Below are 115,343 nucleotides of genomic sequence, written 5' to 3' on the forward strand. Positions count from 1 at the left end.
CAGGTGCATTCGGAGTACTCGCAGGCGCCCGTGCATGTGATGGGCGACGATGGCGACGTCGACTTCGTCGAATGGGATGGCGACACGGGGCAGGAACCACCGCCCGGCATCGACGAGAGCGCCCAACGACAAACCGATCGCGCCATCATGGCCACTCGCCGTGCCGTGTATCCGCTACACGGACTCGACCCGGAGGACCCCCGTGACTGATTCCCCCGCGACTGACACCCCAGCCGCTGGTACCCCGGCCACTGATTCCCCAGCCGCTGGTACCCCAGCGACGGATTCAGCCGTGCAGACCGCTCCCCGGGACGATCACGCGGAGGGTGAGCGCCCGCGCGGTCCGTGGGATTACCCCCGACACTGGATCGCCGATGTCCTCGCGTCCGACGGCGGCGTGGTGCATCTGCGTCCGATCGTCCCCGACGACGCCGACCGCGTCGTCCGATTCCACTCGGGTTTGTCCGAACGCACCAGGTACATGCGCTACTTCGGTCCGACGCCGACGCTTCCGCCGCGCGAGGTCGCGCGCATGACCACGGTCGATCACCGCAACCGGGTTGCGATCGTCGCAGTGCTCGGTGGGGAGATCATTGCGATCGGCATCTACGAGGGCCTCGCCGCCGACGGCAAGCCCGAATCTGCCGAGGTCGCCTTCGTCGTCGCCGACGAACACCAGGGCCGAGGCCTCGGGCCGATTCTGCTCGAACATCTCGCCGGTGCCGCTGCCGAGAACGGATTCACCCGCTTCGAGGCCGAGGTGCTCAGCGAGAATCCCAACATGGTCGCCGTCTTCCGTGACGCCGGCTACCAGATCTCGCGCGCATTCGACGGCTCGACGGTGCACGTCGAGTTCACGATCGATCCCACCGAGGCGATGCTCTCGGTGCGCAACGACCGTGAGCGCGCCTCCGAGGCGCGCAGCGTCGCCAACCTGTTGCGACCGGCGTCCGTTGCCGTGATCGGGGCGTCGACCGATCCCAAAAAGGTGGGAAACGCACTGCTGGCCAACATCATTGCGGCCGGATTCACCGGACCGGTCTTCCCGGTCAATGGTTCCGACCGTGACGGTGAACCCGACGATGAGCAGGGCGGATCGGCTCACGACGCGGCGCGCGCCGGGGCGACGCGCCAACCACAGCGACGCCATCGCGGCCCGGCGCGGGCGCCCCGCGTGCGGCCGCCGTCGGTCAGGGGAATCCGCGCGTACCCGACGGTGCGCGACATTCCCGATCCGGTCGATCTCGCGGTGGTCGCGGTGCCCGCGGCGAGCGTCGACGAGGTGCTCGACGACTGCATGGTCAAGGGCGTGCGCGCGCTGGTGATCGTGTCGTCGGGATTCGGCGAAAGCGGTGAGGCGGGCCTGGAGAGCGAACATCGCCTCGTCCAGCAGGTTCGTGAGCACGGCATGCGCCTGGTCGGGCCGAATGCTCTCGGCGTCGCGAACAATGACCCGTCGATTGCGCTGAATGCCACTCTCGCGCCGCGTATCCCGCCACTTGGACGTGTCGGATTCTTCTGTCAGTCCGGTGCGCTCGGCATCGCGATCCTCGACACGGCCGCACATCGCCAGATCGGGTTGTCGACCTTTGTCTCGGCGGGCAACCGTGCCGACGTCTCGGGCAACGACCTGCTGCAGTACTGGGATTCCGACGCCGCTACCGACGTCGTGCTGCTGTATCTCGAGAGTTTCGGTAATCCGCGCAAGTTCTCGCGCATCGCTCGCAGAGTGTCGCGGTCCAAGCCGATCGTCGCGGTCAAATCGGGCAAGGGTGCGATGAGTCCGGTGCGTGCCGCACGGACGGCTGCGGCGAGCCTCGACGATCGCATCGCCCAGATGATGCTCGAGCAAGCGGGCGTCATCCAGGTCGACACCATTCCCGAATTGTTCGACTGCGCATCACTTTTCGCGTATCAACCGCTGCCTCGCGGTCCGCGGACCCGCATCATCGGCAACTCGTCGGTGCTCGGCAGTCTTGCCGCCGACACCGCGCGGTCGGGCGGTCTCGAAGTCGAGTCGACCATCGATCTCGGCGCAGGAGCCTCGGAGGACGAGTTCGAGGCCTCCGTCGCGCAGGCCATGGCCGATCCGGGCGTCGACAGCGTGATCGTCGTCTTCGTGCCACCGGTCGCCGTCGACCTCGACTGGCACGCACGCGCCCTGATCGCGGGCGCGAACACACCGGACGCCGACGCCGACAAACCGATCGTGACCACCTTCCTCGCCGTCGAGGGCATCCCGCCCGGCCTGATGAGGCCAGGACCGTCGGGGCTGCCGGCGCGCGGCTCGATTCCGTCGTATTCGTCCCCCGAACGTGCAGCGGCCGCGCTGGCACGGGCATGGCAGTACGCGCGGTGGTGTGCACGACCGGAGGTCCCCGTCGAAAGACCCGACGGGATCGACCCCGAGGCTGCGAGGACATGGGTGCGCGAAGCAATGTGGGGACTTCCCGACGACGATTCGGACGACGATCCGGGCGTCGATACTGGTGTCGATTCGGACGACTCCACGGTCGGCGGCGCCGATCCGGTGACGGTCCTCGACGACGTCGACTCCGCCCGCCTGCTCGAGTGGTACGGAGTCGAGGTGGTGCCCTTCCGCGAGGTCTCGACGATGCACGAGGCGTCGGCCGCAGCGCGTGACCTGGGATTCCCTGTCGCAGTGAAAGCAACGTCACCGGCGTGGCGCGGCCGACTCGACCGTGAGGGCGCACGTCTGGATCTGCCCGACGCCACCGCCGTGGTGACCGCGTTCGCCGAGATCTCGGAGCTGACCGGCGACAACGTGCTCCACGTGCAGAAGATGGCACCCAAAGGTGTCGGCACCATGGTCCGCATGCGCGACGACCCGTCGTTCGGGCCGTTGATTTCCTTCGGATTGTCGGGCAGGACGTTCGAGCTACTCGGCGACGACGGGTACCGCGCGATCCCGATCAACGCGCTCGACGCCGACGAACTCATCGACGAGCCACGATCGGCCCCACTGCTCTACGGATATCGGGGAGAGGCCCCGGTCAACAGAGAAGCGTTGGTCGACCTACTGATCCGCATCTCGACGATGGCAGACGACATCCCGGAGATTCGCGAGATCGTCGTCGATCCCGTGCTGTGTTCGCCGGAGGGCGCCGCAATCCTCAACGCCCGCATACGAATCGGCCCGGTGCCCACCAAGGCGGACACCGGACCGAGACGATTGAGCTGATTGAGTTGGCGGGAGCGGGTCAGCTCGCGTAGGCGCGCAGGCGCTCGGCGCGCTCGCCCTGACGGAGCTTGCCCATCACCTCACGCTCGATCTGACGGACGCGCTCGCGCGAGAGCCCGAACATGCGGCCGATCTGGTCGAGTGTGCGCGGCTGTCCGTCGTCGAGGCCGTAGCGCATACGGATCACCTGCTGCTCACGCTCGTCGAGCGTTGCGAGCACCGCGCGGACGTCGGTGTGCATGAGTCCGGCGATGACGGCGCTCTCCGCGGAGGTCGCCTCGGCGTCTTCGATGAAGTCGCCCAGTGGTGCCTCTTCGTCGCTGCCGACCGGCATGTCGAGGCTCACCGGATCGCGGCTGTGGTCGAGCAGATCTGCGATCTTCTCTGCGGGGATGCCCGATTCGTTGGCGAGCTCGTCGTCGGTGGCCTCGCGTCCGAGCTGCTGATGCAGCTCACGCTTGATGCGGGCCAACTTGTTGACCTGCTCGACCAGGTGGACAGGCAGACGGATGGTGCGGCTCTGGTCTGCCATGCCTCGGGTGATGGCCTGGCGAATCCACCAGGTCGCGTACGTCGAGAACTTGAAGCCCTTCGCGTAGTCGAACTTCTCCATCGCGCGGATCAGACCGAGGTTGCCCTCCTGGATGAGGTCGAGAAGCGGCATTCCGCGGCCCGTGTAGCGCTTGGCCAGCGAGACGACGAGGCGCAGGTTGGCCTCGAGGAGGTGGGAGCGTGCTGCCTCGCCTTCGCGAATGACGATCGTGAGATCACGCTTCTTTGCCGCGGACAGCCGCTTGCGGGTCGCCAGAACGTGCTTGGCGTAGAGACCTGCTTCGATCTGCTTGGCGAGCTCGACCTCCTGCTCTGCGTTGAGCAGGGCTGTGCGGCCGATGCCGTTGAGGTAGACACGGACCAGATCTGCCGCAGGTGACTGTGCGTCGAGATCCTGTTCCGTCATCGCCGGACGCGAGGGGGTGGTGTCGCCAGAAGCGACGGTGGATGTGGAGCGTGTGACGGTGGAGCGTGACATCTGGCCTCCTAATCGAGTGCGTTCATAGGGTGCAACGACATGCACTCCTCGAAAGTTCCCCGGGGGCTGATTCGGGCTACTGGCTCCTGACCTGCATAAACACTCATTAAGGGATGTCGAACCGACTGAGAATCGGCTGAGATCTACGCGCGGTCGGTCTGTACGGACGCGGTAGATCGATCCGGAAGCGTCAGTGGGGATGTCGGTCGTCGGCGACCGTGGAGTCGATGACATTCGACTCGCCGCCGAGGGCCTGCGGGCCAACGACGTGGTGGTCGGGACCGTATTTGTACTGGGCAACCTCTCCGCGCTTGCGAGGCGGCCGGTCGTTGGCGATCAGTACGGCGACCCAGGGGAGTGGGATCGACAGTGCGACGATGCCGAGCGCCCACCAGCCCGATCCCGTCATGCTGTAGACGATGCCCGCGATGATCAGCGCGGGAACACGAAACGACATGAGCGTCAGATATTTCCGTACGCGTGTCCGGTGCTGCTCGTCGAGGGACTCCTGCGCGTCGGTGATGAGGAAGGCCTCGGGCGACACGTGATCGCGGCGTGGCCCCTCAGCGCCAACCATGACTGCGCTTCGTTCCGTCGAATCCCATGTCTCCACTGTTCCACTTTCAGTTCCTGATTGCACCGATGGGGCAACCGTGGTGTGACGCGCTCGGGCGTGTCAGGGGCCGCGATGGTGGGCCTGGTCGTCGCGCGTGGCGGGTCACCGTGTCGGAATCGGCCCGTGAGGAGCACAATAGAGCGCATGGCTACCGAAACTATCGAGCGGCCCGACCTCGACGAATGGTCGGACACCAAAACCGATGAGCGGCCCGACGCCGATGCGACCGATCGGGGAGACGACGACAGACCCAAGTTCTTCCATTACGTCAAAAAGGACAAGATCGCCGAGAGCGCTGTCATGGGCAATCACGTGGTTGCCTTGTGCGGCGAGACCTTCCCGGTGACGCGCTCGGCCAAGCCGGGTTCGCCCGTCTGCCCCAAGTGCAAGAAGATCTACAGTCGGATGCGCAAGGAGTGACCCTCCCCGCCTCAGCCACCGCCGCCCGCTAGCGACTCTCGCCGGGCGGCGGTTGCCGTTGAGCTCCCGATTCGCGGTCTGGGGGCTGTTGAGGGCCCTTGCGGATCGGTCCGGTGGCCAGCCGCTCGGGAATCGCCTTGATGTGGCCGGTGAAGTCGGAGGTCTGTTCGTGTACCCAGTGTCGGACGTGCGCGGTGGCGGGCGGTTTGGCGGGCCAGAGTGATTGGACCGCTGCGTTGAACTCGGCGCCGATCACGATCGCGAAGCCGAGGAAGAACGTGAAGAGCAGGAAGGCGATCGGCGTCGCCAGTGCGCCGTAGGTGTATCCGGCGCGTGTGATCGCGGCGAGGTAGATGCGCAGAACATAGCTGGCGATCCAGAAGAAGACCCCGGCGACCACCGCGCCTCCGACGAGCCTGTGCCAGGGCAACGGATTGGGCAGAGCCAGGTGGTAGAGCGTCGTGAGGACCCCGAGTAGCAGCAGCGCGACGAACGGGAAGTATCCGAAGTCGATCAGCGCGCTCACTCCTCGGTCCCAGGAGTCGGGAACGATCTCGTGCAGGTAGTTCGGGCCGAGTGCGACCAGCGGCAGCAGGAACACCGACACGACGAGGAAGCACACGTACAGCAGGAGCGCGAAGATCCGCTGCCAGACCGGGTTGCGCACCTCGTGCTGGTCGTGCGCCCGAACGATCGACGCGACGAAACACGACACCGCCGACGAACCGGCCCACAGCGACAGGATGAAGCCCACCGAGATGACGCCGACCCGCCCGCGGCCGAGGACGTTGTCGACGGTGGGGGTGATGAGGTCGTTCACGACGTTCGTCGAGAAGGTGCGCTCGGCGAAGCTGATGATCCGCGACGAGATCACCTCGACGGTGTCGGGACCGAACCACCCGGCGATATAACCGACGCTGCCCAGGAGCCCGAGGAGCAGCGGAGGTAGCGACAACGCTTGCCAGAATGCCGCCTGCGCGGCCCAGCCGACGATCCCGTCGTCCCAGGCCTTCTTGATCGTGCGCCAGACAACCCGATGCAGATTGGGCAGCACAGGAGGCCCGGGCGACGACGGCTGGTGCTCCTGCGGATCGTCGGTTCCCGTCGATGCGGTGCCGTCTTTCGTCGATCCGGTGTCGTCGGGCTCATGTGTCGGCGCAGCGCGCCTCGGAGCGTCGGGAGAATCGAGCGGCTGGCGTTCGTCTCCCAGCGGAAGATCCATCGACACCGGCGCAGGCCGACGAGGTGTTCTGCGCACGCGTTCTCCGAGAGCCGGCGACGGGGCGGCGTCGTCGGTCATCGGAACAGGGTTGCGGCGTGTCGTGGCTATGGGTCCAGCATCCCTGATCGGCGCAGGTTACGTGCGACACACCCCTTGCCGCGTGTCACAAAGCCCATCACCCGGCTCACCTCGACGGCCGTGTCTGGCGAAAGGCGCGTCGGCGCGAGCCGCTAAGATCGGAAGGTCCCCTCGGATGAGTGAATGTGTTCCGGCACGGTCCATCTGGCCGAGGGGTTGTTTCTTGCCTTCGCGCCGTCGGGAGCTTTGTTTACGTGACTTCTGCCCAATCGCCCGCAACGCCCGCCGGTCCGCCGCTACGCGCCTGGCAGCGTCGAGCGCTCACGAAGTACCTCGCGACCCGGCCGACCGACTTCCTCGCGGTGGCGACGCCAGGTGCGGGAAAGACGACGTTCGGACTTCGGGTCGCGCGGGAACTGCTCGACGATCGCACGATCGAACAGGTCACCGTCGTCACCCCGACCGAACACCTCAAGCATCAGTGGGCGCAGGCCGCCGCGCGCGTCGGCATCGCCCTCGACTCCCGCTTCCGCAACTCCGACGGTCAGACCAGCTCGGACTACAACGGTGTCGCCCTGACGTATGCGCAGGTGGCCGCGCACCCGTCGCGCCACCGGGTGCGCACCGAGAATCGTCGAACACTCGTGATCCTCGACGAGATCCATCACGGTGGCGACGCGAAGTCGTGGGGCGACGCGATCCGTGAGGCGTTCTCCGACGCCGTGCGGAGGTTGTCGCTGACAGGAACACCGTTCCGCTCCGACGACTCACCCATCCCGTTCGTCACGTACGAGCCGGAAGGGGCGGGAGTGCTCCGATCGCGTGCCGACCACACCTACGGCTACGCGGACGCACTCGCCGACGGCGTCGTGCGCCCGGTCGTGTTCCTTGCGTATTCCGGGCAGGCGAGTTGGCGCACGTCGGCGGGCGAGGAGTACACCGCCCGACTCGGTGAGCCGCTGTCCGCCGAGCAGGCCGCGCGGGCCTGGCGAACCGCACTCGACGCGCACGGTGACTGGATTCCGTCAGTCCTGCAGGCTGCCCACACACGGTTGGGCCAATTGCGTGCGGCGGGCGTTCCGGACGCCGGAGGACTCGTCATCGCCACCGATCAGACCGTCGCCCGCGACTACGCCGAACTGCTCGAGTCGATCACCGGCCGCAAACCCGTCCTCGTCCTCTCCGACGATCCGAAGTCGACGTCGCGCATTTCGCAGTTCGCCGAATCCGACGATGAGTGGATGATCGCGGTCCGCATGGTGTCCGAGGGCGTCGACGTTCCGCGTCTCGCGGTCGGCGTGTATGCGACGAGTGCGTCGACCCCACTGTTCTTTGCGCAGGCGATCGGGCGCTTCGTGCGCTCGAGACGCCCGGGCGAGACCGCGAGCGTGTTCTTGCCTTCCGTGCCCGTGTTGTTGAATCTGGCGAGCCAGATGGAAGCCGAGCGCGACCACGTGCTCGGCAAACCGCATCGCGACAGCGACGGTCTCGACGACGCCCTGCTGATCGATGCCAACAAGCAGAAGGACGAGCCGGGCGAGGACGAGAAGAGCTTCCAATCGCTGCATGCCGACGCCGAGCTCGACCAGGTGATCTTCGACGGCTCGTCGTTCGGAACGGCGACGTTCGCAGGCAGCGACGAGGAATCGGACTACCTGGGCCTTCCCGGGCTGCTCGACGCCGACCAGGTGCGCGCACTGCTCCGGAAGAAGCAGGCCGACCAGGTGGCACAGCGCTCGACGGTCACGCAGATCGTGCCCGCTGCAGATAAGGTGCCGACGCAGCCCGCGACGGGGGAGAACCTCCACGCGCTGCGCAAGGAACTCAACGGACTGGTCGCGATGCACCACCATCGCACCGGTAAGCCGCACGGCATGGTGCACAACGAACTACGCAGCAAACTCGGCGGCCCGCCGACGGCCATGGCGACGGCCGACCAGCTCCGCGAGCGCATCAAGGCGCTGCGCGCGTGGCGGTGACGTGGGCAGCGAAACCTGAATAAGCAGAACGCCCCGGCCACATCCGAGTGGTCGGGGCGTTCGCTACGTGTATCGGTCTCTAGACCAGCTCTCCCGCAGACTCTTCGACGGTGGCACTGAGCTCGACGAGTCGGGCTTCGTGCTCGTTGAAGTGGTGGCGGCAGAAGAGAAGCTCGCCGCCCTTGGGCAGGACGGCACGAACCTTTGCGGCTGCGCCGCAGCGATCACAGCGATCGGCAGCGGTGAGCGGTATGGAGATCGGGGTTGTGGTGGCGATGTCAGACATTTTCCTCCGTCCCGGTCCGGCGCCGGTGTGGTCGCCTTCCCTTCAGAGCCAACGCATCCGGACGATGCGTCAACCTCACTGTGTCAGACGTTTGGGGGCTCCGTATTGTTCCGTCGGTTTCCCGGGTGTGTCGTCACTCACCGTTTACATCGGTTCCCCGAGGTGCAACACAACTACACGACCCCGTTACGCGCGAGGCGATCTGGCTCACATTTCGATAGTGGTGAGACCTCTGGTGGCTATGGTGCTGCAGTGACGTCACCAACCGACGAGCCGACCGTCGAACGCCTCATCCATCTGATGTCGAGTGCGGACTGGGACGCAGCCCGACACGAATCGGAACTACGGCCGCCGTCGCTGGCCGACGTCGGGTTCATTCACCTCTCGACCCCGCAACAGGTGCACCTGCCGGCAAACAGGTTCTACTCCGGTGAGGAGGACCTGCTCGCACTACACGTCGAGCCGGCACGCCTCGACGCCGAGATCCGCTGGGAGCCCGGCGTCGACGACGATCCTGAATCGATGCTGTTCCCGCACCTCTACGGCCCACTACCGCTGAGCGCGGTGGTCGACGTCACGCCCTATCCGCGTGGCGAAGACGGCAGGTTCGCGCCGTTTGACGGGCCAAGTGCCTGAACCCAGTGACGACGGTTAGTCGAGGTAGTCGCGAAGCACCTGAGAGCGGCTCGGGTGGCGAAGCTTCGACATGGTCTTCGACTCGATCTGACGGATGCGCTCACGCGTCACGCCGTAGACCTGGCCGATCTCGTCGAGTGTGCGCGGCTGACCGTCGGTGAGTCCGAAGCGGAGCCGGACAACGCCTGCCTCGCGCTCGGACAGCGTCTCGAGAACCGACTGCAGCTGGTCCTGGAGCAGAGTGAAGCTGACCGCGTCGACCGCGACCACGGCTTCGGAGTCCTCGATGAAGTCGCCGAGCTGTGAATCGCCCTCGTCGCCGATCGTCTGGTCGAGCGAAATCGGCTCACGCGCGTACTGCTGGATCTCCAGCACCTTCTCGGGCGTGATGTCCATTTCCTTCGCGAGCTCTTCAGGAGTCGGCTCACGGCCGAGGTCCTGGAGCAGTTCACGCTGGATGCGACCGAGCTTGTTGATGACCTCGACCATGTGCACCGGGATACGGATGGTGCGGGCCTGATCGGCCATCGCGCGGGTGATCGCCTGACGGATCCACCAGGTGGCATACGTCGAGAACTTGTAACCCTTGGTGTAGTCGAACTTCTCGACAGCGCGGATCAGACCGAGGTTGCCCTCCTGGATCAGGTCCAGGAAAGCCATGCCGCGGCCGGTGTAGCGCTTGGCGAGTGAGACGACGAGGCGGAGGTTTGCCTCGAGGAGGTGATTCTTGGCGCGGTTGCCGTCGCGGGAGATCCAGTTCAGGTCGCGCTTCTGTGCGGTCGAGATCTTCTCGCCGGACTCCATGATCCGGCGTAGACGCTCGGTGGCGTACAGGCCCGCTTCGATGCGCTTGGCGAGTTCGACTTCCTCTTCTGCGTTGAGGAGAGCGACCTTGCCGATCTGCTTGAGGTAGGCACGAACCGAGTCGGCGGACGCGGTGAGCTCTGCGTCTTTACGGGCCTGACGAAGAGCCTCTGACTCTTCCTCGTCCCAGACGAAGTCTCCCGCGGTCTTCGCGTCGGCGTCCTTGGACGCCTTGTCGGCGGGCGGCGCGACCGGGGGAGTGGCTCCGGCGGTCGTCTTGGCCGGAGTCTCCGGCTCCTCGGCGTCGTCATCGTCGGCCGAATCCTCGGCCTCATCTTCGACGTCGATATCCTCGTCGTCGATCTCGACGTCCTCTTCGAGTTCCGCGTCGGGACCGTCGATGTCGTCGATCGAGCCGCCGTCGAGTTCTTCCTCGGCGTTGGCTTCTTCTGCCCCGTCGGCAGGACTCGCGGCCTTCTTGGCCGCCTCCTTCGGAGCGGCTTTCTTGGCCGCCTTCTTGGCGGGGGCCTTGCGAGCTGTGGCCTTCTTGGCCGCCTTCTTGGCGGTCTTCTTAGCCGTCGCCTTTTCTGCAGCCGGGGCCGACGTCGTCGTCGAATCCTCGGCTTCGGCGTCGCTCTGGCGGGTCTGGGTGGCTGCCACGTACAACCTTTCCGAACACAATCTGGCACGCTGATTCACAGCGGAAAACCGCTGCGGATCGGGCTGGTTTCTCGGTGCATCGTCACCGGTGGAAACCATTGTAACGACAACATCACTCCGAATGTGACAAATGCCAGGTCAGACAGGTTGTCGCAGCATCGGTTACGTCGACTCGCCAGCCCCCCACCGATCGCCGACGGCTCGCGCTGGGAGACCGCGGAGACCGCAGCCCGGTCAGGGCTTGAGACCCCGATCGACGGCCATCGCGGCGCCCACGATTCCCGCGGTGTTCTGCAGGGCGGCCGGAACCACCTTGGTGTCGTTCGTCAGGTACGGAATCCACTTGTCGGCCTTACGGCTGATGCCGCCGCCTGCGATGAACAACGACGGCCAGAAGAGCGCCTCGTACTCCTCGAGGACCGTGCTGACCTTCTTGGACCACTTCTTGTACGACCAGCCCTTTTCTTCCTTCACGCGCGAGGACGCCTGATGCTCGGCTTCCTTCTTTCCGACGATGAGGTGACCGAGCTCGGTGTTCGGTACGAGCGTGCCATTGACCAGGATCGCCGATCCGATGCCGGTGCCGAACGTCAACAGCATGACAACGCCGTCGACTCCGCTTCCGGCTCCGTGTGCGTCCTCCGCCATTCCGGCCGCGTCCGCGTCGTTGACGACCGAGAGAGCACGCCCCCCGAGGTCCTTGGCGAAGAGCTCGTAGGTATTCGTGCCGATCCACCCCTTGTCGATGTTCGCCGCGGTGCGCATGGTTCCGTCGGTGATGACCCCGGGAAGCGTGATGCCAACGGGCCCATCCCAGTTGAAGTGGCCGACGACCTCGGCGACACCCTTCGAGACCGCTTCGGGTGTCGCGGGTTTGGGGGTGAGCACCTTGTAGCGTTCGCCGACGAGCTTGCCGGTCGTGAGGTCCACGATTCCGCCCTTGATCCCCGACCCCCCGACATCGACGCCGAACGCGCGGGGTCCGGCGGAATCTTTCGCAGAGGTGGATGAGTCGGTCATGGCGGCTTCCTCTCTCGGGGGATCGCGGTGTCCGCGACCGTGCGATATTCAGGCTATCGAGGGGTGACGTGCAACGGGCGGACGTTGTCGGAAATCGTGTCGCACGGTGACGATCACGTGACCGGCGAGTGACGGTATGCCGGCACCGGGTCGGGCACAGTTGCCCGCAGGGTCGAGCAAACGTCACCGACATGGTCGCGCGAAGGTCAACTGACATGATGGTCTGGTGAACATCCCACGCGAGAACGCCGATACGGCCCAGACCATTGCAGGCGTCGACGTGGAGAAGCTCGGTGAGGTGGCATTCGAAGTGGCCACCGATGCGGCTCGCCATGTCCGAAGGCGACGTCCGGAGTTGTTCGGGCGAACCGGAACGGCGCCGGGAACGGGCAATGACGTTGTCCCGTCGGCGGTGTCGACGAAATCCACGCCGACCGATCCGGTGACGCTCGCCGACACCGAATCCGAGGAACTCATCCGCGCGCTGCTGAAGCGGCTGCGCCCGGACGACGCTGTTCTCGGCGAGGAGGAGGGCGGCTCCGTCGAGGTCCCGTCCGGTGTGCGCTGGGTGATCGATCCCATCGACGGGACGGTCAACTTCCTCTACGGCATACCCGCATACGCGGTGTCCGTGGCAGCCCAAGTCGACGGCAGGTCGGTCGCCGGTGCTGTCGTCGACGTCGCGCGTGATGTGGTGTACACGGCGACGCTGTCCGGTGGCGCGTACGAGGTTCGCGACGGCGTGCGCACGAGGCTGCGTGCCAATCCGATCTCGCGAGTCGACCTCGCGCTGGTCGCGACCGGATTTGGTTACGACGTCGAGCGTCGACGCGCACAGGGCGAACTGATGTCTCGGCTGCTTCCGCGGGTTCGGGATATACGTCGAATAGGCGCAGCGGCGCTCGACCTGTGCATGGTGGCCTCGGGTGCGGTTGATGCGCACATCGAGCACGGATTGAGTCCCTGGGACTGGGCCGCCGGTGCGCTTGTGGCGGCAGAGGCGGGCGCGATCGTGCGGACCCCGCCGCCGGATTCGCGCTCAGCCGACGGCGACGCCACGGTTGCCGTCGCGCCGGGCATCGGCGAGGAGTTCTTTGCGCTGCTCGATGAGATCGGTGCGCTCAAGCCCATCGTCTGAGCGACCAATTGTCCTGTCTGTCAACAGGGTTGGGCGTGAACCGCTCGTACCACTCCGGGATCTGCTCCGGTCTTCGGGTTGTGCGGATCGGCTGACCGGAGAGCTTCGAGGGCTGCCTGCGTGTCCTGTGACTGCTCACGCGCTTTGTAGTACTCGCCGAGTGCGACGTCGACCGAAGTGCCTGTGCGCCCATCGTCGACGAGTTCAGCGCAGGGGATCGCGACCCAGACCGACGCCGCGGCAGCCTTACCTGCGGGCCCGAATCGGATCTGTGCCACGCAGTCGAGGTCGTGGTTGGGGTACAGCGCGTCGTCGGCATATGCGCCGTCGGGAACGGGATTGAAACCCTGGGCGGTCAGGTCGTCGGAGACGGTCTGAGCCTCGCCGCGCTGAGTCGATGCGTTGAGCACGCGCACCTGGAATGTGGAGAGCGCGGCGGGTGCGACGTTCAGCATGTCGTCACGACTGACGACGGTGAGCTTCGGTGTTTTCGCAGACGCCGCTGCGGGGGCGTTGGCGGCAGGGGGTGCCACGACCGATGAACTTGCCGGGGTGGGCGCGTTGCAGCTGGTCGGCGTCGCGTCCGCGGTCGAATTCGACAGCGCGACCGCCCATGCGATCACACCTACGACGAGCAGGATGACCGCGACGATGATGGCCGGCCGCGCGTGCCGACGTCGGTAGGGGCGTCCCTTGTCGTCGGTCGGGTAGCCGACCGTAATCCTCGAGACCACCGTTGACCCTGCTCCTTCTCGTATCCACGCATACCTGCGCCTGCCGGCGCCGGGAGCCCAGCGAGCAGGACGAGTTCACTGTAGAGGGTTCGCGGGCGTCGATGTGTCAAGCACTGAGTGTGCGAGTCGGAGCTCACCGATACCCGGGTGATGAATCACTCGGGAATGAATCGGCGTAGCCGTGATGTTGACCGCGGACAAGCGATGCACTACAGTTCGGGCGCCCCGTCCTAGACGTGGATGGACCAGCCTACGGATTATGTGATGCACATCACATAAATCTGTTTGGTTGGGGGTAACGAATTGCAGGCGCCACGAGTTGTTGTGACGTCGGTGAAATCCAAACCCCCGACAGGCATCGTGCTCATTGGTCGACCGGCCACAAGCCAGTCTTCCTCGGCTCCAACTCCAACCAAGTAAGGCACACAATGGCTACTGATTACGACGCGCCACGGCGTACGGAGACCGAAGACCTGAATGAGGATTCGCTCGAAGAGTTGAAGGCTCGTCGCAGCGAAGCCCAGTCGTCTGCGGTCGACGTCGACGAGACCGACACAGCCGAGTCGTTCGAACTGCCCGGCGCTGATCTCTCCGGAGAAGAGCTCTCCGTTCGTGTGATCCCCAAGCAGGCTGACGAATTCACCTGCAGCAGCTGCTTCCTCGTCTACCACCGCAGCCGTTTGGCTCGGGAGAACGGCAGCTCGCTCATCTGCGTCGACTGCGCCTGAGTGCTGCGCGGCGTGCCGGTCTCCGGCACCGCTGCGCCGCTCACGACTGTCGGTGAGTCGCGGACTGAGCGCGGGCATCGACTCGCCTCGCAGAGTTAACCCTGTTCGCGTTAACTCTGTTCGCGGTCCGAGTGCTCGGGACTCACCACACTCGTCGCGCTGGCATCGGGAATGTCCAGTGCGGCGAGCACCTTCTCGGGATGTCTCGTTGACACCAGCCAGTACGGCGTCGGGTCATCGGGATCGTCCAACACCAACAACACCATTGTCTTGATCCATGCGTGATGCATGAGGAACGCGGCCGGGTCGAGCTGTCGGCCGAGTGCCGCGCTCTTGGCCGACGCCGGAATGCTCGCGCCGCGCGCGATCACCGAATTGGGCAGCTGCGCCTTGCCCGCGTGCAGGACACCGTCGGCGTCGACCCTGATCTGGGTACGCCCCATCGACCACAGCAGAAATGCACAGAGCAGACCGACCGCGATGTACCCGACGAAGCTCCACGACGAGCGATGCGCCGAGAGTTGGATCTCGTATCCGGCGACGGCTGTCACCACGGTTGCCGCCGGCCACCACCACAGGGGCACACGCAGGCGTTCGCTGTAGCGGTCTGCTGCCGGATCGGCAGGTCCTGACGACCGGGACCCGGTCTCCTCGGGTGGTTCGGATGAGCTCACATGCTCAGCGTAGTCTGCGTTCGTGACCGTAGAATCCACCCCCGGCGCTGCGGCGATCGGTCCGATCCCGGTGAAGCGACTCGATCCGGGTATTCCGTTGCCGACTCGCGCTCATCCCGGCGACGCGGGAGTCGACCTGTGCTCCACCATCGATGTCGAACTACCACCGGGACGCAGGCAACTCGTCGGCACGGGGATCGCCGTGGCACTGCCATTCGGAACAGTCGGGCTGATTCATCCGCGGTCGGGACTCGCGGCCCGCGCGGGCTTGTCGATCGTCAACGCCCCGGGAACCATCGACGCCGGGTACCGCGGGGAGATCAAGGTCTGTCTCGTCAACCTCGACCCGTCGGAGACGATCAGCATCGTCCGCGGGGATCGCATCGCGCAGTTGCTGATCCAGCGGATCGAACTAGCCGACTTCACCGAGGTCGATGAACTCGACGAGACGGCACGCGGCGAGGGTGGCTACGGATCGAGCGGTGGACACGCCATACTGACGAGCGGGGGCCCTGTCGATCCGGCCACAGTCCACACGAACAGCGGATCGGATACCGCAGGCGACAACGCGAACGAGGAGAACCCCACGTGATGGCACGAGACCCCGAGTCGACTTCGAACGCATCCGACCAGCCACTGCTCATCGGACAGGCGCGCGGACCCTACGACATCACCGAACTCGACACCCCTGCCGAGGATCTGGAGAAATCGCACCTCGACCTCGGTGCCGTGCTCGTGCCAGTCGTCGAAGGCGGGCAGGTCACCGTCGAGATGACTGCCGATCATCAGCCAGAGGCCGTCTACCTGGTCACTCCGTATGGACGGCTCACCGTCGCGGCCTTCGCGGCACCCAAATCGCCGGGGCTGTGGCGCGAGGTGGTCGGTGAACTCGTCGACTCACTGAAGAACGACGGCGCGGCCACGAGCATCGAAGACGGCCATTGGGGTCGCGAGATCGTCGCAGAGGTCCCCGGCGGCAGCCACCGCTTCATCGGCGTCGACGGCCCGCGCTGGATGGTTCGGTTGGTGGCCAGCGGACCGACCGAGACCGCTTCCGAGCTTTCACAACTTTCCCGTGCCGTGCTTGCCGAGTCGGTGGTACGTCGAGGCACTGAGCCCGCACCGCCACGCGAGATGCTGCCGCTCGTGCTCCCGCCGGTGCTCGCCGAGCAGGTCGCTGCAGCACAGCAGCAGATGTTCGCCGCAGAGGGTGGCGAGGTCCCGCCCGGCGTCGAGGTCCCCGACGGCGCGGTGACAGGCGCGGGCGACGACGTGCAGCCCGCGCAGCAGGCAACCGTCACGGAACCGAGCGGCGCGGCAGACGACGCCGCGTTCGCCACCGGTGACGACGTCGACTCCGCCGACGATCAGCCCCGTTCTGCCGGCTCGGCCATGCAGCGTTTCCGTCGACGCCGCTGACCTCGCTGACATCTGCGCGCCGCTAAGGGCGTCGAGCACCGGGGGCTGGTGCTGGAGTGACCAGCAGGCGCAGCCATGCCCGTGCGCACGCTGTCCCGAGCACCGAGGGATCGGTGCCCCACTGACTCAGTCCGACGTCGACGACCTCCGCGAACGGCGCGGCCGCCGACCACTCCTCGGCGATGTCGCGGGGATGGAGCGGATCGTCGACCGCAGCGGTGATCGCAAGCGGCACAGTCAGTGTGGAGATCTCGTCCGGCGTCGGCGCCACGCACTGCGACGCTGCGCGCAGTTGTGCGACGAGGTCGCGAGACTGCGCGCGCCACGACCGGCTCAGCTCGACGCCGAGCCACTCGGGACTCGTCGACACCATCGTCGCGATCGTTGCGTCGAGACCGTCGCGCTCGATGGCGTCGGCGGTGAGGCGGGCGCTTGCCGCGGCGAGCGATCCGGACGGTCGGCCGCTCCAGGGCGGCAGGGCAGCCAAGACCCCGGCACAGGTTCCGGTCCCTGCATGTGCGGACTGCCTGTCCAGCGCCCAGCGCAGCGCAGTCACCGCACCGATGGACACGCCGCCGACCAGGACGGACTCGTGCTCACGCGCCGCGGAGTCGAGTGCGCGGATGAATCCGGGGATGAGGTCGGCAGTCGGCTTCACTGCGATGAGTTCGACGTCGAGAAGTCGGGAAGCCGGTCCGAACGCCCGTCGAATGTAGTCGTCGTCCGACCCTGTTCCGGGCATGGCGATCAGCGCGGTCGGTGCTGGTGGGGGCACGGTGTCAGCCAAGGGCATGAACCGATGATGCCGCGCGTTGTAAGTGGTGAGCGCAGAGGTCTAGGCTGACCGAGAGCGGCTCGGTTGGTTCAGCCCGATACGCCGAGTCCGAAACACCGATCGAGCCCGAAACACCGATCGTGTCACAAGCACGACGCCTACTTGGAGGTTGTGATGCCCACAGCCGGTTATCTCAAGCGACTGACCAGGCGGCTCACCGAAGATCTCGGAGAAGCCGACGCGGAGAAGATCGCGGCGGAGTCGGCAGCCACCGGCGCACAGCGCGCGGTGGAGTGTTCGCGCGGCGACGAGGTCACGATGCATGGTGAGTTGCGCGCTGTCGAGACCTGTTCCCGCACCGCGAAGAGTGGGGTCAAGGCCGAGTTCTTCGACGGAAGCGACGTCGTCTTTCTGAAGTGGATGGGACGCAACCGCATCCCCGGTATCGAGCCGGGTCGGAAGATCACCGTGAGCGGGCGTCTCGGCGAACACAACGGCACCAAGGTGATCTACAACCCCGATTACGAGTTGCATGGCGACGGAGAAGACTGACAGTCCCGACGCCGCGTCGGAAGTCGACGCAGCCGAACGGTCAACCGCGACCGTTCTCGGCCAGCTCGGCGGAGTATCCGGTCTGATTTCGTCGATGATCCCGGTCATCGTGTTCGTGGTCGTCAACGCTGCATTCGGCGTGACGGCGGCCATCGTCGCGGCATTGTGTACGGCAGCACTGGTTGCCGTTGTCCGCCTGCTCCGGCGCGATGGACTCGCACCGGCGGTCTCCGGCTTTCTCGGCGTAGCGATCTGTGCGTTCATCGCTCATCGCGTCGGTGACGCGAAAGGCTACTTTCTACTCGGCATCTGGACGTCGCTGGTGTACGCGGGTGTCCTGCTCGCTTCGATCCTGGTTCGGTGGCCGCTCATCGGCGTGGCCTGGAACTACGTCAACGGCGCCGGAACGCAGTGGCGCAGCAACCGCAGAACGTTGATCGCCTACGACATCGCCACGGCGTTCTGGGCGCTGGTGTTCGCGGGACGCTACCTCGCACAGTCGTCGCTCTATGACAGTGGCGACACCGGTTGGCTGGCAGTGGCCCGGATCGGAATGGGCTGGCCTCTCACCGCGCTCGCCGTCGTGGTGACGGTGTTGCTTGTCCGACGCGCCTCGCGCGCCTCACTTACATCAGCCGACCGAAATCAGCCGACCCAGATCAGTTGACGTGCATCGCCGCGTGGAGAGCCGGTTCGACGTCGACTGCCGCGACGAAGACGAGTTCGTCTCCGCCTTCGAGCGGATCGTCGCGCTCGGGCACGATGACGCGGCCGCCACGGATGATGGCCACCAGCGCGGCATCGCGCGGCAGGTCGATCTTGCGTACCGGCTTTCCCGCCAATGGGGTGTCCGGCGGCAGCGTGAGTTCGACGAGGTTGGCCTGGCCCTGACGAAATGTCATGAGGCGCACCAGATCTCCGACCGAGACCGCTTCTTCGACCAGCGAGGCGAGGAGTCGAGGTGTCGAGACCGCGACGTCGACGCCCCAGTCCTCCCCGAACAGCCACTCGTTGCGCGGATCGTTCACGCGGGCGACCACCCTGCTCACCGCGAACTCGGTCTTCGCGAGCAAGCTGACCACGAGATTGGCCTTGTCGTCTCCGGTCGCCGCGATCATCACGTCGTAGGACTGCAAACCGGCTCGTTCGAGGTTGGCGAGCTCGCAGGCGTCCGCGAGTAGCCAGGTCGCTCCCTGGACCGCGTCGACGTCGATGTGGCTTGCGAGGCGTTCGAACAGGGTCACCTCGTGTCCAGCCGCGATGAGTTCACGGGCGATCGAGCGACCCACTGCGCCTGCACCGGCGATGGCGACTTTCATCTCTCTCCTCTAATCGGCGTGAGCCAGGGGTGCTGCGACCAGCGCGCGTACTCCGGCAAGATCGTCGAGGCGGACCGACGCGAACACGATGTCGTCTTGTTGCAGAACGGTTTTGGCTTCGGGGAGGATCGGTTTGCCGTGTCGGTTCAGAAACGACAAGCGAGCGCCGGAAAGCTCTTGAAACTTCACCGACGTGATGCCGATCCACGACTCGTGGATGTCGAGCTGGGCGATTGCGATGGTTCCCGACGGATCGCGCCACTCCGTCGTGGTCGACGTCTCGCCGAGTGCCGAGACGAAACGCTCGGTCGTCCACGGCACCGTCGCGACGGTCGGGATGCCCAGTCGCTCGTATACCTGGGCGCGCTTGGCGTCGTAGATTCTGGCGACGACGCGCGGGACGTCGAAGGTCTCGCGGGCGACGCGCGCGGCGATGATGTTGGAGTTGTCGCCCGACGACACCGCAGCGAACGAGTCGGCCTGCTCTATTCCGGCACGGGTGAGTACCTCGCGATCGAATCCGACCCCGACGATCTGTTCTCCGGTGAAGTCGTCGGACAGTCGTGTGAACGCCGCCGGATCGCGGTCGATGATGGACACCTGATGTCCGCGCTTCTGCATGGCCATCGCCAGGGACGATCCCACTCGTCCGCACCCCATGATGACTACCCGCACATCGATCCTCTCGTGGGTTCACTGCTCGTCGGGCGCGGTGGAGCGTCGACGCAGGCGACTGCCGCCGATTGTCCGCGCGACTTGAACCTACCCGCACCATCAGCCCGGCGACATCGGGCCACGCGAACTGGTCGCGCACGCAGCGATCATGGCCACCTGATCGACCACCCCGGGGCCGTAGTGGCCCTAAACGAGCGCAAGGTCTTAGTGTTGCGTGGTGTCCACCGTGTCAAAGGCGTCTGTTGCGACGAAACGACTGCTCCTCGGCAGGCCGTTCCGTAGCGACAAATTGGGCCACACGCTGCTGCCCAAGCGGATCGCACTGCCCGTATTCGCCTCTGACGCGATGTCGTCGGTCGCCTACGCGCCGCAGGAGATCTTCCTGGTGCTCTCGGTTGCCGGCCTCAGCGCCATGACCCTTGCCCCCTGGATCGCGATCGCCGTCGCGGTCGTGATGGCGGTGGTTGTCGCCAGCTACCGACAGAACGTCCACGCCTATCCGTCCGGTGGTGGCGACTACGAGGTGGCAACCGTCAATCTGGGGTCGTCGGCGGGTCTGGTCGTCGGCAGCGCCCTGCTCGTCGACTACGTGCTGACCGTCGCGGTCTCCATCTCGTCGGCCGCGGAGAACATCGGTTCCGCCATCCCGTTCGTGCACGAGCACCGGGTGTGGTTCTGTGTGGCGGCGATCGTGGTGCTCGCCGCCGTCAACCTGCGCGGCATCAAGGAATCCGGTTCGGTGCTGGCCGTTCCGACCTACGCGTTCATCTTCGGCGTCATCGCCATGCTCGTGTGGGGTGCGATCGAGATCTTCATCCTCGGTCGCGACGTCCGCGCCGAGACCGCCGATTTCGACATCCGGGCGGAGAACACGCATCTCGCCGGTGTGGCGTTCATCTTCCTCATCGCGCGCGCATTCTCGTCGGGTTCGGCGGCCTTGACCGGCGTCGAGGCCATCAGCAACGGCGTGCCCGCCTTCCAGAAACCGAAGTCGCGGAACGCCGCCACGACGCTGCTCATGCTGGGAACAATCGCGATCGTGCTGCTGCTCGGGATCGTCTGGCTCGCCGAGCGGGTCGGCGCCAAGTACGTGTCCGACCCGGCTCGCGACCTGATCGGCGCGCCACCCGGCTATCAGCAGGAAGCGCTTATCGCACAGTTGGCGCAGGCCGTCTTCGACAATTTCCCCGTGGGGTTCTACTTCGTGGCCGTCGCCACGGCGCTCATCCTGATGCTCGCGGCCAACACCGCGTTCAACGGATTCCCCGTGCTCGGTTCCGTTCTGGCGCAGGATCGCTTCCTGCCCCGACAGTTGCACACGCGTGGCGACCGCCTCGCGTTCAGTAACGGCATCATCTTCCTCGCCGTCGCGGCGATCGCATTCGTCGTGGCATTCGGCGGCGAGGTCACCGCGCTCATCCAGCTCTACATCGTCGGTGTGTTCGTCTCGTTCACGCTGAGCCAGGCGGGCATGGTTCGGCACTGGACGCGGCTGTTGCGACACGAGACCGATCCGCGTGCACGGCGTCGGATGAAGCAGTCGCGGATCATCAACTCCGTTGGCCTGGTGATGACGGCTACCGTCCTGGTCGTCGTGCTCATCACCAAATTCACTGCCGGGGCATGGATCGCCATCCTCGCCATGGTCATCCTGTACGTACTGATGAAGCTGATCCACCACCACTATGCGTCGGTGCAGCGAGAGCTCGAGCGGGTCGAAGCAGAAGAAGACCAGGTTCTTCCGAGCCGCACGCACTCGATCGTGTTGATTTCCACGCTGCACCTTGCGACCAAGCGTGCGTTGCTCTACGCCCGGGCCACGCGGCCGGACGTCCTCGAGGCCATCACGGTCAACGTCGACGACCGCGACACGCGAATACTGGTGTCGCAGTGGGAGGAAAGCGACATCAAGGTGCCGCTCAAGGTGATTGCGTCGCCGTACCGTGAGATCACCAGACCGGTGATCGAGTATGTGCGTCGGGTGCGGCGCGAGCACCCGCGAGACGTGATCACCGTCTTCATCCCCGAATACGTTGTCGGGCACTGGTGGGAGCAGATTCTGCACAACCAGTCGGCGCTGCGACTCAAGACGCGTCTGTTGTTCGAACCCGGCGTGATGGTCACGTCGGTGCCGTGGCAGCTCACGTCGTCGGACCGACGTCGCGACGACCTCGAGTACAACGCTCCCGGCGACACTCGGCGAGCGTTGGGTGGCCAGTGAGTTCGACGCCGCAACCACCCCTGACCGCGCCCGTCGTGACCGTGCGGGTTGATCGCCCGGCCAACGGGGGAGACGCCGTGGGCCGTCTCGACGACGGACGAGTGGTGTTCGTGCGTGGCGCCATTCCCGGGGAGACGGTCGCGGCGCAGGTCGTAGACACCCGAGCGGAGTCGTTCTGGCGCGCGGAGGCGATCGACATCCTCGACCCTTCGCCGCATCGCGTCGACATGATCTGCCCGGCGGCCGCCCACGGCGCAGGCTGCTGCGACCTCGCCTTCATCGAACCCGGCCATGCCCGGACATTGAAGGCGCAGGCACTCGAGGACGTCCTCGTGCGGGTCGGCCGTTTCGCCGCCGATCGTGTCCACGACTGGTGCGCCGAAGACGCGAATCCCGATGCGCCACCCGCGATCGGCATCCGTTCGCTGTCCGACGACGCCACGGGCTGGCGCGTGCGGACGCGTCTCGCGGTGGACGATGCCGGTCGAAGCGGACAGCACCGATTCCACAGCGGCGACCTCGTCGTGGGGGTCGACTGCGTGCAGCCGGTCGCAGGTCTGCTCGACGGACTCGACGACCGCCGCTTCACGCCAGGTGCAGAGTTGGCGATCGTCGCCGACGACGCCGGCCGCAGGCACATCACCGAGCTCGCTCCGGCGGCGCCGCCCCAACGGCACTCCCGTCGCGATCGAGGCAGAAGTGCCGCGCAGCGTCGTCGACGTAGCGTCGAATCACGCAGGGCAACAACGGTACTCGAAGGCGACGCCGCCGCACGCCACCGTGTGGGGGAGCGGGAGTGGTCGATTCCGGTGACGGGCTTCTGGCAGGCACATCGAATGGCACCGACCCGCTACGCGCAGACCGTCGCCGAGTTCGTCGCTTCGACCGACGTCTCGCGACCCGCCACCTGTTGGGACCTCTACGGCGGTGCGGGCGTCTTCGCGGGCGCTCTGATCGACACGCTGGACACCGGTGAAGTCCATATCGTCGACTCCGACGCCGCCGCACTGGCCGCTGCGGACGCGGTGTTCGCCGAGGAGGACTCGTCGGTCGCCACCCACCGCGGCGAAGTCGCCGACGTGATCGAGTCGTTGCCGGCCCCGGAAGTCGTCGTCCTCGACCCGCCGCGAACCGGCGCAGGCACCCGAGTGATCGACAGGATCGTCGCCGCCTCGCCCCAGGTGGTGGTGCACGTCGGGTGCGACGCCGCGCGATTCGCGCGTGACCTCGCGTTGTTCACCGAACGCGGGTACGCCGTCACCCGGATGCGGGCGTTCGACGCTTTCCCACTGACGCACCACGTCGAAGCGATCGCGCTGCTCGTGCCGAACGCAGCCGTCGGTGTGTGACCAGTTCGCGGTTGTGGTGAGTCAGTGCACTGCCGCGAGGTCCGTAGACTGTTCGACACGACCGCGACAAGCCCGCGCGGTCGGTGTGCGTAGTAGGAGGACTCGATGAGTGTGCTCGAGCGGATCTCTTCCCCGGCCGATCTCAAGGCGTTGTCGCCGGACGAGGTCGTGGTGCTCGCAGGGGAGATCCGTGAGTTCCTCATCGAGAAGGTATCGGCGACCGGCGGCCACCTGGGCCCGAATCTGGGTGTCGTCGAGCTGACTCTCGCGCTCCACCGTGTCTTCGATTCGCCCGTCGACCCGGTGATCTTCGACACGGGTCACCAGTCGTACGTGCACAAGATCGTCACCGGACGCGCCGCGGGTTTCGACGAGTTGCGTCAACGCGACGGACTCACCGGGTACCAGGACCGCGCCGAGAGCGAGCACGACTGGGTCGAGTCCTCGCACGCATCAGCGGCACTCAGTTACGCCGACGGACTGGCGAAGTCGTTCGCTCTGACCGGTCAGGACCGCACGGTCGTCGCGATCGTCGGCGACGGCGCGCTCACCGGCGGAATGTGTTGGGAGGCGATCAACAACATCGCCGATTCGGACCGCTCGGTCGTCATCGTCGTCAACGACAACGGGCGCTCGTACGCACCGACCATCGGCGGCGTCGCCGCACATCTGTCGGGTCTGCGGCTACAGCCAGGCTACGAGCGCTTCCTCGACGAGAGTCGTCGTGTGATGCAGATGTTGCCCGTTGTCGGCGGACCGGCATACGCGGTCCTGCACGGTATGAAGAGCGGGATCAAAGATCTCCTCGCGCCCCAGCAGATGTTCACCGATCTCGGACTGAAGTACGTCGGACCCGTCGACGGCCACGATGTCGAAGCACTCGAAGCGGCGTTCGCGCGAGCACGATCGTTCGGCGGTCCGGTCATCGTGCACGCCGTCACCCGCAAGGGCAACGGCTATATTCACGCCGAGAATCACGTGGCCGATCAAATGCACTCGACGGGTGTGATCGATCCCAAGACCGGCCGCGCCAAGTCGGTGTCGGCGCAGGACTGGACGTCGGTGTTCTCCGCGGCGCTCCTCGAAGCCGGTGCGACGCGCCCCGACGTGGTCGCGATCACCGCTGCGATGCCGGGCCCGACGGGGCTCGCACCCTTCGGCGAGAAGTATCCCGACCGGATGTTCGACGTCGGCATCGCCGAACAGCACGCGCTCACCTCGGCGGCGGGCCTTGCACTGGGCGGGATGCATCCCGTCGTCGCGATCTACTCGACGTTCCTCAACCGCGCATTCGACCAGCTCCTCATGGACGTCGCGCTGCTGCGGCAGCCGGTCACCCTCGTCCTCGACCGTGCAGGGATCACCGGACCCGACGGCCCCAGCCACCACGGCATGTGGGATCTGTCGCTGATGGCGATGGTTCCGGGTCTGCGCGTCGCCGCACCGCGCGACGCCGTCCGTCTCCGCGAAGAATTCGACGAAGCGCTTGCCGTCGACGACGGTCCGACCGCACTGCGCTTCTCGAAAGGCGCTGTGCCCGAAGACATTCGCGCCGTGGAGCGTCTCGACGACGGCGTCGACATCCTGCGTCGGTCGTCACCCGGCGTCGGGGAAGCCGCGGGCGACGTGCTCATCGTTGCCGTCGGCGCGTTCTGCGGTCTCGCTGTCGACACCGCAGACCGGCTGGCCAAGCAGGGCATCGACGCGACGGTCGTCGACCCGCGGTGGGTGCTGCCCGTCGCGGAGTCGATCGTCGACCTCGCGCGCAGGCATCGACTGGTGGTGACACTCGAAGACAGCGGTGTGAGTGGGGGAGTGGGAGCCGCAGTCAGCGCCGCTCTCTCCGAGGCGGAAGTGCCTGTGCCCGTGCAACTTCGCGGAATTCCGCAGCGCTTCATCGAACACGCGTCGCGTGGCGAGATCCTGGCCGAGCTCGGCCTGACGGCTCAGGACCTCGCGCGATCGATCACGGCCACGGTGTCGGGGATGGAAACGGTGCCAGAACTCGAGCACGCCGACGACGCGGTCGACGTGGCGCGCGATGCCGCCGGTGTCGACACGCCCGAGGTCGACCGAGGCTGACGGTAGGAGCAGACCTCGCGGTCAGCTCGTCGAATCCGACTCAGCGACAGGCGTTTCCGTAGCGGCGTTGAGTGCGTCGGCAAGAGCAACGTCGGTCAGGTCGCGCTGCCACGGTCGGGCCCCGCCCGCCGCGAGGTACGCATCGACGGCGTCCGGTGTCGCGGGCAAAGCCACTCCATCCCAGGCGAGTTGGCGTACCAGGTCGGGTGCGAGGAGATTCTCGACGGGCAGGTTGTTGCTCTCGGCGATCTCTTTGACGATCGGACGGACCTGCGCGATGCGCGCGGCGGCGTCGGGGTTGCGCTGTTCCCACCTGCTGATCGGCGGGAGTCCTACTGTCGGACCGCGTTTCGACGGCAGTTGGGATTCGGGGAGGCTACGCGCGCGATCGATCGCGCCGAGCCAGATCCCGGCCTGACGGCGTTGCCTGGGGCCGCCGAACACGGGCAGTCGGGTCAGCTCCGCCTCCGAGGTAGGCATGGCGTTGGCTGCGGTGACGATGGCCGAATCGGGCAGGATTCGGCCGGGTGCGACATCACGACGCTGAGCGAGTTGTTCACGGGCAGTCCACAACTCGCGGACCGCAGCCAACGATCGGCTGCTCTTCACGGTATGCACGTTGGCGGTCCTGCGCCATTTGTCGACGCGTGGGGCAGGGGCCGGCCGGTCGAGAACGTAGCGGAACTCCTGGCGTGCCCACTCGTCCTTCCCCTGCTCCACCAGCGCCTGTTGCACGGCGTCGCGTAATTCGACGAGCACTTCCACATCGAGCGCGGCGTAGTTGAGCCAATCGTCGGGGAGCGGTCGGCGCGACCAGTCCGCGGCGCCGTGGCCCTTTTGGAGGCCGAGTCCGAGATAGGTGGCGACCATCGCTGCGAGATTGACTTTGGGCTCGCCGAGAAGGCGCCCGGCCAGTTCGGTGTCGAAGACCGTCTCGCAGCGGAAACCGAGTTCGCGCAGGCAGGGCAGATCTTGATCGGCGGCGTGCAACACCCATTCCGGGCCGTCGAGGGCCTCGATCACCGGGGCCAGTGCCTCCGGCTCGCTGATCGGGTCGAGCAGGAAGGAGCCGGAGCCAGTGCGACGCAACTGAACGAGGTACGCCCGCTGCGAGTATCGATATCCCGAGGCGCGTTCGGTGTCGACGGCGATGGGGCCGGTTCCGGCGGCAAGGCATTCGGCGGCATAGGCGAACTCCGCCGCGCGGGACAGCACGGGCGGAACGCCGTCGGCGGGTGCGAGCAATGGTTCGACGGCCGGCTCTGCGTCGACCTCGGTGCCGGAGTCGGCGGGCCGATCGTCGGACGTACTCATCTCGATGTACTCACACCGAGCCGAGTTCGGTGATCCCGACCGGCGGCAGACCCGCGGCCGACGAGAGCACCTCGCAGAACGCCTCGAGATGGCCGCCGAGGCCGTCGGCAGTGGGAGCGGTCCATGAGGCTCGCAGTTCGAGCTGATGTGCCCTGGGCGGTCCCGCGATGTCGCCGTAGCGCACCGACGTCGTCGACGTGACCGTCCCGCCGAGCGCTGTGACGACGATTGGTTCGCCGGTCCGCGACATCTGGGTGCCGTCGCTCGACGTCGAACCCACTTCTGCGCCCAGCGCATCGGACAGCCAACTCCACGCCACCTCGGGCAGAAGTGGATCCATGGCAAGAGCGGCCTCGACCTCGGCCTGGATGTAGGCGACGAGGCGCATGGTGCCGTTCCAGGCGTCCTGGCCTGCCGGGTCGTAGAGCAGGACCAATCGGCCGAATGCGCTTCCCGACGAGTCGACCGGCACGTCGTCGTCGATATCGGGTACGCGTACCTCGGCGCCTACGGCGTAGCTGTACGGGGCGAGTCGCTGCGGGGGACGGATCGGCCCGACCTCGATATCGCGTCGGATCTGGGCGGTGTGCAGCGACTCGACCGCGGTGCGGAAGTCAGCAGGCTCCGTCGGAGCTCCAGAGGAGGTCACATCTCGACGGTAGAGTGAGGTAGGCGTGGCCGACGGGAGGCGCGCCGGGCAAGGGGGGCCTTGGTCGGCGGTGTGTCGGGTCGGCGGCGTGTCGGGTAGTCGGGGAGCTCTCAGAGTAACGCCGACCTGGTCGGCCTGCGCCGTTGTCGCACATGGCAGAGTGATTGGTGATGTCACACCCTGCCCGCACGCGCCGAAATCATGCCCAGATGCCGCTCATCGCTGCCGCGACCGGCGGCACGCCCACACGTCGCCCCGTGTGGTTCATGCGGCAGGCCGGCCGATCCCTGCCTGAATACCGTGCCATTCGCGCCGATCACGGAATGCTCGAGTCGTGCTTCGATTCGGCGATGGTCTGTGAAATCACCATGCAACCGGTGCGGCGCCACGACGTCGATGCCGCAATCCTGTTCTCCGACATCGTCGTGCCGCTCAAGGCCGCCGGAGTCGACCTCGACATCGTGGCCGGTACCGGCCCGGTCATCGCGCATCCCGTGCGGACCGCCGACGACGTGGCACACCTCCCCGCCCTCGATCCCCAATCGGTGGGTGCGATCGCACGGGCCATCGGGTTGATCCTCGACGAACTCGACGACGAGACCGCACTCATCGGATTCGCGGGCGCGCCGTTCACCCTTGCCTCGTATCTGATCGAGGGCGGACCGAGCCGCAACTACACAATCACCAAGTCGATGATGTACTCCGATCCGGAGCTCTGGCACGCGTTGATGGGGCGTCTCGCCGACATCACCATCACCTTCCTGCGCACCCAGCTCGACGCAGGAGTCGACGCGATCCAGCTCTTCGATTCGTGGGCCGGTGCGCTCTCGGATGCCGACTACCGGACGTTCGTCGCGCCGCACAGTGCGCGCGTGCTGGCCGAGGTCTCCGATTTCGGCGTGCCCCGCATCCACTTCGGTGTCGGGACAGGGGAGTTGCTCGAGTCCATGACCAAGGTCGGAGCCGACGTGATCGGCGTCGACTGGCGCGTACCGCTCGACGACGCCGCGCGCCGGGTCGGCGGACGAGTCGCAGTGCAGGGAAACCTCGATCCCACAGTGCTTTTCGCCGGCGACACGGCGGTCGACCAACATGTTCGACGCATCGTCGCCGAGGGTGAGCGTGCTGTCGTGCACGGCGCGGCCGGGCACATCTTCAACCTGGGGCACGGTGTGCTGCCGGGAACCGATCCGGATGTGATCACGCGGACCGTCGAACTGGTCCATTCGATCTGAACGCTCGCGAGGTGAGGACATGACCATCGACGTCGCCGTTGTCGGAGCGGGCATCTCGGGTCTCACCGCGGCGTTCCGGCTGCGGCAGCAGCTCGGTCCCGACGCACGTATCGACCTGTACGAAGCGGGGGAGCGGACGGGCGGAATTCTCAAGACGGTCGACGTCGGTGCTGACGGTCGGGGGTCGGTGCTCGTTGATGTCGGCGCTGAGGCGTTCATCGTGCGACGGCCAGAGGCGCTCGGTTTGGTCACCGAGCTCGGACTGGCTGATCGGGTGGTGTCGCCGACCGGGCGTCGACCCGCATTGTGGGCGTCTGGCCGATTGCACGACATGCCCCGCCCCGCGCTGATGGGGATTCCCGCAACGCCCGACGCGGTCGCCGGCCTGGTGGATCGGCCAGATCTCGAGCGAATGCGTACCGAACCCGACCGTCGGTTGGAATGGGCTCCCGGTACCGACGTCTCGGTGGGAGATCTTGTCGCCGACCGGTTCGGTCCGTCGGTGGTGTCGCGCAGCGTCGACCCGATGCTCGGCGGGGTGTATTCGAGCCTCGCCGCGGATATCGGAGTGCGCGAAGCGCTTCCGGCTCTGGCGGCACAGCTCGATGCGGGTGCGCCGAGTCTGACGGCCGCGGTCGGCGCCCTGCTGGCCAACCCGACCGCGACCGGGCCGGTCTTCGGAACGTTGGTCGGCGGGTATCGAGTCCTCGTCGAAGCGCTGCTCGACGCCGCGCGACCCGACCTCCGCCCGTGCGCGGCGGTGACCGATATCCGACGCGACGGCTCGCGATGGGCACTGTTCACGGGCGATCGGCCGGCCGCTGCCGACGCGAGCTACGACGGCGTCGTCCTGTCGACGCCGGCGTGGATGACGGGACACATGCTCCGCCGTGAGGTGCCCGACGCCGCGTCGACGTTGCTGGCGGTCGAGCGGGCGGGATCGGTGGTCGTGTCCATCACGCTGGCGCCCGACACCGCACTTCCCGACAACTCCGGGGTGCTCGTCGCCACGGGAGAAGACCTGCGCGCCAAGGCTTTCACGCTCAGCTCGCGCAAGTGGGCGCATCTCGGCGAACCCGACGCAGCGTTGTCGGTGCGTGCGTCCTTCGGCCGATACGGGCAGCCGATTCCCGGCGAGGACATCGAGCCAGGAATCGACGACCGACTGCGCGAGTGGGCGCTGGCCGATCTCGATCGAGTGTGTGCGGCCGCAGGCATCGAGCCGTTGACGGGACGCGTCGTCGACACCTTCGTGCAGCGATGGACGCTACCGCGTTACGCGCCAGGACATCTCGCGACGATGGCGAGGGTCGAAGGATCGCTGCCGTCCGGGCTGGCCCTGGCGGGCAACGCGGTGCGGGGTGTCGGAGTCCCCGCGTGCATCGGTCAGGCAGGCCGTGCCGTCGAACGGCTGCTCAGCGACCTGGAAGCCTAACCCGCTGGTCGAGCGGACGTGCGCCCAACTTCGCTGGTCGAGCGAGCGCGAGCCGTAGCGCCCAACCCCGCTGGTCGAGCGGGCGCGAGCGCCAGCGAGCTCCCGAGTCGAGACCACCCTGCCCAACTCCGCTGGTCGAGCGGGCGCGAGCGCCAGCGAGCTCCCGAGTCGAGACCACGCTGCCCAATTCCGCTGGTCGAGCGGGCGCGAGCGTCAGCGAGCACCCGAGTCGAGACCACCCTGCCCGGTTCGAGGGCGCGCGCCGGTGGCACCATTGATCCCATGAGCCGCCTCGACTACTCCGCACTGAACTCGACGATCCGCTACCTGATGTTCTCGGTCTTCGCCGTGCGCCCTGGCGAGCTCGGCGACGACCGTGACCAGGCCAAGTCCGACGCCACCGACTTCTTCAAGTCGCTGGAGGACGAGGGCGTCGTCGTGCGCGGCGTGTACGACGTGTCGGGCCTGCGTGCAGATGCCGACTTCATGATTTGGTGGCACGCCGAGCACATCGAGCAGTTGCAGGCCGCCTACAGCCGATTCCGTCGCGAGACGCTGCTCGGCCAGGCGTGCGATCCGGTGTGGAGCGCAGCGGCGCTGCACCGGCCGGCGGAGTTCAACAAGAGTCACGTGCCTGCCTTCCTCGCCGGTGAAGAAGCCGGAAAGTACATCTGCGTCTACCCGTTCGTGCGTTCTTACGACTGGTATCTGCTACCCGACGAGGAGCGTCGGGGGATCCTCGCGGAACACGGCAAGGCAGCTCGTGGTTACAAGGACGTCAGGGCCAACACGGTCGCGTCGTTCGCGCTCGGAGACTACGAGTGGTTGCTCGCCTTCGAGGCGCCGGAGTTGCACCGGATCGTCGACCTGATGCGCGATCTGCGCGCCACCGAGGCTCGCCGTCACGTGCGCGAGGAGATTCCGTTCTTCACGGGACCACGCGTCGAGGTCGTCGACCTCGTCGACGCGCTGCCTTAATTCCCGAACAAGGAGGGCACGTGGTCAAGGTCCTGGCCGTCGACACTTTCGGCACCGTCACCGATTGGCACACAGGTGTGAGTGCCGTTCTGGCCGAACAGTTTCCGACTGTTGACAGCTCGCAGCTCGCGCGCGACTGGCGAGACACCTACGCGCCGACGCTGGAGCAGATCGAATCGGGTGCCAGGCAGTGGACACTGCTGGACGATCTGCACCGTGAGTCATTGGACGCATTGCTGCGGGACTCGTACGACATCACGGCGACTTCGACGCAGTTGGACACGGCCGTCCATGCCTGGCACGTCATTCCGGGCTGGCCCGACGCCGCGGACGGGATTCGCCGCCTGACGTCGAAGTTCGTCGTTTCCGCGTTGAGCAACGGAAACGTGGCGCTACTCGCCGAGATGGCCAAGCACAACGGATTCGACTGGGACTTCCTGGGCGGCGCCGATCTGTGGCGGCACTACAAACCGTCGCCGGAGGTCTACCTCGAGATCGCGCGCCTCATGCAGGTGGAGCCGTCGGACGTCCTGATGGTCGCGACGCACGCGTGGGATCTCGACGCGGCTCGCGCGTGCGGACTGCGCACCGCCTATGTCGAACGTCCCCGCGAGTGGGGTCCGGTACACAAGGACGAAACCCCGAATCCCCTCGACGACTTCCGTGCCACCGGATTCGACGACCTGGCCGATCAACTCGGTTGCTGATCGGCCCGACCGGTCAGCCCTCGTCCGGCTCCAACGTCATGCTGATCGAGTTGATGCAGTACCGCAGGTCGGTCGGGGTGTCGTAGCCCTCGCCGGCGAAGACGTGGCCCAGGTGCGAGCCGCAGGTGGCGCACAGTACCTCGGTGCGTCGCATCCCCATCGAGTCGTCGGATCGTTCGATGATCGCGTCGCCCGCCAACGGCGAGAAGAACGACGGCCAGCCGCAGTGCGAATCGAACTTCTGGTCGCTGCGGAACAGTTCCGCACCACAGGCGCGGCAGCGGTACACGCCGGTTGTCTTGGTGTCGGTGTACTCGCCGACGAACGGCGCTTCGGTGCCCGCCTGCCGCAGCACGCGGAATTCCTGCGGGGTGAGGCGCTCACGCCACTGGTCGTCGGTGAGGTTCGCCAGTTGCTCGGGGCTCTCGGAAGCCGACTTTCCAGAAGTCTCAGATGTCATGACTCAACGGTACGAGTGTCGCATTGGCCGTGCCACTGGCCCCGTTACCGAGGCTGGCTGACAGTGCGGTCGGCCGCGGTGTCCGTGGACGACGGTGCCTCGGCGGCCGCAACCTCCGGTTGCCGCTGGAGCGAACCCTCGCCCTGTCCCCGCACGTCGAGATAGCGGAACAGCAGGGAGCAGAACACGGCGATCATCAGCAGTGACCAGCCGTAGGTGACCTTGTTGTACTCGAGCATCCAGCCGAAGGCCGTCCATTCGCGCGAGTAGAACGAGTCGAAGGTCATGCAGCCGTATATCCCGAGCCATGCCGGCCAGTTGCGGATGGTCGAGCCCGGGATCAGGACAGTCATGATCAACGGGAACAGCAGCATCGAGTAGTAGCCCTGGCCGAGCGCGCCCACGAGGAACGTCGTGGTCAGCAGCACACCCGACGAGGTGGTCAGCCACAGCAGTTCATTGGTCGTGCGGTAGTAGCGGTACAGGAACCACAGCGAGAACACGGCCATCAGAACGAACGCGATGCGCAGAACGAGCACCAGCCACGGTGCGACGCCGAAGTAGGCGCCGTTGCCCGCGATGGAGCTGTTGTAGTAGTCGCGTGCCTCGCCGAGATAGGGGAGTGTTCGGTCGATGAAGGCTTTCGGATCCGCCGACAGCGGCCACGCGATGATCGTCAGGATCAGCGGGACGCCGATTCCGGTGACCAGGATGCGCCACTGGCGGTTGAGCAGCGGGAGCAGCAGGAGGGGAGCGAGCACCGGCTTGACGGCGATGGTCAGTCCGATCGGTACACCGGCCCACCAATCCTGACGCTTCATCATCAGGAGCATGAATGCGGACATGCCAAGCAGCACAAAGGCATTGAAGTTCGTAAAGATCAGAGTGTGGGCCGTCGACTCTGTCATGAAGAAGAAGAACAGGATGGTCGGCAGCACCCACGACTTGAGTGAGTAGCCAAAGAGCTTGGTGAGAAGGATCGCGGAGATCACCAACGCAAGCACACTGACCCCGATGAAGGTCCAGCGCGCGGTCTGCGGATCCAGCACCGAGATCGGTGCCATCAACAGTGTCCCAGACGGCGGATACAGATAATGCGGGTCGACGGTGTTGAGATTCTCGTTGTAGACCGGCTGGTTGTTCATGAACCGCAACGCGGCCTGGTAGACGGGCGTGAAGTCGTCGGTCCGGTCGCCGTTGATCGCGAGAATCACCGACCGGTGGATCGCCGTCATGATCGTGAGCGGCCACAGCACCAGCGGGATGATCCGCTGCACCGTCATCTGCGGGTAGAGAATCCTGTCGAGAGAGGCCACCCGCGAACCGTACTACGAGTGGCGTCCGACACGGCGTCGGCCCCGCCGTGCCGGCGTAGGAATCCTGTGACGCGTCGGGCGGGACTCGGTCAGGTCGGGCAACCGCGTTCCGACGGCCCGCTCAGCGGTGCCTGCTTGATGTAATCGGAGACCGCGTCGGCAGCGCAGTCGCTGCGGGCGAGCACCGAGTAGCCCAGGCCCTCCCACGTCACGCTGACCGAGTCTGCGCCCGCCTTGGTCAGCACCGTGTTGACGGTCGAGATGCCGTTGCCACCGTTGATCGAATCGCCGGTGCCGTTGAGCAGCAGCGGCGGGACCGGGTACGAGTTCGGCGGATTGACCGTGGGTGTCGACGCCCAGCCGAGGCACCTACCGAGCGAGAGTGCCGAGTTGTTGCCGGTGAGCGGATTCTGCTTGCTCCAGGTCGTTGCGAGGCCGGGGATCTCGTTCTGGCCGATCGGCCCGGAGACGTCGTTGCACGCGGCGACGAGCTGTCCGTCGGATTCGCGCAACGACGCCGCGTCGTCGGCGAATCCGGAGAGGGCACGGGTGTCTCCGCGGTCGGCGGCCGCGACGGCCGATGCCACCGAGTTGATTCCGTCGGGGCTGTTGGGTGCGAGTGCGAGTGCCGTGGTGATCGCGGTCAGCGCATCGGTATCGGACATGCCGCCCAGCTGACCGTCGCGCCCCTTGTCGAGCACACTCTGCATCGTCTGGGTTCCGTTGGCCCCGAATGCGCACGAGGGCAGAGAGGAACAGCGCTGAGCGAAGGTTCGCAGTGCTGCCTGGACTCCGGTCGCCTCGTTGGCGCCGGTGTCACGGGCATTCGCGCCGAAGGGCGTCGGTGTGTCGAGGATGATGCGCCCGGTCCGACCGCCGTACTGGGCGGTGTACGCGATGACCACGTCTGACCCTTCGCCCACGCCGATCAGCCCGAGCCTGTCGACTCCCCACCGCTCACGCAGCGATTCCAGATCGGACGCCGCGTAGGAGATGCCGAAATGCAGTTGGTTCGGAGAGAGTGTTTCGGTGCAGCCGTCCGAGGCGGTCGACGCCGCGGCGGACAGACGTGTGAGCCGCGCAGATGTGTCCGACGACCCGCCCCCGAGGCCGTTGTTGCGGATCGTCGAGCGTTCGTCGCGCGTCAGGCAGTCGAGCGCGCCGCTGCGTTCGATCCCGCGCCTGTCGACTGCGACCACCGGATTGCTCGTGAGGAGTTTCTTGCCCGCGCCGCCCGCGAGGAGCAGCAGCGTGCGCGACGACGGAAGGTCGGAGCCCGAGGTCAGCACCAGAGGCGCAGCGTCGGCGGGGGTATCGGCCACCCGGGCCCGCGTCAACGCGACGTCGACGGTGTCGCCGGGGCGATCGGGGTCGATGGGGGAGGGCAGCGTGGCGCACTCGATGGTCACGCCGCTCGGCGCCGACGTCGAGTAGTCCCGTGCGACCCGGCTACCGCACTCGCGCCAATCGAGTTCGTTGCGCGGCTTCTGCAGTGCGGGGATCTGTGGCACGGCACTCGACGACGCCGGAGACTGGTTGCCCCCGCCGTCGCCCGCGGGTACGAGTCCCGGTCCGGTGTCGGGGCCGACTGCGCACGACGACACGACGAGAGCGCAGGTGGCGCCGATGACGAACTTCCAGGGGTGACGGGGTCGCCGGGGTTGTCCGTGTCGGCCTCGCGCAGATCGCATGTGGGCGAGCGTAGTCAACGGCTCCACCGGCTGAAGACGTAGCCGTCGTTGTCGGTGAGCAGGTGTACGGGCCTGAGTCGGTGCAGTGCGGGGGCGTCGTTGTCGCTGTGCGCGATGCGTGGGGCGTCGCCGGAGACCAGGTTGGGGCTGACGGTGAGACACAGCTCGTCGACGAGATCGGAGTCGACGAACGAACCGAGCAGGCTGGGGCCGCCCTCGCAGAGAATGCGTGGCGCGCCGGTCGCCGCGAGGTAGTCGGTCACCTGGTGTGGATCGAGGGCGTCCTCGCCGCAATCGACGACAGTCGCACCTGCGTCGACGAGTCGCGCGCGACGGTCGGCGTCGGCCTGCGCCGTGGTGATGACGACGGTGGCGGGGTCGCTCAGTGGCGCGAAGTCGGGGTCGACCGTCAGCGACCGGGTGACCAGGGCGAGTCGAGGCGCGGGCGTCTGACCTGCGGCTGACCGGCGCGCGACGAAAGCGGTGTCGGGTTGCGGTTGGCCGTAGCCCTCATCGGTCGCGGTTCTGGCGCCCACGAGGACGACGTCGCACAGTCCACGCAGAACCCGGAAGACGGCCTTGTCACCCGCACCTCCGAGCCCGCCGGACTTGTCCTGAAACGACGCCGCGCCGTCGAGGGTGGAGATCATGTTGGCTCTCAGCCACGGACCGTCGAGGTCGGGGGGATAGGCGTACAGATCGGCGATTCCGTCGACGTCGTCGTCGGGAGAGAATGTGACCTGGGTCGCTTTCTGCAGGTAGAGCATCTCGTCCCTCCGATGGTTATCGCTAGGCTCCCGGGTATGGTGGCCAGTCTTGTCGACCGCAATCCGGTCGTTTCTCCCGACGCTCTCATCGATGAGATGGTGCCTCCACCGACCTTTGACGAGGTCAGCTTCGACTCGTATATCCCGGACCCGAACGAGCCTACGCAGTCGCAGGCCGTCGACGCCGCACGCGACTTCGTGGCGCGCGCACGCAAGGTCAGGGGTGGCAAACGGGGATTGTTCTCCCGCAACAAGCAACAGCAGGGCGTCGGGCTCTACCTAGACGGCGGGTTCGGCGTCGGCAAGACGCACCTATTGGCATCGATCTACCACGCGATGCCCGAACCCAAGTCGTTCGCGACGTTCGTCGAGGTGACGCATCTCGTCGGCGCGCTCGGATTCATGCGGGCCGTCGAGCGCCTTTCCGGCCACTCGGTGTTGTGCATCGACGAGTTCGAGCTCGACGATCCCGGCGACACCATGCTGATCTCGCGACTGCTCGCCGAACTCACCGAGCAAGGTGTGTCGATCGCCGCGACGTCGAACACACTTCCCGGGCAACTCGGTGAGGGGCGTTTCGCGGCACAGGACTTCCTCCGGGAGATCCGCAAGCTCGCATCCGTCTTCGACACCATCCGCGTCGATGGACCCGACTACCGCCACCGCGATCTGCCGCCTGCCCCCGATCCGCGCAGCGACGCCGACCTCGTCGCTCTCGTAGAGTCGACGCCCGGCGCGACCCTCGACGATTTCGACGCCCTCTGCGAGCACCTGAGTACATTGCATCCGTCGAAGTACAAAGCGCTGGTCGACGGTGTGTCCCTTGTCGGTATCCGTGACGTGCATCCGGCGAAGGATCAATCGGTGGCGCTGCGCCTGGTCGTTCTCGCCGACCGGCTCTACGACGCCGACATCCCCGTGACGGTGTCGGGTGGGAAGCTCGACGAGATCTTCACCGACGAGATGCTTGCCGGCGGGTACCGCAAGAAGTATCTCCGTGCGACGTCACGACTCCTCGCGCTGTCGCGGTCGTCGGAATCGGCGATCGGCTAGCCCCAGTCCGGCGGACATTTTTCAGTGTTCGAGTGTTCACTGATGGTCCGACATGCTTTACTTACTCACCAGTAGCGTAGACGTGTCGGGGGACGTGGAGTCTGCGCTCATCAGCGGGGTGCGTCGGCGCCTCGCTTGACTCGACCCTGGGGGCCAATTGTGCGGGTGATAGTGACGGTTGCTGCGTGTGTTGCGGCACTTTTCGCGGGAGTGGTGGTTTCGGCTCCGGCCTCTGCGGCACCCGCGGGTCCGACGGACGCGTCACGCATCGAAGCGGTGAGCATGAAGAGCCCCACGCGCGCACAGGTGACGACATACTCCGCGGCCATGGGGCGACGGATCACGGTCAGCGTGCTGTTGCCGCGAGACCGTTCGACGCCGCGTCCGACCCTGTACCTCCTCGACGGGATCGACGGCGGTGTCTACACGAACTACACCGAGAGCGGCTGGACCTACCAGACCGACATCGAGAAGTTCATGGCCGACAAGCAGGTCTACGTGGTGCTTCCGATCGGAGGGACGGGCTCGGACTACACCGACTGGCGGTCGAACGACCCCGTGCTCAAGAACAACCAGTGGGAGACGTTCCTGACCAAAGAGCTCCCGCCACTGATCGAGAAGCGGTTCGACACCAACGGCGTGAAAGCAATCGGTGGGCTGTCGATGGGCGCGCTCGGCGCGATGTCGATCGCGGTTCGAAATCCCGAAATGTACTCGGGCGTCGCAGCATTCAGCGGATGTCTCGATCAGGGGACACCGGATTTCCGCCGAGCGACCGCGGCGACCGTCCAAACGCGCGGCGGCAACCCGGACAACATGTGGGGACCGATCACCAGCCCTCTCTGGGCCGCACACGACCCTGCAGAACACATCGCCTCGCTACGCGGGAAGCCGATCTACGTCTCAGTCGGCAACGGACTGCCTGATCTCTCGCTGGGCGTGGCGGGCATCGCTTCGCCGGTGGGTGGCGCACTCGAGAGTGCCGCCCTGCAGTGCACGAAGGCCTTCAAACAGAAGGCCGATCGGGCGGGCGTGAAGATCACCTACAACTTCCGCCAGGGTCTGCACTCATGGGGCTACTGGAACCAGGATCTGCACCGCGCATGGCCGACGATCGCGAAGGCGCTCGACGTTCCGGTGCGCTGAGCGCCGTCGGGCGGCCTGGGCCGTAGTCGTCAGCGCCGGCGGGATCAGAGCCGTCGGATCAGGATGAAGTCGTTCTCGATGCTGCCGTTGAGGTCGAAGGTCTTGACGCCGGCGCGCTCGAATCCCATCTTGACGTAAAAGCGTTGCGCGCGAACGTTTTCCTGATTGACGCCGAGCCAGACGAGAACGCTGCCGCGATCACGTGCGGTCTTGATCGCGGCGCGCATCAACAACTGTGCGGGCGGGTCGGTGCGTCCCCGCGAGTGATGGTCGGGGAGGACGTACATCTTCGACAGCTCCGACGATGGTTCCTCGCCGACCACGGCGGCGACGTCGGGGTCGGAGGGTGGCCTGTGGTGCACGAGCGAGTAGCCCACCGTCGTACCGTCGGGCGTGCGGGCGACCAGCACGTCACTCTCGTTGCCTGCGATGTAGTCAGCGAAGTTCGCCTCGGCCAGGTTGGCCTTGATGAAGCCTGCGATGTCGTCGGGCGATGAGTGTGGCGGGCAGGCCAGGGGGAAGGTGGCGGCAGCTACCTCGGCGACGTCGGCGGTGAGCGAGGGGTCGACCACGACGTCAACGATGAACTTGCCCTGGGAATGTTGTTCGGGTGCAGCTTCGGCGGCGATCGGGCCGGTCGGATCGAGTGGCACAGACGGCGCTATTTCTTTCCGCAGGTGCAGTTGGCGCCGCACGAGCAGTCGGGTCCGCAGGTGCAGTCGGGGTTGTCGCAGCCGGGTGTCATATCAGCAGTCATGCATACGATTCTACGACCGCCCCGAGGGCATCGGAAGGCGATCGGTCGGCTCAGGTGCACGACGAAGCGCTGGATTCACCCCAGTGAGAGTCGCCACGAGCCCGCGTAGATCTCGCGAAGTTCGGTCACCTCGTATGGCATCGCGCCCTGGCCCTCGGTGGTGATGGCGTTGACGATGAGCATGCCGTCGGTGATCTCCCACTTGTACCGGTCGCCGTCGAATGCGGCCTCGCGACCTGATGCGTCGACGACGGTGAAACTGCCCGGGCGGTAGTCGATGTTCATGTTCGCAGTATGCCTGTCGACGTTCAGTCCTTGACGAGACCGCCGTCGACGACGAGGTTCTGTCCGGTGACCGCTCGCGACCACGGTGAGAGGAAAAACAGTGTGGCGTCGGCGAATTCCTCTGGTGTGGTCACTGACCGCAGGGGAGTGGACGCGGCGATGGCGTCGAAGATCTCAGGAGGTGTCGCTGCGCTGGCGTCTGTGGTGCGTAGGAGTCCGCCGGAGACCATGTTGACGGTGATGTTGTCCGGGCCGAGGTCGGCGGCCAACGTACGCGTCAGCGCCAGGAGAGCGGCCTTGGCGGCCGTGTAGTCGTGGTAGGGGACGACGGGATTCTGGACGAGGTTGGTTCCGATGTTGACGATGCGCCCCGTACGGGCTTCCCGCATACCCGGAAGGGCCGCCTGTACGACTGTCAGTGCGCCGCCGACGATTCCGCGAAACTGCGCGTCGAGTGCTGCGGTGGTGATGGTGTCGGCGGTTGAGCGCGCGTCGCCGTTGAACGAATAGTCGGGGAGGGCGTTATTCACCACCGATGTGATCGGCGCGCCGAAATGCGTTGTCGCAGTGTCGATCATTGCCTGAACAGCATCGGGGTCGGTCACGTCGGCTTCGACGGCGAGTGCTCGGTCGCCGAACTCTGCTGCCAGCGCAACTGCCGCATCTGCACTACGACGGTAGTTGACGACCACGCGCGCACCCTCACGCGCCGCGGCGCGTGCGAGCGTTGAGCCCAGTCCGCGGCCGGCCCCGGTGATCAGTACGACGTGCTCGGAAAGAGGCAGCGCTGCAGGCATTTTCGGACCATCCCTTCGCCAGTGCTAACTGGAGCAGGTTCTGCGGGTCTGATCTCAGCCGACCTTGTGTCGGCACCCCGTGTCAGTCTGGCAATCAGATCGCACTCGGGTGGCGAACGCAAGCACAGGTTAGAGTTGCGTGGGATCCTCGGGGGCATTTTTGTACCCGTGGATCCCACACAACTGGAACAGTGGGTCGGGGAACAAAAAGATCCCGCTGCGAACAGCGGGATCTGATGGTGCGCGATACTGGGATTGAACCAGTGACCTCTTCCGTGTCAGGGAAGCGCTCTCCCGCTGAGCTAATCGCGCGGGTATGAAATTGGTGGTTTGGAGGTGGCGACGGGAATCGAACCCGTGTACACGGCTTTGCAGGCCGTTGCCTCACCACTCGGCCACACCACCAGATGCGAGTCGACTCGCGCCGAGCGGATGACGGGATTCGAACCCGCGACCCTCACCTTGGCAAGGTGATGCGCTACCAGCTGCGCTACATCCGCATGCTTCGCGAGCAGATCTTGTGGACCATTTGTTGCTCGCGATGCGATGCAGAACATTATCCGACCGACACGCTTCTAACAAATCGCCTGGTCAGAGGCTCGGAAAGTGTGAAGTGCGCAGGAGGAGGGTGTCACGATCGCGCCGAGACGCACCGCCAGACCGCGATTTGGGTTCCCGGCGTCGATCCGTGTAGTCTTTGCCCTCGTGCACCGACGCCTTTGCGCGTCGCGCGCGGTCCCGTGGCTCAGTGGAAGAGCGTCCCGTTCACACCGGGAAGGTCGCTGGTTCGATCCCAGCCGGGACCACAAGAAAATCGCCGCTCGGTGGGTCATCCCAACGCCGAGCTTTGCGCCCGACAGGGTGTTCCCTGACGGCAGTACCTGCGCCTTGATCACTGCGTCTCCTGCGCCCGCCTCCAGGCCCGGTACTTTTCGGGAAGGCACACCGCGCACGGCCGGTAACCTGCCGCGATCGCAGTCGCCTCGTCGGCGAAGAACACGCGGTCCTTCACGTAGCCGCCCCGGGCTATCGTCCGCAGCGCAGAGGTGCAATCCAACTCGCCGTAGATGCGGCTACGTCGGTGTCCGCCAAGGCTTCCCGGTGTCGCGCTCCGATACGCCTTGCGATCTACTCCGAGGAGCGTGTACGTCTTCTCCTCCACGTCCACAGCTACGCGGCGTCGTGGAAGACCAAGGCGAGGGTGATGCGTTCGCCGGATCGTACGGCCGAGACTCCGTGTCGGATCGGAGCTGCCGACCACCCGCGCTTGGACTCGACGGGACGGTCTCGGGTGGTGAACACGTAGCCATGGCCCTGCGGCAGCAGGAACGCGGTTCCCCGTGATTGTGCTCGTGGGCGTTGTTCGAGTAGCAGGAACTCTCCGCCGGTGTGGTCGACTCCGGGATTGCTGAGATTGATGACCACCTGCAACGGAAAAACGAGGTCGCCGTAGAGGTCCCGATGCAGTGCGTTCCAATCCCTTTCGCCGTACTTCAACAAGATAGCCGTCGATTTCGTCTGGCCCGCCGCGTGGCACATCGCCAGCCACTCGTCGAGGGTGTCCGGCCAGATCGGGTCACGCCCGAGCTTGGTCCACCAGTCCCGAGCGATCGGCAGCAGGCGCGGATACAGCGCCTGTTTCAGCCGCTCGATCGGCTCCGGGTAGGGAGTGTCCAGGTATTTGTACTGTCCCTCCCCGAAGCGATGACGACCCATGTCGACCGTCGTGCGGAAGACGTCGTCGGCGTCGTACAACGCTCGGAGGTCGTCGCCCTCGGATGCGGTCAGTAGCCGCGGGAGAAGCGCACCGCCGTACTCGTTCACCTCGGCGGTGACGCTTCGCCAGTCGGCCGACTCGACACGCTCCGAGTGCGCATCCCCCGTTGCCGCACCTGTGGAGCCGACGTTGCTGTGTGCGCCGGCGTCAGCCCCGCGATTGCCTCGCTTGTCTGCGGCTGTGATCACGTTTCCTCCAATGTCGACTACCGAGCGCGTCCTGCGCCCTCACCGGGTAGTCGCGACAGCGGACCGAAACGTGAGATGAGGTTTACACCAGCGCGGCTCTCGGTGTCTCCAAGCACCTAGCTTGGGGAACAGTGCCTTTCACGCTCCGACGGTCCCCGCGGCAGGTTCGTAGGGTGTGAAGAACTGATTCGCCGGTACGCCCTCGCGGGTCATCACCAGAGCGGGTACGGCCATGCCGTCGATCTGCTCTCGGATGATGTCGGCGTGCCCCGCGTGGCGTGCGTACTCCTCGATGAGGTGAATGAGGAAGTAGCGCAACCGAATTGGTTGCGGCTCGAGCTGGCCGTACCAGGGAGCGGGCGGCGCAATAGCGTCGGCGTCCGGGTCGCCGGCCAGAATCAGTCCACGCAGCTGCTCGCGTGTGCTGTCGAAGTCGCTGAGCAGATCGTCGACCGACTCGTCCTCGCCCACAACGAAACCGGCGAGGTAGTCGGCGACGCCGTCCGCGTCGACCGTCGGCGTGACGTCCTCACCGGAGAGGCGCTCGACTGCGCCACGCATGCCGTCGAGGGTGTGCTTGATCAAGCCGCCGATGGAAAGCTCGCTCCGACAGGGGGTTTCGCGCAGCTGCGCCTCCGTGAGGCCGAACGCCGCGGCGCGGATCGCGTCGAGCTGCTGATCCACGTAGTTGGCGATACCGGTTGCTTCATTGTCGCGCTGCGGTGAATACATCGAAAGGCTCCGATCAGAGGTGGTGTGAACTTCTGATCAGAGCCTCTCAGTGATTGCGGTCGGTTTCGGTCCGCAATGAAATAATGACTCTCAACTCCGAAGCGGTGCCAAAGCTCGTCATCCGCGAAGCGGTGCCAAAGCTTCAGACAGCTTCACGATCTCGTCGAGCTGAGCCTTGACCACGGCGCTCTGCTGCTCGTTCGGCTCGAAGATGCCGTCGTCGGTCAGTTGCTTCTGCGGGAAGTTGATCTCGACGTTGCCCTTGGTCATGACGAGTCCGAGTGCTGACACGACGACCCGCAGCGCGACCTGGGCGCGTGTTCCCGCCGAGTTGCCGCCCCAGTTGACGAAGCCGACGGGTTTGCGATCCCACTCGCTGTGCAGGTAGTCGAGCGCGTTCTTGATGGCGGGGGAGTAGCTGTAGTTGTACTCGGGAAAGACGAAGATGAACCCGTCCGCTGCCTCGACGCGAGCGCTCCACGCCTTGGTGTGGTCCTTCACGTAGTTCTTGAGACGGGGATGGTTCGGCTCGTCCATGAACGGAAGATTGAGCTCTGCGAGGTCGACGAAGTCGACGTCGTAACGGTCGTCGGCATCGGCTGCTGCCTTGACCCATTCGGCGATCGGGCCGCCGATACGGCCCTCGCGGACACTTCCGAGAATGATCATCAGCCTGGTCATAAGAGTCTCTTCTCTGTTCGGATTCTCGAGCTGGGTCTGCGCCAACGATGGTAGTCAGCGTGCACACGTGGCAGTCAGCGGCGAGCCTGCTTCACGAAGCCGTACAGAGCGGCGCGGTAGCCGCGTTCGTAGCTCTGGGTGATCTCGGGAATGTCTCCGGAGGCGAGCGCCGACGACGCGTGGTGACGCGCCCAGGTAACCGGCATGGTGGCGAGATACGTTGTCGCGTCGTCGAATCCGCGTTGGAACGCATCTTCGTCGAGCGTGTCGTCGGTCAGCGACGACTGATGCGTCGTCGGGGGCGTCGACGACGGAAACGCGACAATTCGGCCGCTGGTCATCTGGTGGATCTCTTTTCTGCGAGGGTGCGGTACAGGGTGGCGCGACTGACGCCGAGTACGGCGGCAATCGTCGGGACGGAATCGCCGTTGTCGCGGAGGCGTCGCGCGAGCTCGACCTGGTCGTCGGTCAGCGCTCGTGGGCGTCCGAGGTGTCCGGTTCGATGACGGTCGCCGGGGCTGCGCGCTCGACGCCCGACGGCGCTCATCTCGTCGTTGGCGACTGCGAGCGACGCGAGGACACCGACGAGTGTGGAACCTCCGTCGTCGTGCGTGCTCAGGCCCTCGCGGAGGGCCTGTATCCCCACGTCGTGTTCGGTGAGCGTGCGGACGGTCGCCAGGACTTCGTCGGCGGAGCGCCCCAACCGGTCCATGCTCACGACGATGAGAAGGTCGCCCGGGCGGGCGTAGTCGAGGAGAGCATCGAAGCCGGGCCGTTGTGCCGCAACGACTCCCGCCAGGGTGTCGTCCGTGTAGATCCGACGCTGGGCGACGCCGTGGGAGACAAGGGTGTCGACTTGCTCGTCGAGTGCCGGCGCCACGGCACTCGCACGCGCGTATCCGAGCAGCATGTGCTGCGCGGACGAAGGGGGCTGTGCCATGTCCAACAACGTATCGCAGAACTAGAGACAAAATGAGATTTGGCGACGGCGTTTCGAGACACGGTTGCCGATCCACGAGTCATGCCCTAACCAAACCGAAGTTGAGGCGATCGGTCGGATCACCGAACTCCCAAACTGTCGGAGTTATGAGACGGTCTGGACGAGTTATGAGACGGAGATCCGAGATATCTTCGCGATCGCATCCGGCTGGGCGTCGTCACGGCGTACTGTCCGCGAGCATGACGCGAACACATCTCGAGTCCCCCGTCGTAGCGACCACTTCCGGGCGTGTCTCGGGTCGCAGAACTGGCGACATAGCGGTCTTTCTCGGGATCCCCTACGCGGCTCCTCCTGTCGGGCCCGCGGCGTTCGACTCGCCCCGGCCGGTCGACGCCTGGGACGGTGTGCGCACGGCCGTCGAGTACGGGCCGACGGCACCGCAGGTCCCGTACCCGGCGCCGATCGCCGCTCTGCTCGACAACGTGATCGAACTCGGCGACGACTACCTCACTGTCAACGTGTGGACCCCGGATCAGAGCGCGGGCGGATTACCGGTGATGGTGTGGATTCACGGCGGTGCGTTCACCCGCGGTTCCAACCGGTTGGCCATGTATGCGGGCGACACGTTCGCCCGCGACGGTGTGGTCTGCGTCGGCATCAATTATCGGCTCGGCACAGCGGGTTTCGCGTCGGTGAGCGGTGGCGTCGAGAACAGGGGATTGCGCGATCAGATCGCGGCCTTCGAGTGGGTGCAGGCGAATATCGCGAGCTTCGGGGGCGACCCCGGCAACGTGACGATCTTCGGCGAATCGGCCGGTGCCATGAGCGTCGCGTCGCTATTGGCGTCGCCGCTTGCGCGCGGCCTGTTCCGGCGAGCGATCATGCAGAGCGGCAACGGGTCAGCTGCGGCGGAGATCGACGATGCCCGTCTGGTCACCGCGCGGCTGTCGGCGATCCTGGGTGTCGACGCCGACGCCCAGTCGTTTGCCGAGGTCGATCCCGTCGCATTGCTCGCGGCCCAGTCGCAACTGGCACTCGAATGCATGGTGAACCCCGATCCCGCCCTCTGGGGTGAGTCGACGGTGGCCAAGGGGCTGGGCATCATGAGCCAGTTCCCCGTCGTCGACGGCGACGTCCTCACCTCCGTGCCGCAGGAGGCGATCGCGTCGGGCACCGGCGCCGATATTCCGCTGCTGGCAGGCTGGAACGCCGACGAGTTCCGATTCTTCCTCGTGGCGTCGGGCGGCGCCGATGCGATCACGGAGCAGGCTGCCGCAGCGGTCCTCGGTCGGCAGCCGAATGGCATCGATCACCTCCGCGCCGGACTCGACGCCGGTGCCAGCCCAGGCGACGTGCTCGCGCAGGCGCTCACCGCACGCGCATTCTCCGGCCCGACGACTGCGCTCGCCGCGTCGCGTCCATCGGGCTCGACGCACCTCTACGAGTTCGGGTACAGCAGCCCGATCGCCGACATCAGGGCAGGTCACGCCGTCGAAATCCCATTCGTCTTCGATCACCTCGACCAGGCACACTCCCTCGTCGGCCCCGAGCCGGACCAGCAGGTCGCCGACGAGATGCATCGAGCGTGGGTCGACTTCGCGACGACAGGTGATCCGGGCTGGTCGTCGACCGGTCCGGAATCAGACAATCGACGCCTTCGGCGATTCGGTTTCTGACCTGCGATAAGTCTTGGCTACGGTGTGTTCATGTCTGCGAGCACCACCGTCGATCAGCGACCGTCGCCGCTGGTACTCGGTTGGAAGCCGGTGCTCGCGGTCGGAGCGCTCGCCGTCCTCGCGCTGATCTGGCATATCTTCGTGATCCCGATCGGCGCGCAATTCAACGGGCTGTTCGACAACGCCACCGATCTGTACGTCTACCGAGCGGGCGGACGCGTCGTGCTCGACGGCCGACCACTCTACGAATTTCCGGTGTGGGGTCGTCTGAGCTTCACCTATCCGCCGTTCTCTGCTGTGGTGTTCACCCTCTTCGCGCTGATGAGTGCGCTGGTGGCGAAGATCGTGTGGTGGGTGGCGATCTTCCTCGCGCTCGTGGCGACGGTGTACCTCGGCATGCGCACGCTCGGCTACAAGGCTGACAGCAAACTCGCGATCTTCGGTGTGTGCGGAGCCATCTGCGTCACGGTGCTCGAACCCGTACGCACGACGATCTGGCTCGGCCAGATCAACGTCTTCTTGATGTTCATCATCCTGCTCGACCTCGTCTTTCTCGATCTGCTCCATCCGCGATCGAGGCTGCGTGGTCTCGGCGTCGGCATCGCGGCGGGGCTGAAGCTGACGCCCGCGTTCTTCGTCGTGTACCTGCTCGTGCTGCGTCGCTGGCGGGCCGCGGCGATGGCAGTCGTGGGGTTCGCCATCACCGTCGTGATCGGATATCTGGTCAGCAGGGCCGACGCTCATCAGTACTGGACGACATACGTGACCGGCGAGTCACGTATCGGACGGGTGGATTCACCGGCGAACCAGTCGGTGAACGGGTTCATCGCGCAGATGTTGGCGTATTTCGATGTTCGACGGTTCTCCAAGCCCGCGCCGGTCGGGCCGTTGTTCTCGCCGCCCGACTGGATGTGGATGCCCGTGGCGCTCGTCGCGGCGATTCTCGGGCTCTGGGCAGCGGTCGTGTCCTACCGACGCGGACGCCGCCTGCTCTCGGTCACCACCGCGGGAATGACCGCGGCGACGGTGTCACCGTTCTCGTGGGGCCATCACTGGGTGTGGGTGGTGCCATTGTTGGTCGTCGCGTTCGACTTCGCGTACCGGGGCAGCATCGGAGGGCGTAGGTACTGGTGGCGGTGGTTGGCCCCGCTGACGGTCGGCGCGCTGTCGTTTTCGTACTGGTGGAACTACTGGGGCAGCGGAAGCCACTACGGAGCCGATCACATCATCGCGGTCGGGCTGTTCATGATGCCGCGATATCCCGACCCGGGAGTGTTCGACCGCATCACGGTCATCCTCTACTCCGGGTGTTATCCACTGATCCTGTTGCTGACGATCATCGTCACGCTGGCAGCCGAGTTCCGGCAGCGTCGCGCCGAGGCGCGCGGGGAGGTGACGCAGCCGGATACGTACCCTGGAGACATCGAGTCGTCCGGTGCCGTCAGCCCCACGGCGTCGGAGACAGCAAACGCGGAGAGTGGAGTACTGCGTGCCGACGTGGCAACGAATACGCATCTGGAGTCGTCAACGCAGATACGTCATCCGGCGTGACGCGCGTCTGAACCTCACCTATCGGATCGTTGTCGGCGTCGTCGGTGCGCTCGTGCTCGCAGGCGGCATCGTCGCCATCCCTTATCCCGGCCCCGGCTGGTTGATCGTGTTCCTCGGACTCGGCATCCTCGCGTCGGAATTCTCGTGGGCTCAACGACTACTGCGCTTCGCGCGAAGCAAATACGACGCCTGGCTCGACTGGATGAAGGAACGTCACTGGTCGGTGCAGGGTGCCTTCGGCATCGCCACCTGCGTCGTCGTACTCGCCTCCCTGTGGGTCCTGGGTGTCCTGGGAACTGCCGCGAACTGGGTGAACCTCGACGCGACGTGGCTCACGAGCCCGATCCTGTAGGACATCCCGGCCGCGGTGGTGGCCAGCGAGGCGCCCGCAGATACGATCGACGTGCACGAACACCGAAACCGATCGGCGGGTAGCTTGCCCGCCTCGCATCAAGGAGCAGCGAAGTGCCCGACAACGCAATGGTGACCAGCCCAGCCACGATCCGTGTGCCGGCCGGGACCACCGCGGGCACGGCGCTGCGCGAGCACGAACTGCCCAACAAGGGACCCGAGGCCGTCGTCGTCGTTCGTGATGCCGCAGGCCAACTGCGCGATCTCTCCTGGGCTCCCGATCTCGACACCGACGTCGAACCGGTTGCCGCCAACACCGAGGCGGGCCGGAGCGTGATCAGGCATTCGACGGCGCACGTGCTCGCACAGGCCGTGCAGGATCTCTTTCCCGAGGCAAAGCTCGGGATCGGGCCGCCGATCAAGGACGGCTTCTACTACGACTTCGACGTCGCCGAGCCCTTCACCCCCGAAGATCTCACCGCGCTCGAGAAGAAGATGAAGCAGATCATCAAGTCGGGTCAGAAGTTCTCGCGACGGGTCTACGCGTCGAAGGACGAGGCCCGGGTGCAGCTCGCCAAGGAGCCGTACAAGCTCGAGTTGATCGACGACAAGGGCGCGGCCGACGACAGCGAGGTCATGGAGGTCGGTGGGGCGGAACTCACCGCGTACGACAACCTGAATCCCCGCACCGGCGAGGTGATCTGGTGCGATCTGTGCCGCGGCCCGCACGTCCCGACAACCAAGTACATCTCCGCGTTCAAGCTCACCAGGAGCTCGGCTGCGTACTGGCGCGGCGATCAGGACAACGCCGACCTCCAGCGCATCTACGGCACCGCGTGGGAGTCGTCGGAAGCCCAGGACACCTACCTCGAGATGCTCGCGGAGGCCGAGAAGCGCGACCATCGACGACTGGGTGCAGAGCTCGACCTGTTCAGCTTCCCCGACGAGATCGGTTCGGGCCTACCGGTGTTCCATCCGAAGGGCGGCATCATCCGCACCGAGATGGAGGACTACTCGCGCAAGCGTCACATCGCTGCCGGGTATCAGTTCGTCAACACGCCGCACATCACCAAGAGCAACCTGTTCGAGGTGTCGGGACACCTCGATTGGTACGCCGACGGCATGTACCCGCCCATGCAGCTCGACGCCGAATTCAACGACGACGGCTCGGTGCGCAAGCCGGCTCAGGACTACTACCTGAAGCCGATGAACTGTCCGATGCACAACCTGATCTTCGATGCGCGTGGACGCTCGTATCGAGAACTTCCGTTGCGTCTCTTCGAGTTCGGCACCGTCTACCGCTACGAGAAGTCGGGCGTGATCCACGGGCTGACCCGCGCACGAGGGTTCACTCAGGACGACGCACACATCTACTGCACTCGCGAGCAGATGCGTGACGAACTGCGTTCGCTGCTGACCTTCGTCCTCGATCTGCTCCGCGATTACGGTCTCGATGATTTCTATCTGGAGTTGTCGACGCGGGATCCCAAGAAGTCCGTCGGCGACGACGAGACCTGGGAGATCGCGACCAACACGCTCGCCGAGGTAGCGGGAGAGTCCGGACTCGACCTCGTACCCGATCCCGGCGGCGCCGCGTTCTACGGACCCAAGATCTCCGTCCAGGTCAAGGACGCGCTGGGCCGCACCTGGCAGATGTCGACCATTCAGCTCGACTTCAACCTGCCGGAACGCTTCAACCTCGAGTACACCGGCTCCGACGGCGCCAAACATCGCCCCGTCATGATCCACCGCGCCCTGTTCGGTTCGATCGAGCGGTTCTTCGGCGTGCTCACCGAGCACTACGCGGGCGCCTTCCCGGCATGGCTGTCGCCGGTGCAGGTCGTCGGCATCCCTGTTGCCGAGGCGTTCGTCGACCACCTTCAGGGCGTCGTGGATCAGTTGAAGGCCAAGGCAATTCGCGCCGAGGTCGACTATTCCGACGACCGCATGCAGAAGAAGATCCGCACGCACACCACCGGCAAGGTGCCGTTCATGCTTCTCGCAGGCGAGCGAGACGTCGAGGCGGGTGCGGTGAGCTTCCGATTCCGAGACGGCACTCAGGTCAACGGCGTGCCCGTTGCCGACGCGGTCAGAATCATCGACGAGTGGATCTCCGCGCGTCGCAACGAGTCTCCGACCAAGGAGCTGATCGAGGGTGCAGGAGATGCCTGACGCCGACGACGCGTCGACCGGTGAGATCCGCGATTGCGGCACCGGCGATCCCGATCGGCTACAGCGGCTGTGGAGTCCGCACCGGATGACCTACATCACGGCCGACCCACCGGTCGTGAAGAAGGCAGCCGACGGTTCGGACCTCACCGGGCACCCCTTCCTCGACATCCCGACGATGACCGACGAGGACGGGTTGATCGTGGCGCGCGGGGAGCACGTCTACGCGGTGCTCAACCTGTACCCGTACAATCCCGGCCACACGATGATCGTGCCGTATCGGCAGGTCGCAGACCTCGAGGCGCTCACCGCAGGCGAGGCCGACGAGTTGATGGGGTTCACGCAGCGCATGATCCGCACGATCAAGGCGGTGTCGAATCCGAACGCGTTCAACGTGGGTCTGAATCTCGGTTACGCGGCAGGCGGCTCGTTGTCGGAGCACATCCACCAGCACATCGTGCCGCGGTGGGTGGGCGACGCGAACTTCATCACGGTTGTCGGCGAGACAAAAGTCATGCCACAGTTGCTGCGCGATACCCGTGCGCTGCTGTCGGACGCGTGGAAGCAGCTCGACACCCCATGAGCGCGCGACCGCACCGCATGAGCAGTGCAGGTACAGAACTGAACGGTCGGGAAGGAGCGGTGCGGTGCTGAGCATTCGAGGCCGGGCGTCGGTGTCGAAGGTGACGTTGCCGCTCGGACGCGCGTTGCTGCGCACCGGGCTGACTCCTGACGCCATGACCGTGATCGGCACCGTGGCGACAGTCGCGGCGGCGGTGACGCTGTTCCCGATGGGCCACCTCTTCTGGGGCACGATGGTCATCTGGCTGTTCGTGATGTTCGACATGCTCGACGGCGCGATGGCGCGAGCTCGCGGTGGCGGAACCCGATTCGGTGCGGTGCTCGACGCCACCTGCGACCGCATCGCCGACGGCGCGATCTTCGCGGGTCTCGCGTGGTGGTGCGCGTGGACGGTGCCGCACCAGTGGCTGTTCGTGGCCACGATGATCTGCCTGGTGACCTCGCAGGTCATCTCCTATGCCAAGGCACGCGCCGAGGCGTCGGGTCTGTATGGCGACGGCGGTCTCATCGAGCGCCCGGACCGGCTGATCGTCGTTCTGGTGGGGGCGGGCTTCACCGGTCTCGGACTGTGGTGGGCGATTCACGTCGCCATGTGGCTTCTCGCGATCGGGAGCGTGATCACCGTCGGACAGCGCATGTGGTCGATTTCCCGGTCACCGGGTGCCCGAGACCTGATCCCGCTGGCGTCGAGCGCGACTGACGCTGACACCGACGCCGGGACCGATGCTGACACCACGACCGACCCCGACACCGAGACCCAGGCTGGGCCCGACGCAGGCACCGGAAGCCGGTGAGTCGCCTCGGCGGGTACGTCTCCGACCTGGGCTACCGGGCCGGATGGGCGGGTGTGCGCCTGCTTCCGGACAGTTGGGGCAGAACCGTTTTCGAGGGCGCGGGCGCGATGGTCGGTCGCCGCAACGGCGGCCCGCAGCAGTTGCGACGCAATCTTGCCCGCGTGATCGGAGCCACGCGGCCGCAGGACGTCCCGGACGAACTCGTCGCCGACGCGATGCGCTCGTATGCCAGGTACTGGTACGAAGCGTTTCGCCTGCCCGCCATGGGGCTGGCGAACGCCGCGGCGTCGGTGCACATCGCCGACGACGATGTCGCCCGCTTCGAGGCCGAGATCGCGAAGGGCAAGGGGCTCATCTTCGCGTTGCCGCACAGCGGCAACTGGGACATGGCCGGGGTGTGGCTGATCAATCGCGGACATCGATTCTCGACAGTCGCCGAACGACTCGAACCGGAGTCGCTGTTCGATCAATTCGTCGCGTATCGCGAAAGCCTCGGATTCGAGATCTTTCCGCTCACCGGTGGGGAACAGCCTCCGTTCGCGCGTCTCGCCGACAGACTTCGCGAAGGGTCGGTGGTGTGTCTGCTCGCAGAACGCGACCTGACCCGCCACGGCGTTCCGGTGCAGTTCTTCGGTGAGCCGACCCGCATGCCCGCCGGACCTGCGCGTCTCGCGATCGAGACAGGCGCAGCGCTCATGCCCGTTCACCACTTCTTCCTCCCGGACGGGAGGTCGCAAATCCTTGTCGGAGAGTCGGTCGACGTGTCGGGCGGCGTCAAGCAGGCCACCCAGGCGGTGGCCGACGCCTTCGCCACGAACATCGCGGCACATCCTGCAGATTGGCACATGTTGCAGCCGCTCTGGGAATCCGACTGGTCGGCGGAGCGTCGTGCCCGAATCGAGAGCACCGGATGAAGATCGGAATGGTCTGTCCGTACTCGTTCGACGTTCCGGGCGGCGTGCAGGCGCATGTGGTCGAGCTCGCCGAGGTGTTCATCGACCGTGGCCATACCGTGAGCGTCCTCGCGCCCGCCGCCGACGAGACGGTGCTGCCGGACTACGTGGTGTCGGCGGGTCCCGCGGTGGCGCTGCCCTACAACGGGTCGGTGTCTCGCGTCTGCTTCAGCCCACACGGCTACCTCACGCTTCGCCGCTGGATCGCCGAGAACGAGTTCGATGTGTTGCACGTCCACGAACCCAATTCGCCGAGTCTTTCGATGCTCGCGTTGATGGTCGCGCTGGGGCCGATAGTCACGACGTTTCACACCTCGACGTCGAAGTCGTTGTGGTTGAAGACATTTCAGGGAATCTTGCGCCCGTACCACGAGCGGATCGCGGGCAAGATCGCTGTGTCGGAGCTCGCGCGGCGCTGGCAGATGGAGTCGCTGGGTTCCGACGCTGTCGAGATCCCGAACGGCATCAACTGTGCGGGTTTCGCCGACTCACCGCCCCTGCCCGTCTACCCGCACCCCGGTCGATCAGTGCTGTTCCTCGGCCGATTCGACGAACCACGCAAGGGCATCGACATTCTGATGCGTGCACTGCCGACGATCGTCGAGAGTTTTCCCGACGTCCGAATCCTGGTGGTCGGCGGAGGCAACGAGCGTGCGTTGAGGCGTCGAGCAGGAGATCTCGCCGACCACCTCGTACTGCTCGGTCAGGCCGACGACGAGACCAAAGCGCGGGCGCTGGCGTCGGCCGACGTGTACGTGGCCCCCAATCTCGGTGGCGAGAGTTTCGGCATCGTTCTGGTGGAGGCCATGGCGGCGGGCGCAGCGGTGGTCGCGAGCAAACTCGACGCCTTCCGACGCGTTCTCGACGACGGCCGTGCGGGAAAGCTCGTTGCTGTCGGTTCTGCCGATGAGCTCGCCGACGCCGTGACAGCACTCCTCTCCGACGACGACGCCCGCGCCGACCTCGTCGAAGCGGGTCGGGCGCGAGCCGCGAAGTACGACTGGTCGCGTGTGGCCGACCAGATCCTGCGCGTGTACGAGACGGTCACCGTCGACGCCGGACCCGTCGTGGTGTCGGACTGAGTGGGCAAGACATGAATGGTGCAGGGCCACACGTGGCATCGAACCTTGCCGACGCCGTGCGGTTTTCCGGGATCACGGTCTCGGGCACCGTGGCGACGATCGTGTTCATCGTGGTGGTGCTGGTCGTCGTGGCGGCGGCGTGGGCCTACAAGACCGCCAACCGTCTCGACCGGCTGAACGTCCGCGTCGATCTGGCACGTCGGTCTCTGGAATCGGCGCTCGAGCGGCGAAGCGTCGTCGCGCGGGCCATAGCGGCGTGGATGGAGACATCGACCGACGACCGTGATGCAGCGGCCGCGGCGACACTCACCGCGGTCGCCGACCGCGCCGAGAGCGCGGCGCCCGATCAGCGCGAGGACGCGGAGAACGACGTCTCCGCAGCACTTGCCCGTACCGATAACGGCACTCGTCCGGCGTCGCTGTCGATCGAACTCGCCGATGCCGAGACTCGCGTGATGATGGCACGACGCTTCTACAACGACGCCGTTCGTGACACGCGGGCGCTGGCGACCAGGAGACCCGTCCGTTGGCTCAAGCTCGGAGGCACGGCGGCACCGCCCGCGTATTTCGAGATCTCCGAGCGGGTGACACCGGACGAATCGTCCTGACAGGCGGCGAATCGTCCTGACAGGCGGCGAACCTGCGGCCAGGACACAATTCGGGGTCGCCTATCCTGTAATGCCAGGAGCCCAGTGGATCGCCGATGGGCCGTGAACGCGAAATCAGGAGACTTACAGTGAGTCGATTCGAATCAGGGGAGCAGCCCGCGACCGACGCAACCTCGTCGATCAACGGACACGCCGCTGCTGACTCGCAGGCAGGACACGGCACTGCCCGCGTCAAGCGCGGAATGGCCGAGATGCTCAAGGGCGGCGTGATCATGGACGTCGTGACGCCCGAGCAGGCGAAGATCGCCGAGGACGCGGGCGCTGTCGCGGTGATGGCGCTCGAGCGGGTACCCGCCGACATCCGTGCGCAGGGTGGCGTGTCGCGCATGAGCGACCCCGACATGATCGACGGGATCATCAACACGGTCAGCATCCCGGTGATGGCCAAGGCGCGTATCGGACACTTCGTCGAGGCGCAGATCCTCCAGAGTCTCGGCGTCGACTACATCGACGAGTCGGAGGTGCTGACGCCCGCCGACTACGCCAACCACATCGACAAGTTCGCGTTCACCGTGCCGTTCGTGTGCGGTGCCACCAACCTCGGCGAGGCGCTTCGACGCATCACCGAAGGTGCTGCGATGATCCGCTCCAAGGGTGAGGCCGGCACCGGCGACGTCTCGAACGCGACGACCCACATGCGCAAGATCCGCGATGAGATCCGACGCCTCACCTCGCTGCCGAAGGACGAATTGTACGTCGCGGCAAAGGAATTGCAGGCTCCGTACGACCTCGTGGTCGAGGTCGCCAACGCGGGCAAACTCCCGGTGACCCTGTTCACCGCAGGCGGCATTGCCACTCCGGCCGACGCCGCGATGATGATGCAGCTCGGCGCCGAGGGCGTGTTCGTCGGTTCCGGCATCTTCAAGTCGGGTAACCCCGCGCAGCGGGCGGCGGCGATCGTGCAGGCGACGACGTTCTACGACGACCCGGACGTGCTCGCGAAGGTCTCGCGCGGACTCGGCGAGGCCATGGTCGGCATCAACGTCGACGACATCCCGGCACCGCACCGTCTTGCCGAGCGCGGCTGGTAGGCGACATCGACGACATGGACACGTTCGCGCCGACGGTGGGTACGTCACCCGCGGGTGGCGAACCCGCCGGTAGGATCTGCTGACCATGGACTCGGTGAGCATCGTCCGTGATTCGTCGCTGACCGGCAGCGACATCGTCGGAGATCTGCGACTCGACTGGTCGGTGTACAGCGACGTCGGAGGTGTCCGCGACGCCAACGAAGATGCTGCTCTCGTGCTGCCCGGACGGTATCTGCTTGCAGACGGTATGGGCGGGCACGAGAGTGGCGAATTGGCCAGTGAAGCAGCGCTCCTGACGCTGGCCGAGGTCGAGCCGGGTGCCGAACTCGCCGATACCCGAGACGTACTCGACCGACTGCTCGTCGACGCGCAGCAGCGCATCGGTGGTATCGATGGCTTCTCCGACCGACGAGCGGGGACCACTGTGACCGGCGCGGTGCTCGTCACCGACGACGACGTCCTCCACTGGCTGATCCTCAACATCGGCGATTCGCGGACGTACCGGTTCCAGAACGGCACGCTGCAGCTGCTCACACGCGACCATTCGCAGGTCCAGGAGTTCGTCGACGCCGGTGTGATCACCGCCGAGCAGGCACGAATCGATCCGCGCCGCAACGTCATCACCAGGGCGCTTGGTGCGGGCATGGCCGAGCCCGACGCCGACTACTTTTCCACCCCGGCACTACCCGGCGATGTCCTGCTCATCTGTTCGGACGGACTGACCGGCGAGCTGCCCGACGCCGAGATCGCCGAGATTCTCGCGGGTTCCGATTCCGCAGAGGATGCCGCGGCAAGCCTTGTCGACGCCGCGCTGTTCGTCGGTGCGCACGACAACGTGACCGTCGTCGTCGTGTCGGTGCGCAGCGACGAGGAGTCGGGCGAGGTCGACGGGGAGAGCATGGAGACGTCGGAGGAGACGCCCACATGACAGCGCCGAGGTGCGCTCGCCGATGACGTCCGGGCAGGTTCCGCAAACGCAGTCCGAGCGCGCGTTCGTCGACTACTGCGGCGAGCGGTTCGGAATTCTGGCGGGTCGTCGGTTCTGGATCGGGCGTGAGGCGGATCTGTCCGTCGACGACAACCCCTATCTGCACCGTCGATTCTTGTTGCTGCACAACGTGAATGGCTTGTGGTGGTTGAGTAATCAGGGTGCGCATCTATCGGCGAGCGTGTCTGCGGGCGACGTCGGATTCTCGGCGGTGCTCGGACCGGGCGCCCGGATGCCGCTGGTCTTCGGTCACACCACGATCGTGTTCACGGCAGGGCCGACCACCTACGAGGTCGACGTCCACACCGTGAGCCCGCAGGTCGACGCCGTGACCGCGCCCGAGGTGGTCGGCGGGATGATCACTCAGGGCGTCCCGATGCTGACCGAGAGTCAGAAGCTGCTGATCGTCGTCCTGGCGGAGGAGATTCTGCGTCGTGACGGCACGGGTGCCAGCGCGATCCCCTCGTCGGCGCAGGCCGCGGGGCGGCTGGGCTGGTCGCTGACGAAGTTCAACCGCAAGCTCGACAACGTCTGCGACAAGCTCGACCAACTCGGAGTCAGCGGAATGCGAGCGGGCGGCGGAAAGCTCGCGAGCAATCGCCGGGCGAAGCTCGTCGAGTACGCGGTGGCCTCGCGCATCGTCACGCGCGGCGACCTACCACTCATCGACGAAGAGGCCGCGCGCAACGCCGCCGGCTGAATCCGATTCACCCGCTCTGACCTGCGACGATGCGGCATGGGGAGTTCTCCCCATGCCCAGGGGAGTTCTCCCCATCGACCGGCGACCCGAGCACTCATAACGTCATCTGCACGCGGTGCGAAGTACCGCGAATGACCGAGCCGACACGGCGTAGACCGATACGGCACAAGCGATGACCGAGGAGATGCTGACATGACCGCACCTACCGCACCCCGCATTCCCGCTGTGCAACTCGACGCCTACGCCGCACGACGTCGTGCCGAGTCGGTGGCGCGTCGTCAGGAGGCGTTGGCCCGGCTCGCCGCGCGTCGGATGCCGTTGCCCGGGCCTTCAGCGGCCGTCGCTGTCGGCGAAGGCCCTTGGCAGGGCGCGACTGTGGCCGGTGGCCGGGGCGAACGACACATGCACCTGTTGCCGCGGCTCGATGCGAACGTGGGGGAGGCGGCGACGACCGACGAGCGCCCACGCAGCCGACAAGCACTGCCGAAGCCGCAGTTGACGCCGCGGGAGATCGAGGTGCTGCGGACGTGGCTGATGGTCGACACGAAGCCGGCAACCGCTGCGGCGCTGTACATTTCGCTCGGCACGGTGAATACACACCTCACGCGTATTCGGGCCAAGTACGCCGAGATCGGCCGTCCGGCCCCGACCAAGGCGGGACTCGTCGCGCGCGCGGTCCAGGACGGGATCGTCGAGCTCGACGAGCTCTGACCGGGCTGTGTGTCTGCCGCGGTGTCACCATGCGGGATACTGTCCGGGTGGCAGACATCGAAGAGATCCTCCAGGTCGAGCGGATCGAGAAGGACATCTACCGCGGTGGCGCGTTCGAGAGCTTTCTGCAGCGCACGTTCGGCGGCCAGGTAGCGGGTCAGGCGCTCGTCTCGGCCACCCGCACGGTTGACGACAACTACACGGTGCATTCACTGCACGGATACTTCCTCCGGCCCGGCAATCCCGATATTCCGGCGGTCTTCCTCGTCGACCGCATCCGCGACGGACGGTCGTTCTGCACCCGCAGAGTGACCGGAATCCAGAACGGCGAGGCGATCTTCACGATGTCGGCGTCGTTCCATGTGCACGGCGACGAGGGAATCGAACACCAGGACCGTATGCCGCCTGCGCCCGACCCCGAGTCGTTGCCCGACAGGGCCGAGACTCTGTCCGACGACGATTCGTCGGTGCTCAAGGAATGGCAGAACTTCGACCTTCGTGTGGTGCCGCGCGAGGACATGGTGACGAATCCGTATTTCGCTGCGCAGCAACGAGTCTGGTTCCGGTACCGACACCGGCTGCCCGACGATCAGACCATCCACGTGTGCACGCTGGCCTACATGAGTGACATGACGTTGCTCGGGTCGTCGAAGGTGCCGCACCCCGGTATCGAACCGCAGGCGGCCTCGCTCGACCATGCCATGTGGTTCATGCGACCGTTCCGTGCCGACGAATGGCTGCTCTACGACCAGAGCTCGCCGTCGGCCGGGGGTGGCCGCGCGCTGACCCAGGGCCGCATCTTCGATCGCGACGGTCGGCTCGTCGCCGCGGTCACGCAAGAGGGCCTGAGCCGCACCGGCCGCCAGATGCCCGCCGACCAGCACGCACGGCACGACAGGTGACCGCGGATACCGGATCGCCACGTGTCGGAGTCCTCGCACTGCAGGGTGATGTGCGCGAACATCTCGCCGCCGTCGCCGCTGCGGGCGCGACGCCGATCAGTGTGCGTCGTCGTGAAGAACTCGACGCCGTCGACGGATTGATCATCCCGGGCGGGGAGTCGACGACGATGAGCAGACTCCTGGGCGTGTTCGACCTCTTCGAACCGCTGCGTGCGCGCCTCCACGACGGCATGCCTGCCTACGGTTCGTGTGCGGGAATGATCATGCTCGCCTCCGAGATCCTCGACACACGGCCCGATGCCCGGCATCTCGACGCGCTCGACATCACGGTGCGCCGCAACGCGTTCGGGCGGCAGGTGGAGTCGTTCGAGACCGATCTGGAGGTCGACGGCATCACCGACGGACACCCGATGCGTGCGGTCTTCATCCGCGCGCCCTGGGTCGAGCGGGCAGGCGAGCGCGTGGAGGTTCTGGCCCGAGTGACCGAGGGTCCCGCGGAGGGTCGGATCGTCGCGGTACGTCAGGGTGACGTCCTCGCGACGTCGTTTCATCCGGAGGTGACAGGCGATCGACGAGTGCACGAATACTTCGTCGGGATGGTCGCCGCTAAGATCTAATGACGAACGACACCGTGCGTGGCAACGATGCCGCGGGCACGCGAAAGGATCGGAACAGCGTATGAGCGGCCATTCCAAATGGGCGACCACCAAGCACAAGAAGGCGGTCATCGACGCCAAGCGCGGCAAGATGTTCGCCAAGTTGATCAAGAACATCGAGGTCGCGGCACGTACCGGGGGTAGCGACCCCGCCGGTAATCCGACGCTGTACGACGCGATCCAGAAGGCCAAGAAGAGCTCGGTACCCAACGACAACATCGAGCGCGCACGCAAGCGCGGCGGTGGCGAAGAAGCCGGTGGCGCCGACTGGCAGACCATCACCTACGAGGGTTACGGACCGAACGGCGTCGCGATCCTCATCGAGTGTCTGACCGACAACCGCAACCGCGCGGCCGGCGAGGTCCGCACCGCAATGACCCGCAACGGCGGCAATATGGCCGACCCGGGCTCGGTGGCCTACCTCTTCACCCGCCGAGGTGTGGTGACGCTGGAGAAGAACGGGCAGTCCGAGGACGACATCCTGATGGCGGTCCTCGATGCAGGCGCTGAGGAAGTCAACGATCTCGGCGAATCGTTCGAGGTGGTCAGCGAGCCGACGGACCTGGTCGCTGTGCGCACCGCGCTGGTCGACGCCGGTATCGACTACGACTCCGCCGAGGCCGATTTCCGTGCCTCCGTCGAGGTACCGGTCGACGCCGAGGGCGCCCGAAAGGTCTTCAAGCTGATCGACGCGCTCGAAGACTGCGACGACGTCCAGGACGTGTACAGCAACGTCGACGTCAGCGACGAGGTCCTCGCGGAACTCGACGCCTGAGTTTCAGTTCGTTCGGGCGAGCGCCGGTCGGTCCGGGTGGTCGTAACGCACCTCGAGATCGGCGGTCGGAGCGTGCGCGTCGTCGTCGAGCAGGGGTCGGATGGTCCACTGCTCGGCGTCGGGTGTCCGGCGTCGCAGAGCGCCCTCCGACATCGCCAGATGGATCACGACGTCGAGGTCGAGTCCGTGCGTGCGCAGCATCGGGCCTGCGACGACGATGACCTGAGAGTCGGTGGCGTGCTGGTGTTCGTCACGAAATGATCTGTCGCGCACCGGGTCCCATAAGCGTGGCAGCCATCGTCGATGCGTCCGGACGGCGTCGATCACCTCTCGGCTGATCGCGGCGAAGTCAAACCAGTTCTCCCGGTACGACTCGGGATCGGATCTGCCGTACTCGAGCCGCAGTGATGCCGGGCGCAGATAGTCCGACGTGCGGACCACGGCCGCCGCACGTCCGAATGCCCGCAAGCCGTCGACGATCTCGGAGGCGAGCATGTCCGGCGTGGCGGCGGGCGCGCCGTCGACTCCGACGACCGCGATGCCGGGAAGGTCGGCGCAGCGGTCGATACACAGCTGCGCCAGGCCCTGTGGAGTGATCGGTTCGAATCGCGTCATCGAGTCCACTCTTACGCCGTGTCGATCACCCGCATTGTCGGGACCCCTCGGTAATATCTCGAACAACTGTTCGCTGCAATCCGAGGAGTATGTGTGCGAGTGATGGGCGTCGACCCGGGGCTGACGCGATGCGGTATCGCCCTCGTCGAGTCGGGTGCTGGTCGCCAGGTGACTGCGCTCGACGTCGACGTTGTCCGCACACCGACCGACATGGACCTCGAACGACGACTGCTCGCGGTGTATACGGCGGCCTCTCATTGGCTCGACACACACCACCCCGATGTCGTCGCGATCGAGCGGGTGTTCGCCCAGAACCAGGTCTCCACGGCGATGGGCACCGCGCAGGCAGGTGGCGTCATCGCGCTCGCCGCCGGTCAGCGCGAGATTCCCGTACGCTTCCACACCCCATCCGAGGTCAAAGCCGCGGTGACCGGAAGCGGGCGCGCCGACAAAGCACAGGTCACCGCAATGGTCACCCGCATTCTCGGCATGCAGACCAAGCCGCGCCCAGCCGACGCCGCCGACGCGTTGGCTCTCGCGATCTGCCACTGTTGGCGAGGTCCGATGGCCGAGCGGATGCTGGCTGCGCAGCGGCAGGCCGAGGCCGCGGCCGCCCGGCATCGTGAGAAGATCGCCGCCGCACGCGAGCGCGCCGCCGATACCGCGCGCGAGCGCGCCGCCGGCGCAGCACAGGGGAGGAGCGGAGCATGATCGCGTCTGTTCGTGGACCCGTGGTCGACGTCGCGCTCGACCATGTGGTGATCGATTGCGCGGGTGTCGGATACCGCGTTCTCGCCACGCCGTCGACGTTGTCGCGGATGCATCGGGGTGAAGAGTCGACGCTGCTCACCTCGATGATCGTGCGCGAGGACTCGATGACGCTGTACGGGTTCACCGAGCCCGACGCCAGAGCGTTGTTTGCGCTGCTGCAGACCGTGACCGGTGTCGGGCCGCGGCTCGCGATGGCCACGCTGGCCGTCCTCGAACCCGAGGCGCTGCGCAGGGCGCTGGCCGACTCCGACGTCAAAGCGCTCACGTCGGTCCCCGGGATCGGCAAGCGCGTCGCCGAGCGGCTCGTCGTCGAGCTTCGTGACAAGGTCGATCGTCCGGCGGCAGACGGACCGGCAGGCGTAAGTGTCACGGGCGGTGGAGTGCGGGATCAGGTCATCGAGGCGCTCGTCGGACTCGGCTTCACCGCGGCGCCCGCGGAGAAGGCCGTCGTCGCGATTCTCGCGGAGACGCCCGATGCGGATGCGTCCGCCGCCTTGCGGAAATCCCTTGCGGTGCTGGGTAAGTCGTGATGAGTTCCGACGAGCCGATCGAGCGCGAGGTCAACGCGACGCCCGTGCGGTCCGACGGCGACCTCGACGCGGGCCTGCGTCCGCGTTCACTGGCCGACTTCATCGGGCAACCGCGGGTGTGTGAACAGCTCGAACTCGTTCTGCACGGAGCGCGTGGTCGGGGAGGAACACCCGACCACATCCTGTTGTCCGGACCTCCCGGGCTGGGCAAGACGTCGTTGGCGATGATCATCGCGGCCGAGATGGGCGCCGCGATCAGGGTCACGTCTGGTCCGGCGCTCGAGAGGGCAGGCGATCTCGCGGCGATGCTGTCGAATCTGGTCGAGGGAGACGTCCTCTTCATCGACGAGATCCATCGCATCGCGCGCCCCGCCGAGGAGATGCTGTATCTCGCGATGGAGGACTTCCGAGTCGACGTCGTGGTGGGCAAGGGGCCGGGCGCGACGTCGATTCCGCTCGACGTCGCACCGTTCACGCTGGTCGGCGCGACCACGCGGTCGGGGTCGCTGACCGGCCCGCTGCGCGACAGATTCGGGTTCACCGCCCACATGGAGTTCTACGAGACCGACGAGTTGGTGCGAGTCCTCCGCCGTTCCGCTGGCATTCTCGGCATCGATCTCGGCGGCGACGCGGCGTCGGAGATCGCGAGTCGGTCACGCGGGACACCGCGTATCGCGAATCGCCTGTTGCGGCGTGTACGCGACTATGCGGAGGTGCGCGGTGACGGAACCGTCACTGTCGACACCGCACGGGCTGCGCTGGCCGTCTACGACGTCGACGAACTCGGCTTCGACCGCCTCGACCGTGCCGTGCTCAATGCGCTGATCAGGGCTTTCGGTGGTGGACCGGTGGGTGTGTCGACTCTGGCCGTCGCCGTCGGCGAAGAGCCCGCAACCGTCGAAGAGGTCTGCGAACCCTTTCTCGTGCGTGCGGGGATGATCGCGCGGACTCCACGCGGTCGGGTGGCGACGGCCGCGGCGTGGCACCACCTCGGATTGACCCCGCCTGCGGGTGCTCTGAACGCCACGTTCGGTGTTCGTCCGCGCGACGTCGACGGTGAATCGCTGTTCGACGACCTCTGAGCACCCAGGTAGTGAGCCAAATGTCCGAATTCGCGGCATGGCACACTAGAGGGAGTGCACAGCTACGGCGTGCCACCTCAACATTCAACGAAGGACTGATCGCTCTCTCATGGAATCTCTGCTCTTTCCGCTTCTGCTCGTGCTCCTCGCCGGCTTCATGTTCTTCTCCATGCGCAAGCAGAAGAAGCGCGCTGCCGAGCAGCAGGACATGCAGAATTCGATTCAGACCGGCACGCGCATCCAGCTCACCTCGGGCCTGTTCGGCACCATCATCGACGCCTCGTCGGCGGACTACATCGACGTCGAGATCGCGACCGGCGTGGTGACGCGCTGGAATCGCCTGGCGATCATGAAGGTCGTACCCACCGAGGATGCCGCGGCGACCTACGCCGGTTACGTCCCGCCGAGCGCACCCCTGACTGCAGATGGTGACGAGTTCTCGACCATCGACGGCACCGTGAGCTACGACTCCATCTCGGGTGGCGACGACGACCGTGACGCCGACGACACCGAGATCAACCTGCGTAAGGATCAGGGCGGAAACAGCTCCGATTCGGACAAGTAACGCGTCTGGTCTGCGCAGCACTGCTGGCGCGTCACACTGCCCGGTGGGGTCGTGTGAACGCGTCAGCGCTGATCAGTAGAGTGGCGTGCGGCCGTGTGGCCTATCAGTACAGTGGCCTGCGGCCATCTGACGCGCGCTGAAGGAGATCGAGTACAACGTGACCACCCCTCGCCGGGCGACAGAGGCGTCGACCAACACACGAGGATCGTCGACCAAGACACGAGGGTCGTCGACCACAAAGCCAGCGAAGAAGCGGCGGTCGCCAGCGCGCGAGATCCCGCCATGGCGCCCGCTGACACTGTTCTTCGTGCTGCTTGCGGCGATCTACGCGCTCATCTTCTTCACCGGTGGCGGATCACCGGAGCCGAAGCTCGGCATCGACCTGCAGGGTGGCACCCGGGTTACGTTGACGGCGCGTACGGAGTCGGGCAATCCGCCGACGCGTGAACAACTCGATCAGGCCAAGCAGATCATCGAGCAGCGCGTCAACGGCCTCGGCGTCTCCGGGTCTGAGGTCGTCGTTAACGGCAGCAACCTGATCATCACGGTCCCCGGTCAAGACGGTGCCCAGGCCAAAACGCTCGGCCAGACCGCTCGCCTGTTCGTACGTCCCGTCGTCGAGGTGCAGGCCGCCACGCCGCAGCCGAAGAAGGACGACGCGGCGAAACCGACCGACGAGCAACCCGCCGACCAGGCGGCCAAGGCGATCGAGGAACAGCGCAAGCTGCGACAGGTTCCCGCGGGCGCCAACACCGACGGGCTCAAGGCCTACATGGCCAAGATGGACTGCTCGACCGGCGCGAACGATCCACTTCTCGGTAACGACATCTCCGATCAGTACCTCGTGGCGTGTTCGGAGGACGGCAAGCAGGTCTACCTGCTCGCGCCCCAGATCATCGACGGTCGCGATATCAGCTCTGCGAGCTCGGGATCCGATCAGCAGACCGGTGCGTGGACGGTCTACCTCGACTTCAAGCCGAACGCGGCGCAGACCTGGAGCGAGTTCACCGCCAAGAACATCGGCAACACCACCGCGTTCGTCCTCGACAGCCGTGTCGTGTCGGCTGCGACGATCAATTCGCAGATCTCCGGCGGCAAGACACAGATCACCGGATCGTTCAACGAGACAGAGGCCAGCGACCTCGCCAATGTGCTGAAGTACGGCTCGTTGCCGCTCTCGTTCAAGACGTCCGACGCCGAGACGGTCTCGGCAACGCTGGGTCTGCAGTCGTTGCGTGCGGGTCTGATCGCCGGCCTGATCGGTCTGATCGCGGTCTTCATCTACGCCCTCCTCTACTACCGCGCGCTCGGCTTCTTGACGATCCTCTCGCTGATCCTCGCCGGTGCCGCGGTCTACGGCATCATCGTGTTGCTCGGCCGATGGATCGGATTCACGCTCGACCTCGCGGGTATCGCGGGTCTGATCATCGGTATCGGTATGACGGCCGACTCGTTCGTCGTCTACTTCGAACGCATCAAGGACGAGATGCGCGAGGGACGAAGTTTCCGGTCGGCGGTGCCGCGTGGCTGGGCCAGCGCCCGCCGGACCATCTGGTCGGGCAACGCGGTCAGCTTCATCGCCGCAGCCGTGATCTACATCCTCGCGATCGGTGAGGTCCGTGGATTCGCGTTCACATTGGGTCTCACAACCATCCTCGACGTCGTCGTGGTCTTCCTCGTCACCCATCCGCTTGTCGTGCTGGCCAGTAGGAGCGACTTCCTCTCGCGGCCGAACATCAACGGCCTCGGCGCGGTGAGTGAGGTGGCGCGGCAGCGTCGCCAGCGCACCAGCAGGGCAGACCGGGCGGCCGCAGAGCGCACCGACAACGAGCAGACCGTCGCAGAAGGAACGTCGAAATGACAACCACCAACGACACACGCGACGGCTCGGCGCCGACTCCGTCTGCCGGAAGCGACGCCGACTTCGTCGCCGACACCAACAGGTCGTTCCTGTCTCGGCTCTACACCGGCACCGGTGCATTCGAGATCGTCGGACGCAGGCGCATGTGGTACCTGGTGAGCCTGGCGATCGTCGTCATCTGCATCGCTTCTATCGCCATCCGAGGGTTCTCCTTCGGTATCGAGTTCGAAGGCGGAACACAGGTCTCGATCCCCGTCACCCAGGGTGTGACGAGTCAATCCGTCGAAGACGTCACGACCAAGGCGCTGGGCAGCGCACCGGAAGCGGTCCAGACCGCGGGTTCCGGTGCTGCGCAGACCGTGCAGGTGCGTACCGAGACGCTGACGGTGCAGCAGGCATCGACACTCACCCAGGCGCTGACCGACCGCTTCGGGCCAGAACTCACCAACCGCGACGTGAGCATCTCCGAGGTGAGTTCGACCTGGGGCAAAGAGATCACCGAGAAGATGCTCATCGCGCTTGCGGTGTTCCTCGTGATCGTCTTCGTCTACATCGCCATCCGCTTCGACAGGGAGATGTCGGTTGCGGCACTCGCCTCGCTGTTGTTCGACATCGTCGTGACGGCGGGCATCTATTCGCTCGTCGGTTTCGAGGTCACTCCGGCAACGGTGATCGGTCTGCTCACCATCCTGGGCTTCTCGATCTACGACACCGTCGTCGTGTTCGACAAGGTCGGTGAGAACACCCGGTCGGTCTTGCAGACGACGCGTCGGACGTACGCCGAGCAGGCCAACCTCGCGATCAACCAGACCCTGATGCGGTCGATCAACACGACGGTCATCTCCGTGCTGCCGATCATCGCGCTGATGGTGATCGCCGTGTGGTTGCTCGGCGTCGGCACGCTCAAGGACCTCGGACTGATCCAGTTGGTCGGCGTGGTCGTCGGTACCTACTCGTCGATCTTCCTCGCGGCCCCGCTGCTCGTCACGCTCAAGGAACGTCGTTCCGACATCAAGAAGCACACCGCGCGTGTGCTGGCGCGGCGCGGCGCCGTCGAGGCGGGTGAAGACGTCAGCGCGGCAGACCGTCCGGTTCGCGGACGTTCGAGTGCGGCGTCGAGCACACGGAGTGCTCGCGCTGCACAGGATGCGGGGGAGGAGCCACAGGCTCCGACCGGCAAGCGTCGACGTTCCCGATAGGCGCCCCGTGACCTCAGCGCGCAGCACGAAAGTGCTCGCCATGGTGTTGGCGGGCCTCGTCATGGTCGGGGTCGTTGCCGCGTGCGGCGACGACCCGCCGCCGACGCTCGACTACCTCACCGACGCGCGGTTGAGCACCGCCAACGCGAACACCGCTGCGGGCAACGCCGACGGCGCGCTGATGCTGACCGGCCGAGTGCTCCCTGGTTTCAGTTACCTCGGGGCGTCGGGTCAGGTGACGCCCGACCGTGACATCGGCACGGTCAGTGTGCAGGCCGGGCCGGTACAGACGTTGACCTATCAGTTCACCCCCGACGCCGCGTTCTCCGACGGCACGCCCCTCGACTGCGACGATCTGGTCCTGGCGTGGACCGCGATGAGCGGACGGTACCCAGAGTTCGGGGCCGCGACCACCGCCGGCTACCGCGACATCGAGGCAGTCGACTGCGAGGCGGGTGCCAAGGCGGCGACGGTGACCTTCAAGCGTGGTCGCGACTACCGTGACTGGCTCTCGCTGTTCGGCGCGGGCACGCTCATGCCCGCGCAGGTGGTTGGCCGCGTCGCGGGCGTCGCCGATGCGCTGACGTCGATCAGATCGGCCGACCGGGCCGCGATCAGGAAGCTCGCGAGGGCGTGGACATCGGCGTTCGAGCTGCAAGCGGGCGGCGGTGCCGACAACGTACCGGCGTCGGGTCCCTACGAGATCTCCGAGATCACCGAGGCAGGCGTCCTGCTCGTCCCCAACCCGAAGTGGTGGGGAGACGCACCGAAGGTGTCGAGGATCCTCGTGCACGGCAGGTCCGACTCGGCCCGCCTCATCACGGGCAACTCGTACAGCGTCGCCGACGTCACCGCAGGCCTGACCGACGGCGATGCCAAACGTAGCGACCAGAACGCCACAGGGCAGGTGCAAGCCCCGGATGCGCCCGGACGCGCACTGGGCGTCGAGGAATTGGTGCTCTCACGGCGCGGCGTCTTCTCCGACGTGGGTGTTCGACGGGCGTTCGCCAGTTGCGTGCCCCGTGATGCGCTGACGCGCACATTCGGGCAGGGCGCGCAGCTCTGGAACCTCCGGACGCTCGCGCCTGCGGACCGCCTCGCGGCAGCGATCAACGGCGAGTTCGGTCAGGGATACCTGCGCGCGAACACCGCCAAGGCGCGAGAACTTCTCGCCGGAGCGGGTCAGGAGTCCGGCGTCCGGGTGCGCGTCGGCTACCTCGCGCCGGGCGATCGCCAACGACAGATGGTCGCAGCGATTGCCGACTCCTGCCGCGCGGCAGGAATCGCGGTCACCGACGTGTCTTCGCCGCAGTTCGATATCAGCGATCTCGGAAAGACTGCCGACGCGGTGTTGGTGGTCAATGGAACGTCGTTCTCCGCGGCAGGCGCGGCCGATCCGAGTCGAGATGCGTACCAGTTGTTCGACGGGGATCCGTTGGACATCAACGACTTCGATGATCAGGCGGTCTCCGACGCCATCGCCGCCCGCAGCGTCGGGGCACTCGGAAGCGAACACCTGGGCCTTGTCCGGACGATCGAGGGCGCGGCGTGGGCGGATGTGCCGTCGATTCCGTTGTTCGCTGCTCCGCGTGTTCGACGATGGAATGATCGAGTCGACAACGTGGTGGCCGGACTCGGCCGCAATGGAACGGGATGGAACATGGATCGGTGGGTAAGTGGTGAGTGAGCGCGTGAGCAGCGGGCACGCGAGCAGTGGTTCCGACGAGGTCACGCGTGAGGCGGTCCTACGGGCACGAGCTGCGATCGCCGAGCACGAACGCACGGTTCCCGACTTTCCCAAGCCGGGCATCCTCTTTCGCGACCTGACCCCGGTCCTCGCCGACACGGAGGGTTTCTCGTCGATCGTGACAGCGCTGACGCACGGCTGTTCCGGCGTCGACCTCGTCGCAGGGATCGACGCCCGCGGCTTCCTCGTCGGTGGTGCCGTCGCACAAGAGTTGGAGGTCGGCATCCTGGCTGTCCGTAAGGGCGGGAAGCTGCCCCCACCGGTCTACGGCGTCGACTACGACCTCGAATACGGCACGGGTCGGCTGGAGATCCCGGCGAGCGGCATCGACATCACCGGGCGACGCGTGCTGATCGTCGACGATGTACTCGCGACGGGCGGGACCGCTGTCGCGGCGTCGAAACTCATGGGTCTGGCGGGTGCCTCGGTTGTCGGGGTCGCGGTGATCATGGAGCTCGCCGATCTCGGCGGGCGTGCGCGGATCGCTGCCGAACTCGGGCCGGATGTGAGCCTGCACGCGATCACCGACGACCGCTGAGCTGCATCGGTCTCGCAGCGCGCGCCGCGCCGGGCGTCGGGGCCGGATTAGACTCGTCGCATACGGTGTTGAATTCTTCGGAATTTTGTTCACATCGGTGAATATCAGCGTGTCGGCACGGCGTGGCTCGTCGAACGGACACACCGGGAGAAGACGCACCGGGAGAAGGAGGCAGCATGGCGAATGAGACCGAGGCGGCCGTCGCTCGTGAGCGGGTCACGCCGACCGCCCCCGCAGCGGAAGAGGTCCGTACCGCAGAAGACGCCCGTGCCGCTGCTCCCGCCCCGGTGAGTGCGCCCGATGGCAGTCGGGCCGCCGAGCCCGCGTCGCCCGCCGACACCACCCACGCCTCAGCCTCGCGGCGGGTTCGCGCCCGCCTTGCACGGCGGATGACCGCGACCCGCAGCTCGGTCCGTCCGGTGCTCGAACCACTGGTCACCCTGCATCGGGAGATCTACCCCAAGGCCGACATCGCGCTTCTGCAGCGTGCCTACGACGTCGCCGACGAACGTCATCGTGGTCAGAACCGGAAGTCGGGCGATCCGTACATCACCCATCCGCTCGCGGTCGCGACGATTCTCGCCGATCTCGGGATGGACACCACCACGCTCGTCGCCGCGTTGTTGCACGACACCGTCGAGGACACCGGTTACACCCTCGAGGCGCTCGAGAGTGAGTTCGGCGCCGAGGTCGCGCACCTCGTCGACGGCGTGACCAAGCTCGACAAGGTCGCGCTCGGTAGCGCCGCCGAAGCCGAGACGATCCGCAAGATGATCATCGCGATGGCCCGCGATCCGCGGGTGCTCGTGATCAAGGTCGCCGACCGCCTCCACAACATGCGCACGATGCGTTTCCTGCCGCCGGAGAAGCAGGCACGCAAGGCTCGCGAGACGCTGGAAGTCATTGCGCCACTTGCTCATCGGCTCGGCATGGCGACGGTGAAGTGGGAGCTCGAAGACCTCTCGTTCGCGATTCTGCACCCCAAGCGCTACGAGGAGATCGTGCGGCTCGTGGCCGACCGCGCGCCCTCGCGTGACACCTATCTCGCCCGTGTACGCGCCGACATCAACAACGCGCTGTCGTCGGCCAAGATCACCGCGACGGTCGAGGGCAGGCCCAAGCACTACTGGTCGATCTATCAGAAGATGATCGTCAAGGGTCGCGACTTCGACGACATCCATGATCTCGTCGGCATGCGCATCCTGTGCGACGACGTGCGCGACTGCTACGCCGCAGTCGGCGTCGTGCATTCGCTGTGGCAGCCGATGGCCGGGCGTTTCAAGGACTACATCGCTCAGCCGAGGTTCGGCGTGTACCAGTCGCTGCACACCACGGTCATCGGGCCGGAGGGCAAGCCCCTCGAAATCCAGATCCGCACCAACGACATGCACCGCACCGCCGAATTCGGTATCGCCGCGCATTGGCGATACAAGGAGGGCGGCTACCGGGATCGCAAGGGGCGCAAGTCCGATACGACCGAGATCGACGACATGGCGTGGATGCGTCAGCTTCTCGATTGGCAACGAGAAGCCGCCGACCCGGGCGAGTTCCTCGAGTCGCTGCGTTACGACCTCGCGGTCAAGGAGATCTTCGTCTTCACGCCCAAGGGCGACGTCATCACACTGCCCGCGGGCTCGACGCCCGTCGACTTCGCCTACGCGGTGCACACCGAGGTTGGGCACCGATGTATCGGTGCTCGGGTCAACGGCCGGCTCGTCGCGCTCGAACGCGAACTCGAGAACGGCGAAGTCGTCGAGGTGTTCACGTCGAAGGCTCCCAACGCCGGACCGAGCAAGGACTGGCAGAACTTCGTCGTCTCGCCGCGCGCGAAGGCCAAGATCCGCCAGTGGTTCGCCAAGGAGCGTCGTGAAGAGGCTCTGGAAACCGGCAAGGACGCCATCGCCAAGGAGGTTCGACGAGGCGGGCTGCCGTTGCAGCGCCTGATGAGCGCCGAGTCGATGGCCGCGATCGCCAAGGAACTGCGCTACGCCGACGTCAGCGCGCTGTACACGGCTGTCGGCGAGAACCATGTGTCCGCACGGCACGTCGTGAATCGGCTCGTCTCGTCCCTCGGTGGGATCGACGACGCCGCGGAGGAGATCGCCGAGCGATCGACACTGTCGACGATGCCGTCGCGGACCAGGGCCGGTGGCGATGCCGGGGTCGTCATCGAGGGTGTCGACAACGTCCTCATCAAGCTCGCGAAGTGTTGCACACCGGTTCCCGGAGACGACATCCTCGGCTTCATCACGCGCGGCGGGGGCGTCAGCGTGCACCGCACCGACTGCACCAACGCGGGTGAACTGCGCCGCCAGGACGAACGAATCATCCCCGTGACCTGGGCGCCGTCGCCCGAGTCGGTGTTCCTGGTCGCCATCCAGGTTGAGGCCCTCGACCGACATCGGCTGCTGTCGGACGTGACCAAGGTGCTCGCCGACGAGAAGGTGAACATCCTCTCGGCATCGGTGACCACCAGCCGCGACCGCGTCGCGGTCAGCAAGTTCACATTCGAGATGGGCGACCCCAAGCATCTCGGTCACGTCCTGAATGTCGTGCGCAACGTCGAGGGCGTGTACGACGTCTACCGCGTGACCTCCGCGGCGTAGCTGCGCACAGTCGGCGTTCTGGGGCGCCCAGTCGGCGGTCTGGGGCGCCCAGTCGACGCAAAGAAGCGCCCAGTCGACGGGTTGTCCCGCCGACTGGGCGCTTCCTCGCGTCGAGTGGGCGTTTAGTCCAGGTCTCCGCCGGTGATCTTGGCGGTGGTGATCTCCACCGGGAGCTTGGGCTTGCCGTCGTTGGTCTCGCCCGACGGTCCGGGGGTCACGCCGCCTGCGGCGACCTTGTCGAGCACCTTGAGGCCCTCGGGGTCGACCTTGCCGACCACCGAGTAGTCGGCCGGGAGCTGACTGTCGGAGATGACGAGGAAGAACTGGCTCGAGCCGGTGTTGCTGCTCTGGCCGCCCTGGTTGCTGTTGGCGATCGCGATGGTGCCGCGGGGGTAGACCACCGACTGCTGGCCGGTCATCTGGTTGGCCTGTCCCGCCGGCTTGAGGTTGGTCGGCGGCTCGTCGGGACTGCTCCACCCCGGACCGCCGGCACCTGTTCCGGTGGGATCACCGCACTGCAACACCTTGAGCGCCTCGCTCGTGGTCATGCGGTGGCATGGGGTGTCGTCGTAGTACTTGTCGCCGATGAGCGAAACGATCGCGCCCGTGTTGCACGGTGCCGAGGCTCGGGTCAGCGTGATCGGAATCGCGCCCTGGGACGTGTCGAACACCGCCGAGACGTCGCCGGACTTCAGTTGCCGGTCACCGGGTTTGGGGGCAGTCCGCTTCTTGGGAATGCCCTCGTTGATCATCTTGTTCATCTCTGCCGCGTACTTGCGGTATTCCTCGTGCTGCTCCGCAGGCACGCCCTGTGGCGGGTCGGTGGGGATCGGCTTGAGGCGGTCGGGCTGATCCTGGTACTCACACGACGTCCACCGGGCGGCCTCGCGGTCGTCGAGGACCTTCTTCACGATGAGCGTGGTCGCGGTGGCCACGACCGCAACCACCACCACCGTCGAGATCGATGCGATGAGGATGCGCCGACGTTTGCGATCCTGCCGCTCGCGTTCGAGTCTGTCCTCAAGCTTCCGCTTGGCGGCTTCGCGGCGTTCCTCGTTGGTGGTCACGCTGGTGAACCCTCCTGAGACGTCTGTCGGTGCGGATGAACACGGCGCGTTCGAAACACGGTGCGCTCGAAACACGGCTGTATCGACACGCAAGTGTGCCAGGACACCCTGAGAGTTCCCCAGGCAGGTGTACCGGAGTGTCGTCGAGTGCTGTTCTCGCGTGCGCCAGAATGGAGTGTCAGGAGCGACGCGTCATCGGCGCCCGCGTCATGTCGAAGCCGAGGAGAGCACATGCTGATCACCGGATTCCCCGCAGGGATGTTCCAGACCAACTGCTACATCGTGGCACCCGAGCCGGGTGGCGAGGCGGTCGTCATCGACCCGGGCCAGGAAGCGGCCGGCAAGGTCGCCGAGATTCTCGCCGAGCATGACCTGACCCCGGTTGCGGTGTTGCTGACCCACGGACACCTCGATCACACCTGGAACGCCGCGGATGTCTGCGATGCACACGGGATTCCCGCCTACATCCACCCGGCGGACCGTCCGATGCTCGCCGACCCGGCGGTCGGCCTCGGCAGTGCACTCGGCGCGATGATCGGGCCGTTGACCTTCCGTGAGCCGGAGAAGGTCATCGAGTTCGTCGACGGTGAGCCGATCGAGGTGGCGGGCATCAGATTCGACGTCGATCTCGCGCCCGGTCACACCCAGGGATCGGTCCTACTCACCACCGACGTACCGGTCGTCGACGATGCAGGTCAGGAGACCAGCATCAAAGTGTGCTTCTCCGGTGACGTACTCTTTGCGGGGTCCATCGGACGCGCCGATCTGCCCGGCGGCAACCACCGGCAACTGCTCGAATCGATCGAGTCGAAGCTCCTCGTGTTGCCCGACCAGACCCAGGTGTTGCCCGGCCACGGGCCACAGACCTCGATCGGGCAGGAACGCGCGACGAACCCGTTCCTGACGGAGCTGGGGGAGTCGAGCCGACAGAAGGGAAGCAGGAGACTGTGAGCGCCGACTTCGTCGCACCGAAGGGCATCCCCGACTACTACCCGCCCGCGTCGGCTGATTTCCGACGCGTCCGCGACACGTTCACCGACGCCGCTCGGCGGGCCGGATACGGACACATCGAACTGCCGATCTTCGAGGACACCGGCCTGTTCGCCAGAGGCGTCGGCGAGTCGACCGACGTGGTCAGCAAGGAGATGTACACCTTCGAAGACCGCGGCGGTCGGTCGGTCACGCTGCGTCCCGAGGGCACCGCCGGAGTTGTTCGCGCGGTCATCGAACACGGTCTCGACCGCGGTCAACTCCCCGTCAAGCTCTGCTACGCGGGTCCGTTCTTCCGCTACGAACGCCCACAGGCGGGCCGCTACCGCCAACTGCAGCAGGTCGGGGTGGAGGCGATCGGCGTCGACGACCCTGCGCTCGACGCCGAGGTCATCGCGATCGCCGACGAGGGATATCGACGGCTCGGACTGTCGGGATTCCGGCTGGAGATCACCTCACTCGGTGACGACTCCTGCCGCCCGGCATACCGCGACGCGCTGCAGGAGTTCTTGAGCGGACTCGACCTCGACGAGGCGACACGTCAACGCGCACAGATCAATCCGCTACGCGTGCTCGACGACAAGCGCCCCGATATCCGCGAGGCCACCGCCGACGCACCGCTGATGCTCGACTATCTGTCCGACGACGCGCGCGGCCACTTCGAGAGCGTGCTGTCGCATCTGCGCCAGCTCGGCGTCCCGTATGTGATCAACCCCCGCCTGGTCCGCGGCCTGGACTACTACACCAAGACGACGTTCGAATTCGTCCACGACGGTCTCGGCGCGCAGTCGGGGATCGGTGGCGGCGGTCGCTACGACGGCCTGATGCGTCAGCTCGGCAGCAAGCAGGATCTGTCGGGAATCGGCTACGGACTCGGCGTCGACCGGACGATGCTGGCTCTCGAGGCCGAGGGCATCGCCCACGTCGACGCCGCGCGGTGCCAGGTGTTCGGGGTGCCGCTGGGCACCGACGCCAAAGCCGAATTGGTCAGTATCGCAGGACAACTGCGTGCTGCGGGCGTCAGCGTCGACCTCGCCTACGGCGACCGCGGACTCAAGGGCGCGATGAAGGCCGCGGATCGGTCCGGCGCGAAGCTGGCGCTGGTACTCGGCGACCGCGAACTCGCCGAGGGCACCATCGAGGTCAAGAACCTCACCAACGGTGAGCAGCACAAGACGTCGCTGGAGGGCGTCGTCGCAGAGGTCAGCCAGCTGCTGGCCTGAGTGTCATCTCCTCGCGCAGGACGTCGAGGCTGACCCCGCCGAGCGCGAGGGCGTTGGTGTGGAAGTCCTTGAGAGTCCACTCGGGGTGTCGGGTCAGTGCCTGCGTCCGGCACTGCTCCCAGACCCGTTGTCCCAGAGCGTAACTCGGTGCTTGTCCTGCCCACCCGAGGTAGCGGTCGAGCTCGAAGCGCAACACCGCCCGATCCATCGCGACCGACGCGGTGAGAAATTGCCACGCCTTCTCTGCATCCCACGTGCCACCGCCGACAGATGCGGGTGCGGCCTTGCGACAGTGGACTCCGATGTCGACGACGACCCGCGCCGCGCGCAGGCGCTGCGAGTCGAGCATGCCCATTCGGTCGCCGGGGTCGTCGAGCCACCCGAGCTCGCTCATCAACCGCTCGGCGTAGAGCGCCCAGCCCTCGCCGTGTCCCGAGGTGAACGACGCGAGCTTGCGCCAGGTGTTGAGGTCGGGATCGACGATCGCGGCGCCGAGCTGCAGGTGATGCCCCGGCACGCCCTCGTGGTAGACGGTCGTCTTCTCCTGCCAGGTGTGGAAGACGGTCTGTTCCGGCGGTACCGCCCACCACATCCGTCCGGGTCGGGAGAGGTCGGCACTCGGCTGCGTGTAGTAGATGATTCCGGTCGACGACGGCGCCAGCCGACATTCGAGTCGGGTGAGACGGTCGGGAATGTCGAAGTGCGTGCCGGCCAGGCCGTCGACCGCCGCGTCGGAGGTCTGCTGCATCCACGCGAGAAACGACGCGCGGTCGTGGATCTGGTATTGCGGTGCGGCGTCGAGGAATTCGAGTGCCTCGGCGACGCTCGCGCCGGGCACGAGGTCCGCGGCGATGGCTTGCTGTTCTGCGGTGATGGCGTCGAGGTGACCGAGCGCCCAGTCGTAGGCCTCGTCGGGATCGGCATCGGTGCCGAGGTAATACGGCAACCGGAGCAGATACCTGTCGCGCCCGATGGCGTCGTCGGGGTCGGCGGAGTCGAGGACCGTCGAACGCAACAGTGCGGCCAGCCCGTCGAACGCGGCACCCGCGCCGTCGAGGGCGCCGGCCAGGTCGACGGCGAGTGCGTCGTCGGAGGCGATCGGCGAGGTGTTCTGTGCGATCGCCGCGCGCGCCCCGTCGGCTTGTGCGGCAACCAGTTCGATCTGTCGTCGTGCGAGCGCGGGTCCGACGTCGCGGCGGTGTTCGAGTCCGACGATGACGCTGTCGATCGCTGCCGGGATCGCGCTGATCCGCGCAACCATGTCGGCGCGCTGTTCGGCGGTGTCGGTGGGCATGAGGTCGAAGATGTCGCGAATCGCCTGCAGCGGTGAGGCAATCACGTTGCACTCGCCGGTCAGTTCGCCTGCGTCGGCGAGTGCGAGTTCGCGATTGAGCCCCGCTCGCATGGTGGCGATAGTGACCCTGTCGACGTGGTCGGTGGGCGACGCGGCGTCGAGCTGTGCGAGCGTCGAACGCACCAGAGCGGCCCGTTCGTCGACGGCATCCGGGGAGAAGTCGGTCAGCAGCCGGTCGTGGCCTGCGAGGCCGTACTCGGTGGCGAGGATCGGGTCGAGTGCGGCACTACGCGCCAGATGGTCGTCGGCGATCGCGTCGACGGGTGTCGGTGTGCGCCTGATGGTCTCAGAGGTCATTGGTGGAGAACGTGTCGCACTGACGTGGGTCGCCGTTCTTGTATCCGATGGAGAACCAACGGACCCGCTGATCGGCCGAGCCGTGCGTCCAGCCCTCGGGATTGGAGTTCGCGCCCTGGATGGTGTCGTCGCCGATCGCCTTCGCGGTCTGGATGACCGAGTTGATCTGATCTGAGGTGAGCGGTTCCAGCATCGCGTCGCTGCCCTTGTCGGCGTGATACGCCCACACGCCCGCGTAGCAGTCTGCCTGCAATTCGACGCGGACCGAACCCGACTTGGGTCCGCTGGAACCGAGTTGCTGGCCCTTCTGCAGTGCCCCGGTCAGGTTCTGCACGTGGTGGCCGTACTCGTGTGCGACGACGTACTCCTGGGCCAGCGGACCATCGCTGCCACCCATTTGTTTGAGCTGGTTGAAGAACGTCGGGTCGAAGTAGGCGGTCTTGTCGACGGGGCAGTAGAACGGTCCGGTCGCCGACGTTGCGGCGCCGCAACCGGTATCGACGGAATTGCTGAAGATGACGGTCTTCGGCGGGGTGTAGCCCTTCATGAGGTCCGACCACACCCTGTTGATGCTGATGGTCGTGGCCTTGATGCGGCAGATGTCGTCGGTGTTGGCCTTCTCGATGGTGCACTGGGCGAGGTGTTCGTCGATCTCGCTCGCCGAGGTGCTCGACGAACCTCCGGTTGTCGACGAGGTGCCGAGGATCTGGCCGGGATTGATGCCGAGGAAGAGTGCGATCAGCGTGACGATCAGTCCGGCACCGCCGCCGAGCGCGATACGGCCACCGCCTCCGCCGCCGAAACCACCGCCACCCCCGCCGCCGGACACGTTGCTGTTGTCCAGCCCCCCGCTGCCTTGGAACGTCATGCAGGTCAGGCTACCGGCGAGGACGTCCCGATACGGGTGAACCACGCCCAACAATCACGTCTCGGAATGGTGCGAGGGCGGCGGGTTCGGCGTGGGCGGGATACCACTCGGCGACGGCGGGCGCGCCCTCCGTAGGATTGAGCGCGAGATTTCCGAGCTCGTACGTCCACCAGGAAGGACTCCAGTGCTTCGCACGCATTTCGCCGGTTCGCTGCGCCGCGCCGACGCGTCGCAGACCGTCACCGTCGCCGGGTGGGTTGCGCGTCGCCGCGACCACGGCGGCGTCGTGTTCATCGATCTGCGTGACAGCTCCGGGCTGGTGCAGGTCGTCTTCCGTGAAGAGGCTGTCGCCGAGAAGGCACACCGGTTGCGCGCGGAGTACGTCGTGAAGGTCACCGGCCTCGTCGAGGAACGTCCCGCCGGAAGCGAGAACCCGAACCTGCCGTCGGGCGAGATCGAGATCAACGCGACCGAACTCGAGGTGCTCAACGAGTCGGCGCCGCTGCCGTTCCAGCTCGACGAGAGCCCCGGCGAGGAAGCGCGGCTGCGCTACCGCTACATCGATCTGCGTCGCGAAGGACCCGCTGCGGCAATCCGCCTGCGCTCGAAGGCGAATGCTGCGGCTCGCGGTGTCCTCGCCGCTCACGATTTCGTCGAGATCGAGACGCCGACGCTGACACGCTCGACGCCAGAGGGTGCACGCGACTTCCTCGTGCCCGCGCGTCTGCAGCCGGGAACGTTCTACGCCCTGCCGCAGAGCCCGCAGCTGTTCAAGCAGCTCCTCATGGTCGCCGGTATGGAGCGCTACTACCAGATCGCTCGTGCCTACCGCGATGAGGATTTCCGCGCCGATCGCCAGCCGGAGTTCACTCAGCTCGACATCGAGATGAGCTTTGTCGACGAGGACGACGTCATCGCGCTCGCCGAGGAGATCCTCGTGGCGCTGTGGCGGCTCATCGGCGTCGAGGTCACCACACCGATTCCGCGGATGACGTACGCCGACGCGATGCGTCGGTTCGGTTCGGACAAGCCGGATCTGCGTTTCGGGATCGAGCTCGTCGAGTGCACGGAGTACTTCGCCAACACGCCCTTCCGCGTGTTCCAGGCGCCCTACGTCGGCGCGGTCGTCATGGAGGGCGGGGCGTCGCAGCCGCGTCGCACCCTCGACGCCTGGCAGGAGTGGGCCAAGCAGCGTGGCGCCAAGGGCCTGGCATATGTGCTCGTCGGCGAGGACGGCACCCTCGGTGGTCCGGTCGCCAAGAACCTCTCCGACGCCGAGCGGGAAGGTCTCGCCGCACATGTCGGCGCCAAGCCCGGCGACTGTGTCTTCTTCGCGGCGGGCCCGGCCAAGGCACAGCGCGCACTGCTCGGTGCCGCACGCAGCGAGATCGCCGTCCGCCTCGGACTGATCCCGGCACCCGGCGAACCCGTCGACCCGTCGACCGCCGCCTGGGCGTTCACCTGGATCGTCGACGCTCCACTGTTCGAGCCGGCAGACGACGCGACGGCGTCGGGCGATGTCGCCGTTGGCTCCGGCGCGTGGACCGCGGTGCACCACGCGTTCACCTCGCCCAAACCGGAGTCGCTCGACGGCCTCGAATCCGATCCGGGCAACGCACTGGCCTATGCCTACGACATCGTGTGCAACGGCAACGAGATCGGCGGCGGGTCGATCCGTATCCACCGTCGCGACATCCAGGAACGCGTGTTCGCGATCATGGGTATCGACCACGACGAGGCGCAGGAGAAGTTCGGCTTCCTGCTCGACGCCTTCGCCTACGGTGCGCCGCCACACGGCGGGATCGCATTCGGATGGGATCGCATCACCGCACTGCTCGCGGGTGAGAGTTCGATCCGTGAGGTCATCGCCTTCCCGAAATCGGGTGGTGGCGTGGATCCGCTCACCGACGCGCCCGCACCGATCACCGCTGCGCAGCGCAAGGAGTCGGGCATCGACGCCAAGCCGAAGCCCAAGGGCGGCGAGTCCGACCAGGGTGCGGCGAAACCGGCGAGCTGAACGGCCGGCGATTGTCCGCGTGACACATGTCGCACACGGGTGCGTGGGGGACCGCACGTCGGGCGCACGGGCGCTATCTGTGCTGAGATTTCTACCCATGGGGACGTATCTGCTCGACGACCTCCGGGAGGATGACCGGTGACAATCAAGGTGGCGCTCGAACACCGCACTGCATATGCGTTCGATCGGCCTGTCAAGATCTATCCGCACGTGGTGCGGCTGCGCCCTGCACCGCACTCACGCACCCCCATCGAGGCGTATTCGCTCGCGGTGGAACCCGCGGGACATTTCTTGAACTGGCAGCAGGACGCGTTCAGCAACTACCAAGCGCGCCTTGTGTTTCCGGAACCCTCGACGACTCTGTCGATCACGGTGAGCCTCGTCGCCGACCTCACGGCGATCAATCCCTTCGATTTCTTCATCGAGGACTGGGCCGAGGACTACGGCTTCGACTACCCCGACGAACTGCGCGAAGACCTCGAGATCTACCTCCGACCGGTCGGGGTCACCGAGGGGGAGTTCGCCGGGGCCCCGGTACACCCCGCCATCGCCGAGTTCGCGGCCGAACACAAGCCGACGTCGTCGACACGCATCATCGACTTCCTCGTCGCGCTCAATCAGGCCGTCCGCGACGCCGTCGGGTACACCGTCCGGCTCGAACAGGGCGTGCAGACGCCGGAGTACACACTCGCCAGTGCCATCGGATCATGCCGCGACTCCGCGTGGCTCCTGGTGGCGCTCCTGCGCGAGCTGGGATTGGCGGCGCGCTTCGTCTCCGGCTACCTGGTGCAGCTCACCTCGGATATCAAGTCACTCGACGGTCCGTCCGGACCCACCGCCGATTTCACCGACCTGCACGCATGGACCGAGGTCTACCTGCCGGGAGCGGGCTGGGTGGGCATGGACCCGACGTCGGGCCTGTTCGCCGGAGAGGGCCACATCCCGCTGGCCGCGACGCCGACCCCCGGCGGTGCTGCCCCGATCACCGGCGCAACCGGTCCGTGCCACGCGACGCTCGACTTCTCCAACACGGTCACCCGCTTCCACGAGGATCCGCGGGTCACCCTGCCGTACACGGAGTCGCAGTGGGAGCGGGTCGTCGAACTCGGTGCGGCGGTCGACAAGAAGATGGCAGACAACGACGTCCGACTCACGATGGGCGGTGAGCCGACGTTCGTCTCCCTGGACAACCAGACCGATCCGGAATGGACGACCGACGCCGACGGCCCGCACAAGCGGGAGTTGGCGTCGAAGCTCGCCGCTCGCCTCGCCGACGACTACGCGCCGACCGGCCTCGTGCAGCGCAGCCAGGGTAAGTGGTACCCGGGAGAGCCGCTGCCGCGCTGGCAGATCGCCGTCATGTGGCGGGCAGACGGCCAACCGATCTGGCGTCGGCGAGACCTCTTGGCCGACCCCTGGGCGACGCGCGCACAGGCCGCCGGGGCGATGGCACTCGAGGCGTCGGGACCGAAACCAGGCTCGGGCGGCGATCCCGCTGCCGAAAAGTTGTTGTCCGCGTTCGCATCCGCGTTGGGTCTGCCCGGTTCACAGGTGATGCCCGCCTTCGAGGACCCGCTGGTGCGGATGCGCGAGTTGTCGGCGCTCCCGCCCGGCGATCCGGGGTCCGACCCGACGCTGCCCGCCGCGCGAGCCGCGGCATGGGCAGCTGCTGCCGCCGAAGTCGTCGATGCCGACGCCGACATCGAGCCCGCCGACGATTCGACCAAGGCGCGGCGTGAACTGCTCGAATCGCTCGACGCATCGATCACCGATCCGACGGCGTTCGTCCTGCCCCTGAGCCGCTCCGAGAACAAGACGGCGTGGCAGAGCGCGCGGTGGACGACGCGACGTGGGCGTCTGGTGCTGACGCCCGGCACGTCTCCCGCGGGACTGCGTCTTCCGCTCAACTCGCTCTCGTGGGGACCCGCGCCGGTCCTGTACGAGGCCGACCCATCTGTGCGCGCCGACCCGTTGCCCGACGACGTCGCGGACTCGTTGGGCCGCACCGTCACCGACGTCGACCCGACCGCCTTCGTGCCACGCACCGCACTGGTCGCGGAGAAGCGTGGCGACACCCTGTACGTGTTCCTACCGCCGACCGCAGAACTCGAGGAGTATCTGGCGATCGTCGAGATGATCGAGAACGCCGCAGCGGAGATCGACACACCGGTGGTCATCGAGGGCTACGGAGCCCCCGCGGACGCCCGCCTCGTCACGTTGACCGTCACACCGGACCCGGGCGTCATCGAGGTCAACGTTCAGCCGACGAGCAGCTTCGCCGAACAAACCGAGTTGCTCGACTCGCTCTACGAGCACGCACGCCACGCCAGGCTTGGCACGGAGACGTTCGATCTCGACGGCAGCCACGGAGGCACCGGCGGCGGCAACCACATCACCCTCGGCGGATCGACGCCCGCGGATTCACCGCTGTTGCGTCGACCGGATCTGCTGGTGTCGATGCTGACCTACTGGCAGCGCCATCCGTCGTTGTCGTACCTGTTCAGCGGCAAGTTCATCGGAACGACATCGCAGGCACCCCGCGCCGACGAGGGTCGCGACTCCGCGCTCTACGAGATGGAGATCGCGTTCGCCGAGATCGACAGGCTCGCGGTGAAGGGCGAACCGGCGCGCGGTGCCGACGCCCCACCGAATCCCTGGGTCACCGACCGGGCGCTGCGGCACCTACTCACCGACATCACCGGCAATACCCACCGAGCCGAGTTCTGCATCGACAAGCTCTACAGCCCCGACTCCGCGCGCGGCAGGCTCGGACTGCTCGAACTGCGCGGCTTCGAGATGCCGCCGCATCACCGGATGGCGATGGTGCAGTCGTTGCTCGTCCGCTCGCTGGTGTCGTGGTTCTGGGAAAAGCCCTACCGCAGCAGGCTCATCCACCACGGCGCCGACCTCCACGGCAAACACCTTCTGCCGTACTACGTCATCGCCGATATCGCGCAGGTCGCAGAGGAACTGCGCGAGGCGGGGTATCCGTTCGACACCGCATGGCTCGACCCGTTCACCGAGTTCCGCTTCCCGCGGCTGGGAACCGTCGCGATCCGCGAGTACGAGGTCGAACTGCGCGGGGCTATCGAACCGTGGAACACCCTCGGCGAAGAGTCGACGGGGACGGGAACCGCGCGCTACGTCGACTCGTCGATCGAGCGGGTGCAGGTGCGTGTGCAGGGTGCCGACGACGACCGATTCGTGTTGACCTGCAACGGTTATCCGATCCCGCTGACGGGCACCGGCAGGCCCGGTGAACGCGTGGCAGGCATCCGGTTCAGGGCGTGGCAGCCGCCGAGCGCGCTGCACCCGACCATCAGCATCGACACCCCGCTGACCTTCGACCTCGTCGACACGCTCGCGGGCCGATCCGTCGGCGGCGCGACCTACCACATCGTGCATCCGGGCGGCCGTGCCTACGACCGCCCACCGGTCAACGCGGTCGAGGCGGAGTCGCGCCGAAACGGCCGGTTCGAGGCGGCAGGGCACACCAGTGGCTCGGTCGACGTCGGACTGCTCTGGGAGCGCGTCGCCCGCATGGCCACCGACAGTGGGGTCCCGGCGATCCTCGATCTGCGTCGGGCACGTACAGTTCTTCGGTGACTGTTTCAGCGGGCGGCGGTGTGCCCGCGGTGTTCGACAGGTACCGATCCGACGGTTACACGCTGTTCGATCTCGGACAGCTCAATTCGGGCGGTGCCGCACCTGCTGCCGCACGCAACCATTACGACGAAGTGCTCGATTCCGCGGGCGCTGTTCGTCCTGCCTGGGACGAGCTCGTCGCAGGCTACGCGCTGCGCGGCGACGACCGACTGCAGGCGTCGGCCGCGCGGCTGGCATCGGCGGTCTCGGACGAAGGTGTCGTCTACAACCAGGTCGACGGCACCACGACGATCCCGCGGCCCTGGCTGCTCGACGCTGTCCCGCTGATCGTCGACGGCGTCGAATGGGCCGAGCTGGAGAAGGCGATCACCCAGCGGTCGATGCTGCTCGATCTCATCCTGCGTGACATCTACCGCGACCAGAAGACCATCAATGCGGGGCTGATACCTCCGGAGATGGTTTTCGGACATCCCGGCTACGTGCGCAAAGCCGCTCGGCTCGAGGTCGCGGGACCGCACGCGCTGTTCCTACACGCACTCGACCTCGGACGCCTATCCGACGGCTCGTTCGCCGTCTACGGCGACCGGACACAGGCGCCGTCGGGTGTCGGGTTCGCCATCGCTGACCGGCGACTGATCTCCCGGACGTTCCCGCAACTATTCCAGCGCTGCGCGCCACGCCCGATGGCGACGTTCGCGGGCACTCTCCGACTGGCGTTGACCGACTACGCGCCGCCGGGGGTCGACGACCCGACCGTCGCGGTGTTCAGCCCCGGCAGCATGTCTGAGACCTTCTTCGACCAGGCGTATCTGGCGTCCGTGCTGGGCTTCCCGCTGGTCGAGGGTGCCGACCTGACGGTGCGCGACGGCGCGGTCTACATGCGTTCCCTCGGCAAGTACAAGCGCGTCGACGTGCTGCTGCGCCGCGTCGACGCCTCCTTCTGTGATCCGCTCGACCTGCGGACCAACTCGCGTCTGGGCGTCGCGGGACTCGTCGAGGCCATCTCGCGTGGAAACATCACCGTCGTCAACACCCTCGGCAGTGGCGTGCTGGAGAATCCGGCGCTGAATGCGGTCCTCCACAAGGTCGCGCCGATGCTCATCGACGAGGAACTCGCTCTCGAATCGGTGCCGACCTATTGGGCCGGCGACGATTCGGCACGGTCGAAGATCGTGTCATCGCTCGACTCGCTCGTCCTCACGAACTTCCGTACCGGCGAGGAGTTCGTCGGTCCCGCAACGAATTCCGCGACCCGCGACGTATTGCGCTCGCGGATCGATGCCGAGGCCTGGCAGTGGGTCGGCCGCGAGGTCGAGGCGTACTCGGTGGCGCCGAGCCTGACCGAGGCGGCGTTGCCCGCGCAGGGGCGCGGCACTCTGCGTGCCGCACCCGTCTCCGTGCGCGCGTTCTCGGTCGCGCAGGGTCCCACCTACGCGGTGATGCCGGGCGGCCTCGGTTCGGTCCTGGCCGACGGAGTTGTCGGCGCGTCGCTGGCATCGGTCGCCGCCAAGGACATCTGGGTAACCAATCCCGATGTGGGAGGACATGTTTCGCGGCGTACGGAGCTGCGCGGCGAACCCGACGACGAGGTCGCCATCATCGCGCGCCCGGCGTCGACCGGCTACTCCGACATCGCGGCCGCCGCGAGCCCGCGCGTCCTCGCCGACATGTTCTGGTTCGGCCGGTACGGCGAGCGCACCGAGTCGGTCACGCGGCTGGCCAAGGTCGCGCGTGAGCGCTACCAGGACTTCCAGTACCGTCCGTGGATGTCGGGCACCGCTGCGGTTCCGCTGTTCTTGCACGCGGTCGCCGCGGTAACCGGAACCACCGGCCTTCTCGGCACGGGGGAGACGTTGCTCGACGACGACTCGTCACTCTCGTCGATCGAGCAGGTCAACACCGCGATCGTGAAGATCGCCGAACTGACCGTCAATCGGTACACGCAGGGCACGATTGCGCACTCGACCGAACGCCTCGTCGCCACAGCCAGGGCTGTCCGCGACCAGATGTCGACGAGTACGTGGATGGTGTTGACCCCGATGGAGCGCGCGCTGGAGGCGATGACACGCCAGATCGAGCGCGCCCGCGACGACGTCGGGGCGGGCACCGGGGTGTTCGGCGACGCCGCACTCGACCTCGGACCCGATCTGGCCCGCACGCACGAGCACATCCTGCACGGCGCTCTCGCGCTGTCCGGTCTGCAGGCCGAATCGATGGTGCACGACGCCGCCTGGCTGCTCATGGATCTCGGTAGGCGTATCGAGCGGGTGATCACGCTCGCCGACCTCACCCGCGCGCTGTTCGAGTACGAGCACCCGCTGGACATGGAACAGACCCTGTTGGAGTCGTACCTGAGCGCCACCGAGTCGTCGGTCATCTACCGCCGACGCAACCGCGGTCTCTACCGGGCCGAGGCCGTCGCCGAGCTGCTGATGTTCGACGAGACCAACCCGCGCGCGATGATCTACCAGCTCGCCAAGATGCACGACGATCTGACGTCGCTGCCCGAGGAGTTGCGTTCGGCCGCTGCCGAGCGCGCGGTCGAGGAGATGACAGCAGAATTGCGTCGCTGCGACCCGGCCGATCTGAGTAGCGTCGACGGATACGGCAAGCGCGCCGACCTCGTCGAACTGACAAGCACTCTGCGCGACCGTGCACGGGCGCTGTCCGACCTGCTCAACCGCACGCGGTTCGCTCCGCCTCGTACCGCGCAACCGATCTGGGGAGGTCAGCTGTGACGACACCCGCCGAGACGCCCGCAACGCGCAAGTACCGCGTCTTCCACCGCACCTGCTACACCTACGACGACGAGGTGTCGTCGTCGTACGGCCGGTGCTATCTGACCCCGCGCGACCTCCCGTATCAGCGTGTCCGTGAAACCGAGACGGTGATCTCGCCCGAGCCCGCTGACCGGTCTGTCGGTGTGGATGTCTACGGCAACATCGACGCGTACTTCCATGTCCGCACCGCGCACCGGGCGTTGGAGGTGACCACGACGTCGATCGTCGAGGTCGACCCCATCGACCAGGGACTCGTGCACAGCGTCGCCGCACGGGCGCCGTGGGAGGACGCTCGACCGGCCGTCACGGGTGCTGTTCTCGTCGACGAGTTCGTGCTCGATCTCGACCCACCGGAGATCACGCCCGCCGTGCGCGACTACGCCGCAGCGGTCTTCACGCCGGGTCGTCCGCTCGTCGACGCGATCATCGATCTGACGTCGCGCATCTTCTCCGACTTCACCTATCGCTCCGGGTCGACGGCGATCAGCACGCGCGTCGACACGGTGCTCGAACGTCGGATGGGCGTCTGTCAGGACTTCGCCCGCGTGGCCATCGCCTGCCTACGGTCGGTGGGACTCGCGGCGCGCTACGAGTCCGGCTACCTCGCGACCGACCCGCCCCCGGGTACCGAGCGCATCTTCGGCGCCGATGCCAGCCATGCGTGGGCCGCGGTCTGGCTGCCCGGTGATCGGTGGCTGGCCTTCGATCCGACGAACAACAAACTCGTCGACGAACGTCACGTCACCGTCGCGTGGGGTCGTGACTACGACGACGTGCCGCCGCTGCGTGGCGTGATCTACACCGACGCGTCCAAGAGTGAGATCGAGGTCTCGGTCGATGTCAGTCCCTTGTCAGAGGTGATTACGTGAGTGCTGCGCGAGGCAGCCGAGCGGGGCCGGGTCGGTCGAAAAGCCGTCGTCGCAACGAATTGTTGTCTTTTGCGACGCAAAAGGATCTCGCGAACGAAAACTGCAGGTCGAAGCTGTGCCGTGCAGTTCGCTCTTCAAGTCAGTCGCATAACCCGGTGACGCGTGTCGGCGCCGACGAGTAGGTTGGTTGGTGCCATGACGGTCATCACAGAAAGCCGCGTCACCAGCGTGGTGCGTGCCGCAGAAAACATGTTGTCCCGCAGAGCGGGGTCGCCGGTGGTTCTCGCCGATCCCGAGGATCTCGGGGGGAGCGGCCGAACCACAGTCGTCCGAGTACGCGTGGCGCAGAACCCACTGTCGATGGACCGCACCCTCGTCATCAAGGCGCTCCCGAGTCACGAGGACCCGCAGGCGTTTCACCGCGAGATCGCATCGTACAAATACGCGACGGCACTGCCGACGGAGTCACGGCCCGGTCCGCAACTGATTGCCTCCGACCCCGACAACCGGTTGATGGTGCTCTCCGACCTCGGCCGCGGGCACCCGTTGACGGTGCTGCTCGCCGACGCCGATGTGGTCGAGATGAGCCGTGCGGTGAGCGCATGGGGCCAGGCGCTCGGCCGGATGCATGCGGCAACAGTCGGCGGAGAAGGCGACTTCGACGCCCTCGTGCGCCACGGTGCGGCAGGCACCGCGGGCAGGGACATCCTCCGCGACGAAGCGATCCGTGCGGTGTCCGCAGCATCGGCGCGGGTTGCCGATCTCGGGCTGACGCTTCCCGACGCCGTCGCGGAGGCGCTGACGTCGGCCTGCGCACTCTTCGACGAGGGTGATCACCGCGCGTTCAGTCCCTCCGACGTCGGCCCCGAGAACATCCTCCTCAACGACGACGGCGTGCAGTTCATGGATTACGAGTGGGGCGGATTCCGCGACGCCACACTCGACATCGCCTACGGGTTGGTCACCTTTGCCCCGCAACTCGGGCCGGCGGGCGTCGCCCACCGCCTCGACCTCGAGGTGTCGATGGTCGACGCCTGGCGCTCAGAAGTGGTGCCGATCTGGCCCGCCCTCGAGCGCGATCGCTACATGGCACGGCAGTTGCTCACGGCACGGCTGCTGTGGGTGTGGTTGTCGACGGTGTGGATGCTGCCCGATTCGTCGACCGACACCGTTCCGATGACGCACTACGCCCACGACTGGGCGCTGCACACCAACGATCCCCGCGTCCTGGTTGCGCGCTGGTCCGATCTCGCCGCCGCGGCGACGAGCAACGCCGAGATCTCTGAGTTCGCAACCGAAGTGGGCCTCGCGCTGCAGCGTGCGTGGCTGGACTGACCGCGGTGGGGGGATTGTTCGACCCGCCGTCTCAGAGTTCGACGAGCGGCGCCACATCGCTGACAGCGCCGCCGTCACCGAGCGCACCGCTGGCGGTGCGGATGCGGCCGCAGAGTCTCGACGACATCGTCGGCCAGCAACACCTCCTCGGCGCCGGGTCGCCATTGCGGCGTCTGATCAGCGGATCGGGCGCGGCGTCGGTGATGCTCTACGGGCCGCCGGGAACCGGAAAGACGACGATGGCATCGCTCATCTCGAGCGCCGCGGGAGGTCGCTTCGAAGCGCTCTCCGCGTTGTCCGCGGGCGTGAAGGAGGTGCGCGCGGTCATCGAGGTCGCGCGGCGCCGACTGGCGGCGGGTGAGCAGACCGTCTTGTTCATCGACGAGGTCCACAGGTTCTCCAAGACCCAGCAGGATGCACTGCTCGACGCCGTCGAGAACCGCATCGTCCTCCTCGTCGCCGCGACCACCGAGAATCCGTCGTTCTCGGTCGTGTCGCCGCTATTGTCCAGATCGCTTGTGCTGCAGCTGCGTTCGCTCACCGACGACGACATTCGCACGGTGCTCCGCCGCGCCGTCGCCGACGAACGCGGACTCGGCGGTGCCGTCACCGTCACCGACGACGCATACGCCCACCTCGTGTCCGTCGCGGGCGGCGACGCGCGCAGAGCACTGACCGCACTCGAGGCCAGCGCCGACGCAGCGCTGCGCGAACCGACACCCGGTGCCGAGGAGATCGGTGAGGAGGGGGTAGGCGAGATCCCCGAGATCGGTGTGTCCGACGTCGAGGCGGCCATCGACCGTGCGGCTGTGCGGTACGACCGCGACGGCGACCAGCACTACGACGTGACCAGCGCGTTCATCAAGTCGATCCGCGGGTCCGATGTCGACGCCGCGGTGCACTACCTCGCCCGGATGATCGCCGCGGGCGAGGATCCCCGCTTCATCGCCAGGCGGCTGATGATCCACGCGAGCGAAGACATCGGGATGGCCGATCCGATGGCGTTGCAGACCGCCGTCGCCGCGGCGCAGGTGGTGGCGCTCGTGGGGATGCCGGAGGCCAAGCTGGCGCTCACGCAGGCGACTATCCACCTCGCGACCGCCCCGAAATCCGCGGGTGTCGTCAGTGCTATCGGCGCTGCACTCGCCGACGTCGAAGCAGGCAAGGCGGGAGCCGTGCCGCCCGGACTGCGCGATGCGCACTACAGCGGCGCCAAGAAGTTGGGCAGCGGCGTCGGATATCAGTATCCCCACAACGATCCCGACGGTGTTGTGCCGCAACAGTATCCACCCGACGAGCTCGTCGGCGTCGACTACTACGTGCCCACCGATCACGGTTTCGAGCGCGAGATCGGGCCGCGGGTGGCCAAACTGCGATCGATCGTGCGCCGGGCGACGCGCCGGCCCAAGAAGTCGTGACGCCGCTCAGCGGTGGCGTGTCGAGAACGCCAGAGCCGTTGCCGCCGCGGCCATTCCGACGCCCACCCACACCGGCGACACCCAACCGAGCCCTGCGCCGATAGTCAGTCCGCCGAGAAACGTGCCGATCGCATTGCCCACGTTGAACGCGGCGATGTTGGCCGCCGACGCCATGGTCGGGGCGTCGCCCGCGAAGTGCATCACCCGCAGTTGCAGCGGCGGGCTGGTCGCGAACCCGACGAGGCCCATGACGAAGAGCAGGATCGCGACGGCGATCGGCACGTGTGCGAGCAGTGCGTAGGCGACGAGGGTGAGGGTCAGCAGCACGGGCAGGGTGCGCAGCGTGAGTGAGAGGTTGCGATCGGCTGCCCAGCCGCCCGCGACGTTGCCGACGCACAATCCGAGTCCGAAGATGATCAGCAGCCAGGCCACCGCGGACTCCGGATAGCCCGTGACATGCGTGACGAGGGGCTCGACGTAGATGAACGCGCCGAAGACTCCGCCGAAGAGCACTATTGTCAGGACGATCGAGATCAGCACCTGCGGGCGGAGCAGCACGCGGTAGGCCGATCCGCCGTTCGACGTCGGAGCGGGTCGTGACGGGACGAGTGCCACGATCCCGAGCAGTGCGACAACGCCGACGACGCTCACCATCCAGAACGCCGCCCGCCAGCCGAAGTGTTGGCCCACAACGGTTCCGAAGGGAACCCCGATCACATTCGCCGCAGTCAGGCCGGTGAACATGACCGCTATGGCGCTGGCTCTGCGGTGCGGCGCCACGAGGTCGGCCGCCAGCACGGCGCCGATACCGAAGTAGCCGCCGTGGCACATCGCTGTGACCACGCGGCCGAGCAACGCCACGTCGAACGTCGGCGCGAGGGCGGTGAGCACGTTGCCGACGATGAACAGGCACAGCAGCACCACCAGCGCGCGTTTGGGTGGTCGCCTGCTGAGGAACGCGGTGACGGTGAAGGCTCCGACGGCGACTGCGAGCGCATATCCCCAGATCAGCGCACCCGCGGTGGGCACCGATACGCGCAGCGACTCGGCGACGTCGGACAGCAGTCCGGAGATGATGAACTCGGTCAGGCCGATGCCGAATCCGCCGACAGCCAGTGCGGTCAGGGCCGCTCGGGCGTGTGGTCTGGCGGTGGTCTTGTCCGGGGTGGAATCTGTTGCGGGCGTTGTCGTCTCGCTCATGGTGTTTCCTTCACGACGAAATGACGCGCGGTCGGGTGACCGGCGTGGGAAAAGGGCGAACGGGGTGGCGCGGGCTCAGCCCGAGAGAGTCGTGCTCGCGAGCAGACGTAGCGCGTCGTCGTGCGACGAACCGGGCGTGGCGTGCATGAGCATCAATCGATGCCCGTCCTCCTGGGGGAGATGCAGCATGTCGTAGGTGAGGTCGAGCTCGCCGACGATGGGATGTCGGAAGCGTTTGGTGCCGCTCGAACAGGATTCGACGGGGTGCTGCGCCCAGATGCGAGCGAAATCGGCGCTGCTGGAGGCGAGGTCCGAGACGAGATCGGCGATGTCGTCGTTGGCGCCGTTTGCGCCGTTGGCGTTCACATGTCCGGTGACCAGCGGCCCCGTGACGTATCTCAGCGAGGCGACTGCCAGTCGTGCCTCGAACTCCCAATCACGGTGCAGCGCACGCGTGGCCGGGTCGGTGAACAGCATCGACACCTTGTTCGGTGGTGTGTCGGACGTCGGGGCCGCAGGGTCGAGGTGACTTGCCAGCACCGCGTGGCCAAGGCGATTCCACCCGACGATGTCCTGCACGGGCGACAGCGCGATCGCCGCGACGTCGGGCATCGCGTCGAGCAACGTCGCAAGACCGGGACGCATCCGCGACCGGACGGGCCGGGGCGTCGCCGAGCCCGCGAGGTGATAGAGATGTGCACGCTCGACCTCGTCGAGGCGGAGCGCGCGTGCCAACGCGTCGATCACCTGCGTCGACGGATTCGACGCCGCGCCCTGTTCAAGGCGGGTGTAGTAGGTGAGCGAGACACCTGCGAGTTCTGCGAGTTCTTCGCGACGCAGCCCCGGTACCCGCCGGAGACCCGTCGTGACGACGCCGAGGTCGGCGGGTACGAGCGCGGCGCGGCGGCTGCGCAGGAAGTCGGCGAGTTGCTCGGCGGCGGTGGATCCGTTGGTCACCGATCCATGGTCGCGCGATCGGCCGCGACGTGCGTGTCCCTGTCGGTGACAGTCGAGCAGACGGCCACAACACCGCTGTCCAGCACGGCCTTCTCGTGCTGCTGACGACGCAATTCAGGTGTCCTTGTCGCGCGGCGGTAGGCTGGTATGTCGCAGATCGTCGGATTCGCGCACGCCCCGAGTCAGTCCGACGCAGACCTTCCAGACGCACCACGACGACCGAGGACAGAACCCAGTGCAGACGCATGAGATCCGGCAGCGATTCCTGGATCACTTCATCAAGGCCGGACACACCGAGGTGCCCAGTGCCTCACTGATCCTCGACGATCCCAACCTGCTGTTCGTCAACGCCGGCATGGTGCCGTTCAAGCCCTACTTCCTCGGTGAGCAGACCCCGCCGTTCGACCGCGCCACCAGCGTGCAGAAGTGTGTCCGCACACTCGACATCGAAGAGGTCGGCATCACCACCCGCCACAACACCTTCTTCCAGATGGCGGGCAACTTCTCGTTCGGCGACTACTTCAAGCGCGAGGCCATCCGCTTCGCGTGGGATCTGCTCACCTCGTCGGTGGACGACGGCGGATACGGCATCGACCCACAGAAGCTGTGGCCGACGGTCTACCTCGACGACGACGAGGCATTCGCGATCTGGCGTGACGAGATCGGTGTTCCCGCAGAGCGCATCCAGCGGCGCGGGATGAAGGACAACTACTGGTCGATGGGCGTGCCCGGCCCGTGCGGTCCGTGCTCGGAGATCTTCTACGACCGTGGCCCCGACTACGGCGTCGAAGGCGGACCCGAAGCCGACGAGGATCGCTACATCGAGATCTGGAATCTCGTGTTCATGCAGAACGAGCGAGGCCCCGGCGGAGCCAAGGAGAATTACGAGATCCTCGGCCCGCTGCCGAAGAAGAACATCGACACCGGCATGGGTGTCGAGCGCGTGGCCTGCCTGCTGCAGGGCGTCGACAACGTCTACGAGACCGACCTGCTCAAGCCGCTGATCGACCTTGCTTCGGAGCTGACCGGTCGGGGCTACGGGGCGGGCAATCACGACGACGACGTGAGGTTCCGCGTCATCGCCGACCACGCCCGCACCGCGGTCATGCTCATCGGCGACGGCGTGCTCCCCGGCAACGACGGACGCGGCTACGTGCTGCGGCGCCTGTTGCGCCGCGTGGTGCGCTCCATGCGGTTGCTCGGCGATGCCAAGCCGACGATGGAGATCATCGTGAACACGGTGATCGACGTCATGTCGCCGTCCTATCCCGAACTCGCCGAGCAGCGCGCCCACATCGTCTCGGTCGCCGTCGGGGAGGAGACGTCCTTCGCCAAGACGCTCGAGGCAGGCTCCAAGCTGTTCGCCGACGCCGCACAGGCCACCAAGGCCGCACACAAGAAGACGATCAGCGGCAACGACGCCTTCACCCTGCACGACACCTACGGATTCCCGATCGATCTGACGCTCGAGATGGCCGCGGAAGCGGGCCTCGACGTCGACCAGCAGGGATTCACCGAACTGATGGCGGAGCAGAAGCAGCGCGCCAAGGACGACGCCGTCGCCCGCAAGACCGGGCACACCGACGCCGCTGTGTACCGCGAGTTCCTCGACCGCGGCCCCACGGAGTTCACCGGCTTCGACGAACTGGTGTCGGAGGCGCGAGTGCTCGGTCTCATCACCGACGGCACGCGTGTGCGGTCGGCGGGGCCGGGGGAGCAGACCACGGTGGTCCTCGACCGCACCCCGTTGTACGCGGAGTCGGGCGGCCAGATGGCCGACGTCGGCACCATCACCACCAGCGACGGCACCCGACTCACCGTCAGCGACGTGCAGAAGGTCGGCAAGTCGGTGTGGCTACACAAGGCCACTGTCGACGCCGGTGAGATCCACGACGGCGACGAGGTCATCGCTTCCGTCGATCAGTCGTGGAGACACGGTGCGACACAAGGGCATTCGGGTACGCACATGGTGCATGCCGCGCTGCGCGAGGTGCTCGGCCCCAGTGCGACACAGGCCGGATCGCTCAACCGGCCCGGCTACCTCCGATTCGACTTCCACTCCGGCTCGGCGCTGAGCGAGGATCAGCGACAGCAGATCGAGGAGATCTCGAACGCCGCCGTCGAGTCCAATTACCCGGTGCACACCTTCGAGACCGGCCTGAGTGAGGCGAAGGCGATGGGCGCGATGGCGCTCTTCGGCGAGAACTACGGCGACGTCGTCCGCGTCGTCGAGATCGGCGGGCCCTTCTCGATGGAGCTCTGCGGCGGAACGCATGTGGCGTCGTCGGCGCAGATCGGGCCGGTCACGCTGATCGGCGAATCATCCGTCGGATCGGGTGTGCGACGCGTCGAGGCATACGTCGGGATGGACTCGTTCCGCTACCTGTCGAAGGAGCGTGCGTTGCTCGCGGGGCTGGCCTCGTCGCTCAAGGTCCCGTCCGCTGAGGTCCCCGGTCGCGTCGAGCAACTCGTCACCCGCCTGCGTGACGCGGAGAAGCAGCTCGAGAAGGTTCGCGCCGATGCCGCTCGCTCTGCGGCCGGAGGTCTGCTCGATTCCGCCGACACCGTCGGTTCGACACTCGTGGTCGGTGGGGTGGTCCCGGGAGTCGGGGCGAACGACCTGCGCGGCATCGCGACCGATCTGCGAGGCCGCGTCGGTGACCGGCAGGCCGTGATCGCGCTGTTCTCGACGACGGGTGAGGGTGACGAGACCAAGGTTCCGTTCGTCATCGCCACCACCGATGCCGCGCGAGGCGCAGGCATCAAAGCGGGCGATCTGGTCAAGGAGATCGCGCCACTCGTGGGCGGACGCGGCGGCGGCAAACCCGACCTCGCGCAGGGATCGGGGACCGACGCCGCGGGGATAGACGCGGCGCGGTCCCGCATTCGGGAGATCGTCGGCCGATGAGTCTGACTCGGGGGCGTCGTCTCGGCGTCGACGTGGGGAGCGTGCGGATCGGGGTCGCCGTGAGCGATCCCGACGGCATCCTCGCGACACCCGTCGAGACTGTCGCCGGAGCCGACGTCGACGCCGCGGTGGCGCGACTGCGCGCACTGGTCGAGGAGTACGAAGCCGTCGAGGTGATCGTCGGGTTACCCAAGACGCTGCGCAACACGGACGGTCCGGCAGCCGAGAAGGCGCGCGCCTTCGGGGCCCGACTCGCCGAAGAACTTGAGGGGATTTCAGTCGTGTTTTCTGACGAACGACTCACCACCGTAGCTGCGCAGCAGGCGCTGCACGCCAGTGGACGCAGCGTCAAGGCGTCGCGTGGGGTGATTGATCAGGCGGCGGCGGTCGCTATTCTTCAGGGGTGGCTGGATTCGCGACGATGAGTGGTTCAACGCTGTCCACGGACCATCTCGCCGTGCGAGCCGTTCGATGTGAGGGAGGGGACGTTCGGTGACCGACGAACGGCATCGGAATCGTCATCGTGAAGCCTCTGATCACCCTACCGAAGGACTCGATCTCGAGCGACTCCGGTACTTCACCCAACCGGCCGATGGCAAGCCGCACAACCGACATCGGCGTCGGCGCACCGGCACCACGGGACAGATACCGGTAGTCCGAACCGACACCCCGAGATCCGAACGACCGCGACCCGACGGCGCGCAGGCGCCGCAGCCGACCCGGAACGTCGCAGAGGGTCGTGCTCCGCGCCCGGTGCAGCCTGCGCCACAGGCCCCCGCCACGTCGCCGCGGCCGGCTGATCGGCCAGTCCGCCGTCCGGAACCGGTCTCCGACGTCGAGCCGGTGGACACCTTCCACATGGCCGCACCGCGTCGCGCCCGCCCGCAACGGATCGCGCCGACACCTCCCGTCGACAAGCAACTCGACACCGCACCGGTCGAGCCGACTCCGGTCGAAGCCCCGGTGGCGTCGAGGGCGCCGGTCTCACCGGACTCATACGATGCGCGCGACTACCAGAGCGCAGGCGTCGCACTCGAGTCGATCGAGACCGACGAGTCGTACGACTCGATAGACCACGATCAGCCGATCTCGCCGACGCGCAGGGGGCGGGTTCGCGCCCACACTCCCGAATCGCGACGCAGGCGACGTAAGCGGCGAACCGTGCTCGCAGCGGTCATCGCCATCATGCTGGTCGCCGTGGTCGGGGTCGGCTACTACGGATTGCGTGCGGCGGGCATGCTCGACTCGCGCAAGGACTACACCAACGCCGCGGGTACCGGCGACGTGATCGTCGACATTCCGCAGAACTCCACGCTGAAGGATTTCGGGCGAATCCTCGCAGACGACAACGTCGTCGGCAGTCAGCGCGCATTCATCAATGCTGCTGACGGACAAGCGATTTCGGGCGGCTACTACAAGCTGCGCACCGAGATCCCCGCGTCGACAGCAGTGCAGATGCTGACCGATGGGACGACGCACCGGGTCGGTCGGGTCGTGGTTCCGGAGGGTCTGCAGCTCGACACGAAGAAGGGTGCCGACGGCAAGACGACGCCCGGCATTTTCCAGATGATCTCCGACGCCACCTCCGTCACCGTCAACGGACAGAAGGTCGGGGTATCGGTCGACGACCTGCAGAAGGCAGCAGCAGGCACCTCCGCGCAGGAACTCGGTGTTCCCGATTGGGCGGTGGCCGACGTCGAGAAACTCAATGGTGATCACCGGCGGATCGAGGGGCTGATCGCTCCCGGAACGTGGGAGACGATCGACCCGCACATGTCGGCAACACAGATCCTGCAGCAGTTGATCTCGCAGAGTGCGCAGCGTTTCGCGCAGTGGGGCCTGAGCGATCAGGGTTCCAACGACTCGGGTCTGACGCCGTACCAGACCTTGGTGTCGGCGTCTGTTGTCGAGCGCGAGGTCGCCAAGCCCGACGACTACGCCAAGGTCGCGCGGGTGATCCTCAATCGCCTCGACAAAGACCAGCGTCTCGAGATGGATTCGACCGCCAACTACACCGCGACGGTGACCAACATCGACCTCGACGGTGAGGCGTACAAGTCGGACAACGCGTGGAACACCTATCAGATGAAGGGGCTCCCGGCGACGCCGATCGGAGCGGTCGGCGAGCGTGCGCTCGAGGCGACCGAGCATCCGGAGGACGGCAACTGGCTCTACTTCGTCACCGTCGACCGCGAGGGTACGACGCTGTTCGCCGACACCTTCGATCAGCACAAGCGCAATCGTGAGCAGGCGTGCAACAACAAGCTCCTGACCACCGGGTGTAGTTGAGTCGATGGATCTGACACCTCCGCCGCGGCGCGCTCCCGTCGGTGGCGCGGTCGGGCGCCGCGCTGCGGTCCTCGGCTCGCCCGTCTCGCATTCGCGCTCACCCGACCTGCATCTCGCGGCCTACCGGTCGCTGGGCCTCGACGACTGGACCTACGAGCGGATCGAATGCGACGAGCGTCGGCTTCCCGACCTGGTGGGCGAGCTCTCGCCTGAATGGGTGGGTCTGTCGGTCACCATGCCCGGCAAGCGTGTCGCACTCGAGGTCGCGGACGAACGCACCGAGCGGGCAGTCCTCGTGGGTTCGGCGAACACCCTGGTGCGCACCGAGACCGGTTGGCGCGCCGACTGCACCGACATCGACGGCATGATCGGTGCCCTGCGGGAGGTCGACGTCGCGGCGTCGCAGCACCCGCACGCGGTTCTCGTCGGGGCAGGCGGAACCGCGCTACCGAGCGTTGCCGCCCTCGCAGAGGCCGGATTCGGTGCACTGACGGTGGTCGCGCGCGACGAGTCACGCGCGTCCGACGTGGTCGACCTCGCGCAGCGACTCGATCTCGACGTGCGCTTCCTCCCGTTTCGCCCGTCCCGAGAACTCCTCGACGCGAGCGCGGACTCGGGCGTCGTCGTATCGACGGTCCCCGCCGCGGCGGTCGAGCCGATCATCGACTCGCTCACGCACACGCGCGCGCTCGTCGACGTGATCTACAACCCGTGGCCGACGCCGCTGGCCGACGCCGTGTCGGCGAGCGGGGGGCGCGTTGTCGGGGGTCTGGTGATGTTGCTGAACCAGGCCTACAGCCAGGTGGAGCAGTTCACAGGACGTGTCGCACCGCGTGAGGCGATGGCCGCGGCGCTCGACTGATCCCTTCCCAGCCCTGTTCTGTCCCCAGTCACAGCCCTGTCCACAGGTTCGCCGCACATGTCGGCCGCGGGGCGTCGGATCGCGCCGCGGCGCCGAGACTGTCGTGCATGGAACTCGTCGGCTGCGTGGTTGCGCTGTGGCTCGTCGCGCTCGCCGACATCGACCGTCGCACTTCGCGGCTGCCGACCGTGCTGCTGTGGCCAGGTCTCGTCGCAGTCGGGGTCTCGTGCTACGTGCGGCCGTCCATCGCGCTCGCAGCGGTCGCTGCCGCAGGTCCCTACCTCGTGGGGTGGCTGGCCGGTCTCTGCGGTGGTGGCGACGTGAAGTTGGCGCTCGTGCTCGGCGGCATGCTCGCCGACCCGGCGTCGGCGTTGCTGATGGTGCTCGCGGCTCAGGTACTCGGGCTGCTGACGCGACGAGGGCGGCAGCGCTGGCCGCACGGGCCGCCGATGATCGCCTCGGGTGCGACGCTGTTCGTGGTCGGCTCGGGATGAGAAGACGTGGTTGGGGTGTCGCCGCCGTCACATGGAACAATTGATCCTTGTGTTGCGCTGGATAACCGCCGGAGAGTCTCATGGCCCGGCCCTTGTTGCCATTGTCGAAGGCATGGTCGCCGGGGTGGAGATCACCTCGACCGACATCGCCGAACAACTCGCACGCCGCAGGCTCGGCTACGGGCGTGGTGCGCGCATGAAGTTCGAGGCCGACAAGGTGAGTGTGCTCGGGGGTGTGCGGCACGGGCTGACGCTCGGAGGGCCGGTGGCGATCGAGATCGCCAACAGCGAGTGGCCCAAGTGGGAGACCGTGATGGCCGCCGATCCCGTCGACCCCGCAGAGCTCGAGGGCAGCGCGCGCAACGCCGCCCTGACCCGACCCCGGCCGGGTCACGCCGACTACTCCGGCATGCTCAAGTACGGATTCGACGACGCTCGGCCGGTGCTCGAGCGCGCGAGCGCCCGCGAGACCGCCGCGCGCGTCGCGGCAGGTACGGTCGCGCGCAACTTCCTGCGTCAGGTTTTCGGGATCGAGGTGATCTCGCACGTGATCTCGATCGGTGGCAGCACCCCGTATGTCGGTCCGCCGCCGACGATTTCGGACCTCACGGCGATCGACGAGAGCCCGGTGCGTGCATTCGACAAGGCCGCCGAGGAATCGATGATCGCCGAGATCGAGACCGCGAAGAAAGAGGGCGACACGCTCGGCGGCGTCGTCGAGATCGTCGCGACCGGTGTCCCTGTCGGGCTCGGTTCCCATGTCAGCGGCGAGACCCGTCTCGATTCGCGTCTGGCGGGCGCGCTGATGGGTATCCAGGCCATCAAGGGTGTCGAGGTCGGCGACGGTTTCGAGACCGCACGTCGTCGTGGTAGCGCCGCGCACGACGAGATGGTGCCCGGGCCCGACGGCGTACTCCGGTCGACCAACCGCGCGGGCGGCCTCGAGGGCGGCATGACGAACGGCGAGGACATCCGCGTTAGCGTCGCCATGAAGCCTATTTCGACGGTGCCGCGCGCACTCTCGACCATCGACATGGCGACCGGTGAGCAGGCGCAGGCCATCCACCAGCGTTCCGACGTCGTCGCTGTGCCCGCGGCGGGTGTCGTCGCCGAGTCGATGGTCGCGCTCGTCGTCGCGCAGGCTGCTCTCGAGAAGTTCGGTGGCGATTCGGCGACCGAGACCTCCGACAACCTGGCCGGATACCTCAAGCGCGTTGCGCAGCGCGGAGCGCGGTCGTGAACACTCCTGCGGCAGCGGGCGTGACATCGACGAACAAGCCCGCGGCCGTACTCGTCGGGTTCATGGGTGCGGGTAAATCGACCGTCGGCCGGTTGCTCGCCGACAGGCTCGGCGTCGACTTCATCGACACCGACCACGAGATCGTGCGACGAACCGGCCGCTCCATCCCGGACATCTTCGTCGCCGATGGCCCCGAGAAGTTCAGGGAACTCGAAGCCGACGTCGTCGCCGATGTACTCGCGACGCACGGCGGCATCGTCGCCCTCGGCGGGGGTGCGGTCACCACCGCGGACGTGCGTGCGGCGCTCGATACGCATCGTGTCTTCTACCTGCGCGTCAGCGCGGAGTCGGGATTCGCCAGGGTCCGCGAGTCGGATCGCCCGCTCCTGGCCTCAGACGATCCGGCAGAGCGCTACCGCTCTCTGCTCGCAGAACGCGAGGACACGTACTCGGCGGTGGCGGGCGTCGAGGTCGACGCGCACGGCGACCCCGACGCCGTCGCCGATCTGATCATTCTGGCGTTGGCCGACGAACTGACAGCAGGGAGAACCTCATGACCGAGCCGATCTCGATCAGAGTCGACGGGGCGTCGCCCTACGACGTCGTCATCGGGCGCGGCCTGCTCGACGAGGTCGCGCAGGCCGCCGCAGGCGCCGACCGGATCGCTGTGCTGTATCAGCCGACGCTCGCGCAGACGGCGGAGCAGGTGCGAGAGTTCTTGGCGGACAAGGGTTTCGATGCGCATCGCGTGGAGATCCCCGATGCGGAGGCGGGTAAGGACCTGTCGGTTGCCGCATTCTGCTGGGACGTCTTCGGGCGAATCGGCCTCAAGCGCAACGACAAGGTCATCGCGCTCGGCGGGGGAGCGGCAACCGATCTCGCCGGTTTCGTTGCCGCCACCTGGATGCGCGGAATCGGTGTGATCCACATTCCGACGACGCTGCTCGCCATGGTCGACGCCGCGGTCGGTGGCAAAACCGGCATCAACACCGACGCGGGTAAAAATCTCGTCGGCTCGTTCCACGAACCCGACGCCGTGCTCATCGACATCGCCACGTTGGAGACGGTGCCGCGCAACGAGATCATCGCGGGCCTCGCCGAGGTCATCAAGACCGGATTCATCGCCGATCCCACCATTCTGGACATCATCGAGGCCGATCCCGCCGCTGCCACCGACCCGACCGGCCCGGTGCTTCCGGAGCTGATCCGACGTTCGGTCCAGGTGAAGGCCGACGTCGTCTCGGCCGACCTCAAAGAGTCGTCACTGCGCGAGATCTTGAATTACGGACACACGATGGGGCACGCGATCGAGCGTCGCGAACGCTACCGGTGGCGTCACGGTGCCGCCGTGGCTGTCGGATTGGTCTACGTCGCCGAACTGGCGCGGCTCGCAGGACGACTCGACGACGAGACCGCCGATCGCCATCGGAGCATTCTCGAACTCGTCGGCTTGCCGACCACCTACGACGCCGACGCATTTCCCGATCTGTTGGACGGGATGTCGGGCGACAAGAAGAACCGGTCGGGTGTCCTGCGGTTCGTCGTTCTCGACGGGCTGGCCAAGCCGGGCAGGCTCGAGGGTCCCGATCCGAGCCTGCTGGTCGCGGCCTACTCGGCTATCGCGTCGGAGCGTCCGACCGCGGGTACCACACTGCTCTGATCTCGCGGATACCGATCAGGCCGGATCGGCGCCCGAGTTCGCGACTCTGCGGTCGTCGGTGCGCTCGATGACGGCGGTGTCGTCGTCGCGGTCGGAAGTCTCGCGGTTGGATTCGTCGTCGAGACGTCGTTGCTCTTTGCGCTGGTCACGCCGGGTGAGCCAGCGGCCAATGGACGCGCCGAAGAACGCCGGGAAGAAGATGAGAAGCGCGATGAACGAGCCGCCGGCGATGATCTCGATGAAGAAGCTCGACTCGCTGATTCCCTGAACACCGTTGGTGCCGAGAATCCAGCAGATCAGGCACGACAACAGGCCCGCGAACACGCCGGCCTTGAGCCAACGGATCGTGAGGTCGTCGTAGTCGTCGGGGTCGGGGTGTGCCCGGGCGTCGCGGATGCCGTCGAAACCGCCCCAGACCAGCGCAATGAAGACAACCGCCGCGACCGCGATGGTCTTCCATGCCGTCGAGTGAAGTGGTGATTGAACGACTGCGATACCGAGGAGAATACGAGCGACGACGTGGACCGCGGTCATGACGACACCGCGCAGCAACCAGGACACCATGGCCGACATCATACTCATGGGTAGCGTGATCTCGAACACGCGGGAGTGGAGTGGCGTGGTTCGCCACCCCACTCCCGCGTGGGAAATCGTTGCGATGTCAGGCCGCGAGCGCCGTGGCGCTGCGGGGTGTCGCCGTCACCGGCGCGGCTCCGAGGTCGTCGGTCGCGACATCCTTGGTCTCGCGGGCGGTGAGCGCGGCCGCAGCCGCGATCAGGCAGATGGCCGCGGTGAAGATGCTGATCACCACCCAGCCGCCGTCTCCGACGCCTCCCAGCGCGGTCACGATCGACGGCGCGAAGCCCGCCATGAGGAATCCGAGCTGCGTGCCGATGGCGAGGCCGGAGAAACGGACCCGGGTGGAGAACATCTCGCCGTAGAAGGCCGGCCACACGGCGTTGGCAGCCGCGTAGCCGAACGAGAAGGTGAGCACGGCGAGCACGAAGGTCAGCAGGTGATTGCCCTGACTCATCGAGAGCATGTAGAAGGGCATCAGGATGGCCGACGAGAGCGCGCCGTAGATGAAGACCGGCTTGCGTCCGATGCGGTCGGCGAGGGCACCGAAGAGCGGCTGGGTGATCAACGCGCCGATATTGGCGACGACCACGAGCCACAGGGTGAGCCCGGCGTCGAGCCCGACGTGCTTGCCGTAGGCGAGAGCGAGATTGGCGAAAACCGTCGAGACCGCTGCGATGAAGGCGCACAACACGACTCGCGCTACATCACGCCAGTGGTCGCGCATCAGGGGTACCAGTGGCATACGTGCGATGTCGCCGGATTCGCGGGCCTCGGTGAATTGCGGTGTCTCGTGCAGTCGACGTCGGATGAAGAAGGCGACGAGAACCACGACGGCCGACAGCCAGAACGGAACACGCCAGCCCCACGAATACTTCGCGTCGTCGGGAAGTGCCATGAAGGGGATCAGCACGAGCGAGGCCAGGATGAGTCCGCCCTGGGTTCCGGTCAGCGTCCACGACGTGAAGAACGCACGACGGTGGTCGGGCGCGTGCTCGAGTGCCAACGAGCTGGCGCCTGCCTGTTCACCTGCTGCGGAGAACCCCTGGAGCAGACGACAGATCACGAGCAGGGTTGGCGCGAGCCAGCCGATCTGATCGAAGGTCGGCAGACACCCGATGACGAACGTCGACACGCCCATCAGCAAGAGTGTGAACATCAGTACGCGCTGGCGACCGATGCGATCACCGAAATGGCCGAGGATCAACGCTCCGATCGGGCGTGCGATGTAGGCGACACCGAACGTGGCGAACGACATCACCAGCGCCGCGTTGTCGTCGGACGGAAAGAACACGTGCGGGAAGATCAGCGCTGCGGCGGAGCCGAACAGGAAGAAGTCGTAGTACTCGACCGCACTGCCCATGAAACCCGCGAGTGCGGCGTGTCGTGGTGTGCGTTTCCCGACGGCTCCGGTGCCGTCGGATTCGGTGGTGGTCATGTTGGGTACTCCTCTGGTGCGATTGTGCCTGGTGGCAGGGCGGTCAGGACGCGTTTGCGACGAGTTGGCGGAAGTGACGGGTCATTCGATCGGCATCCGGGTGCAGCCCGGTGATCAGCGCGAATGCGTCGACGGCCTGGTAGACGGCCATGTGTCCTCCGTCGAGGGTTGGTGCGCCCACCGCGCGCGCGGCCTGCAGCAGCGCGGTGTCGAGGGGGCGGTAGACGATGTCGGCGACCCAGAGGTCGGGCCGCAGCAGCGCGGCGTCGAACGCGATGCCGGGATGCTCGGCCATTCCGGTCGGCGTCGCGTGGACGACGCCGGAACTCTCCGGAAGCAGTGCGGGGAGCTTGTCGAACGCCGCGGCGTCGACACTCGGCAGTGGGTGGCGGGTGGCGAGGTCGTGTGCGAGGGCTCCGGCGCGGTCGACGTCGAGGTCGACGACGGTGAGATGGGCGGCACCGAGCCGCAACAGCGCATCCGCGACCGCCGTTCCCGCGCCGCCCGCGCCGACCAGCACGACGTCGGCGAGGTCGGCGTTGGGCAGCCCCTCGGTGAAGCCGTGTGCGAATCCCGTTGTGTCGGTGTTGTATCCGACGTCGCCGTTGTCGGTGAACAGAACCGTGTTCGCCGCGCCGAGTGTGGCCGCGACGGGATCGACATGGTCGAGGTGCGCCATGACCAACTGCTTGCACGGGTGGGTGACGTTGACGGCGTCGAATCCGAGCGCGCGCGCCCAGGACAGCACCTCGCCGATGCGGTCGGGGGAGATGCCCGCCGCGGTGAGGTCGATCGGGCGGTAGCTGTAGTCGAGCCCGAACGCGCGGCCTTCGGCCATGTGCATCGCCGGGGTCAACGACGGCCCGACGCCGGTGCCGATGAGTCCGACCAGAAAGCTGGTCTCGGAAGGTTCCATGAGCTGTCTCCGTAATGTACGAACTAGTACGTTCGCAATCGAGTAGAGCACTGTGCTCCGCGTCTCGTCAACAGTTTCGTGTGATTGGAATCGCACAAGAAGACGCAGAGACTCCCGTTGGGCGGGGTGTGTTCAGGCGTTGGTGGTGAGCCACCCGACGACGACGTCGCCGATCATTCTGCGCAGGTGAGCGCGGTTCGACGTCTCGGTCAGATCGAGGTCGAAGAGGTAGCCGAAGGTGTAGCGATTGGCCACCTGGAACACGCAGTACGAGCTGATCACCAGGTGGACGTCTAGCGCGCTGACGTCGGTCCGGAACAAGCCGGCCGTCCGACCGTCGGCGAGGATGTCGTCGAGGAGCGACGTTGCGGGGGCGCTCAACTGGGGGAGGTCGGTGAGTCGTCGGATGAAGTCACCGCGATGGATGTTCTCGATCGAGACCAGACGGATGAAGTCGTCGTTGTCGATGTGGTGGTCGAAGGTGACCTCGGCGAGTCGTCGGATCGCCTCGATCGGATCTGCGTGGTCGACGCGCAGCTTCTGTTCCGCCTGACGGATTCCGCGGTACGCCCGGTCCAGAACTGCCAGGTAGAGGCCCTCTTTGCCGCCGAAGTAGTAGTAGATCATGCGCTTGGTGGTGCGCGTGCGTTCGGCGATCTCGTCGACCCTGGCGCCCGAATATCCCGATTCGGCGAAGACCTCGGTGGCAACGTCGAGCAGTTCGGCACGCGTGCGCTCGGGATCGCGCTGGAGTTCGGATTTCGGCTTGGCGGCCACGATGGGAGCTTACTTGCGAGGCATCTGCCCACGACGAACCATTGCCACCACTATGTACCAATTGGTACATTGATGTGATGAAGACCTCGATCGCGACCGTCTCGGTGTCTGGCTCACTTGTCGAGAAACTGCACGCGTGCGCCGCAGCGGGCTTCGACGGTGTGGAGATCTTCGAGCCCGATCTCATCGCCGCCGATCAGTCGCCGGAGGAGATTCGAGCTCTCGCACAAAGGCTCGGCCTGGCGCTGTATCTCTATCAACCGTTGCGCGACATCGAAGGTGTCAGTGAAGCGAGATTCGTCGACAACCTGCGACGCGCTGATGCGACATTCGCCACAGCTGCGCGACTGGGTATCGACACGGTTCTCGTCTGCAGCAATGTCGCCACCGCGACCATCGACGACGACGCGGTGTCCGCCGATCAGCTCCGACGCGTCGGCGATCTCGCGGCCGGACACGGCCTTCGCATCGCCTTCGAGGCCCTCGCCTGGGGACGGTTCGTCGACGACTACCGGCGTTCATGGCGCATCGTCGAGCTCGCCGACCATCCGGCAGTCGGCCTGTGCCTCGACAGTTTTCACGTGCTCTCGCGCGGGCACGATCCGTCGGCGATCCGAGCGATCCCGGGGGAGAAGATCTTCTTTCTCCAACTCGCCGACGCCCCGGCGCTCTCCATGGACGTCTTGTCGTGGAGCAGGCACCATCGCTTGTTCCCTGGCGAGGGCGCATTCGATCTGGAGGGCTTCGTCGGTCATGTTCTGGCTGCCGGCTACACCGGCCCGTTGTCGTTGGAGGTGTTCAACGACACATTCCGGCAGACCGACCCGGTGCCGACGGCGGTACACGCGCATCGGTCACTGCTGTGGTTGCAGGACCGGCTCGACCTGATCGACATCCCCGACCCCAAGTCCCCGACAGGATTCGACTTTGTCGAGATCAAGGCCGAGGACACCCGTGAGGTCGAGGCCATGCTGCACCAGTTGGGCTTCGTCGGGCGCGGCCGACATCGGAGCAAACCGGTCACGTTGTGGACAGCAGGTCAGCCGCGAGTGGTTCTCAACGAGCAACAGGCGCGTGACGAGTCGCCGCACATCGCGGCCATCGGACTCCAGGTATCCGACCCGGACGCGGTGAGCAGGCGCTCCGCGATCCTCGGTGCACCCGCCGTCAACCGCCGCACACACGCGTCGGAGCACGCGTTCGGCACGACAATCGTGCCCGGCGGCACCGAGGTCTTCTGGACGGGAGCCACGCCCGACCAACCCGCTTGGGTCGACGAGTTCGACGACGGGCTGCCGACGACGCCCACGGCGATTCGCGCGATCGACCACGTCAATCTCACCCAGCAGTGGGAGACCGCCGACGACGCACGGCTATTCCTGATGAGCGTGTTCGGTCTCGACGCCGACGACCCGGTCGAAGTGCCGGGGCCACGCGGGCTGATCCGCAGCGAGGTGCTGCGTTCTGTCGACGGTGGCGTGCGGATTCCACTCAACGTCGCCCCGCACGTCCTCGACTCCGAGGCCATCGCGCAGCACGTCGCATTCGCGTGCGACGACGTGCTCGGACTCGCGCGTCGCGCGCACGAGGCAGGCCTGCAGTTCCTGCGCGTCCCGGACAACTACTACGACTACGTTCGTGGACGCTTCGGCATCGACGAGGAACTGCTCGCGCAGCTGCGTGAGCTGGGCGTGCTCTACGACCGCAGCTCCGATCCGGCGGGCGGGTACCTGCTGCACTTCTACACCCGCACGGTCGGCCGGGTCTTCTTCGAGTTCGTCCAGCGGTTCGACGGCTACGACGGGTACGCCATCGACAACGCACCCGTGCGACTCGCCGCGCAGCAGTAGCTCAGCAGCCCTCCGAGTAGCGTGAGTGGCATGCTCACAGCTCCGTTTCCCGATGAATTCGCGCGTCGTCGCGAGCGGTTTCGTGCACTGATCTCGACCGGCCCGGCGCCCGTCGACGCCTTCGTGGTCTCCGACCTCACCAACATTCGTTACCTGAGCGGGTTCACGGGCTCGAACGCCGCGCTGTCGATCTCCGCCGCGGGAAGCGACGGCGACCGGATCTGCACGGACGGGCGCTACCTGACGCAGGTCGCCGAACAGTCGGGCGACCTCGTCGCTATCATCGCGCGCAATTGCACCGATGAGCTCATCGGCGCCGCGATCGCCGCGGGTGCCTCGCGGGTCGGCTTCGAGTCGGATGTACTCACGGTTGCCGCACATGCCAATCTGACGGGCGGTCTCGGGCAGGGGAGTGAACTCGTCGGACGGACCGGACTCGTTGCCGAGTTGCGTGAGGTCAAAGACGACGCAGAGGTCGAACTGCTGCGGCGTGCGTGTGCCATCGGCGACGTCGCACTCGCCGAGATCATCTCCGACGGTGTGATCCGTGCCGGGGCCACCGAACGCGAGGTGGCACGTGCGCTCGAGAACGCGATGTTCCGCCACGGTGCCGACGAGATCTCCTTCGAGACCATCGTCGCGGCGGGTGCCAACTCGGCGATCCCGCACCACCGCCCGACGTCGACGGTCCTCGCAGACGGTGACTTCGTGAAGATCGACTTCGGGGCCGTCGCGGGCGGCTATCACTCGGACATGACCCGCACCTATGTGCTCGCGCGCGCAGCGGACTGGCAGCGCGAGATCTACGACCTGGTGTTGACGGCACAGACTGCGGGCCGTGAGGCGCTGAAAGCGGGCGCCGACCTCAGGTCGATCGACGCCGCGGCGCGGTCGATCATCGCCGACGCCGGCTACGGGGACCAGTACGTGCACGGCCTCGGCCACGGCGTCGGACTCGAGATCCACGAAGCGCCGGGCATCGGAAAACTGGCGACGGGTACACTACCTTCCGGCGCAGCGGTGACTGTGGAGCCCGGTGTCTACCTCCCCGGAAGAGGTGGCGTCCGGATCGAGGACACGCTCATCGTGACAGATGGCGAGCCCGACCTGCTGACCACCACCGACAAGACCTTCACCGTCATCTGACGGCCCGCGCACGCCGATGCGCAGGAGATGCACACATACCGACGTAGAAGATTGAGGAACTGATTCATGGCGACCACCGCCGATTTCAAGAATGGTCTCGTACTCCGCATGGACGATCAGCTTTGGCAGATCCTGGAGTTCCAGCACGTCAAGCCCGGCAAGGGACCCGCGTTCGTGCGTACCAAGATCAAGAACGTGCTCAGCGGTAAGACGGTCGACAAGACCTTCAACGCAGGCGTGAAGGTCGAGACCGCGACCGTCGATCGTCGCGACATGCAGTTCCTGTACAACGACGGCACCGACTACGTCTTCATGGACGCACAGGACTACGAGCAGTACCCGATCGCGCCGGAGACCGTCGGCGACGGCGCACGCTTCCTGCTCGAGAACATGACCGTCCAGGTCTCCCTCAACGAGGGTCAGCCGCTGTTCGTCGAGCTCCCGGTCACGGTCGAGCTCGTCGTCACGCACACCGACCCGGGTCTGCAGGGTGATCGGTCGACCGGCGGCACCAAGCCCGCAACGGTCGAGACCGGCACCGAGATCCAGGTGCCGCTGTTCATCAACACCGGCGACAAGCTGAAGGTCGACTCGCGCGACGGCAGCTACCTCGGCCGCGTCAACAGCTGACCGCCCGGCTCCGTCAGCGAAGGTAGATCAGTGAAGCAACCCGGAACCCGGCACAAGGCCCGCCGCCGCGCGGTGGACCTGTTGTTCGAGGCTGAAGCCAAGCAGGTCAGCCCCGCGCAGCTCGTCGCGGAACGGCGCGAATTCGTGCGCGACGACGAGAGCGTCGGCGAGATCCACGACTACACCGCGACGGTCATCGAGGGGCTCGCCGACGACCAGGCACAGATCGATTCCGTCGTGGCGTCGCATCTGAAGGGCTGGACGCTCGAGCGGCTTCCCGCCGTCGACCGTGCGATTCTCCGTCTCGCGACGTGGGAGCTGTTCAACTCGACCGACGTCGATCCGATCGTGATCGTCGACGAGGCCGTCGAATTGGCCAAGGAACTGTCCACCGACGACTCACCCGCGTTCGTCAACGGTGTGTTGGCAAAGATCGCCGAGCTCGCCCCGCAGGTACGGGCGGCGCAGGCGGCCGGGTCCGACGGGCAGGGCTAGAACAGCCCTATGCCTACCGGCGTGTAAAGTATTCGGCGACAGACATCCTTTAACGATCCGTCCCGTGAGGCGGAGAAGGAGGTCCATACATGGGCGAACGTGTTCTGCTCGACGCCGCGGATGTGTCCCGCACCATCGCGCGCGTCGCGCACCAGGTCATCGAGAAGACGGCTCTGGGCTCACCCGATGCACCCCGCGTGGTAATCATCGGAATCCCGACGCGTGGAACAACTCTCGCCGATCGGCTGGCCGCGAGGATCAAAGAGTTCTCCGGCGTCGACGTTCCCGTCGGATACCTCGACATCACGCTCTATCGTGATGATCTCCGTGCCAAGCCGCACCGCCCCCTCGAACGCACGATGGTGCCCGCCGGTGGCGTCGACAACGCCGTCGTCGTCCTCGTCGACGACGTGCTCTACTCGGGCCGAACCGTCCGCGCGGCACTCGACGCGCTCCGCGACCTCGGCCGTCCGGCGGCAGTCCAGCTCGCTGTCCTCGTCGACCGTGGGCACCGCGAACTACCGCTACGCGCCGACTACGTCGGAAAGAACATCCCCACCTCGCGCGACGAGACCGTGTCGGTACACCTGACCGAGCACGACGGCGTCGACGAGGTCGTGCTCGGCTCGAAGGGGTCGAGCGACGAGCAGGCGGATCAGTGATGCGCCACCTACTCTCGACTGCCGACCTGACCCGCGACGACGCCACCGATCTTCTCGACGAGGCCGAGCGCTTTGAACAGGCGCTGACCGGCCGCGAGATCCGCAAACTCCCGACGCTGCGCGGACGCACCGTCATGACCGTGTTCTACGAGAACTCCACCCGCACAAGGGTTTCTTTCGAGGTCGCGGGCAAGTGGATGAGCGCCGACGTCATCAACGTGAGCGCGTCGAGCTCGTCGGTCAACAAGGGCGAATCGCTGCGCGACACCGCGAAGACGCTGCGGGCTGCGGGAGCCGATGCGCTCATCGTGCGGCATCCCGCGTCGGGCGCGGCACATCAGATCGCCGCCTGGACCTCCGGCGGATTCGGCCCGGACGGCCCGGATGCGGAGGGCACCGGACCCGCGGTGATCAACGCGGGTGACGGCACCCATGAGCATCCGACGCAGGCGCTGCTCGACGCCCTCACGCTTCGTCAGCGACTCGGCAGTATCGAGGGACGTCGGATTGCGATCGTCGGCGATGTGCTGCACTCGCGCGTCGCGCGGTCGAATGCGCATCTACTTTCCACCCTCGGCGCCGACGTCGTGTTGGTCGCGCCGCCGACGCTGCTTCCGGTGGGCGTCGACGAGTGGCCGGTCGAGACGTCGGGCAACCTCGACGCCGAACTACCGGGCGCCGACGCCGTGATGATGCTGCGGGTGCAGGCGGAGCGCATGAACGGTGGCTTCTTCCCGTCCGCACGCGAATACTCGGTGCGCTACGGGCTCAACGAGCGTCGGATGGGGTTGCTGTCCGACGACGCCGTCGTGCTGCATCCGGGTCCGATGCTGCGCGGCATGGAGATCGGCTACTCGGTGGCCGACTCGCCGCGCGCGACCATTCTCGAACAGGTGCGCAACGGCGTGCATGTCCGCATGGCGGTGCTCTTCCGGCTGCTCGCGGGCACAGAATCAGGAGGTGCGCTGTGACCGGCCCCAGCTCGGCAGCAGGATCGGTTGCCACGGGATCGGTGCTGATCCGCTCGGTCCGCCCGTACGGCGAGGGCGACCCGGTCGACGTACTGGTCACCGACGGCGAGATCGCGGAGATCGGAACGTCGATCGACGCCCCGGACGACATCGAGGTCGTCGACGGTGCCGGCGCGATCGTGCTTCCCGGCTTCGTCGACATGCACACGCATCTGCGCGAACCCGGCCGCGAAGACACCGAGACGATCCGAAGTGGTTCTGCCGCAGCGGCTCTCGGCGGATACACGGCCGTGTTCGCGATGGCCAACACCGCACCCGTCGCCGATAACTCGACGGTGACCGACAACGTCTGGCGTTCCGGACGCGAAGTCGGACTCGTCGACGTCTACCCGGTCGGGGCTGTCACCGTCGGACTCGAGGGCAAGCAACTCGCCGAGATGGGCATGATGGCGTCGGGGGCCGCGGGCGTCCGGATGTTCAGTGACGACGGAAAATGCGTCTCCGACCCGCTGCTCATGCGTAGGGCACTCGAATACGCCAAGGGGCTCGGCGTGCTCATCGCGCAGCACGCAGAAGAGCCGCGTCTGACGGTCGGGGCCGTCGCGCATGAGGGTCCTACAGCGGCACGGCTCGGACTCGCGGGCTGGCCCCGCGCGGCCGAGGAGTCGATCGTCGTCCGCGACGCACTGCTGGCTCGCGACGCCGGGGCGCGGGTGCATATCTGCCACGCGTCGACCGAGGGCACCGTCGCACTGCTGCGCTGGGCAAAGGAGCAGGGAATCGCCGTGACCGCAGAGGTCACCCCGCATCACCTGCTGCTCGACGACTCGCGGCTGCAGACCTACGACGCCATCAACAAGGTGAATCCGCCGCTGCGTGAGGAGCGCGACAAGGTGGCGCTGCGTCAGGCGCTGGCCGACGGGATCGTCGACTGCGTGGCGACCGATCACGCGCCGCACGCCGCGCAGGAGAAGTGCTGCGAGTTCGCGCAGGCCAAGCCCGGAATGCTCGGCTTACAGACCGCGCTCCCGATCATCGTCGAGACCATGGTCGCTCCGGGTCTGCTCGACTGGCGTGGCGTCGCCCGCGTCATGAGCGAACGCCCCGCGCAGATCGTCGGGCTCACCGATCAGGGCCGCCCGATCGCCGTCGGAGAACCCGCGAATCTGACGCTGGTCGATCCGGAGACGTCGTGGGTGGTGCACGGGCGCGAGCTCGCGAGCCTTTCCGACAACACCCCCTACGAGTCGATGTCGATGCCCGCGACCGTGGTGGCGACGCTGCTGCGCGGCGTGGTCACGGCACGCGACGGCGAGGTGACACGGTGAGTGCGTCGGAGATCATCATCGTGATCGTCGTCGTGCTGGTGTGGCTCGGACTCATCTCGCTGGTCCTGCGCGGATGGCGTAACCGGGGTCGTCGCCAGGCGGAGTTGATCGGCGAGATGCCCGTTGCCCCAACCGAACTCGGCGAGCCGCAGCTCGGCCCCGACTCCGGTGTGTACGTCGGCTCGACGCTCGCGCCGAGTTGGCAGAACCGAGTGGCAGTCGGCGACGTCGGCGATCGCGCCACCGCGACCATCTCGGCCTACCCCGACGGTGTGCTGCTCGAACGGCGTGGGGCCAGCGACATCTGGATTCCGCGCTCGTCGATCACCGCCGTCCGTACCGAGCGAGGGCTCGCGGGCAAGGTCATGACGGCCGACGGACTGCTGGTGATCCGCTGGGTGCTGCCCACCGGAACCGAGATCGATTCAGGAATGCGCGCGGACGACAAGACCGTCTACCCGGGATGGGTGGCCGCATTCGACACACAGCCCGATACAGAACAGAGGAAAGACCAATGACCGCAGCGGTTCTGGTGCTCGAAAACGGCCAGGTGTTCCGCGGCCGGGAATACGGCGCCGTCGGCGAGACGCTCGGCGAAGCGGTGTTCTGCACCGCGATGACCGGCTACCAGGAGACACTGACCGACCCCAGCTACCACCGACAGATCGTCGTCGCCACCGCTCCGCAGATCGGTAACACCGGTTGGAACAACGAGGACGGCGAATCGACCGGCAGTGCGGGCAGCGAGGGCGAGGTCGGCGACTCGGGCAAGATCTGGGTCGCCGGGTACGCGGTGCGCAATCCCACACGGCGCGTGTCGAATTGGCGCGCGACAACGTCCCTGGAGGACGAACTCGAGCGCCAGGGCATCGTCGGCATCTCGGGTATCGACACGCGGACCGTCGTGCGCGTGCTGCGCGACCACGGATCGATGCGAGCCGGGGTCTTCTCCGGTGGTGCGCTCGCCGACGACGACGAACTCATCGCCCGGGTGCGCAGCCAGCCGTCGATGAAGGGCGCGAACCTCGCGGGTGAGGTCAGCACCGACACCGGTTACCTCGTCGAACCGGCTTCCGACCCACGATTCACCGTCGCCGCAATCGATCTCGGCATCAAGACCAACACCCCGCGCATGTTCGCCGAGCGCGGCGTCGCCGTGCACGTGCTGCCCGCGGACGCCGGCTTCGACGCGATCGCCGAGTTGAAGCCCGACGGCGTGTTCCTGTCGAACGGTCCGGGCGACCCGGCGACCGCCGACGATGCCGTCGAGTTGACCCGGCGGGTCCTCGGCGCCGATCTGCCGCTGTTCGGCATCTGCTTCGGTAACCAGATCCTCGGCCGCGCGTTTGGCCGGAACACCTACAAGATGAAGTTCGGTCACCGCGGCATCAACATCCCGGTGATCGACGCGGCGACCGGCAAGGTGTCGATCACCGCACAGAATCACGGCTTCGCGCTCGAGGGCGAAGCGGGCGAAGAATTCGACACCGACTTCGGCCGTGCCCGCGTCAGCCACGTGTGCGCCAATGACGGAACCGTCGAGGGCGTCGAATTGCTCTCCGGCCGAGCGTTTTCGGTCCAATACCACCCAGAAGCGGCGGCCGGCCCACACGACGCCGCCTATCTGTTCGACAGATTCGTCTCCCTGCTGGAGGCAGATCGCGCACACGGAACGAGGTCCTAATGCCGCGCCGCGACGACATCAATCACGTCCTGGTGATCGGCTCCGGCCCGATCGTCATCGGACAGGCCTGCGAGTTCGACTACTCGGGCACCCAGGCATGCCGCGTGCTCAAGGCCGAGGGTCTGCGCGTGAGCCTGGTCAACTCGAACCCGGCGACGATCATGACCGATCCGGAGTTCGCCGACGCCACCTACATCGAGCCGATCACGGCCGAGTATGTCGAGAAGGTCATCGAGGCCGAGCGTGACTCCGGTCATCCGATTGACGCGGTGCTCGCCACCCTCGGCGGGCAGACCGCGCTGAACACCGCTGTGGCCCTGCATGATCGGGGGTCTCTCGAGAAGTACGACATCGAACTCATCGGTGCCGACTTCGACGCCATCCAGCGTGGCGAGGACAGGCAGATGTTCAAGGACATCGTCGCCAAGGTCGGGGGCGAGAGCGCGCGGTCGCGCGTCTGCCACACCATGGAAGAAGTGCGCGAGACCGTCGCCGACCTCGGGTATCCCGTGGTCGTGCGCCCGTCGTTCACGATGGGTGGCCTCGGTTCGGGTATGGCCTACAACGAAGACGACCTCGACCGCATCGCAGGTGGAGGCCTCGCGGCGTCGCCGACCGCCAACGTGCTCATCGAGGAGTCGATCCTCGGGTGGAAGGAATACGAGCTCGAGCTGATGCGCGACAACCGCGACAACGTGGTCGTCGTGTGTTCGATCGAGAACGTCGACCCGGTCGGAGTGCACACCGGCGATTCGATCACCGTCGCACCGGCGATGACCCTGACCGACCGTGAATACCAGAAGATGCGCGATCTCTCGATCGACATTCTGCGTGAGGTCGGCGTCGACACCGGCGGCTGCAACATCCAGTTCGCGCAGGACCCGCGCGACGGACGGCTCATCGTCATCGAGATGAATCCTCGGGTGTCCCGCTCGTCGGCATTGGCTTCCAAGGCAACGGGTTTCCCGATCGCGAAGATCGCCGCGAAGCTCGCCATCGGCTACAGCCTCGACGAGATCACCAACGACATCACGAAAGAGACCCCGGCCTGCTTCGAGCCGACGCTCGACTACGTCGTGGTCAAGGCGCCGCGCTTCGCGTTCGAGAAGTTCCCCGGCGCCGACGACACGCTGACCACCACGATGAAGTCGGTGGGCGAGGCGATGAGCCTCGGCCGCAGCTTCGCCGAGGCATTCGGCAAGGTGATGCGTTCGCTCGAGACCAAGGCGGCCGGATTCTGGACCGAGCCGAACCGGCCCGATCCGGCGACCGTCGACCTCGACGCCCTGCTGGAGGAGATCGCGACCCCCAAGGACGGTCGCATCTACAAGGTGATGCTCGCGTTCGACGCCGGAGCCACGATCGAGCAGGTCTACGACGCCACTGCCATCGACCCGTGGTTCCTCGCCGAGATCGCGGGGATCGGAGCGCTCGGCGCGCAGATCCGCGACGCCGACGAGCTCACCGAGGATCTGCTCCGCGATGCGAAGTCGAATGGCTTCTCCGATCGTCAGATCGCCGCTCTGCGTGACGATGTCGCCGACGAGAATGCCGTTCGCGCCCGTCGCCACGAGCTCGGCGTCCGGCCCGTCTACAAGACCGTCGACACCTGTGCCGCCGAGTTCGAGGCGAAGACGCCCTACCACTACTCGACCTACGAGCTCGATCCCGCGGCGACCAGCGAGATCGCTCCGCAGACCGAGCGGCCCAAGGTGCTGATCCTCGGTTCGGGCCCCAACCGCATCGGCCAGGGCATCGAGTTCGACTACTCGTGTGTGCACGCGGCGCTGACCCTGTCGGAGGCCG

At 66.4% G+C, this 115,343-nt stretch carries 107 protein-coding genes, 4 tRNA genes and 1 riboswitch (2 of these 112 cut by a window edge); of the genes, 72 read left to right on the top strand and 39 right to left on the bottom strand.

The window, feature by feature from the left end; genetic code table 11:
- Together A5788_RS07355 and A5788_RS07360 are read left to right on the top strand one after the other, a co-directional pair.
- A protein-coding gene (locus A5788_RS07355) for an acetoin utilization protein AcuC (protein ID WP_064870836.1) crosses the window boundary here: on the top strand, positions 1-210 show its final stretch. The gene continues 1,035 nt to the left of window position 1, outside the view; only the last 210 of its 1,245 coding nucleotides appear in the window; its start codon lies off the left edge, out of view; its stop codon occupies positions 208-210.
- Positions 211-292: 82 nt separating this feature from the next.
- Complete coding sequence (locus A5788_RS07360; protein ID WP_064870835.1) at positions 293-3,202, top strand: bifunctional acetate--CoA ligase family protein/GNAT family N-acetyltransferase; 2,910 nt, start codon at positions 293-295, stop codon at positions 3,200-3,202.
- Between the two features lie 19 nt (positions 3,203-3,221).
- Here A5788_RS07360 and A5788_RS07365 read toward each other — a convergent pair whose 3' ends face one another.
- Together A5788_RS07365 and A5788_RS07370 are read right to left on the bottom strand one after the other, a co-directional pair.
- Entirely contained in the window at positions 3,222-4,232 is a 1,011-nt protein-coding gene (locus A5788_RS07365) for a sigma-70 family RNA polymerase sigma factor (protein WP_049697184.1), read from the bottom strand.
- A gap of 190 nt (positions 4,233-4,422) precedes the next feature.
- The gene (locus tag A5788_RS07370; RefSeq protein WP_049697185.1) at positions 4,423-4,809 is read right to left on the bottom strand and encodes a DUF3099 domain-containing protein; all 387 of its coding nucleotides are present in this window, start codon (positions 4,807-4,809) and stop codon (positions 4,423-4,425) included.
- Positions 4,810-4,992: 183 nt separating this feature from the next.
- Between A5788_RS07370 and A5788_RS07375 the strand changes: the two genes are divergently transcribed.
- Positions 4,993-5,268 (top strand): DUF3039 domain-containing protein, encoded by a 276-nt coding sequence (locus A5788_RS07375; RefSeq protein WP_049697486.1) that lies wholly within the window; start codon positions 4,993-4,995, stop codon positions 5,266-5,268.
- Between the two features lie 28 nt (positions 5,269-5,296).
- On the opposite strand, the gene A5788_RS07380 is transcribed toward A5788_RS07375, so the two are convergent.
- Positions 5,297-6,490, bottom strand: coding sequence for a YihY/virulence factor BrkB family protein (locus A5788_RS07380; RefSeq protein ID WP_064870872.1), 1,194 nt, complete (start codon positions 6,488-6,490; stop codon positions 5,297-5,299).
- A 332-nt stretch (positions 6,491-6,822) separates the two neighbouring features.
- Between A5788_RS07380 and A5788_RS07385 the strand changes: the two genes are divergently transcribed.
- Positions 6,823-8,547 carry a DEAD/DEAH box helicase gene (locus tag A5788_RS07385; RefSeq protein WP_064870834.1) on the top strand — a complete coding sequence of 575 codons (1,725 nt, stop codon included), beginning with the start codon at positions 6,823-6,825 and terminating at the stop codon, positions 8,545-8,547.
- Between the two features lie 79 nt (positions 8,548-8,626).
- Here the strand turns inward: A5788_RS07385 and A5788_RS07390 are convergent, their stop codons facing one another.
- Entirely contained in the window at positions 8,627-8,833 is a 207-nt protein-coding gene (locus tag A5788_RS07390; RefSeq protein WP_005173003.1) for a DUF7455 domain-containing protein, read from the bottom strand.
- Between the two features lie 300 nt (positions 8,834-9,133).
- On the opposite strand from A5788_RS07390, the gene A5788_RS07395 reads away from it, so the two are divergent.
- Complete coding sequence (locus A5788_RS07395; RefSeq protein ID WP_064870871.1) at positions 9,134-9,469, top strand: DUF952 domain-containing protein; 336 nt, start codon at positions 9,134-9,136, stop codon at positions 9,467-9,469.
- Between the two features lie 15 nt (positions 9,470-9,484).
- Here A5788_RS07395 and A5788_RS07400 read toward each other — a convergent pair whose 3' ends face one another.
- Both A5788_RS07400 and ppgK read right to left on the bottom strand, forming a co-directional pair.
- The gene (locus A5788_RS07400) at positions 9,485-10,933 is read right to left on the bottom strand and encodes an RNA polymerase sigma factor (protein ID WP_064870870.1); all 1,449 of its coding nucleotides are present in this window, start codon (positions 10,931-10,933) and stop codon (positions 9,485-9,487) included.
- Between the two features lie 234 nt (positions 10,934-11,167).
- Positions 11,168-11,953 carry a polyphosphate--glucose phosphotransferase gene (gene ppgK, locus A5788_RS07405; protein WP_049697189.1) on the bottom strand — a complete coding sequence of 262 codons (786 nt, stop codon included), beginning with the start codon at positions 11,951-11,953 and terminating at the stop codon, positions 11,168-11,170.
- A gap of 226 nt (positions 11,954-12,179) precedes the next feature.
- Between ppgK and A5788_RS07410 the strand changes: the two genes are divergently transcribed.
- Complete coding sequence (locus A5788_RS07410; RefSeq protein ID WP_064870833.1) at positions 12,180-13,091, top strand: inositol monophosphatase family protein; 912 nt, start codon at positions 12,180-12,182, stop codon at positions 13,089-13,091.
- Between the two features lie 20 nt (positions 13,092-13,111).
- Here A5788_RS07410 and cei read toward each other — a convergent pair whose 3' ends face one another.
- Positions 13,112-13,825: an envelope integrity protein Cei gene (gene cei / locus A5788_RS07415; RefSeq protein WP_049697191.1), complete on the bottom strand. Its 714-nt coding sequence runs from the start codon at positions 13,823-13,825 to the stop codon at positions 13,112-13,114.
- 428 nt (positions 13,826-14,253) lie between these two features.
- Between cei and A5788_RS07420 the strand changes: the two genes are divergently transcribed.
- Complete coding sequence (locus A5788_RS07420; protein ID WP_005173015.1) at positions 14,254-14,553, top strand: DUF4193 domain-containing protein; 300 nt, start codon at positions 14,254-14,256, stop codon at positions 14,551-14,553.
- Positions 14,554-14,663: 110 nt separating this feature from the next.
- On the opposite strand, the gene A5788_RS07425 is transcribed toward A5788_RS07420, so the two are convergent.
- Positions 14,664-15,227: a DUF3093 domain-containing protein gene (locus A5788_RS07425; RefSeq protein ID WP_064870832.1), complete on the bottom strand. Its 564-nt coding sequence runs from the start codon at positions 15,225-15,227 to the stop codon at positions 14,664-14,666.
- A 22-nt stretch (positions 15,228-15,249) separates the two neighbouring features.
- On the opposite strand from A5788_RS07425, the gene dut reads away from it, so the two are divergent.
- The gene (gene dut, locus A5788_RS07430; protein WP_064870831.1) at positions 15,250-15,819 is read left to right on the top strand and encodes a dUTP diphosphatase; all 570 of its coding nucleotides are present in this window, start codon (positions 15,250-15,252) and stop codon (positions 15,817-15,819) included.
- On the top strand, positions 15,819-16,646 hold the full coding sequence (locus A5788_RS07435; RefSeq protein ID WP_064870830.1) for a DUF3710 domain-containing protein: 828 nt from the start codon (positions 15,819-15,821) through the stop codon (positions 16,644-16,646). Before dut ends, A5788_RS07435 begins: the two co-directional genes overlap by 1 nt.
- A gap of 22 nt (positions 16,647-16,668) precedes the next feature.
- Here the strand turns inward: A5788_RS07435 and A5788_RS07440 are convergent, their stop codons facing one another.
- Positions 16,669-17,439: a hypothetical protein gene (locus tag A5788_RS07440; protein WP_064870829.1), complete on the bottom strand. Its 771-nt coding sequence runs from the start codon at positions 17,437-17,439 to the stop codon at positions 16,669-16,671.
- Between the two features lie 156 nt (positions 17,440-17,595).
- On the opposite strand from A5788_RS07440, the gene A5788_RS07445 reads away from it, so the two are divergent.
- Entirely contained in the window at positions 17,596-17,973 is a 378-nt protein-coding gene (locus tag A5788_RS07445) for an OB-fold nucleic acid binding domain-containing protein (RefSeq protein ID WP_005201887.1), read from the top strand.
- Positions 17,954-18,640 carry a DUF3159 domain-containing protein gene (locus tag A5788_RS07450; protein ID WP_064870828.1) on the top strand — a complete coding sequence of 229 codons (687 nt, stop codon included), beginning with the start codon at positions 17,954-17,956 and terminating at the stop codon, positions 18,638-18,640. The genes A5788_RS07445 and A5788_RS07450 overlap by 20 nt, the downstream gene beginning before the upstream one ends.
- Here the strand turns inward: A5788_RS07450 and A5788_RS07455 are convergent.
- Positions 18,633-19,292: a potassium channel family protein gene (locus A5788_RS07455; RefSeq protein WP_049697196.1), complete on the bottom strand. Its 660-nt coding sequence runs from the start codon at positions 19,290-19,292 to the stop codon at positions 18,633-18,635. The genes A5788_RS07450 and A5788_RS07455 overlap by 8 nt on opposite strands.
- Positions 19,293-19,301: 9 nt before the next feature.
- On the bottom strand, positions 19,302-19,967 hold the full coding sequence (locus A5788_RS07460) for a potassium channel family protein (protein WP_064870827.1): 666 nt from the start codon (positions 19,965-19,967) through the stop codon (positions 19,302-19,304).
- Positions 19,968-20,184: 217 nt separating this feature from the next.
- On the opposite strand from A5788_RS07460, the gene A5788_RS07465 reads away from it, so the two are divergent.
- The 3 genes from A5788_RS07465 to dxs all read left to right on the top strand — a co-directional run bounded on the left by A5788_RS07465 (position 20,185) and on the right by dxs (position 25,619).
- Positions 20,185-22,188 carry an APC family permease gene (locus A5788_RS07465; protein WP_197494641.1) on the top strand — a complete coding sequence of 668 codons (2,004 nt, stop codon included), beginning with the start codon at positions 20,185-20,187 and terminating at the stop codon, positions 22,186-22,188.
- A complete protein-coding gene (locus A5788_RS07470) occupies positions 22,185-23,537 on the top strand; it encodes a class I SAM-dependent RNA methyltransferase (protein ID WP_064870826.1) in 1,353 nt (450 codons plus the stop codon). Before A5788_RS07465 ends, A5788_RS07470 begins: the two co-directional genes overlap by 4 nt.
- A gap of 105 nt (positions 23,538-23,642) precedes the next feature.
- Positions 23,643-25,619, top strand: a complete 1,977-nt coding sequence (gene dxs, locus A5788_RS07475) for a 1-deoxy-D-xylulose-5-phosphate synthase (protein ID WP_064870825.1) — start codon at positions 23,643-23,645, stop codon at positions 25,617-25,619.
- Between the two features lie 21 nt (positions 25,620-25,640).
- Here dxs and A5788_RS07480 read toward each other — a convergent pair whose 3' ends face one another.
- Entirely contained in the window at positions 25,641-26,933 is a 1,293-nt protein-coding gene (locus A5788_RS07480; protein WP_064870824.1) for an HRDC domain-containing protein, read from the bottom strand.
- Positions 26,934-26,943: 10 nt separating this feature from the next.
- Positions 26,944-27,582 (bottom strand): DUF3000 domain-containing protein, encoded by a 639-nt coding sequence (locus A5788_RS07485; protein WP_049697211.1) that lies wholly within the window; start codon positions 27,580-27,582, stop codon positions 26,944-26,946.
- A 209-nt stretch (positions 27,583-27,791) separates the two neighbouring features.
- On the opposite strand from A5788_RS07485, the gene hemE reads away from it, so the two are divergent.
- From hemE to A5788_RS07505, 4 genes are all read left to right on the top strand, one after another.
- Positions 27,792-28,817: a uroporphyrinogen decarboxylase gene (gene hemE / locus A5788_RS07490; RefSeq protein WP_064870823.1), complete on the top strand. Its 1,026-nt coding sequence runs from the start codon at positions 27,792-27,794 to the stop codon at positions 28,815-28,817.
- A gap of 19 nt (positions 28,818-28,836) precedes the next feature.
- Positions 28,837-30,252, top strand: coding sequence for a protoporphyrinogen oxidase (hemG, locus tag A5788_RS07495; protein ID WP_064870822.1), 1,416 nt, complete (start codon positions 28,837-28,839; stop codon positions 30,250-30,252).
- 282 nt (positions 30,253-30,534) lie between these two features.
- On the top strand, positions 30,535-31,230 hold the full coding sequence (gene hemQ, locus A5788_RS07500) for a hydrogen peroxide-dependent heme synthase (RefSeq protein ID WP_064870821.1): 696 nt from the start codon (positions 30,535-30,537) through the stop codon (positions 31,228-31,230).
- A 20-nt stretch (positions 31,231-31,250) separates the two neighbouring features.
- Complete coding sequence (locus A5788_RS07505) at positions 31,251-31,937, top strand: haloacid dehalogenase type II (protein ID WP_064870820.1); 687 nt, start codon at positions 31,251-31,253, stop codon at positions 31,935-31,937.
- A 13-nt stretch (positions 31,938-31,950) separates the two neighbouring features.
- Here A5788_RS07505 and msrB read toward each other — a convergent pair whose 3' ends face one another.
- The 4 genes from msrB to A5788_RS07525 all read right to left on the bottom strand — a co-directional run bounded on the left by msrB (position 31,951) and on the right by A5788_RS07525 (position 36,171).
- Positions 31,951-32,397, bottom strand: a complete 447-nt coding sequence (gene msrB, locus A5788_RS07510; RefSeq protein ID WP_064870819.1) for a peptide-methionine (R)-S-oxide reductase MsrB — start codon at positions 32,395-32,397, stop codon at positions 31,951-31,953.
- 44 nt (positions 32,398-32,441) lie between these two features.
- The gene (locus tag A5788_RS07515; protein WP_064870818.1) at positions 32,442-33,713 is read right to left on the bottom strand and encodes a glycosyltransferase family 87 protein; all 1,272 of its coding nucleotides are present in this window, start codon (positions 33,711-33,713) and stop codon (positions 32,442-32,444) included.
- Positions 33,714-33,802: 89 nt separating this feature from the next.
- On the bottom strand, positions 33,803-35,404 hold the full coding sequence (locus A5788_RS07520) for an alpha/beta hydrolase (protein WP_231894378.1): 1,602 nt from the start codon (positions 35,402-35,404) through the stop codon (positions 33,803-33,805).
- A gap of 14 nt (positions 35,405-35,418) precedes the next feature.
- On the bottom strand, positions 35,419-36,171 hold the full coding sequence (locus tag A5788_RS07525; RefSeq protein WP_064870817.1) for a pyrimidine reductase family protein: 753 nt from the start codon (positions 36,169-36,171) through the stop codon (positions 35,419-35,421).
- A gap of 36 nt (positions 36,172-36,207) precedes the next feature.
- Between A5788_RS07525 and zapE the strand changes: the two genes are divergently transcribed.
- A complete protein-coding gene (zapE, locus tag A5788_RS07530) occupies positions 36,208-37,224 on the top strand; it encodes a cell division protein ZapE (RefSeq protein ID WP_064870816.1) in 1,017 nt (338 codons plus the stop codon).
- A 165-nt stretch (positions 37,225-37,389) separates the two neighbouring features.
- A complete protein-coding gene (locus A5788_RS07535) occupies positions 37,390-38,370 on the top strand; it encodes an alpha/beta hydrolase (protein WP_442902910.1) in 981 nt (326 codons plus the stop codon).
- Positions 38,371-38,414: 44 nt separating this feature from the next.
- Here the strand turns inward: A5788_RS07535 and A5788_RS07540 are convergent, their stop codons facing one another.
- The 6 genes from A5788_RS07540 to A5788_RS07565 form a co-directional block, all read right to left on the bottom strand.
- A complete protein-coding gene (locus A5788_RS07540) occupies positions 38,415-38,999 on the bottom strand; it encodes a GNAT family N-acetyltransferase (RefSeq protein ID WP_442902913.1) in 585 nt (194 codons plus the stop codon).
- A 203-nt stretch (positions 39,000-39,202) separates the two neighbouring features.
- On the bottom strand, positions 39,203-39,412 hold the full coding sequence (locus tag A5788_RS07545) for a hypothetical protein (protein WP_064870814.1): 210 nt from the start codon (positions 39,410-39,412) through the stop codon (positions 39,203-39,205).
- A 23-nt stretch (positions 39,413-39,435) separates the two neighbouring features.
- Positions 39,436-40,209 carry a 3-oxoacyl-ACP reductase gene (locus A5788_RS07550; protein ID WP_064870813.1) on the bottom strand — a complete coding sequence of 258 codons (774 nt, stop codon included), beginning with the start codon at positions 40,207-40,209 and terminating at the stop codon, positions 39,436-39,438.
- Positions 40,203-40,299: riboswitch (TPP riboswitch) on the bottom strand. Its footprint overlaps the gene before it by 7 nt.
- A 147-nt stretch (positions 40,300-40,446) precedes the next feature.
- Positions 40,447-40,521: transfer RNA gene (locus A5788_RS07555), tRNA-Val, on the bottom strand.
- Positions 40,522-40,540: 19 nt separating this feature from the next.
- A tRNA-Cys gene (locus A5788_RS07560) sits at positions 40,541-40,614 on the bottom strand.
- A gap of 22 nt (positions 40,615-40,636) precedes the next feature.
- A tRNA-Gly gene (locus A5788_RS07565) sits at positions 40,637-40,709 on the bottom strand.
- A gap of 234 nt (positions 40,710-40,943) precedes the next feature.
- On the opposite strand from A5788_RS07565, the gene A5788_RS07570 reads away from it, so the two are divergent.
- Positions 40,944-41,015, top strand: a tRNA-Val gene (locus tag A5788_RS07570).
- Positions 41,016-41,101: 86 nt separating this feature from the next.
- Here the strand turns inward: A5788_RS07570 and A5788_RS07575 are convergent.
- The 6 genes from A5788_RS07575 to A5788_RS07600 all read right to left on the bottom strand — a co-directional run bounded on the left by A5788_RS07575 (position 41,102) and on the right by A5788_RS07600 (position 44,527).
- Positions 41,102-41,371, bottom strand: coding sequence for an Ada metal-binding domain-containing protein (locus tag A5788_RS07575; protein ID WP_064870867.1), 270 nt, complete (start codon positions 41,369-41,371; stop codon positions 41,102-41,104).
- A gap of 8 nt (positions 41,372-41,379) precedes the next feature.
- Positions 41,380-42,033: a 2OG-Fe(II) oxygenase gene (locus A5788_RS07580; RefSeq protein ID WP_064870866.1), complete on the bottom strand. Its 654-nt coding sequence runs from the start codon at positions 42,031-42,033 to the stop codon at positions 41,380-41,382.
- A 279-nt stretch (positions 42,034-42,312) separates the two neighbouring features.
- A complete protein-coding gene (locus A5788_RS07585) occupies positions 42,313-42,906 on the bottom strand; it encodes a DinB family protein (protein ID WP_064870812.1) in 594 nt (197 codons plus the stop codon).
- Between the two features lie 117 nt (positions 42,907-43,023).
- Entirely contained in the window at positions 43,024-43,587 is a 564-nt protein-coding gene (locus A5788_RS07590; RefSeq protein ID WP_005206064.1) for an NADPH-dependent FMN reductase, read from the bottom strand.
- A gap of 74 nt (positions 43,588-43,661) precedes the next feature.
- Positions 43,662-43,928, bottom strand: coding sequence for a hypothetical protein (locus A5788_RS07595; protein WP_064870811.1), 267 nt, complete (start codon positions 43,926-43,928; stop codon positions 43,662-43,664).
- Positions 43,925-44,527 carry a recombinase family protein gene (locus tag A5788_RS07600; RefSeq protein WP_064866290.1) on the bottom strand — a complete coding sequence of 201 codons (603 nt, stop codon included), beginning with the start codon at positions 44,525-44,527 and terminating at the stop codon, positions 43,925-43,927. The genes A5788_RS07595 and A5788_RS07600 overlap by 4 nt, the downstream gene beginning before the upstream one ends.
- Positions 44,528-44,766: 239 nt before the next feature.
- Between A5788_RS07600 and A5788_RS07605 the strand changes: the two genes are divergently transcribed.
- The 16 genes from A5788_RS07605 to A5788_RS07680 all read left to right on the top strand — a co-directional run bounded on the left by A5788_RS07605 (position 44,767) and on the right by A5788_RS07680 (position 60,116).
- Entirely contained in the window at positions 44,767-46,203 is a 1,437-nt protein-coding gene (locus A5788_RS07605; protein ID WP_064870810.1) for a carboxylesterase/lipase family protein, read from the top strand.
- A gap of 30 nt (positions 46,204-46,233) precedes the next feature.
- The gene (locus tag A5788_RS07610; RefSeq protein WP_064870865.1) at positions 46,234-47,754 is read left to right on the top strand and encodes a glycosyltransferase 87 family protein; all 1,521 of its coding nucleotides are present in this window, start codon (positions 46,234-46,236) and stop codon (positions 47,752-47,754) included.
- Positions 47,693-48,106, top strand: a complete 414-nt coding sequence (locus A5788_RS07615; RefSeq protein ID WP_064866294.1) for a TIGR02611 family protein — start codon at positions 47,693-47,695, stop codon at positions 48,104-48,106. Before A5788_RS07610 ends, A5788_RS07615 begins: the two co-directional genes overlap by 62 nt.
- A 113-nt stretch (positions 48,107-48,219) precedes the next feature.
- Entirely contained in the window at positions 48,220-50,277 is a 2,058-nt protein-coding gene (gene thrS / locus A5788_RS07620; protein ID WP_064866296.1) for a threonine--tRNA ligase, read from the top strand.
- Entirely contained in the window at positions 50,270-50,857 is a 588-nt protein-coding gene (locus A5788_RS07625; RefSeq protein ID WP_064866342.1) for an HIT family protein, read from the top strand. The genes thrS and A5788_RS07625 overlap by 8 nt, the downstream gene beginning before the upstream one ends.
- Positions 50,858-50,921: 64 nt before the next feature.
- Positions 50,922-51,650, top strand: coding sequence for a phosphatidylinositol phosphate synthase (pgsA, locus tag A5788_RS07630; RefSeq protein ID WP_064870809.1), 729 nt, complete (start codon positions 50,922-50,924; stop codon positions 51,648-51,650).
- On the top strand, positions 51,647-52,564 hold the full coding sequence (locus tag A5788_RS07635) for a phosphatidylinositol mannoside acyltransferase (RefSeq protein WP_064866300.1): 918 nt from the start codon (positions 51,647-51,649) through the stop codon (positions 52,562-52,564). Before pgsA ends, A5788_RS07635 begins: the two co-directional genes overlap by 4 nt.
- Positions 52,561-53,685 (top strand): glycosyltransferase family 4 protein, encoded by a 1,125-nt coding sequence (locus A5788_RS07640; protein WP_064870808.1) that lies wholly within the window; start codon positions 52,561-52,563, stop codon positions 53,683-53,685. Before A5788_RS07635 ends, A5788_RS07640 begins: the two co-directional genes overlap by 4 nt.
- A gap of 89 nt (positions 53,686-53,774) precedes the next feature.
- Positions 53,775-54,293, top strand: coding sequence for a hypothetical protein (locus tag A5788_RS07645; RefSeq protein WP_064866344.1), 519 nt, complete (start codon positions 53,775-53,777; stop codon positions 54,291-54,293).
- A 128-nt stretch (positions 54,294-54,421) separates the two neighbouring features.
- Positions 54,422-55,384, top strand: coding sequence for a pyridoxal 5'-phosphate synthase lyase subunit PdxS (gene pdxS / locus A5788_RS07650; RefSeq protein WP_064866304.1), 963 nt, complete (start codon positions 54,422-54,424; stop codon positions 55,382-55,384).
- 85 nt (positions 55,385-55,469) lie between these two features.
- On the top strand, positions 55,470-56,312 hold the full coding sequence (locus tag A5788_RS07655; RefSeq protein ID WP_064866306.1) for a PP2C family protein-serine/threonine phosphatase: 843 nt from the start codon (positions 55,470-55,472) through the stop codon (positions 56,310-56,312).
- 22 nt (positions 56,313-56,334) lie between these two features.
- Entirely contained in the window at positions 56,335-57,072 is a 738-nt protein-coding gene (locus A5788_RS07660) for a hypothetical protein (RefSeq protein WP_064866308.1), read from the top strand.
- A 192-nt stretch (positions 57,073-57,264) separates the two neighbouring features.
- Positions 57,265-57,783: a helix-turn-helix transcriptional regulator gene (locus A5788_RS07665; RefSeq protein ID WP_064870807.1), complete on the top strand. Its 519-nt coding sequence runs from the start codon at positions 57,265-57,267 to the stop codon at positions 57,781-57,783.
- A 47-nt stretch (positions 57,784-57,830) separates the two neighbouring features.
- Positions 57,831-58,685, top strand: a complete 855-nt coding sequence (locus A5788_RS07670; protein ID WP_064866312.1) for an acyl-CoA thioesterase — start codon at positions 57,831-57,833, stop codon at positions 58,683-58,685.
- Positions 58,682-59,302 (top strand): pyridoxal 5'-phosphate synthase glutaminase subunit PdxT, encoded by a 621-nt coding sequence (gene pdxT, locus A5788_RS07675; RefSeq protein ID WP_064870806.1) that lies wholly within the window; start codon positions 58,682-58,684, stop codon positions 59,300-59,302. Before A5788_RS07670 ends, pdxT begins: the two co-directional genes overlap by 4 nt.
- Positions 59,303-59,363: 61 nt before the next feature.
- Positions 59,364-60,116 carry a YebC/PmpR family DNA-binding transcriptional regulator gene (locus A5788_RS07680; protein WP_064866316.1) on the top strand — a complete coding sequence of 251 codons (753 nt, stop codon included), beginning with the start codon at positions 59,364-59,366 and terminating at the stop codon, positions 60,114-60,116.
- A 3-nt stretch (positions 60,117-60,119) separates the two neighbouring features.
- Here A5788_RS07680 and A5788_RS07685 read toward each other — a convergent pair whose 3' ends face one another.
- Complete coding sequence (locus tag A5788_RS07685) at positions 60,120-60,731, bottom strand: hypothetical protein (RefSeq protein WP_064870864.1); 612 nt, start codon at positions 60,729-60,731, stop codon at positions 60,120-60,122.
- A 93-nt stretch (positions 60,732-60,824) separates the two neighbouring features.
- On the opposite strand from A5788_RS07685, the gene ruvC reads away from it, so the two are divergent.
- The 9 genes from ruvC (at position 60,825) to A5788_RS07730 (ending at position 71,630) form a co-directional block, all read left to right on the top strand.
- Positions 60,825-61,442 carry a crossover junction endodeoxyribonuclease RuvC gene (gene ruvC, locus A5788_RS07690; protein WP_064870805.1) on the top strand — a complete coding sequence of 206 codons (618 nt, stop codon included), beginning with the start codon at positions 60,825-60,827 and terminating at the stop codon, positions 61,440-61,442.
- Positions 61,439-62,032, top strand: a complete 594-nt coding sequence (ruvA, locus tag A5788_RS07695; protein WP_064866320.1) for a Holliday junction branch migration protein RuvA — start codon at positions 61,439-61,441, stop codon at positions 62,030-62,032. The genes ruvC and ruvA overlap by 4 nt, the downstream gene beginning before the upstream one ends.
- Positions 62,032-63,114, top strand: a complete 1,083-nt coding sequence (ruvB, locus tag A5788_RS07700; protein WP_005202614.1) for a Holliday junction branch migration DNA helicase RuvB — start codon at positions 62,032-62,034, stop codon at positions 63,112-63,114. The genes ruvA and ruvB overlap by 1 nt, the downstream gene beginning before the upstream one ends.
- Positions 63,115-63,223: 109 nt before the next feature.
- Positions 63,224-63,679: a preprotein translocase subunit YajC gene (gene yajC, locus A5788_RS07705; RefSeq protein ID WP_064866324.1), complete on the top strand. Its 456-nt coding sequence runs from the start codon at positions 63,224-63,226 to the stop codon at positions 63,677-63,679.
- 157 nt (positions 63,680-63,836) lie between these two features.
- Positions 63,837-65,540, top strand: a complete 1,704-nt coding sequence (secD, locus tag A5788_RS07710) for a protein translocase subunit SecD (protein ID WP_064866326.1) — start codon at positions 63,837-63,839, stop codon at positions 65,538-65,540.
- Entirely contained in the window at positions 65,537-66,739 is a 1,203-nt protein-coding gene (secF, locus tag A5788_RS07715; RefSeq protein WP_064870804.1) for a protein translocase subunit SecF, read from the top strand. Before secD ends, secF begins: the two co-directional genes overlap by 4 nt.
- A 7-nt stretch (positions 66,740-66,746) precedes the next feature.
- Entirely contained in the window at positions 66,747-68,426 is a 1,680-nt protein-coding gene (locus tag A5788_RS07720; RefSeq protein ID WP_197494640.1) for an ABC transporter substrate-binding protein, read from the top strand.
- A gap of 4 nt (positions 68,427-68,430) precedes the next feature.
- Positions 68,431-69,024: an adenine phosphoribosyltransferase gene (locus A5788_RS07725; RefSeq protein ID WP_064870862.1), complete on the top strand. Its 594-nt coding sequence runs from the start codon at positions 68,431-68,433 to the stop codon at positions 69,022-69,024.
- A 176-nt stretch (positions 69,025-69,200) separates the two neighbouring features.
- The gene (locus A5788_RS07730; protein WP_064870803.1) at positions 69,201-71,630 is read left to right on the top strand and encodes a RelA/SpoT family protein; all 2,430 of its coding nucleotides are present in this window, start codon (positions 69,201-69,203) and stop codon (positions 71,628-71,630) included.
- Positions 71,631-71,752: 122 nt separating this feature from the next.
- Here A5788_RS07730 and A5788_RS07735 read toward each other — a convergent pair whose 3' ends face one another.
- Positions 71,753-72,697 carry a peptidylprolyl isomerase gene (locus tag A5788_RS07735; RefSeq protein WP_049697248.1) on the bottom strand — a complete coding sequence of 315 codons (945 nt, stop codon included), beginning with the start codon at positions 72,695-72,697 and terminating at the stop codon, positions 71,753-71,755.
- Between the two features lie 231 nt (positions 72,698-72,928).
- Between A5788_RS07735 and A5788_RS07740 the strand changes: the two genes are divergently transcribed.
- On the top strand, positions 72,929-73,648 hold the full coding sequence (locus tag A5788_RS07740) for an MBL fold metallo-hydrolase (RefSeq protein ID WP_064870802.1): 720 nt from the start codon (positions 72,929-72,931) through the stop codon (positions 73,646-73,648).
- Positions 73,645-74,910 (top strand): histidine--tRNA ligase, encoded by a 1,266-nt coding sequence (gene hisS, locus A5788_RS07745; protein ID WP_064870801.1) that lies wholly within the window; start codon positions 73,645-73,647, stop codon positions 74,908-74,910. Before A5788_RS07740 ends, hisS begins: the two co-directional genes overlap by 4 nt.
- Here hisS and A5788_RS07750 read toward each other — a convergent pair.
- On the bottom strand, positions 74,891-76,561 hold the full coding sequence (locus A5788_RS07750) for a DUF885 domain-containing protein (protein ID WP_064870800.1): 1,671 nt from the start codon (positions 76,559-76,561) through the stop codon (positions 74,891-74,893). The genes hisS and A5788_RS07750 overlap by 20 nt on opposite strands.
- The gene (gene ypfJ / locus A5788_RS07755; protein ID WP_064870861.1) at positions 76,551-77,429 is read right to left on the bottom strand and encodes a KPN_02809 family neutral zinc metallopeptidase; all 879 of its coding nucleotides are present in this window, start codon (positions 77,427-77,429) and stop codon (positions 76,551-76,553) included. Before ypfJ ends, A5788_RS07750 begins: the two co-directional genes overlap by 11 nt.
- A 184-nt stretch (positions 77,430-77,613) precedes the next feature.
- On the opposite strand from ypfJ, the gene aspS reads away from it, so the two are divergent.
- The 6 genes from aspS (at position 77,614) to A5788_RS07785 (ending at position 89,454) form a co-directional block, all read left to right on the top strand.
- Complete coding sequence (gene aspS / locus A5788_RS07760) at positions 77,614-79,446, top strand: aspartate--tRNA ligase (protein WP_064870799.1); 1,833 nt, start codon at positions 77,614-77,616, stop codon at positions 79,444-79,446.
- Between the two features lie 138 nt (positions 79,447-79,584).
- Positions 79,585-83,052: a transglutaminase family protein gene (locus A5788_RS07765; protein WP_064870798.1), complete on the top strand. Its 3,468-nt coding sequence runs from the start codon at positions 79,585-79,587 to the stop codon at positions 83,050-83,052.
- Positions 83,049-85,790: a circularly permuted type 2 ATP-grasp protein gene (locus tag A5788_RS07770; protein WP_064870797.1), complete on the top strand. Its 2,742-nt coding sequence runs from the start codon at positions 83,049-83,051 to the stop codon at positions 85,788-85,790. Before A5788_RS07765 ends, A5788_RS07770 begins: the two co-directional genes overlap by 4 nt.
- Complete coding sequence (locus A5788_RS07775) at positions 85,787-86,701, top strand: transglutaminase family protein (protein WP_064870796.1); 915 nt, start codon at positions 85,787-85,789, stop codon at positions 86,699-86,701. The genes A5788_RS07770 and A5788_RS07775 overlap by 4 nt, the downstream gene beginning before the upstream one ends.
- A gap of 195 nt (positions 86,702-86,896) precedes the next feature.
- Entirely contained in the window at positions 86,897-88,036 is a 1,140-nt protein-coding gene (locus A5788_RS07780) for a hypothetical protein (RefSeq protein ID WP_049697256.1), read from the top strand.
- Between the two features lie 5 nt (positions 88,037-88,041).
- Positions 88,042-89,454, top strand: coding sequence for a replication-associated recombination protein A (locus tag A5788_RS07785; protein ID WP_064870859.1), 1,413 nt, complete (start codon positions 88,042-88,044; stop codon positions 89,452-89,454).
- A gap of 6 nt (positions 89,455-89,460) precedes the next feature.
- Here the strand turns inward: A5788_RS07785 and A5788_RS07790 are convergent, their stop codons facing one another.
- On the bottom strand, positions 89,461-90,654 hold the full coding sequence (locus tag A5788_RS07790) for an MFS transporter (protein WP_156525459.1): 1,194 nt from the start codon (positions 90,652-90,654) through the stop codon (positions 89,461-89,463).
- A gap of 75 nt (positions 90,655-90,729) precedes the next feature.
- Entirely contained in the window at positions 90,730-91,611 is an 882-nt protein-coding gene (locus A5788_RS07795; RefSeq protein ID WP_064870795.1) for a helix-turn-helix transcriptional regulator, read from the bottom strand.
- A gap of 235 nt (positions 91,612-91,846) precedes the next feature.
- On the opposite strand from A5788_RS07795, the gene alaS reads away from it, so the two are divergent.
- The 8 genes from alaS to aroB all read left to right on the top strand — a co-directional run bounded on the left by alaS (position 91,847) and on the right by aroB (position 101,064).
- Positions 91,847-94,519 carry an alanine--tRNA ligase gene (gene alaS, locus A5788_RS07800; RefSeq protein WP_064870794.1) on the top strand — a complete coding sequence of 891 codons (2,673 nt, stop codon included), beginning with the start codon at positions 91,847-91,849 and terminating at the stop codon, positions 94,517-94,519.
- Complete coding sequence (ruvX, locus tag A5788_RS07805) at positions 94,516-94,944, top strand: Holliday junction resolvase RuvX (RefSeq protein WP_049697259.1); 429 nt, start codon at positions 94,516-94,518, stop codon at positions 94,942-94,944. The genes alaS and ruvX overlap by 4 nt, the downstream gene beginning before the upstream one ends.
- A 67-nt stretch (positions 94,945-95,011) precedes the next feature.
- Positions 95,012-96,808 carry an endolytic transglycosylase MltG gene (mltG, locus tag A5788_RS07810; protein WP_064870793.1) on the top strand — a complete coding sequence of 599 codons (1,797 nt, stop codon included), beginning with the start codon at positions 95,012-95,014 and terminating at the stop codon, positions 96,806-96,808.
- A gap of 4 nt (positions 96,809-96,812) precedes the next feature.
- Positions 96,813-97,670 (top strand): shikimate dehydrogenase, encoded by an 858-nt coding sequence (locus tag A5788_RS07815; protein ID WP_064870792.1) that lies wholly within the window; start codon positions 96,813-96,815, stop codon positions 97,668-97,670.
- A gap of 107 nt (positions 97,671-97,777) precedes the next feature.
- Positions 97,778-98,164, top strand: a complete 387-nt coding sequence (locus A5788_RS07820; RefSeq protein ID WP_064870791.1) for a prepilin peptidase — start codon at positions 97,778-97,780, stop codon at positions 98,162-98,164.
- A gap of 31 nt (positions 98,165-98,195) precedes the next feature.
- A complete protein-coding gene (gene aroC / locus A5788_RS07825) occupies positions 98,196-99,404 on the top strand; it encodes a chorismate synthase (RefSeq protein WP_064870790.1) in 1,209 nt (402 codons plus the stop codon).
- A gap of 62 nt (positions 99,405-99,466) precedes the next feature.
- Positions 99,467-99,961, top strand: a complete 495-nt coding sequence (locus tag A5788_RS07830) for a shikimate kinase (RefSeq protein ID WP_197494645.1) — start codon at positions 99,467-99,469, stop codon at positions 99,959-99,961.
- The gene (gene aroB / locus A5788_RS07835; RefSeq protein ID WP_064870789.1) at positions 99,958-101,064 is read left to right on the top strand and encodes a 3-dehydroquinate synthase; all 1,107 of its coding nucleotides are present in this window, start codon (positions 99,958-99,960) and stop codon (positions 101,062-101,064) included. Before A5788_RS07830 ends, aroB begins: the two co-directional genes overlap by 4 nt.
- Positions 101,065-101,079: 15 nt before the next feature.
- Here aroB and A5788_RS07840 read toward each other — a convergent pair whose 3' ends face one another.
- The 4 genes from A5788_RS07840 to A5788_RS07855 form a co-directional block, all read right to left on the bottom strand.
- Positions 101,080-101,628 (bottom strand): B-4DMT family transporter, encoded by a 549-nt coding sequence (locus A5788_RS07840; RefSeq protein ID WP_082938158.1) that lies wholly within the window; start codon positions 101,626-101,628, stop codon positions 101,080-101,082.
- 97 nt (positions 101,629-101,725) lie between these two features.
- Entirely contained in the window at positions 101,726-103,078 is a 1,353-nt protein-coding gene (locus tag A5788_RS07845; RefSeq protein WP_064870788.1) for an MFS transporter, read from the bottom strand.
- Positions 103,079-103,121: 43 nt separating this feature from the next.
- Complete coding sequence (locus A5788_RS07850; RefSeq protein ID WP_064870787.1) at positions 103,122-103,994, bottom strand: shikimate dehydrogenase; 873 nt, start codon at positions 103,992-103,994, stop codon at positions 103,122-103,124.
- A gap of 132 nt (positions 103,995-104,126) precedes the next feature.
- Positions 104,127-104,771, bottom strand: coding sequence for a TetR/AcrR family transcriptional regulator (locus A5788_RS07855; RefSeq protein WP_064861699.1), 645 nt, complete (start codon positions 104,769-104,771; stop codon positions 104,127-104,129).
- A gap of 77 nt (positions 104,772-104,848) precedes the next feature.
- On the opposite strand from A5788_RS07855, the gene A5788_RS07860 reads away from it, so the two are divergent.
- The 10 genes from A5788_RS07860 to carB form a co-directional block, all read left to right on the top strand.
- Positions 104,849-106,621 carry a bifunctional sugar phosphate isomerase/epimerase/4-hydroxyphenylpyruvate dioxygenase family protein gene (locus A5788_RS07860; protein WP_064870786.1) on the top strand — a complete coding sequence of 591 codons (1,773 nt, stop codon included), beginning with the start codon at positions 104,849-104,851 and terminating at the stop codon, positions 106,619-106,621.
- 30 nt (positions 106,622-106,651) lie between these two features.
- The gene (locus A5788_RS07865; protein ID WP_039854482.1) at positions 106,652-107,767 is read left to right on the top strand and encodes a M24 family metallopeptidase; all 1,116 of its coding nucleotides are present in this window, start codon (positions 106,652-106,654) and stop codon (positions 107,765-107,767) included.
- Positions 107,768-107,833: 66 nt separating this feature from the next.
- Positions 107,834-108,397 (top strand): elongation factor P, encoded by a 564-nt coding sequence (efp, locus tag A5788_RS07870; protein WP_005173212.1) that lies wholly within the window; start codon positions 107,834-107,836, stop codon positions 108,395-108,397.
- Between the two features lie 30 nt (positions 108,398-108,427).
- Positions 108,428-108,892 carry a transcription antitermination factor NusB gene (nusB, locus tag A5788_RS07875; protein WP_005202675.1) on the top strand — a complete coding sequence of 155 codons (465 nt, stop codon included), beginning with the start codon at positions 108,428-108,430 and terminating at the stop codon, positions 108,890-108,892.
- 89 nt (positions 108,893-108,981) lie between these two features.
- Entirely contained in the window at positions 108,982-109,554 is a 573-nt protein-coding gene (pyrR, locus tag A5788_RS07880) for a bifunctional pyr operon transcriptional regulator/uracil phosphoribosyltransferase PyrR (RefSeq protein WP_005202678.1), read from the top strand.
- Positions 109,554-110,525, top strand: a complete 972-nt coding sequence (locus A5788_RS07885) for an aspartate carbamoyltransferase catalytic subunit (protein WP_005202679.1) — start codon at positions 109,554-109,556, stop codon at positions 110,523-110,525. Before pyrR ends, A5788_RS07885 begins: the two co-directional genes overlap by 1 nt.
- Positions 110,522-111,853 (top strand): dihydroorotase, encoded by a 1,332-nt coding sequence (locus A5788_RS07890; RefSeq protein WP_064870785.1) that lies wholly within the window; start codon positions 110,522-110,524, stop codon positions 111,851-111,853. The genes A5788_RS07885 and A5788_RS07890 overlap by 4 nt, the downstream gene beginning before the upstream one ends.
- Positions 111,850-112,371 carry a PH-like domain-containing protein gene (locus A5788_RS07895; RefSeq protein ID WP_039854484.1) on the top strand — a complete coding sequence of 174 codons (522 nt, stop codon included), beginning with the start codon at positions 111,850-111,852 and terminating at the stop codon, positions 112,369-112,371. The genes A5788_RS07890 and A5788_RS07895 overlap by 4 nt, the downstream gene beginning before the upstream one ends.
- A complete protein-coding gene (gene carA, locus A5788_RS07900) occupies positions 112,368-113,537 on the top strand; it encodes a glutamine-hydrolyzing carbamoyl-phosphate synthase small subunit (protein ID WP_005202688.1) in 1,170 nt (389 codons plus the stop codon). Before A5788_RS07895 ends, carA begins: the two co-directional genes overlap by 4 nt.
- Positions 113,537-115,343, top strand: the 5' portion of a protein-coding gene (gene carB, locus A5788_RS07905; RefSeq protein WP_005202689.1) for a carbamoyl-phosphate synthase large subunit. Its footprint extends 1,529 nt past the window's final position; 1,807 of the gene's 3,336 nt are visible here — the first part of the coding sequence; the start codon lies at positions 113,537-113,539; the stop codon falls past the right edge of the window. The genes carA and carB overlap by 1 nt, the downstream gene beginning before the upstream one ends.

It is taken from the genome of Gordonia sp. 852002-50816_SCH5313054-c, assembly GCF_001665925.1.
Taxonomy (GTDB): domain Bacteria; phylum Actinomycetota; class Actinomycetes; order Mycobacteriales; family Mycobacteriaceae; genus Gordonia; species Gordonia jacobaea.

Excerpts from the sequence above, each read along its gene's own strand:
- A5788_RS07365 (WP_049697184.1), bottom strand. The coding sequence starts at position 4,232 with ATGTCACGCTCCACCGTCACACGCTCCACATCCACCGTCGCTTCTGGC.
- A5788_RS07370 (WP_049697185.1), bottom strand. The coding sequence starts at position 4,809 with ATGGTTGGCGCTGAGGGGCCACGCCGCGATCACGTGTCGCCCGAGGCC.
- A5788_RS07375 (WP_049697486.1), top strand. The coding sequence starts at position 4,993 with ATGGCTACCGAAACTATCGAGCGGCCCGACCTCGACGAATGGTCGGAC.
- A5788_RS07380 (WP_064870872.1), bottom strand. The coding sequence starts at position 6,490 with ATGGATCTTCCGCTGGGAGACGAACGCCAGCCGCTCGATTCTCCCGAC.
- A5788_RS07390 (WP_005173003.1), bottom strand. The coding sequence starts at position 8,833 with ATGTCTGACATCGCCACCACAACCCCGATCTCCATACCGCTCACCGCT.
- A5788_RS07395 (WP_064870871.1), top strand. The coding sequence starts at position 9,134 with ATGTCGAGTGCGGACTGGGACGCAGCCCGACACGAATCGGAACTACGG.
- ppgK (WP_049697189.1), bottom strand. The coding sequence starts at position 11,953 with ATGACCGACTCATCCACCTCTGCGAAAGATTCCGCCGGACCCCGCGCG.
- A5788_RS07420 (WP_005173015.1), top strand. The coding sequence starts at position 14,254 with ATGGCTACTGATTACGACGCGCCACGGCGTACGGAGACCGAAGACCTG.
- A5788_RS07435 (WP_064870830.1), top strand. The coding sequence starts at position 15,819 with ATGGCACGAGACCCCGAGTCGACTTCGAACGCATCCGACCAGCCACTG.
- A5788_RS07440 (WP_064870829.1), bottom strand. The coding sequence starts at position 17,439 with ATGCCCTTGGCTGACACCGTGCCCCCACCAGCACCGACCGCGCTGATC.
- A5788_RS07445 (WP_005201887.1), top strand. The coding sequence starts at position 17,596 with ATGCCCACAGCCGGTTATCTCAAGCGACTGACCAGGCGGCTCACCGAA.
- A5788_RS07450 (WP_064870828.1), top strand. The coding sequence starts at position 17,954 with ATGGCGACGGAGAAGACTGACAGTCCCGACGCCGCGTCGGAAGTCGAC.
- A5788_RS07455 (WP_049697196.1), bottom strand. The coding sequence starts at position 19,292 with ATGAAAGTCGCCATCGCCGGTGCAGGCGCAGTGGGTCGCTCGATCGCC.
- dxs (WP_064870825.1), top strand. The coding sequence starts at position 23,643 with ATGAGTGTGCTCGAGCGGATCTCTTCCCCGGCCGATCTCAAGGCGTTG.
- A5788_RS07480 (WP_064870824.1), bottom strand. The coding sequence starts at position 26,933 with ATGAGTACGTCCGACGATCGGCCCGCCGACTCCGGCACCGAGGTCGAC.
- hemE (WP_064870823.1), top strand. The coding sequence starts at position 27,792 with ATGCCGCTCATCGCTGCCGCGACCGGCGGCACGCCCACACGTCGCCCC.
- hemG (WP_064870822.1), top strand. The coding sequence starts at position 28,837 with ATGACCATCGACGTCGCCGTTGTCGGAGCGGGCATCTCGGGTCTCACC.
- hemQ (WP_064870821.1), top strand. The coding sequence starts at position 30,535 with ATGAGCCGCCTCGACTACTCCGCACTGAACTCGACGATCCGCTACCTG.
- msrB (WP_064870819.1), bottom strand. The coding sequence starts at position 32,397 with ATGACATCTGAGACTTCTGGAAAGTCGGCTTCCGAGAGCCCCGAGCAA.
- A5788_RS07520 (WP_231894378.1), bottom strand. The coding sequence starts at position 35,404 with ATGCGATCTGCGCGAGGCCGACACGGACAACCCCGGCGACCCCGTCAC.
- A5788_RS07525 (WP_064870817.1), bottom strand. The coding sequence starts at position 36,171 with ATGCTCTACCTGCAGAAAGCGACCCAGGTCACATTCTCTCCCGACGAC.
- zapE (WP_064870816.1), top strand. The coding sequence starts at position 36,208 with ATGGTGGCCAGTCTTGTCGACCGCAATCCGGTCGTTTCTCCCGACGCT.
- A5788_RS07545 (WP_064870814.1), bottom strand. The coding sequence starts at position 39,412 with ATGAACATCGACTACCGCCCGGGCAGTTTCACCGTCGTCGACGCATCA.
- A5788_RS07550 (WP_064870813.1), bottom strand. The coding sequence starts at position 40,209 with ATGCCTGCAGCGCTGCCTCTTTCCGAGCACGTCGTACTGATCACCGGG.
- A5788_RS07585 (WP_064870812.1), bottom strand. The coding sequence starts at position 42,906 with ATGTATTCACCGCAGCGCGACAATGAAGCAACCGGTATCGCCAACTAC.
- A5788_RS07590 (WP_005206064.1), bottom strand. The coding sequence starts at position 43,587 with ATGACCAGGCTGATGATCATTCTCGGAAGTGTCCGCGAGGGCCGTATC.
- A5788_RS07595 (WP_064870811.1), bottom strand. The coding sequence starts at position 43,928 with ATGACCAGCGGCCGAATTGTCGCGTTTCCGTCGTCGACGCCCCCGACG.
- A5788_RS07600 (WP_064866290.1), bottom strand. The coding sequence starts at position 44,527 with ATGGCACAGCCCCCTTCGTCCGCGCAGCACATGCTGCTCGGATACGCG.
- A5788_RS07605 (WP_064870810.1), top strand. The coding sequence starts at position 44,767 with ATGACGCGAACACATCTCGAGTCCCCCGTCGTAGCGACCACTTCCGGG.
- A5788_RS07610 (WP_064870865.1), top strand. The coding sequence starts at position 46,234 with ATGTCTGCGAGCACCACCGTCGATCAGCGACCGTCGCCGCTGGTACTC.
- A5788_RS07625 (WP_064866342.1), top strand. The coding sequence starts at position 50,270 with ATGCCTGACGCCGACGACGCGTCGACCGGTGAGATCCGCGATTGCGGC.
- A5788_RS07640 (WP_064870808.1), top strand. The coding sequence starts at position 52,561 with ATGAAGATCGGAATGGTCTGTCCGTACTCGTTCGACGTTCCGGGCGGC.
- A5788_RS07655 (WP_064866306.1), top strand. The coding sequence starts at position 55,470 with ATGGACTCGGTGAGCATCGTCCGTGATTCGTCGCTGACCGGCAGCGAC.
- A5788_RS07660 (WP_064866308.1), top strand. The coding sequence starts at position 56,335 with ATGACGTCCGGGCAGGTTCCGCAAACGCAGTCCGAGCGCGCGTTCGTC.
- A5788_RS07665 (WP_064870807.1), top strand. The coding sequence starts at position 57,265 with ATGACCGCACCTACCGCACCCCGCATTCCCGCTGTGCAACTCGACGCC.
- A5788_RS07680 (WP_064866316.1), top strand. The coding sequence starts at position 59,364 with ATGAGCGGCCATTCCAAATGGGCGACCACCAAGCACAAGAAGGCGGTC.
- A5788_RS07685 (WP_064870864.1), bottom strand. The coding sequence starts at position 60,731 with ATGACGCGATTCGAACCGATCACTCCACAGGGCCTGGCGCAGCTGTGT.
- ruvA (WP_064866320.1), top strand. The coding sequence starts at position 61,439 with ATGATCGCGTCTGTTCGTGGACCCGTGGTCGACGTCGCGCTCGACCAT.
- ruvB (WP_005202614.1), top strand. The coding sequence starts at position 62,032 with ATGAGTTCCGACGAGCCGATCGAGCGCGAGGTCAACGCGACGCCCGTG.
- yajC (WP_064866324.1), top strand. The coding sequence starts at position 63,224 with ATGGAATCTCTGCTCTTTCCGCTTCTGCTCGTGCTCCTCGCCGGCTTC.
- secF (WP_064870804.1), top strand. The coding sequence starts at position 65,537 with ATGACAACCACCAACGACACACGCGACGGCTCGGCGCCGACTCCGTCT.
- A5788_RS07730 (WP_064870803.1), top strand. The coding sequence starts at position 69,201 with ATGGCGAATGAGACCGAGGCGGCCGTCGCTCGTGAGCGGGTCACGCCG.
- A5788_RS07740 (WP_064870802.1), top strand. The coding sequence starts at position 72,929 with ATGCTGATCACCGGATTCCCCGCAGGGATGTTCCAGACCAACTGCTAC.
- A5788_RS07750 (WP_064870800.1), bottom strand. The coding sequence starts at position 76,561 with ATGACCTCTGAGACCATCAGGCGCACACCGACACCCGTCGACGCGATC.
- ypfJ (WP_064870861.1), bottom strand. The coding sequence starts at position 77,429 with ATGACGTTCCAAGGCAGCGGGGGGCTGGACAACAGCAACGTGTCCGGC.
- A5788_RS07780 (WP_049697256.1), top strand. The coding sequence starts at position 86,897 with ATGACGGTCATCACAGAAAGCCGCGTCACCAGCGTGGTGCGTGCCGCA.
- A5788_RS07790 (WP_156525459.1), bottom strand. The coding sequence starts at position 90,654 with ATGAGCGAGACGACAACGCCCGCAACAGATTCCACCCCGGACAAGACC.
- ruvX (WP_049697259.1), top strand. The coding sequence starts at position 94,516 with ATGAGTCTGACTCGGGGGCGTCGTCTCGGCGTCGACGTGGGGAGCGTG.
- A5788_RS07815 (WP_064870792.1), top strand. The coding sequence starts at position 96,813 with ATGGATCTGACACCTCCGCCGCGGCGCGCTCCCGTCGGTGGCGCGGTC.
- A5788_RS07820 (WP_064870791.1), top strand. The coding sequence starts at position 97,778 with ATGGAACTCGTCGGCTGCGTGGTTGCGCTGTGGCTCGTCGCGCTCGCC.
- aroC (WP_064870790.1), top strand. The coding sequence starts at position 98,196 with ATGGAACAATTGATCCTTGTGTTGCGCTGGATAACCGCCGGAGAGTCT.
- A5788_RS07830 (WP_197494645.1), top strand. The coding sequence starts at position 99,467 with ATGGGTGCGGGTAAATCGACCGTCGGCCGGTTGCTCGCCGACAGGCTC.
- aroB (WP_064870789.1), top strand. The coding sequence starts at position 99,958 with ATGACCGAGCCGATCTCGATCAGAGTCGACGGGGCGTCGCCCTACGAC.
- A5788_RS07840 (WP_082938158.1), bottom strand. The coding sequence starts at position 101,628 with ATGGTGTCCTGGTTGCTGCGCGGTGTCGTCATGACCGCGGTCCACGTC.
- A5788_RS07845 (WP_064870788.1), bottom strand. The coding sequence starts at position 103,078 with ATGACCACCACCGAATCCGACGGCACCGGAGCCGTCGGGAAACGCACA.
- A5788_RS07850 (WP_064870787.1), bottom strand. The coding sequence starts at position 103,994 with ATGGAACCTTCCGAGACCAGCTTTCTGGTCGGACTCATCGGCACCGGC.
- A5788_RS07860 (WP_064870786.1), top strand. The coding sequence starts at position 104,849 with ATGAAGACCTCGATCGCGACCGTCTCGGTGTCTGGCTCACTTGTCGAG.
- A5788_RS07865 (WP_039854482.1), top strand. The coding sequence starts at position 106,652 with ATGCTCACAGCTCCGTTTCCCGATGAATTCGCGCGTCGTCGCGAGCGG.
- efp (WP_005173212.1), top strand. The coding sequence starts at position 107,834 with ATGGCGACCACCGCCGATTTCAAGAATGGTCTCGTACTCCGCATGGAC.
- pyrR (WP_005202678.1), top strand. The coding sequence starts at position 108,982 with ATGGGCGAACGTGTTCTGCTCGACGCCGCGGATGTGTCCCGCACCATC.
- A5788_RS07885 (WP_005202679.1), top strand. The coding sequence starts at position 109,554 with ATGCGCCACCTACTCTCGACTGCCGACCTGACCCGCGACGACGCCACC.
- carA (WP_005202688.1), top strand. The coding sequence starts at position 112,368 with ATGACCGCAGCGGTTCTGGTGCTCGAAAACGGCCAGGTGTTCCGCGGC.